We start from the raw sequence: 115343 nt of genomic DNA, 5'->3' as shown, positions 1-115343 counted from the left end.
TCCACCGCAACGGCACCGCCGCGCAGAAAGCCCGCTATCTGCCCAAGCTGGTGTCCGGTGAATACATTGGCGCGCTGGCCATGAGCGAGCCGGGCGCCGGTTCCGACGTGGTCAGCATGCGTCTGCGCGCCGAGAAAAAAGGCGACCGCTACGTGCTGAACGGCAACAAGATGTGGATCACCAACGGCCCCGACGCCGATGTCCTGGTGGTCTATGCCAAGACCGATCCGCAAGCGCATCAGCGCGGCATTACCGCCTTCCTGGTGGAAAAGGATTTCCCCGGTTTCTCCGTCGCGCAAAAGCTGGACAAGCTGGGCATGCGCGGCAGCCATACCGGCGAACTGGTCTTCCAGGACTGCGAAGTGCCGGCAGAAAACGTGCTGGGCGAAGTCAACGGCGGCGTCAAGGTGCTGATGAGCGGCCTGGACTACGAGCGCGCGGTCCTCGCTGGCGGCCCGCTGGGCATCATGCAGGCGGTGATGGACGTGGTGGTTCCCTATATCCACGAACGCAAGCAGTTCGGCCAGGCCATCGGCGAATTCCAGCTGATCCAGGGCAAGGTGGCCGATCTCTACACCACGCTGCAGGCCAGCCGCGCCTTCTGCTACGCCGTCGGCCGCAACCTGGACCGCCTGGGTAGCGGCCACGTGCGCCAGGTGCGCAAGGATTGCGCAGCCCTCATCCTGTATACCGCTGAAAAAGCCACCTGGATGGCCGGGGAGAGCGTACAAATCCTGGGCGGGAATGGTTACATCAACGAATTCCCCACCGGCCGCTTGTGGCGCGATGCGAAACTATACGAAATCGGCGCCGGCACCAGTGAAATCCGCCGCATGCTGATCGGCCGCGAACTGTTCAACGAAACCGCTTAGTCAGGAGTCCATCATGTCCGATCCCGTCGTCATCGTATCCGTCGCCCGCACGCCCATGGGCGGCATGCTGGGCAGCATCTCCAGCCTGGCCGCGCATGAACTGGGCGCCGCCACCATCAAGGCCGCCGTGGAACGCGCGGGCATCAAGCCCGAGCAGGTCGACGAAGTCATCATGGGTAATGTGCTGCAAGCCGGCCAGGGCCAGGCGCCAGCGCGCCAGGCCGCGCTGGGCGCCGGCCTGCCCAAGAACGTTGCCTGCTCCACCATCCACAAGGTCTGCGGCTCGGGCCTGAAGGCCGCCATGCTGGGCCATGACCTGCTGATGGCCGGTTCCGCCGACGTCATCGTGGCAGGCGGCCAGGAAAGCATGAGCAACGCCCCCTACCTGATGCTCAAGGGCCGCCAGGGCTACCGCTATGGCCATTCCACCGTCTACGACCACATGGCGCTGGACGGCCTGGAAGATGCCTATCAGAAGGGCACGGCCATGGGCGTGTTCGCCGAGCAATGCGCCGGCAAATATGAGTTCACGCGCGAACAGCAGGACGCCTTCTCCACCGAATCGCTGCGCCGCGCCCGCGCCGCCAGCGAAGACGGCAGCTTCAAGTGGGAAATCACCCCCGTCACCGTGGCCGGCCGCAAGGGCGACACCGTGATCGACACCGACGAAGCGCCCACAAAGGCCATGCCGGAAAAGATTCCCACGCTGAAGCCGGCCTTCAAGAAGGACGGCACGGTTACCGCCGCCACGTCGGCATCGATCTCCGACGGTGCCGCCGCCATGGTGCTGATGCGCGCCTCCACCGCTGACAAACTGGGCGTGAAGCCGCTGGCGCGCATCGTCGCCCACGCCCAGCATTCGCAGGAACCGGACTGGTTCACCACCGCCCCGGTGGGCGCGCTGCGCAACCTGTTCAAGAAGACCGGCTGGAAGGCCGCCGACGTCGACCTGTATGAAATCAACGAAGCCTTCGCCGTGGTCACCATGGCCGCGATGAAGGAATTCGACCTGCCGCACGACAAGGTCAACGTGCACGGCGGCGCCACCGCGCTGGGCCATCCCATCGGCGCGTCGGGCGCCCGCCTGGTCACCACGCTGATCGGCGCGCTGCGCAAGCAGGGCGGCAAGCGCGGCGTGGCCACGCTGTGCATCGGCGGTGGTGAAGCCGTGGCCATGGCCATCGAGATGGTCTGAGCCCGGGTTTCAGACCCTGGCCTGATGCCTGCCTGAAGGAGCGGCCGCCGCGAGAGGCGACCGCTCCTGGCGGTCGGTGCGGATGTTGCCGCTGACTTGCGGCCCGCGCCCGCCGACCGCCACACCGCATCCATCACGCTTTATTCGCCCTTCAATCCGTGCGCGCCCACGCAGCGTGCCGGTCCACGTTACGCCAGCGGGGCCCCAGCCACCATGCCCATCATTGAATCGCGCATCAATCCGCGCTCGCAGGAATACGCCGACAATGCCGCCGCCATGCGCGCGCAACTGGACACCGTGCGCGAGCACATGGCCCGCACGGCCCTGGGCGGCGGCGAACAGGCGCGCGCCAGGCACGTGGCGCGCGGCAAACTGCTGCCCCGTGACCGCGTGGAGCAGTTGCTCGACCCGGGCACGCCGTTTCTTGAACTGTCGCCGCTGGCGGCACATGGCATGTACGGCGACGAGGCACCCGGCGCCGGCCTGATCACCGGCATCGGCCGCATCGCCGGCGTCGAATGCGTCATCGTCTGCAACGACGCCACCGTCAAGGGCGGCACCTACTACCCGATCACGGTGAAGAAGCATCTGCGCGCGCAGGAAATCGCCGCGCAGAACCGGCTGCCCTGCGTGTATCTGGTCGACTCGGGCGGTGCCAACCTGCCGCGCCAGGACGACGTGTTCCCCGACCGCGACCACTTCGGCCGCATCTTCTACAACCAGGCGCAGATGTCGTCGCAAGGCATCGCGCAGATCGCGGTGGTGATGGGGTCCTGCACCGCCGGCGGCGCCTACGTGCCCGCCATGAGCGACGAATCCATCATCGTGCGCGACCAGGGCACCATCTTCCTGGGCGGCCCGCCACTGGTGAAGGCGGCGACGGGCGAAGAGGTCAGCGCCGAGGACCTGGGCGGCGGCGACGTCCATACCCGCCTGTCGGGCGTGGCCGATCACCTGGCCAACAACGACCACCATGCCCTGCGCCTGGCGCGGGACGCGGTGGCGCGCCTGAACCGGCGCAAGCAGCCGGACATGGCGCTGACGTCCGTACTGCCGCCGCGCTACGACCCGGCGGAACTGGACGGCATCATCCCGGCCGACACGCGCAAGCCCTACGATGTGCGCGAAGTCATCGCGCGCGTCGTCGACGATTCCGCCTTCGACGAATTCAAGGCGCGCTTCGGCGCCACGCTGGTGACGGGCTTCGCCCACATCCACGGCATGCCCGTGGGCATCGTCGCCAATAACGGCATCCTGTTTTCCGAGTCGGCGCAGAAGGGCGCGCACTTCATCGAGCTGTGCGCGCAGCGCAAGATCCCGCTGGTGTTCCTGCAGAACATCACCGGCTTCATGGTGGGCCGCAAGTACGAGAACGAAGGCATCGCGCGCCATGGGGCCAAGATGGTCACCGCCGTCGCCACCGCCGCCGTGCCCAAGTTCACGGTGCTGATCGGCGGCTCTTTCGGCGCCGGCAACTATGGCATGTGCGGCCGCGCGTTCGCGCCGCGCCTGCTGTTCATGTGGCCCAACGCGCGCATTTCCGTGATGGGTGGCGAACAGGCCGCCAGCGTGCTGGCCACCGTCAAGCGCGACGGCATCCAGGCGCGCGGCGGCAGCTGGGCCGCGGCCGAGGAAGAGGCTTTCAAGGCACCCATCCGCGCGCAGTACGAGCAGGAAGGACATCCCCTGCATGCCACGGCACGCCTGTGGGATGACGGCATCATCGCGCCCTCGGACACCCGTCGCGTGCTGGCGCTGGGGCTGTCCGCCGCGCTCAACGCACCCATCGAGGACACGCGCTTCGGCGTGTTCCGGATGTAGCGCCCGGATGCCTGCCTGAAGTGACGCCTGAAATGACGTCGGATCTCTCATCCAAACCAGCATGAATCCGCAAGCGCGGACAGGAGTACGTATGTTCTCGACCCTGCTGATCGCCAATCGCGGCGAAATCGCCTGCCGCATCGCCGCCACGGCGCGCCGGCTGGGCATACGCACGGTGGCCGTCTATTCCGATGCCGACGCGCATGCCCGCCATGTGGCCGCCTGCGATCTGGCGGTCCATATCGGCGGCCCGGAACCGCGCGCCAGCTACCTGCGTGGCGACGCCATCCTGCAGGCCGCGCTGGATTCCGGCGCGCAGGCCATCCATCCAGGTTATGGCTTTCTATCGGAGAACGCCGAGTTCGCGCGCAAGGCGGCCGCCGCCGGCCTGGTCTTCGTCGGACCGCCGCCGGACGCCATCGCCGCCATGGGCAGCAAGTCGGCAGCCAAGTCGTTGATGGAAAAAGCCGGCGTGCCCCTGGTGCCCGGCTATCACGGCGACAACCAGGATGCCGGCTTTCTCCACCAGCAGGCCGATGCCATCGGCTATCCGGTATTGATCAAGGCCAGCGCGGGCGGTGGCGGCAAGGGCATGCGCGTGGTGGAGCAGTCGGGCGCGTTCGCCGAGGCGCTGGCGTCCTGCCGGCGCGAGGCGGCTGCCAGCTTCGGCGACGATCGCGTGCTGATCGAACGCTATCTGCAGAAGCCGCGCCATATCGAGATCCAGGTCTTTGCAGACACGCAGGGGCAGTGCGTCTATCTGTTCGAGCGCGATTGCTCGGTGCAGCGGCGCCACCAGAAGGTGATCGAGGAAGCCCCCGCGCCCGGCATGACGCCGCAACGCCGCGCCGAGATGGGCGCCGCCGCGGTGGCCGCCGCGCGCGCGGTGGGGTATGTCGGCGCCGGCACGGTGGAGTTCATCGCCGAGCCCGACGGGCGTTTCTATTTCATGGAAATGAATACCCGCCTGCAGGTGGAGCATCCCGTGACGGAGGCCATCACCGGCCAGGACCTGGTCGAATGGCAGTTGCGCGTGGCGGCTGGGGCGCCGCTGCCGGCGCGCCAGGAAGACCTGGCGATACAGGGGCACGCGATCGAAGCGCGCCTGTACGCGGAGAATCCGGACAACGGTTTTTTGCCGTCCATCGGTACGCTGGCGCATCTGGCACTGCCTGCCCACACGGCCTTCACGCGCGGCGATGTGCGGGTGGATGGAGGGGTACGGGCGGGCGATGCCATCACGCCTTACTACGACCCGATGATCGCCAAGCTGATCGTGCACGGAGCCGATCGGGACGAAGCGCGTGCGCGCATGATCCAGGCGCTGGCACATACGCGCGTGGTCGGTGTGCATACCAATGCCGCGTTTCTGGGCCGGCTGATGCGGGATGAAGCGTTTGCCACGGCCGATCTGGATACCGGGCTGATCGAACGCCGGCGCGCCACGTTGCTGCCGGCGCCGGCCGCCACACCCGTGGCCGCGCTGGCATTGGCGACTGCCGCTCGCCTGACGCAGGAGACGATAGCCGCCGCGCACGCCGCGCCCGATCCCTGGGCTGCCACCGATGGGTGGCGGGTCGGTGGCGCTTACCACCGTGCGCTGGACTGGCTCGACGGGGATACCTCGCGCACGGTACGCGTGGCACGCACGGAAAGCGGCTGGACGTTCGAGGAAGTCGCAGCGGCCGGCGCGCAGGCCTTTTCCTGGCAAGGCAAGGGCGCGCGCGTGCGCATACAGTTGGGGGGCCGCGACTACACTGCCGACGTCCTGCTGGAGGGGGAATCGGCGTATGTCTTCCTGGATGGCGCCACCCATGTCCTGGTGCGCAATGACCCCTTGGCCCATGCCGGCGAAGAGGCAGGCGACCACGCCGGCGACATGAGCGCGCCGATGCCCGGCAAGATCATCGCGATCCACGTCGCCGCCGGCGACAAGGTGGAGAAGGGCCAGCCCTTGCTGGTGATGGAAGCGATGAAGATGGAACACACCATCACCGCCGGCACCGACGGCGAAGTCACCGAAATCTTCCACGCCATCGGCGACCAGGTCAGCGAGGGCGCCGTACTGATCGCACTGGCGTAAGAACACCAGCTACCCAGGCGGATATACGGCAGCAAACACCGACTCTGGCCTCGAGGGGCGATAGCCCAGAAAGGGGGCGATGGGGGGTCCCCCATTAAACTAATCGACCATATGTGCCGCCCCCTTCGAGGGGGGCGGCACGATGATTTTCAAATCACCCGAACATGCAAAACAAAAAGGGCGCCGTCATTTTGAACGGCGCCCTTTTCACTGCATTCGCCAAGGCGAATGACGAATTACTTGCGGATGGCGGTGATCAGGCCGTCCAGCGTCTTCAGCATGCTGTCGATTTCCTGCTCCGTGACGTTCAGCGCGGGCATGAAGCGCAGCAGGTTGCCACGCGGCGCGTTCAGCAGCAGGCCTTCAGGATTCAGCTTGCGGGCCGCATCGACGATGGCGGGACCATCATCGCGGTCCATGATCAGCGCGCGCAACAGGCCGGCGCCGCGTTCACCTTGCATGCCCCACTTGGCGGACAAGGCCAGCAGGCCTTCGGACAGCTGGCGCCCACGGGCCTGCACCGACTCCAGGAAGCCCGGCGCGGCCAGCGCGTCGAACACGGCCACACCCACCGCCGTCATCAGCGGATTGCCGTTGTACGTACCACCCTGTTCACCGTGCGAAAACACGCTGACGTCCTGGCGCGCCAGCAGCGCGGCCAGCGGCACGCCGCCGCCGATGCCCTTGCCCAGCGTCATGATGTCCGGGGTGATGCCCGCTTGCTGATAGGCGTACATGGTGCCCGTACGGCCCATGCCGGTCTGCACTTCGTCGACGATCAGCAGGATGCCGTGCTCGTCGGCCAGCTTGCGCAGCCCTTGCAAGAATTCCTTGGTCGCGGGAATCACACCGCCTTCGCCCTGGATCGGTTCCAGCATGATCGCCACGGTTTGCGCGTCGATCAGCTTGCGCACGGAATCCAGGTCGTTCAGGTCGGCCTTGGGGAACCCGTCGACCTGGGGCGCGAACATCGTGTCCCAGCCCGGCTTGCCGGATGCCGACATGGTGGCGATGGTGCGGCCATGGAAGCCGTGGTCCATGGTGATGATCTTGTAGGCGCCGTTGCGATTGACGCGGCCCCATTTGCGCGCCAGCTTGATGGCGCCTTCATTGGCCTCCGCGCCGCTGTTGGCGAAGAACACACGGTCGAACACGGACGACTGCGTCAGGCGCTGGGCCAGTTGCAACGACGGCTCATTGAAGAAGGCGGGCGACGGATTCAGCAGCTTGCCAGCCTGTTCATTGACGGCGCGGACCATTTCCGGGGCGCTGTGGCCCAGGCAGTTCACGGCCCAGCCCTGGATGAAATCCAGATATCGCTTACCAGTATTGTCCTCCAGCCAGGAACCTTGACCGCGCACGAACACCAGGTCCGGGCGGGAAGTGATTTCCATGAGGGTGTTGACGTTGTACTGGTTGAAGTCCATGACGGTTCCTGAAGGGGAAGGACACCCCGCCGGGCACGCCAGCGGGCAAAAAGGGTAAATTTAGCACCCTGGGATGACGGCTTTCGTCAAAAGCGGCTGCTTTCGTCAAAACCCGAGACAAATAATGCCCGGACCGGCGCCACCGTCGCCGCCACGAGACACTGGGCCCTTGCAGCGTCCCCTGAATTTCCTGAGTCCCCTCGATCATGCTCAAAAAAATCATTGCCGCCACCACCTTGGCCGCGGCCGCTTTCTCGGCGCATGCCGAATATCCCGACCACGCCATCCGCCTGATCGTCCCCTTCCCGCCCGGGCAGGCCACCGACATCTTCGCGCGCGCGCTGGCTGAAAAGCTGGGGCAGCAGCTGGGGCAGACCATCATCGTCGACAACCGCGCCGGTGCCGGCAGCAACATCGGCATGGCCCAGGCGGCCCGCTCGACGCCGGATGGCTACACGCTGGTGATTGCCGGCAGTGCCGCGGCCGTCAACCAGACCTTGTACAAGAAGCTGGACTACAGCCTGGCGGACGATTTCGCGCCCGTCTCCGGCGTCTTCTCCGTGCCCCTGATGTTCCTGGCGAACCCGCAGTCGGGCATCACCAGCATGCAGGACCTGGTCAAGAAGGCGCGCGCCCAGCCCGGTGCGCTGGCCTATGCCAGCGCCGGCATTGGCGGCACCCAGCATTTGTCGGCCGAAATGTTCAAGGCCGCCGCCAAGGTTGACATCCGTCACATCCCCTACAAGGGTAGCGGCCCAGCGCAGGCGGACTTCCTGGGCAACCAGGTGCCCTTGATGGTGGATTCGGTGACCGCGGGCCTGCCGCACGTCAAGAGCGGCAAAGCCACTGCCCTGGCGGTGACCACGGCCAAGCGCCTGCCGCAGTTGCCCGACGTCCCCACCGTGGCCGAAACCGGCTACCCCAATTTCGAAGCCATAGGCTGGGCCGCCATCCTGGCGCCCAAGGGCACGCCGGCGGCCATCGTCGACGACCTCAACAAGCGCATCCAGGGTGTCCTGAACAGCGACGCCATGGCGCAATTCCTGCGCGACCGCGGTGCCGAGCCCATGCCCATGAGCCCGACGGAAACGGGCGCGTTCATCGCCACCGAAGTCAAGAAATGGGGCGATGCCGTGCGCGTATCCGGCGCCGAGGTGGATTGATCCACGGCAACTGAAGTCCCTGCACCGTCCCGAAACCGAGAATCGTCAGTCACGGTCAGGGACGTACGCGAAACCTCGGGTACAGATTCCCAAAGCAATCCTAGGTGCAGGTAAAGTACCGCGCATGAATACTTCCCCTACGCTTGGCAATCGCATCATGGCCTGGTCCGCCGACCTGGCCACCCACACCGATCACCCCGGCACGCTGACATGCGCCTACATGACCCCCGCGCACCGCGCGGTGGCCGCGCAACTCGACACCTGGATGCGCGCATCCGGCTTCGATGAAGTCCGCCATGACGCCGTGGGCAATGTCATCGGCGTATACCGCGCCGACCCCGCGGCAGCACAACCCCGCATCGTCTCGACCGGCAGCCACTACGACACCGTGCGCGATGGCGGCAAGTACGACGGCCGCCTGGGCATCCTGTTGCCCATGGCCATCGTCGCCGACCTGCACGCCCAGGGCCGGCGCCTGCCCTACGACCTGGAAGTCGTTGCCTTCTCCGAAGAAGAAGGCCTGCGCTTCGGCAGCACCTTCCTGGGCTCCTCCGCCTACATCGGCCGCTTCGACGACACCGCCCTGGAAAAGACCGACGCCGACGGCATCAGCATGCGCGCGGCCATCGCCGCCGCCGGCCTGGACCCGGCGCAAAGCACCCACTGCGCCACCGACGTCGCCCGCATCAAACATTACTTCGAAGTGCATATCGAGCAAGGCCCCGTCCTGCTGGACCGCGGCCTGCCCCTGGGCATCGTCACCGCCATCAATGGCGGCGTCCGCCGCATCCTTACCCTCACCGGCCTGGCCAGCCACGCCGGCACCACGCCCATGGACATGCGCCACGACGCAGCCTGCGCCGCCGCCGAGATCATCCTCTACGTCGAGCAACGCTGCGCCAGCGTACCGGGCCTGGTTGGCACGGTCGGTACCTTGCAGGTATTGAATGCCTCCGTGAACGTCGTGCCGGGCGCCTGCCGCCTGTCGCTGGACCTGCGCGCGCCGCAAGACCCCATGCGCGACGCCGCCCTGGCGGACATCGAAGCCCGCATCGAAGCCATCTGCCAACGCCGTGGCGTGCGCTGCGAGACGGACGAAGTCATGCGCAAGACCGCGTCGGCCTGCGCGCCGGCCGAACAGGCACTGTGGGCCAAGGCCGTCGCGGCACACGGCGCCGAAGTCTATGAGTTGCCCTCGGGCGCGGGCCATGACGCCATGATGGTGGGCCAGGCCGCGTCGATGAGCATGCTGTTCGTCCGCTGCGGCAATGGCGGCATCAGTCACAACCCGCTGGAAATCATCACCGCCGAAGATGCGCAGTTGGCGGCGCAGGTTACCGCCAGCTTCCTGCAGGAACTGGCCGTCTCGATCTGACGGCGCCGGGATAGCCGGCGCAAGCCGGCATTGCAGCAGGTCCGCAGGGCAGGCACCAGGTCGAACCCAGGCCTGCCTGGCGGCGTGAATATCACGCGGACAGCAGATCCGCCAGGGTCAAGGCCACCACCTTGGTGGCCTTCAGCAGATCGTCCAGGCGCAGGTTCTCGTCCGTGTTATGCCCGCGCGCTTCCATCAGCGTACGCGGCCCGGCGCCGTACAGGACGGTGGGCACACCGTGATGGGTGTAGTGGCGCGCATCGGTATAGAGCGGCACGCCCTGCACGGGAATATCGCTGCCCATGATGGCTTGCGCATGCTTGCGTAGCGGTTCGATCAGCCGATCCGAGCCCGCCAGCGGTACCAGCGGTTCAGCCTGCATGATGCGCCGCACGGTCGCCGTCGCGCCGGGACGCTGTGCCATCGCCGCATCCACCAGCGCGCGCAGTTCGCCTTCCACGTCGTGTCCGGCTTCTTCGGGAATCATGCGGCGGTCGATGCGGAAGGTCACCAGGTCGGGCACCACATTGGTATTGATGCCGCCCGCGATCAAGCCCACGTTCAAGGTCGGCGCGCCGATGCCCGGCGTGGCCGACTTGCGTTGCGCCAGGTCCTCGCGGAAGGCATAAAGCCGGCCCAGCACGTGCGTGGCCGCTTCCAGCGCATCCACGCCGGTGGCGGGCATGGCCGCATGCGCCTGCTGGCCGCGCACCGCCACCTCGACGTGCAGGCAGCCGTTGTGGGCCGACGTGATGCCGTAGGCAAAGCCCGCGGAAATCGCGTAGTCGGGCTTGCTGTAGCCGCCTTCGAGCAGATAGCGCGGCCCGATTTCGCCACCGACTTCTTCGTCGAACGTCAGATGCAGCTCCACCGTGCCACGCAACGGCACGCCCTGGCGCTGCGCGTCCAGCAAGGCCAGCAGTGCCCACGTATACGTCGCGAAATCCGACTTCGACACGGCCACGCCGCGGCCATACATCACCGGACCATGTTGCGGGTCCTGCACGATGTCGCCGCCATAGGGATCATGGGTCCAGCCCTGTCCGGGCGGCACCACGTCGCCATGCGCGTTCAAGGCGACCACCGGGCCGCCCTCGCCGAAGCGCTTGCGCACAATCAGATTGATGGCCGACTGCATGCCGGTGGCCAGCACCTGCGTCTCCGGCACCGGCAACGCCTCGACCTCCAGGCCCAGGGCCGTCAGCAACGCCTGCGTGCGCCGGCCCAGCGGCGCGCAGTCGCCCGCGGGATTGTCCGACGGCACGCGAACCACTTCGCGCAGGAATTCGATCTGGGCCGCGTGCCCCTGCTCGATGAAGGACGACAGGGCGGCGTGGAGGGAGGCTGTATTCATGCGCCGACTTTAATGCATGTAATTTTTGTATTCAATACCGGTGTGGCAAATTTGTCGGTAGACTTGCCGAGTCAGGAAACAGGCTGTCATGAAAAAAGAAACTCCCCCCGCATCGGACATGAATGGCGAGGACATCGCCGCCGACATCGCCCGCGCCATCACCACCCATCGGCTGCCGCCCGGCACGCGTCTGCGGGAAGAAGCACTGGCGCGCGCCTATGGTGTCAGCCGCACGAAGATACGCGCGGCGCTGCTGATGCTGGCCAAGGACAAGCTGATTACCACCATCCCGGACAAAGGCGCTTTCGTCAGCAAGCCCAGCGCCGAGGAAGCGCGCGACCTCTTCGCCGTACGGCGCGTCCTGGAAGCCGCGATGGTGCGTGAGTTCGTGGCGCGTGCGACGCCCGCGGACTATCGCCGCATCGAGCAGCACCTGAAGGAAGAACGCAAGGCGGCCGCCGGCGAGGACGTACCGCTGCGCAATCACCTGCTGGCCGACTTCCACCTGCTGCTGGCCGAAGTCGCCGGCAATGCGGTACTCACCGAAATGCTGCGTGACCTGTCGGCGCGCAGTTCTGTCATCACGGCCTTCTACCAGTCGACCCTGGATGCCGTGTGCTCCTCGGACGAGCATCGTGAATTCCTGCGCGTGGCACGCAAGGGCGACGTCGACAGCGCGTGCGCCCTGATGGCCGCACACCTGGATCATGTCGAGCAGGCGCTGAATTTCGACGAAGCTCCCGCCTCGTCCGGCGGCCTGGTCGCCGCGCTGCTGACCTGACATCGCGTCCCTGCTCGTGGCGTCATCCGCGGCACCGACCGTGGCACAAACGGCGGCATCAGCGCTCGGCACCACCTGCGGCACCACAAAGGTGCGCCGCACACCACCGTGGTGCGCAGGCATGCGCCACCGTGGCGCGGGCGTCTCCCCCGCAGGTCCGCGCCGCAAGGAATAAACACCGCCGAGCCCGCGCCGAGGGGGCAGCGCGGCGGCGATGAACCCTCGCGACGACATGGCACAGATCTTGCATTGAGAGTTTTGTATACCGATATGGTGTGCAACCCTGTCCACCTTCTTACCCCGTAGGGAGTCTTGCATGAATCGTCGTCAACTGCTGCTCGCGCTGTGCGCCGCCACCACCCTGGCCGGCGCCCCGGCCGCTCACGCCGATGCCCTGGCCAACATCATGAAGAACGGCAGCCTGCGCGTTGCCGTGCCACAGGACTTCCCGCCTTTCGGGTCGGTGGGAGCCGACCTCAAGCCGGTCGGCTACGACATCGACACCGCCAAGCTGATCGCCAGCCGGCTGGGCGTGACGGTCGAACTGGTGCCGGTAACCAGCGCCAATCGCATCGCCTACCTGCAGACCAACAAGGTCGACCTGGTGATCTCCAGCATGGGCAAGAACGCGGAGCGCGAGAAAGTCATCGCCTTCACCGACGCCTACGCCCCCTTCTTCAACGGCGTCTTCGGCCCGGCCAGCATCAAGGCCGCCAAGGCCGCGGACCTGTCGGGCAAGACCATAGGCGTGACCCGCGGCGCGGTGGAAGACATCGAGCTGAGCAAGGTCGCGCCCGCCGACGCCACCATCAAGCGCTACGAAGACAACAATGGCACCATCAGCGCCTTCCTTTCCAACCAGGTGCAATTGATCGCCACCGGCAACGTCGTGGCCGCCGCCATCCTGGCCAGGAATCCGCCCAAGAAGCCCGAGACCAAATTCCTGATCAAGGACTCGCCCTGCTTCATCGGCCTGAACCAGGGCGAATCGGCGCTGCAGGCCAAGGTCAACGCCATCCTCGCCGACGCCAAGAAGGATGGATCGCTGAACACCATTTCCAGGAAGTGGCTCGGTAGCGACCTTCCCGCCGGCCTCTGAGGCCAGTCGCGCTCATGGCCTATCGATTCGACTTCTCGTCTATCGCCGACTACACGCCCGTGCTCGTCAAGGGCCTGGGTATCACGGTCGAACTGATCGCCTTCGGCGCGGTGGCGGGGGTAGCCATCGGCATCGCCGCGGCCTGGGCCCGTACGGAAGGACCGCGCGGGCTGCGGCCTTTCGTCACCGCCTATGTCGAACTGATCCGCAACACGCCTTTCCTGATCCAGTTGTTCTTCATCTTCTTCGGCCTGCCGGCGCTTGGCTTGCAACTGGGTGAGATGCAGGCCGCCTGCCTGGCGATGGCCGTGAACCTGGGCGCCTACAGCGCCGAGATCATCCGTGCCGGCATCGCGGCCACGCCACGTGGCCAATACGAGGCGGGCGCCAGCCTGGCCATGACCCGCCTGGAGGTGTTCCGCTACATCGTGCTCAAGCCGGCGCTGGCGCGCATCTGGCCGGCCCTGTCTTCGCAGATCGTGATCGTGATGCTGGGCTCGGCGGTGTGTTCGCAGATCGCCGCCGAGGACCTGTCCTTCGCGGCCAACTTCATTCAGTCGCGCAACTTCCGCGCATTCGAGGTGTACATCGTCACGACGGTGATCTACCTGCTGCTGGCCATCGTATTGCGCCAGTTGCTGCGCCTGGTCGGCCAACGCCTGTTCAGGAGGGCGTCGCGATGATGGAATTCACCCTGTGGGACATCGTGCGCAACCTGCTGCTGGCAGCGCGCTGGACCGTGCTGCTGGCCCTGGTCACCTTTGTCTCCGGCACCCTGATCGGCTTGCTGATGCTGCTGATGCGGGTATCCAGACGGCGCTGGCCGCGCCGCGTCGCGTGGGTCTTCATCGAGCTGTTCCAGGGCACGCCGCTGCTGATGCAGCTGTTCCTGATGTTCTTCGGCCTGTCCCTGGCGGGAATCGATGTACCGGCCTGGCTTGCGGCCGGCGCCGCGCTGGCGCTGTGGTCGGCCGCATTCCTGGCGGAGATCTGGCGCGGCTGCGTCGAATCGATCAATCGCGGGCAGTGGGAAGCCTCGGCCAGCCTGGCCATGGGCTACTTCCAGCAGATGCGTTACGTCGTGCTGCCCCAGGCGCTACGCGTCGCGGTGGCGCCAACGGTGGGCTTCGCCGTGCAGATCGTCAAGAGTACGGCGCTGACGTCCATCATCGGCTTCACCGAATTGTCCAAAGCCAGCACCATCATCACCAATGCGACATTCAATCCGTTCACGGTGTATGGCGTGGCTGCGCTGATCTATTTTGTCCTGTGCTGGCCGCTGTCACGCGCCAGCCTGCGCCTGGAAAGGAAGCTCAATGCCCCTCATCGCCATTGAAGACATCCGCAAGCGCTTTGGCGCGAATGAAGTGCTGAAGGGTGTCACCCTGCGGGTCGAGCCGGGCGAGGTCATCGCCATCATCGGCAAGAGCGGCTCCGGCAAGAGCACGCTGCTACGCTGCATCAACGGCCTGGAGACGCTGGATAGCGGCGCCATCATGGTGGCCGAGGCCAAGCTGGTGCCGGACGACCTGCACCTGCGCGCGCTGCGGCTGAAGGTCGGCATGATCTTCCAGCAGTTCAATCTGTTCCCGCACCTGACGGCCGGCCGCAACGTCATGCTGTCGCCCATGGTCACTCGCAAGCTGCCCGAGGCCGAAGCGGAAGTGCTGGCGCGCACCATGCTGGAACGGGTGGGCCTGGGCCACAAGTTCGATGCGTGGCCGGATCAGCTGTCGGGCGGCCAGCAGCAGCGCGTGGCCATTGCCCGCGCACTGGCCATGCAGCCCATCGCCCTGCTGTGCGACGAGATCACCTCCGCGCTGGACCCGGAACTGGTCAATGAAGTACTGGCGGTGGTGCGCGGCCTGGCTGCCGATGGCATGACGCTGCTGATGGTGACGCATGAGATGCGCTTTGCCCGCGAAGTCTGCGATCGCGTGGTGTTCATGCACGAGGGCAAGGTGCACGAGAGCGGGCCGCCGGACGAGGTGTTCGGCAACCCGCGCACGGCGGAACTGCAGCAATTCCTGGGAATGGCGCACTGAGCGCAATGGCTCAGCGGCTGAGCCCGCGCGCAGCGATGGGCCATACCCCTTCCACGACGCCGCCGCGCAGCACCACCAGGTCGCTGTGCAGATTGAACGTGGGATCCACGTGCGACGGCACCAGGCGCAGCTTCTCGCCCAGGGCGGGCGCGGCGGTGCCGGCGGCCACGCGCACGACGCCGTGCTCGTCGTTGGCGGCGACATACAGAAGATTGTCGCGCTCATACACCTTGGGCAGGCCGCATTCGACCGTGGTGGATTTCAGTCCCACATCCAATACCACGCGGTCCGCCGTCGGCACGCTCATCACCGTGCCGAGCAGGAACAGGCTGTTGCCGAATTTCAATTCACCGGCCCATTCGTTGGCACCGTAGTCGCCGTCCATGAAGGCATAGCTGCCGGCCTGCAATTCCGTATACACGTCGCCAGGCCCGTCGAATTCCGCGCTACCAGTGCCGCCGCCGGTAATGATGGGGCAGGCATAGCCGTGCTCATGCAGGACCTCGGCACACTGGCGCGCGCGCGCCGCCGATTCCAGGCAGGCCTGGGCCCGTTCGGCATGGCCGCGGCGATGTTGCAGGGAGCCGTGATAGGCCTGGATGCCGGCGAAGCGCAGGCCGGGCAGGCTTTCCACGCGGCGCGCCAGCTCCAGCGCCGCCGTCGGCGACGCTACGCCGCAGCGGCCCTGGCCCACGTCGATCTCCACCAGCACGTCGACACGGGCATCCAGCGCCGCCACCGCGCGCGACAGGGCCGCGACGTTGGCCGCGTTGTCGACGCAAACACTGACGCGGGCGCGGCGGGCCAGCTGGGCCAGCAGCGCCAGCTTGGACTCGCCGACGACCTCGTTGCTGATATGGATATCGGCGATGCCGGCGGCCACGAACGGCAGCGCTTCACTGACCTTCTGCACGCACACGCCGCGCGCGCCCAGGGCGATCTGGCGCAGCGAAACTTCCGGGCACTTGTGCGCCTTGGCATGCGGCCGCAGGGCGATGTCATGGTGCCGCGCCCAGTCCTGCATGATGCGCAGATTGCTTTCGAAGATATCCAGATCCAGCACCAGCGCGGGCGTATCCACTTCCGCCAGCGTCATGCCGGGCTTGGCGGGCGGCGGCAGGGTCAAGGCCGGCAGACCGGTGCCCTGGATATCGATGTCGGTGTTCTCCAACGTGCGCTCCTTTGTCAATGTGCAATGTGTTATTGCTAATACAATCAATTTTCTGACTTTTGTCTGAAAAAGTCGCAAAACGGCTGATAAGGTAAGTAATACCTGCTTATTCGTTTGTTGTCCCGTCGCACCTGCGGTTGCCCCACAACATGAATAAGCGTAAAGTGAATTTACGTTTGCTGGTTTGCCGATAAGCGGGCCGACTGGGCAAATAACGACTGAAGACGGCGCAATATGTTCGATATCCTGGTCTACCTTTTCGAAAATTACTACACGCCGCAAGCCTGTCCCGCGGCAGATGTCCTGGCCAAGCGCCTGGCAGCCGCAGGCTTCGAACACGAAGATATCGATGATGCCCTGGGTTGGCTCTACGGCCTGGCCGAGACCACCGAGCGTTGCGTCGATCTGGCCTCGCAGGCCAGTGGCGGTACGCGCGTCTACACCGACAGCGAATATCTTCAATTGGGCACCGAAGCCATCGGTTTCATCACGTTTCTCGAAACGGCCGGCGTCCTGCCCGCGCCCTTGCGTGAGATCGTGATCGACCGCGCGCTGGCCGCGCCTGAATCTCCCGTCCCCCTGGCGAAGGTCAAGATCACTGCCTTGATGGTGCTGTGGAGCCAGGAAGCCGACATCGACAACCTGGTACTCGAAGAGCTGCTGGACGACGACGGCGACGTGCGACGCCTGCACTGAAGCACTGCCCACCGAGGCTTGCGCCTCGATGATGAAAGCCGGCCCGATGGGCCGGTTTTGCTTTTTGGCAACAATATTCTTCCGCGATTTTTTATATCCCCGCTGAGCGCAACCAATAACCCCGCTTATTATTTTTTCAATAAACATCCCTGCGCTTGCGATCTAATGTGGGCCTACTCCCCATGACGTTTTGCCTCTTGCCATGACCCACGCCGGCCTTGCCACTGGCCCTGACGTTGCTCCCGAGGTTGTCCCCGAGGTTGCCCCCGAGGTTGCCCCATACGTCGGCCGCTTCGCGCCCAGCCCCAGCGGCCCGCTGCACGCCGGCTCGCTGGTGGCGGCCCTGGCCAGCTACCTGGACGCGCGCGCGGCGGGAGGGAAATGGCTGCTGCGTATCGAGGATGTCGACAAGCCGCGCAGCGTGCCCGGCGCCGACCGCATCATCATGGGACAGCTGGAAGCGCTGGGCCTGCATTGGGATGGCGAGATGATCTGGCAATCCACGCGCGATGCGGTCTACCAGCGCGCGTTCGACGACCTGGCGGCGCGCGGCCTGATCTACGGCTGTGGCTGCACGCGCCGCGAGATCGCCGATGCGGCGGCGGCACTGACCGGGCTGGCGCAGCAGGATGACGAGACGGGCGAACGCCCCTATGCCGGCACTTGCCGCCATGGCTTGCCGCCAGGACGCGCGGCACGTGCGTGGCGCTTGCGCGTGCCGGCGGGCATCGAAGTGTTCGAAGACCGCTGGCTGGGGCAACAGCGCCAGGATGTGGCACGGGCCGTGGGCGACTTCGTGCTGCGCCGTGCCGACGGCCTGTGGGCCTATCAGTTGGCGGTGGTGGTGGATGACGGCGCGCAGGGCGTCACCGACGTCGTGCGCGGTGCCGACCTGCTGACGTCGACGGCACGCCAACGCGTGCTGGCGCGCATGCTGGGGCTGACGCCGCCGCGCGTCATGCACGTGCCCTTGATCCTGGATCCGCGCAGCGGCCTGAAGCTGTCCAAGCAGAATCACGCCCCCGCGCTGGACCTGACGCAGCCCATCGTCACCTTGAACCAGGCCTGGCAGGCGCTGGGCTTCACGGCATTGCAGGCCACCGACCCGGCGGCCTTCCTGCGCGACGCCTGCGCCGCATGGGCAACACGCTGGCCGCTCAGAGCGGCTTGAAGTCCTCGCCGAGCAGGTTCACCAGCAGGCCGGTGCCGTTGTCGTCCACGCGCAGCTCGCCGTAACGGGCACCCACGTAATGGTCGCCCTGGCCTTCGGGGAAGAAATAGGCATTGGTGACGATGCGCACGCCACCGGCGCGCAAACGGTAGCGCAGCACCACTTCCTGGGCATCGTGCGGCTGCGGCGCGGCCTGCACGCGCACGGGCTGGGCCACGCCATGCTCGTCCGGCTTGAGCACCAGGTAGGCATCGATGATGGGCGCGTGCAGCGGACCGGCGGCGGCCGGCAGGCTGTCCTGCAGCGTGCCGACGGCTTGCGCGGCGACGAAACGCAGATCCATATAGTCACCCTGCAGCAGCGAGCGCGGATCGCGCGACGCCAGTTCCAGCCGCACCACCTGCCCATGGGCCAGCAGTTGCTCACGCTGCCAGATGGCCGTATTGGCGGCGCCCAGGCACAGCAACAGACCCGCGGCGATGAGGCCGGCGCGCCATGGCGCTGCCCGGGCCGGGCGCACGGCCCGTGGCTCCGCCGTGCCCCGCAAGCGCGGCACTGCCCAGACGGCCACGCGCAGCAACAGCAGCAGGACACCCGCGCCGGCCAACAAAGCGGCCTTGTACAACAGCGGCGTGTCCAGGCGGTAGTAGTAGAAAACCAGGCACAGCAGCACCGCGATCTGGCCCAGGTGGAACAAGCGGGCGCGGCGCAGGCCGAAGCCCAGCAGCAGCCAGGCCAGGGCATAGGCCACGCCCGGCCAGGACAGCCAGAAGCCCGCCAGCAGCGCCAGGCCCAGCGGCACGCCGTAGCGCACGCCACGGCCCAGCACCTGGCGCCGCGGGTGCAGGACGGCAATGGCGGCGGCCACCGGCAGCACCACCACCAGGATCAGGTACAGGACCGACGGCGCATGCGTCTGCCACAGCGCAGGCAGCTGCCAGACGGGCACACCCGCCGCCAGCACCACGCTGGCCTGCGCCGCCAGCGCGAACGCCCAGGCCAACGGCAGCAGCGCATCACGGCGCTGCGCCGGCAGGCGCGGATTGGCGACAAATGCCAGCGCCGCCACCCACGCCGTCAACAGCGAGGCCGGCAGCCACAAGGCAATGCCGCGCAAATCGTCGAAGGCGATCCAGCGCAACACGGCGTTGATCAGCGTGTCGTAGGCATCGCTGCGCTCGATGGCGAAGGCGGTGAGCAGGTAGACCGCCACCACCATCGTCAGGCCGCTGAGAAAACGCAGGATGGCATCCGGCCCGAAGAGGTAGATCACGATGGCCAGCGCCAGCACGAACACCGCCGCGCCGGCCGGCGAATTGGCGTCGGCCAGGCCGGCCATCACCAGGATCTGTCCGCTGAAGGCCAGGGCGGTCGCGCACTGGCGCCAGAACGGGCCCTCCGCGGCGCGCACCATGGCCACGCCGATGGCGCACAGCACCAGGCCGGTCACCAGGGCGCCTGACGCGCTGACGATCAGGCCCGAGACACCCAGGAACACCAGCAGCAGCAGGCTGGCCAGCCATGCGCTCAGGCCCAGCAGGCCCTGGATGAACCAGGGCGCGGCGCCGCGGTCGGCCGGTACCGCCGCCAGTTGCACGGTGGGGGCACCGGCAGGCAAGGCCGGCTCGACCTCCGCGCCGGCGGAAATGCCGGCGGGTTCGGCATCGGCCATCGCCCCGGTGGCGAGCGGCGGCGGTGAGGCCGAAAGCGGAGGCAACCGAGGCGTCGACTGCGGGGCCGACTGAGGAGTCGACTGCGGCGTTGACGGCGGCGTCGTCAGGGCCAGGCGGCGCAGCCAGCGCGCCGCCAGCACCGCTTCGCCCATCAGCAGGCCGGCCAGCGGCAGCACCACCCAGATGCCGGGCTCCAGGTCGATCAGCCACTCGCTCACCACGCGCAGCGACACGCAGATCACGCCCGCCGCCAGCATGGCCAGAATAACCAGGTCGCGCCGTGTCCACACGTAGAAGACCGTCAGTCCGATGGTCGCGACCACCCAGCCCAGCCCCGTCCAGGTGCCCAGATTGTCGACACTGACCCCGCCGAAGACCAGGGCCAGCACCAGGGCGCCCACCGCCAGCAGGACCAGCACGCGCGGTCCGAAGCCGGTACGCGCCTGCCAGCGCCGCGCGCTGAACTCCCACAGGCCCAGCAGCACCAGGTTCAAGGCAGCCACCAGCAGGCTGGGAAAGCCCGGACCGTCGAAAGCGCCCCACCAGGCCAGGACCCGCTCGCCCAGCAGCAGGACGACGGCCGCATTGACCAGCAGCGCCCACAGCAGCCACAAACCCTGGCTGCGCGCGGCCAGCGCCCAGGGCAGCATCAGCACGGCCCAGGCGGCGAACAATTCCCAGTTATCCGCGCCGGTCTGGTAGGTTTGGCCGATGAGGGCCAGCAAAGCCCCCAGCAGCACGGTCGCCAGGCCCAGCACCGCGGCACGGCCATGCGCCGCGTTCGATCCGCTGGCGCCACGGGCATAAAGTGCAATCGCCAACACGCCGACGACCACCATCAAACCCTGCACACTGGATAACCGTTGTATCTTGGAAAAAAGAGGCCAGTTCGCCGCAACCCAGCATAATGCGGCGCTTGCCAGTAGCAGCAGACCCAGGGCCAGGGTGGTTCTGGCAAGGAAACGGCGCCAGATATGCTGTTCTGATCCTGCTTGCGACGGGCCGGCGACTTGCATGTGGCGAATCTCCCCTCTTATCATCCGCGCTACTGCGGCGGACAGCCGCCATTGGATACTCATGAGCAAAACGTTGATTATTGCCGAGAAGCCCTCGGTTGCCCTGGATATATCACGCGCCCTGGGAGGCTTTACGCGTGAGGGGGAATACTTTGAAAGCGAAAGTTACGTCCTCGCTTCCAGCATCGGTCATTTGCTCGGACTGGTCGCGCCCAACGATCCGGTCAAGGGAAAGTGGAGCTTCACGCATCTGCCCGTGATCCCGCCGCAATTCGAATTGGGGCCGGCCGACAAGCGTTCGAGCGAACGCCTGAAGCTGCTGGTCCGCCTGGTCAAACGCAAGGACGTCGACGCCATCATCAACGCCTGTGACGCGGGCCGTGAAGGCGAACTGATCTTTCGTTACATCATCCAGTATGCGGGGGTGAACAAGCCCGTCAAGCGTCTGTGGCTGCAGTCGATGACGCAGCAGGCCATCCGTGATGCCTTCGCCAATCTGCGCGACGACGTGCAGATGAAGCCGCTGGAGGCCGCTGCCCGCTCGCGCGCCGAGGCCGATTGGCTGGTGGGCATCAACGGTACCCGCGCCATGACCGCCTTCAACAGCAAGGACGGTGGATTTTTCAAAACGCCGGTGGGCCGGGTGCAGACGCCGACGCTGGCCATCGTGAACGAGCGCGAGAACCGCATCCGCGCCTTCGTGCCGCGCGACTACTGGGAAGTCCGGGCCAGCTTCGTGGCCGCCGCCGGCCTGTACGACGGCCGCTGGATCGATCCCGATTTCAAGAAGGACGAGCGCGATCCCGAGAAACGTGAATCGCGCCTGTGGTCGCTGGCCGCCGCGCAAAGCGTGGTGGCGGCTTGCCGCGATCAGCCCGGCACGGTCACCGAGGAATCCAAGCCTTCCTCGCAACTGTCGCCGGCCCTGTACGACCTGACCTCGCTGCAACGTGAAGCCAACGGCCGCTTCGGCTTCTCCGCCAAGACCACCTTGTCGCTGGCGCAGACGCTGTACGAACGGCACAAGGCCTTGACGTATCCGCGTACGGATTCGCGCTACCTGCCCGAGGACTACCTGAACACGGTGCGCGACACCATGCGCACCCTGTCCGAAGCAGGCAGCGGTCCCGCGGGCGCGCTGTCGCGCCATGCCGCCAAGGTCATCGACCAGAACTGGGTCAAGCCCAATCGCCGCATCTTCGACAACAAGAAGGTGTCGGACCACTTTGCCATCATTCCGACGCTGCAGGTGCCGCGCGACTTGAGCGAGGCCGAAGCCAAGCTCTACGACCTGGTGCTCAAGCGCTTCCTGGCGGTTTTCTTCCCCGCCGCGGAATACCGCGTGACCACGCGCATGACCGAGGTGCAGGGCCATCGCTTCCGCACCGACGGCAAGGTGCTGGTGAATCCGGGCTGGCTGGCGGTGTACGGCAGGGATGCCCAGGACGAGGACGCCAACCTGGTGCCGGTGCAGGACGGCGAAGCCGTCCGCACCGAGGACGTCGAAGCCGTGGGCCTGAGCACCAAGCCGCCCGCGCGCTACAACGAAGGCACGCTGCTGTCGGCGATGGAAAGCGCGGGCAAGCTGGTCGAGGACGAGGAACTGCGCGAGGCCATGTCCGAGCGCGGCCTGGGCACGCCGGCGACGCGCGCGGCCATCATCGAAGGGCTGCTCAATGAAGTCTATTTGCGCCGTGAAGGCCGCGACCTGGTGCCCACGGCGAAGGCGCGCCAGCTGATGACGCTGCTGGCCGGCCTGGATGTCTCCGAACTGACCTCGCCGGAACTGACCGGCGAATGGGAACACAAGCTCAAGCAGATCGAACAGGGCGACCTGGCACGCGACGCCTTCATGCGCGAGATCGCGCAGATGACCCAGGTGATCGTCAAGCGCGCCAAGGAATACGAGCGCGATACGGTCCCGGGCGATTACGCCACCTTGAAGACGCCTTGCCCGAACTGCGGCAACGTGGTCAAGGAAAACTACCGGCGCTACGCCTGCACCAATTGCGACTTCTCGATCAGCAAGCATCCGGGCGGCCGCACGTTCGAACTGCCGGAAGTGGAAGAGCTGCTGGCCAAGCGCGAAATCGGTCCCCTGCAAGGCTTCATCAGCAAGATGGGCCGGCCCTTCGCCGCCATCCTGCGCATCACCGGCGAGAACAAGCTGGAGTTCGATTTCGGCCAGAGCAACGAGGACGACAACGAGCCGGTGGACTTCTCCGGCCAGACCCCCGTGGGCCCTTGCCCGAAGTGCCAGTCGCGCGTGTTCGAGCACGGCATGAGCTTCGTGTGCGAGAAATCCGTGGGGCCGGAAAAGAGCTGCGACTTCCGCTCGGGCAAGGTCATCCTGCAACAGGAGATCTCGCGCGAGCAGATGGAGAAGCTGCTCAACGAAGGGCGCACGGGCCTGCTCGATGGCTTTGTTTCCAGCCGCACCAACCGCAAGTTCAAGGCCTTCCTGGTGCGCCAGCCGGACGGCAAGATAGGCTTTGAATTCGAACCGCGCGGCGACAAGCCCGCACGCAAGACGGCGGGCGGCGCGGCGGCGGCACCGGCGGCGAAGAAGGCAGCGGCCAAGGCGCCGGCGAAGAAAGCGGCAGCGAAGAAGACGGCTACGAAGACGGCTTCCAAAACAGCTTCCAAGACGACCGCTACCAAGACCGCCGCCAAGAAGGCGACCAAGACAGCGGCGAAGAAAGCCGCGCCGAGCAAGACCACGGCCTGATCCTGGCCTCCGGCGCCTGACTCGAGCCCGCAACGGTTTGCTGCCGTTGCGGGCTCGTTGCTTTGGCGGGCTCATTTGGTCTGCCCGCCGCGGGCGGCGTAGACTGTGCCCACGGCCGGTTGCTGTCCACGCGTCCGCGCCGATAAAGATTCCTATATCCAGAGAGACAACCCGGCTGGCGCCCCATGCACGGCTCCAGCTACCGCACAGGAGATTCCGCGGCCATGCAGCAGCACTACATCGACAATCGCCCCGCCGCCCCATCCTCGGGCGATGCCATCCCCGTGCTGGATCCCTCCACGGGCCAGGAATTCGACAGCATCGCGCGCGGCAACGCCGCTGACATCGACCGTGCCGTACAAGCCGCGCGCCGTGCCTATGAAGGCGCCTGGGGCGCGCTGACCGCCGCCGAACGCGGCCGCCTGCTGCTCAAGCTGTCGAACAAGGTGCTGGAGCATTTCGACGAACTGGCCGCGCTGGAATCGCGCGATTGCGGCAAGCCCACCAAGCAGGCGCGCGCCGACGTCACCGCCATTGCCCGCTACTTCGAGTTCTACGGCGGCGCCGCCGACAAACTGCACGGCGAAACGCTGCCTTACCAGAACGGCTACACCGTGCTGACCCTGCGCGAGCCGCACGGCGTCACCGGCCACATCGTGCCGTGGAACTATCCCCTGCAGATTTTCGGCCGCAGCGTCGGTGGCGCCCTGGCGGCGGGCAATGCCTGCGTGGTGAAGCCGGCGGAAGACGCGTGCCTGTCCTTGCTGCGCATCGCGCAGCTAGCCGCCGACGTGGGCTTTCCGCCCGGCGCCATCAACATCGTCACCGGCTACGGCCATGAGGCGGGCGACGCGCTGGTGCGCCATCCCGGCATCGACCACATCTCGTTCACCGGCTCGCCCACCATCGGCATCCTGGTCACGCAGACCGCGGCCGCCAATCACACGCCGGTCACCACCGAGCTGGGCGGCAAGTCGCCGCAGATCGTCTTCGAGGACGCCGACATCGATGCGCTGTTGCCGGTCGCCATCAATGCCATCGTGCAGAACGCCGGACAGACCTGCTCGGCCGGCAGCCGCCTGCTGATCCAGCGCAGTGTCTATGAAAAAGTGCTGGATCGCCTGGGCAATGCCTTTGCCGCCCTGCGCGCCGGTCCCGCCGGCAGCGACCTCGACTGCGGTCCGTTGATACGCAAGTCGCAGCAGTCGCGCGTGGCGGAATTCCTGGCCGACGCGCGCAAGGACGGCATCTCGATGGTGGCACAGGGCAGCCTGGAACTGGGCGCGCCGGAACAGGGCTACTACCAGGTGCCGACCTTGCTGCGCGACGTGCCGCTGACGCATCGGCTGGCGCGCGATGAAGTGTTCGGACCGGTGCTGGCGGCCATCCCCTTCGAGGACGAAGCCGACGCCGTGCGCATTGCCAACAGCACCGACTACGGCCTGGTGGCCAGCGTGTGGACGCGTGACGGCGGGCGCCAGTTTCGTATCGCCCGCAAGGTGCGGGCGGGCCAGGTCTTCATCAATAACTACGGCGCGGGCGGCGGCATCGAGCTGCCCTTTGGCGGGGTCAAGGCCAGCGGGCATGGCCGCGAGAAAGGCTTCGAAGCGCTATACAGCTTCACCGTGCTGAAGACGATTTCGATCAAGCATGATTGAAGATTATCGAACGTGATGCGGGGCGCCCTGGCCCCCAGGGATCGACCGTTGATGATCAGGATTCGTCTTCGTACCAGACGCCTTCGGCCAGCATCATGCGATGGTGGCCCTGGCCGGCCGGCATCATGGGGAAGCAGTTTTCCTGCTCGGCCACGCAGACGTCCAGGAAGAAGGGACGCTTGCTGGCCAGGCAGCGTGCCAGTGCCCCGTCCAGCTCGGCCGGATCGGACACCCGTTCGGCTTCCCAGCCAAAGGCGCGCGCCAAGGCGACGAAGTCCGGCAGCGACTCGTTGTAGCTGTGGCTGTAGCGCCCGCCGTGGATCAATTCCTGCCACTGCCGCACCATGCCCATATAGCCGTTGTTGCACAGGACCACCTTGACGGGCGTGTCGTGCTGCACGGCGGTGGACATCTCCTGGATGTTCATCAGCACCGAGGCGTCGCCGCTGACACACACCACCGTGCGGTCCGGATGGGCGATCTGCGCGCCGATGGCGGCGGGCACGCCGTAGCCCATGGTGCCGGCACCGCCCGACGTCAGCCAACGCTGCGGCGAGTCGAATTTCAGGTACTGCGCGGCCCACATCTGGTGCTGACCGACATCGGTCGACACGATGGCGTCACGGCCCGTCAACGCCGTTTGCAGGCTTTGCATCAGATGCTGGGGCAGGATGGCGTCGGCGCGTGGCGTCACGCGCAGGCAGTCCTTGGCGCGCCAGCGGTCGATGCGTTGCCACCAGGCATGCAGCTGCTCCGGCGGCACGGCGGCCGCCAGTTCCTCGCGCAGGGCCGTCACCAGGGGCAGGCAATCGCCCACCATGGCCACGTCCACGCGCACGACCTTGTTGATTGAGGCCGGGTCGATGTCGATATGGATCTTGCGCGCATGGGGGCAGAAATCCGCCAGCCGGCCGGTGATGCGGTCGTCGAAGCGGGCGCCGATGCAGACGATGAGGTCCGCGTGGTGCATGGCCAGGTTGGCTTCCAGCGTGCCATGCATGCCCAGCATGCCGACGAATTGCGGATCCGATGCGGGGAAGGCGCCCAGGCCCATCAGCGTCAGCGTGCAGGGGGCGCCCGTGTGGCGCACCAGGTCGGTGAAAGCGGCGCAAGCTTCCGGGCCCGCGTTGATCAGGCCGCCGCCGCCGTAGAACACCGGCCGGCGGGCCTGCGCGATCATCGCGGCGGCGCGGCGCACCGCCGCCTGCGGCAGCTTCAGGGGCGCCTTGCTGGCCTGGCGGCGTGCGCGCAGGGCCGCCACGCCGTGGCGCTCGCTGGCGGGCAGCGCGTCGTCCTGGTCGGCCGGCAGGGCCAGTTGTACATCCTTGGGGAAGTCCACCAGGACAGGCCCCGGGCGGCCTTCGCGCGTCAGGGACAAGGCGCGGCCCACCGTATCGGCCACCTGGTCCAGGGCGCGGATCTGCGTGTTCCATTTGGTGATGGGGCGCGAGATGCCGATGGCATCGCATTCCTGGAAGGCATCGGTGCCGATGGCGGAAATGGCCACCTGGCCGCTGACGCACAGCACGGGGATGGAGTCGCACATGGCGTCCAGCAGCCCGGAAGTGGTGTTGGCCATGCCGGGACCGGACGTCACGAACACGACGCCCGTGCGGCCGGTGGTGCGCGCGTAGCCTTCCGCCGCGTGCACGGCGGCCTGTTCGTGGCGCACCAGCACGTGGCGCAGGCGCGGTTCGTTGTAGAGGGCATCGTACAGGGGCAGCACCGCGCCGCCGGGATAGCCGAAGACGGTATCCACGCCATTGGCGATGAGGGTTTCGAGCAGGATGCAGGCGCCGTTACGGAGGGCGTCCTGGGCCGGCGCGGGGGCGGACGCGGCCGGCTTGGCGCGGGCCTTGAGGATGGGGCGGGCCGATTGGGCGGACGCGTCGGACGCGGGCGTGTCGGCGGCGAGGGCGGCGGTGGGGAGCGGAGCATTCATGTGAAACATGGTACGTGGACTTTTACGGAATTTTTATCTTGTTTTTCTCGGTTCAGAGACTGGATGAAGTAAATTTTCCCTTTACTAAGCCTGAACCACGAAAAATCTCCCTTACAGGGCATCGCTGCCCCCCAGAACCCATGCATCTCGATAAATTCGATCTGGCCATACTCAGGGCTTTGCAGGACAACGCGCGGGCGAGCTTGAATGAGATCGGCGCGGCGGTGGGGCTGTCGTCCACCCCATGCTGGAATCGCATCAAGCGCATGGAATCCGCCGGCGTGATTCGCGGCTATACCGTCAATATCGATCCGGCGGCGCTGGGATTCATGGATACCGTCATCGTCCACGTCACCCTGGAAAGCCACAGCGAAGAAACGCTGTACGAATTCGGCCGCGCACTGGCCCAGATCCCGGAAGTGCTGGAAGCCTTCCTGGTCTCTGGCGACTACGACTACTTCATCCGCATCGCGGTACGCGATACCCGTGACTACGAAAGGCTCCTGCGCGAGCAGCTCTATCGCATCCCCGGCATCCGCCACAGCAAATCCAGCTTCGTATTGCGGCGGCTGAAGGAAACCATGCTGCCGCTTACACCGCCCACGCCGATATAATCCCCGCATCCCACGCGGCGGTAGGCACCCCATCGCGACAGCCGCCGGCCCAGCAGCCGACGTGCTCGCCGGGACTTATCACCCTGCGCCCTCCTCTACCTGGCTGTCCATGACCACCGATACTTCCAAACCCTGGCACGTAGTGCGACGCTCCAAGCTGCACGGCAATGGCGTTTTCGCGGCACGCAAGATCCCCGCCGGCACGCGCATCATCGAATACGGCGGTGAACGCATCAGCGCCAAGGAATCGGATCGGCGCCACCCGACCAATCCGAACGACCCCTTCCACACCTTCTTCTTCTCCACCACGTCGGGCAAGGTCATCGACGGCGGCGACAACGGCAACGATGCGCGCTGGATCAACCACAGCTGCGCGCCCAATTGTGAAGCGCAGGAAGGCAAGAGCGGCAAGCGCGTCTACATCGTCGCGCTGCGCGACCTGCCACGCGGCACGGAACTGCTGTACGACTACGGCCTGGTCCTCGACGGCAAGATCACCAAGGCGTTGAAGGAAGGCTACAAGTGCCTGTGCGGCGCACCCGAGTGCCGCGGCACCATGCTGGCGCTGCCCGAAAAGAAGAGCAAGAAAGCCAAGGCCAAGGCAGATACCGCCACGGCGGAAACGCCCGCCGCGCCGGCCGCCTGAATGCCCAGCGTCCGATTAATAAACGCAGCAGATAGGTCTTATACAAACATATATAAGCTTCCGCCCCTGCCAGGAGCGCGGGATTGGCGCCATAAGCCGATTCCCAGGCGTACAATGCCTCGCATGCCGTCCTTGTCTGGCGGCGTGCAGTACGTCTTCAGGGCGGGGTGCAAGTCCCCACCGGCGGTAGGTTGTGTAAGCAACGAGCCCGCGAGCGTCCGGCAGTCCGCAACGGCGGCCGGAGTCAGCAGATCTGGTCCAAGTCCAGAGCCGACGGTCATAGTCCGGATGAGAGAAGATGTGCCGGCATACGCACCCCCTAGCGCGGGCCTGACAGGGCCTGCGTGACGTTTGCGCATACGGTCTTTGCCCTGAAACGTTTTTCGCCCACTTATCTTGCGAGAGCGTTTCAATGTCCCAGCTTCAAAATTCCCTGCCCACCGCGTCGGCCGCTCCGGCCCTGGACGCCCAGCCGTTCTCCATGCGCCTGGCGCGCGCCCTGCAACACCTGCGCATCGGCCGACCCGTCATCGTGATGGACGATTTCGATCGTGAGAACGAAGCCGATCTCATCGTCGCCGCCGACAAATTGACCGTGCCCGTCATGGCCCAATTGATACGCGACGGCAGCGGCATCGTCTGCCTGTGCCTGACCGACGAGGCCCTGGATCATCTGCAATTGCCGCAGATGGTGCGCGACAACGGCAGCCGCCACGGCACCGCCTTCACCGTCTCGATCGAAGCACGCGAAGGCGTCAGCACCGGTGTTTCGGCGGCAGACCGCGTCACCACCATCCGTGCCGCCATCGCGCCGCACGCGCAACCCGGCGATATCGTCAGCCCGGGCCACGTGTTTCCGCTGCGCGCCCAGCCCGGCGGCGTGCTGACGCGGCGCGGCCATACCGAAGGGTCCGTGGACCTGGCCATGCTGGCCGGCCTGCGTCCCGCCGCGGTGCTGTGCGAGCTGATGAACGCCGACGGCACGATGATGCGCGGCGCCGCGCTGGAGCGTTATGCGGCCAATCATGGGCTGGTCAGCCTGACCATTGCCGAACTGGCCGACTACCGCCGCGGTTTGCTGCAGTCGTCCGCGTCGCACGAGACGAACATCGCGGACGCGCAACAAGCCATCCTGGAATCAGCCGCCGCGGCTTAGGCAGCTCGGCCTGCATCGGCGGCGATGCGTTGCAGGCATGCTGCCGCATCGCCCACCACCACCGTAGCGCTGCAGGCGAGCATCAGGTTCAGGTTCATGCCGAAGTCTTCCACCGTGTAGCCGTTGGCATCGATGTGCCGTGGGCCGGCGGCGTCGCTGGCCTGGCCGACGCCGGCCTGCTCGACGACCGTGCCCGCCTGCTGGGTGTACGCCCACACCGGCTTACCCAAGGCAATGGCATAACCGACCTCGAAAGCCGTACCGGAATCCGGCTCCATGCCGCGAAAAGGATTCAGGTTGGCCATGACCCCGTCGGCGGACTCGATCAGCTGCACGTTGGCGCGGTAGATCCAATGCGCCAGCTCCGGGCCCGCCAGGCCCGCCGGCGCTTGATTATCCAGGGGATACAAGCCCTCGATGCCGACCTCGGCGCACAGCGCCTGCAGCGCCCGGCCATGCGCGACGGCGTCGGGCCGGAAGACATCGAAACCCGCTAGATAAATACGAAAAGGCATGCTTTGCTCCCGACGTCGATCCCCTGGCACCCAGTGGTCTGCAGGCGCGTCGGGGCCGCGCTCAAAACATCGTGTTCTTGTTGGCGGGATTCTCGGGAATGTCCTGGCTGACGTTCCAATGCTCGACGATCTTGCTGTTTTCGACGCGGAAAATGTCGACCATGGCCTGTCCCGTGTCTTCAGGCGTTTCTTTCCACAAGGCATGCACGACGACGATGTCGCCCTCGGCTATTACCCGCTTGATCTCGGCGCTGGCTTGGGGATGCTGCTCGTAGTAGGGCACGAAGAAGTCGGTCATGGCAGCCGCGCCGTCGCCCAGATAGGGATCGTGCTGGATCAGGTTCTTGCTGACGTAGGTATCCATCGCCTGCTCGACATCCTTGTCCTGGAACATCATGCGGTAATAGGCCAGCACGATGTCCTTGCTGCCGCTGGTGGCGGCGTTCGCACCGCCGAGCAGTCCCACCGCGAGTACGGCGCCCGCGACGATCGATAGCAGTTTCATGATTCCCGGGCCACATCCCTAGACAAGTGATGGCCGGGGCAATGCTGCCCGGGCCAGGATAACGTGCCAGTTTACAAACAATTGGACGGACTTGTGACAACCCTTGCCGCTGGACGTGGGCGTTTCCGCCACAGTCCGGCGGACGGCGCCGTGGCCCCGCGCGCTCAGCCCGCGGCCCGCTGGGCCTGGTAGACCTGCAGGTGGCTGTAGGCGACGCGCAGATAGGGAGTGGCGATACCCAGGGCGGCGCCGCGCTTCACCATGTCGCCGACGATATGGTCGGCCTCCACGCGCAAGCCCTGATCGAGGTCGCGGAACATGGAGGCGGTTACCGGGCTGTCAGGATCGGACAAGACCTTGCGCGCCGACGCGTCGGCGTCCGGGCGCGGCTTGAACCCCGAGGCCGCGGCGATGGCCTGCGCCTCGGCCAGCATGGACAGCACGATGTCCGCGCCGTCGTCGCTGCGCACGATCAGGCCCACCGGCCCGCGCATCAGGCAGGTCGCGGCCGCCAGCGTGCACAGGAACACGAACTTTTCCCAATTGTCCTGATGGATGTCGGCACTCAGGCGGGACGTGAAATTGGCCTTGGCCAGCGCGCCTTCCAGCGCTACACAGCGGGCACTGCGTGGATCGCCGGCCCGCTCGCCGAACACCAGCGTGGCGTTCTTGCCCATCTGCACCACTTCGCCGTCCGGTCCCAGGGTGGCGATGATCTGGCACAGGCCGCCCAGCACGCGATGCGGCCCGAAGCGCTGCTCCAGCGCGTCGAAATGCGCCATGCCGTTCATGATGGGCAGCACCGCGGAATCCGGTCCCATGGCGGGAGCGATGGCGTCCATCGCGCTATCCAGGTCGTAGGCCTTGCAGCTGAGCACCACCACGTCATAGTGGCCGTCCAGGGTGGCGGCGGTGACCAGCTTGGGATGCACCACGCTGTCGCCGACCGGGCTCTTGATGCGCAGGCCCTGTTCACGCAAGCGCGCGGCGCGGGGTTCACGCACCAGGAATGTGACATCGACGCCGGCTTCAGCCGCACGGCCGCCGAAATAACCGCCGGTACCGCCGGCGCCCAGGAACAACATACGCATAACTGCCTCCGGATGACGGGACGCCCGACGCGCCCGTCCTGACAAAGCGGAATTATGCGCTGTCCGCTGGGGGATGCGTTGATGAAGGCAAATCTTTGAGTTTCCTCAGGTGGGGATCGGTTGCTGGCATAGAGGTTCTTTATTTGTTGGGGGGACCCCAACGCCCCTTTTTTGGGCTGGCGCCCCTATGGCTGGCGGATTGGAATTACCCAAACCCCACTCCCAAAAGAGATTGAAGACTTGGAAATCGAAGCCTTCGGCGCTTGCCCATGGTCGATAATGCCGAATCGAGGTGGAACACAAGGCAACGACCAGGGGGAAGCATGGCCGTGGATTTCCTGTTGAAGAACTGTAATCTGCCCGACGGGCGTAACGGTGTGGACATTGCCATCGAGGCAGGCCGCATTGCCGCCATTGCGCCGGCGCTGGACGTCCAGGCGGGACAGACCGTGGACGCGGGCGGGCAGCTGGTGGCGCCGCCCTTCGTCGACGCCCATTTCCATATGGACTCGACGCTGTCCTATGGGCAGCCCCGCGTGAACCGCTCCGGCACGCTGCTGGAAGGCATCGCCCTGTGGGGGGAACTCAAACCCACGCTGACCCAGGATGCGCTGGTCGAACGCGCACTGGCCTACTGCGATTGGGCCGTCGCCAAGGGCCTGCTGGCCATACGCAGCCACGTCGATGTCTGCGACCCGCGCCTGCTGGCGGTGGAAGCGCTGCTGCACGTGCGCGAACGGGTGCGGCCCTACCTGGACCTGCAATTGGTGGCATTCCCGCAGGACGGCGTGCTGCGCGCACCCGGCGCGCTGGCCAATCTGCGGCGGGCACTGGACATGGGCGTGGACGTGGTGGGCGGCATTCCGCACTTTGAACGCACCATGCAGGACGGCGCGGAATCCGTGCGCGTGCTGTGTGAACTGGCCGCCGAACGGGGCCTGCGCGTGGACATGCATTGCGATGAAAGCGACGACCCGCTCTCACGCCATATCGAAACCCTGGCGTATCAAACACAGCGCCTGGGCCTGCAAGGCCGCGTAACCGGTTCGCACCTGACGTCCATGCATTCCATGGACAACTACTACGTGTCCAAGCTGATCCCGCTGATCGCCGAGTCGGGCGTGGCGGCCATCGCCAATCCGCTGATCAACATCACGCTGCAAGGCCGCCACGACAGCTATCCCAAGCGGCGCGGCATGACGCGCGTGCCGGAACTGCTGGCCGCCGGCGTGCCCGTGGCCTTCGGCCATGATTGCGTGATGGACCCCTGGTATAGCCTGGGCAGCGGCGACATGCTGGAAGTGGCGCACATGGGGCTGCACGTGGCGCAGATGACGGGCCAGGATGCCATGCGCGCCTGCTTCCAGGCCGTCACGGACACGCCCGCCCGCATCCTGGGCCTGGACGACACGGGCTTGGCGGTCGGCAAGCGCGCCGACCTGGTGCTGCTGCAGGCGCGCGACCCCGTGGAAGCCTTGCGCCTGCGTGCCACCCGCCTGCTGGTGATGCGCGCCGGCAAGATCATCGCCAGCACGCCGCCGGCCACGGCCACGCTGCATCTGGACGGGCGGCCGGCGTCGGTGTCCTTCCTCAGCGCGGGCGGTTCCACACCTTGCTGACCGCGCGGATGGCGGCCCACGCCATCCACTTGCCATTGGTCAGGCGCGCGCGCGGCAGGCGGCGCATGACCTCCACCGCGATGCCGCCACGACGATGCCACTCGCGCTTGCGCACCTGGCTGTCGGTGCGGCGCCCCTCCAGCCAGGGGAACTGGCGCAGGCCGGGCTTGTAGGTGGGCGGCACGTTGAAGATCAGGATATAGGCCAGGCGCGGCGCTTCCGACGAATTGGGCGCGGTGTAGTGCAGCGTACGCATGTCGTGGATCGTGCACCCGCCGGCGGGCAGCGGCACGGGCACGGCCTGGTCGCGCGGAAAATCGGCGCAGCATTCGAGCGGGTGCAGGGCCTTGTCATAGCCCGGCGAGCGATGCTCCAGCACGTCCTGCTTGTGCGATCCTGGTATGAACTGCATGCAGCCGTTGACGGAGCCCACCGGCTGCAAGGCCAGCCAGATGCTCAGCTCGCGGTATTCGAAGTCGGGCGAGCGGAAGGCCTCGTCCTGGTGCCAGGGCGTTTCCGGTCCCAGGCGCGCCGGCTTGAGCAAGGCATGCTCGCCGTACAAGGCGGCATCCTCGCCCAGCAGCTGGCGCGCGATCGCCAGGGCCCGCTTGTGATATTGGGTCTTGAGCAACTCGGGCGCGTAGTGAGATGGATCGTGCAGGCTGGGGAAAGTCTGCGGCTTGTTCGGATCGTCGCGACCGACGAAGTCGTATTGCGCGCCCTCGTTATATCCGGTCCGGTTCTCGAACATCCGCATCAACGTCTGGCGGATCTCCTGGACTTCCTCTGGCGGGCACATCGTTTCGATAGAGATGTATCCGTTCTTCTCGTATTCGGATGTCACGTTTGCCGATAGGGGGAGGGGCTCTTTCACCTTGGGGCTCCGCTTCTAGGGGTAACCCGCCGGGATCGGAAGGTTCTGGCCGCTAAGTTATCCCTTGCCTCTTGTTGCAACTATCGCCCGTCACGCCTACAGCCATACGTAATGCGATGGCCGTAACGGAGACGGCCATTCGGCAAAAAACTCAGCCATCCAGGGTGCCGGATCGGACCATGGTCGCCGCCGCACTAGACCGCGTGGCCGATACCCCCGCCGTTGGATGGGTGATCAGAAACGTAAAGACTTGTGCCAGGACTTCATCGTCCCATGCGGCCGGCGTGCCCGCCGCGCCGGCCAGCGCATCCGGCCAGTCGCTGGCGCCGGCCACGATGGCTTGCGTCACGCGCACGCCGGCCTGGCGCACACGCCGGGCGTAGCTGGCCGCCTCGTCGCGCAGCGGATCGTCGCGCGCGGTCAGCAGCAGTATGGGGGCCAGGCCGCCCAGGCGGGTATTGACCAGGGGCGCGGCGTACGGATGGGCGGCATCGCAATAACAGGGCAGATATTGCTTCCAGCCATCGGCCCAGCGCGCGGCCTGTTCGCTGGCATGGGCGTCGCGCATCGAGGCCGTGCCCATACAGGCGTCCAGCATGGGCGACAGCAGGATCTGGCCGGCCAGTTCCGGGCCGCCGCGATCGCGTGCCATCAAGGCGACGGCGGCCGCGATGTTGCCGCCGGCTTCCTCGCCGGCCACGAACAGCGGACTGCCGCGGCCACCCAGCAGGCGGCGGTTGCGATACGCCCATTGCAGGACGGCATAGCCGGCTTCGGCGGCGGCGGGGAAGGGATGTGCCGGGGCCAGCGGATAATCGACCGACAGCACCACGGCGCCGGCCCCGGACAGCAAAGTACCGACCTTGCCGCCGCTGTCCAGCGAGCCCGAGGTGAAGGCGCCCCCATGGAAGTGGACGATCAAGGGGGTGGGACCGTCGGACCGGCGCCGGCCATAGAAGCGCACGGCGGGAGCAGGGTGGTCGGGAAGGTCAGCCGGGATGCGGCCGCAAGCGGCGGCGTCGAATGCCTTGCCGGCAGCGCGAGAGAGGGAGGACATGATGCATAAACCATTGCCCGAAAAGCAGAAATGGGCGAATTGATGATGGCCTAAGCATAGGTAATGCGGGGCGCCGGATAAACCCGGTGCCGGTGACTAGACTATTTCCGTCAGGCGACTAATCAACGTGGCCAGCAGGGGCATCCTGGGCCCTGGCGTGTCAGGATATGAAAGAATGAAGGGGTTTTCCGTTTCCCGTTCCGAATACAGCAATGGCCAGCGATCCCCATATCGAAACCGTCCACGTCCACATCCGCGGCAAAGTGCAAGGCGTGGGCTTCCGCATGTCCACCGTCAGGCGAGCCCATATGGTGGGGGCCACCGGGTGGGTGCAGAACCTGGAGGACGGTTCGGTCGAAGCGCTGGTGCAGGGCACGGCCGAGCAGGTCGACGCCATGCTGGAGTGGCTGGGACGTGGACCGCCGAATGCCATCGTGCGCGGCATCGAATCCGAGCGGCAGTTCATCGATAAACGGTTCGGCAGTTTCCAGCAGCTGTAGCCGGCAGGATGAATTCGCGATTCATTGTCCCGCCCCAATATTCATTGCCCTACCCTGGAAATTTATCGTCCCGCCCCCTGTCGGGGCGGGACAAAGAGTGGAAGGGTGTAAAGGTGCGAAGAGCGACAACGGTCAGGGATCCAATGTGCAGCCTCGTAGGGGGGGGTGGCCCACAGAACAAGGCGACTTGCCACTAGCCGGCGAGCCGAGCCAACGGTCGAATCGAATCTTCAGGGGTCGGCCCTCTACCGAGGCAGGTTGAAGCCGATCGCGGTGTTGCCGCCGTTGCTGAAGGCGAAGACGCGGCCGCCGTGCATGCTGGCGACGGCCTTGACGATGGCCAGTCCCAGGCCATGGCCATGCGCGGCACCATGGTCGTTGCGCGCGGCATCGACCCGGTAGAAACGGTCGAACAGCCGCGGCAGATGCGCCGCATCGATGGGATCGCCCGGATTGGAGATGGTGACGCTGACACCCCCCTCCTGGCGTTCCAGCCGCACGACGATGCGCGTGCCGCCGTGCGTATGCTGGATGGCGTTCTGCAGCAGATTGGTGACCGCGCGCCGGAACAACGCGCGATCCATCGGCGCCACCGCGTCGATATCCCCTTCGACCGCCACGGTCAGCCCCAGGTCATCCAGCACGAATTCGAAGAACTCGATGGTCTTGTCCACCTCGTCGGCCACCACCGTGTTGACCAGTCCCGTGGCCGCCTCCCCCCGATCGGCGCGCGCCAGGAACAGCATGTCGTTGACGATGGCACGCAGGCGATCCAGCTCCTCCAGGTTCGACTGCAGCGTCTCTTCCAGTTCCTGCACACCGCGCGGACGCGCCAGCGCCACCTGGGTCTGGCCGATCAGATTGGTCAGCGGCGTGCGCAGCTCGTGCGCGACATCCGCATTGAACGCTTCCAGCTGCGTGTAGGCGGACTGCAGGCGGTCCAGCGCGCCGTTGAAGGTATGCGCCAGATCGTCCAGTTCCACCGGCAGGCTGGCCGCCTGCAGACGCTGGGCCGGATGGGCCGGGCTGATCTCCTGCGCCTCGCTGGACAGGCGCTTGAGCGGCCGCAGGCCCACCGACGCCATCCACTGGCACAACAGCATGATCACCAGCACCGCCGCCAGCAACAGCCCGGCCAGCGCAATCACGAACGTGTGCAGCGTGTGCAGGTACGGTTCGGTGGCGATGCCGACGACGAACTTCACCGCGGGGCGCTGTTCCAGCGCGTCGACGGTGCGGGCAAAGGTGCGCATGGGCCGTTCACGGCCCGGCAACAGCACTTCGTCGTAGCCATCGTCCAGTTCGGCAATACTGGCCAGTTCGGCCGCGTCCTTGCCGTAGCTGAAATGCGGATCGGGGCTGACCACCCAGAAGCGCAGGCTGCCATCGGCCGGGGTCAGCGTATCCATCTTGGCCATGCCACGCGCCCAGCGTTCCGGCGTGCCCATGCGCGTCAGCGAAAACATCATCTCGCCCGACGTGGTGCTGAGCACGTCCATCTGCTGGCGCACCAGCTCACGATGCAGCACCGCATACAGCGCGGCACCGATCAAGGTGAACGCCACCACCGCGACCAGGGCGAACATGGCCGCCAGGCGGGTCGTCAGGGAGCGTTTCACGCTGCCTCGCCCTCGCGTTGTTCCAGCACGTAGCCCATGCCGCGGATGGTGTGCAGCAGGCGCGTGGCGAAGGGCCCGTCGATCTTGGCGCGCAGGCGCTTGATGGCCACCTCCACCACATTGACGTTGCTGTCGAAGTTCATGTCCCACACCAGCTCGGCGATGGCGGTCTTGGACAGGATCTCGCCCTTGCGCCGCGCCAGCACCGCCAGCAATGCAAATTCCTTGGCCGTCAGGTCGATGCGCACGCCGCCGCGCTGGGCCTTGCGGCTGGCCAGGTCGATCTGCAGGTCGCCGATGCGCAGCTGCATCGGTTCCTGCACGCGCCCGCGCCGCGTCAGCGCCTGCAGCCGCGCCAGCAGTTCGAGAAAGGAAAACGGCTTGACCAGGTAGTCGTCGGCGCCATCCTGCAGGCCCTTGATGCGGTCATCCAGGCCGTCGCGCGCCGTCAGCATGATGACCGGCGTCTGCCGCGTCTTGCGCAAGGCGCGCAGCACTTCGAAGCCATCCATGCCGGGCAGCATGGCGTCGAGCACGATGACGTCGTAGTCCAGCTCCGTGGCCAGGTGACGGCCGTCGATGCCGTTGTTGGCCACGTCCACCGCGCAGCCCTGTTCGGACAGGCCCTTGTGCAGATAGTCGGCGGTCTTGGCTTCGTCTTCGACGATCAGGATTTTCATGATGGGTCGCTCCGGGGACTCACTTTACCCGTTATTCCCTCGCCGCGGCCGGACTCGGCAAGGCCTGGTCCTCCGGCGCCTGTCCCGCCTGCCGCCGCGCCGCCCGCGCCTTCTTGCGATTCATGTACCAATAGTGGGCGCGGTCCAGATACAGGTAGACCACCGGCGTGGAGAACAGCGTCAGCAGCTGCGACACCAGCAACCCGCCCACCATGGCATAACCCAGCGGGCGGCGCAGTTCGGCGCCCTGGCCGTTGCTGAGCATCAGCGGCAGGCCGCCCAGCAAGGCGCACATGGTGGTCATGATGATGGGACGGAAGCGCAGCACGCAGGCCTCGTAGATGGCATCGAGGGGCGCCATGCCGCGCTCGCGCTCGGCGTGCAGGGCGAAGTCGATCATCATGATGCCGTTCTTCTTGACGATGCCGATCAGCAGGATGATGCCGATCAGCGCGATCACCGACAGGTCGTAGCCGCCCGCCCGCAAGATCAGCAGGGCGCCCAGGCCCGCCGAAGGCAGCGTCGACAGGATGGTGATGGGATGGATATAGCTTTCGTACAGCAGCCCCAGCACGATGTACACGGCGATCAGGGCCGTCGCGATCAGGTAAGGCTGCGAACGCAGCGAATCGCCGAAGGCACGCGCCGCGCCCTGGAAGGAACCGATCACGGTACCGGGCACGCCCATCTCCACCTTGGCCTGGTCGATGGCCTGCACCGCCTGGCCCAGCGACGCGCCGGGCGCCAGGTTGAACGACAGCGTGACCGCGGGAAACTGGCCCTGGTGGTTGATGGCCAGGTAGCCGGTCTTCTCGGTGTCCAGCCGCACGAAGGTCGACAGCGGCACCTGCTGGTTGGTCAAGGGCGATGTCAGATACAGCCGGCTGAAGATATCCGGATCCTTCTGCAGCGCCGGCGTCACTTCAAGCACCACGTGATAGCTGTTGAGCTGGGTGAAGTACTGCGCCACCTGGCGCTGCCCGATGGCATCGTAGATGGTGGCGTCGATCAGCGCCGGCGTGAAGCCGAAACTGCTGGCGCGCGCCCGGTCTATCGCCAGGGTGGCGGTGGGGGCGGCGTTCTGCTGGTCGGAGGCCACGTCCGCCAGCTGCGGCAGTTCGGCGAAACGCGTGGCCAGCTTGGGCGCCCACTCGTTGAGTTCGTCCAGGTTGGAATCGGTCAGGGTGTATTGGTATTGCGTGCGCGACAGGCGGCCACCGACGTTGATGTCCTGGCCGGCCTGCATGTACAGCGTGGCGCCCTCGACGTGCGCCAGCTTGGGACGCAGGCGGCGGATCACTTCATCCGCGCTGGCCTTGCGGCCATCCTCCTTGGAACGCAGGTTGATGTAGAAGTTGCCGGTGTTGTACTGCGACTGGTTGCCGTTCATGCCGAAGGCGACCACGTCCGGGTCCTGGCGCACCACGTCGGCCAGCGCGATCATGCGCGCATTCATCGCCGTGAAGGAAGAGTCCTGCGCCGACTGCGCGAAGCCGAAGATATAGCCCGTGTCCTGCTGCGGAAAGAAGCCCTTGGGGATGATGACGAACATCAGCGCGGTCACCGCCAGCGTGGCGAAGAAGGCCATCAGGGTGATGAACTGATGGCGCAGCACCACTTTCAGGCCGCGTTTGTAGCCATTGAGCATGGCATCGAAACCGGACTCGAACAAGCGCGCCAGGCGGCCTTGCTGCTGGCCATGGACGTGGTTCTTCAGATAGCGCGAACACAGCATGGGCGTCAGCGTCAGCGAGATCACCACCGACACGATGATGGTCAGCGTCACGGTGACGGCGAATTCGCGGAACAGGCGGCCGACGATGCCGCCCATCAGCAGCAAGGGAATGAACACCGCGATCAGCGACACCGAGATCGACATGATGGTGAAGCCGATTTCACCGGCGCCCTGGTAGGCTGCCTGCATGGGCGGCATGCCGTCCTCGATATGGCGGTAGATGTTCTCCAGCATCACGATGGCATCGTCCACCACGAAGCCCACGGCGATGGTCAGCGCCATCAGGGACAGGTTGTCCAGGCTGTAGCCCAGCACGTACATGACGCCCGCCGTGCCCAGGATGGCCAGCGGCACGGTGATGCAGGGAATCACGGTGGCTGCCACGTTGCGCAGGAACATGAAGATCACCACCACCACCAGGGCGATGGTCAGCAGCAACGTGAACTCGACGTCCTTCACCGAGGCGCGGATGTTCTGCGTGCGGTCGATCACCGTGTTCACCGAGACCGACGGCGGAATGGCGGCACGCAGGCGCGGCAGCGCGGCCTGGATCGCGTCCACGGTCTCCAGCACGTTGGCGCCCGGCTGCTTGCTGATCTGCAGCACGATGGAGCGGCCGTCGGTGATGCCTTCACCCGGCGGCGCGGCGGCGCCGGCATAAGCCCAGGCGGCCAGCTTGTTGTTCTCCGGACCATCCACCGCCACACCGACGTCGCGCACGCGTATGGGCGCGCCGTTGCGGTAGGCCAGCACCATGTCGTTCCACTGCGCGGCCTTGGTCAGCTGGTCGTTGGTGTAAGTGGTGAAGCTTTGCGACGGACCATCCACCGTGCCCTTGGGCTGGTTGACGGTGGTGTTGGCGATGACGCCGCGCAAGTCTTCCAGGCTCAGATTGAGCGACTTGAGTCGGTCGGGATCGACCTGGATGCGTATGGCCGGCTTCTGCTGGCCGGCGATGTTCACCAGGCCAACGCCGGATATCTGCGAAATCTGTTGCGCCAGGATGTTGTCGGCGTAGTCGTTGACTTCAGTCAGGGGCAGGGTACTGGACTGCACCGCCAGCAGCAGGATGGGCGCATCGGCCGGATTGACCTTGCGGAAGGTGGGTGCGTTGGGGAGGTTGGACGGCAGCTGTCCGGAAGACGCGTTGATGGCGGCCTGCACGTCCACGGCCGCCGACTCGATGCTGCGGTTCAGGTCGAACTGCAACGTGATCTGGGTCTGGCTCTGGGCGCTGGTCGAGGTCATCTGCGACAGGCCGGCGATAAGCGAGAACTGCCGCTCCAGCGGTTGCGCCACATTCGACGCCATGGTTTCCGGACTGCCCCCCGGCAGGTTGACCGTCACCTGGATCGTGGGGAAATCCACCTGCGGCAAGGGCGCCACGGGCAACAGGGGCCACGCGGCCACCCCCACCAGCAAGATGGCAAGCGCCAACAGCGACGTACCAATAGGGCGCTTGATGAATGCTGCGGAAATACTCATGCACCGGCTCCCTGGGTGGCCGGGCTTATCGCCACTTCCACGGTCTCATCCCTGGCCGCCGCCTGGGTCACGGCCCGGCCTGAATTCAAGGCCACTTCCGAGGCCTCGGTGCGGCGGGCGGCCGGTGCCGCGGCTGGTTTGCTTTCCACGGTGCGGGCACCGGGCTTGAGCTTGTACTGGCCGTCGACGACCACGCGCTGGCCGGCCGCCAGGCCCTTGTCGATGACGGCCATGCCGTCCTGGATCAAGGCCACGTGGACGGGTTGCATGCGCGCCACCGTATGCTCGTCGATGACATAGACATAGGTGCCGGTCTGGCCCCGCTGCACCGCCGGCGCGGGCACCGTCAGCGCACCGGTGTGCGTGCCCAGGCGTACGCGGGCGTTGACGTACTGGCCGGGCCACAACAGATGCTCCGGATTGGGGAAAGAGGCCTTCAACTGCACCGTGCCGCTGGTGGTGTCGATCTGGTTGTTGACCAGCACCAGCTTGCCCTTGCCCAGCACCTGCTCGCTGTCGCGGCGCAGGGCGGTGACAGGCAGGCCGTGCTGGTCATGCGCGGCGGCCTGGTTGAGGTCTGGCACATGCGCTTCGGGCACCGTGAACACCACGCTGATGGGATCGATCTGGTTGATCACCACCAGTCCGGTGGTGTCGGTCGCGTGCACAATATTGCCCTGGTCCACCAGACGGGCGCCGGTGCGGCCGCTGATCGGCGCGCTGATGGTGGTGAAGCTCAGCTGCACCTTGGCGTAGGCCACCTGCGCGGCATCGGTCTTCACCGCCGCGTCCAGCTGCGCCACCAGCGCGCGCTGCGTATCCAGCGTCTGTTGCGTGGTGGCGTCTTCCTTGCTCAAGCGCGTATAGCGTTGCAAGTCCAGGTTGGCGTTGGCCAGCTGCGCCTGGTCCTTGGCCTGCAGCGCCTGTGCTTGCGCCAGTTGCGCCTGCAAGGTGCGCGGATCGATCTGCGCCAGCAGCTGGCCGGCCGCCACGTCCTGGCCCTCGGTGAAGGCGACCTTGTCGAGCTGGCCGTCGACGCGTGCCTTGATGGTGACCGACTGGTTGGGCGTGACCGTGCCGACGCCAGTCAGGTAGATGGGCACATCGGCGCGCTTGACCGCGGTGGAGGTCACCATCACGGGCGGGGCGGCCGCGGCCGGCGTGTCGGCGGCGGCGTTGTGATCGATGCCCCAGAAAGCGGCGCTCAGGCCCGCCAGGGCCACGATGCCGGTCGTGATGCCCACGCGGCGCTGTATCGAAGATTTGGCCATGTCCATGCCTCTTCAGTCTGGTTGCGTTTGCCCGGCCGGCGTGGCCGTGGCGGAAACAACGGGGGTCGGGGGTGCAGCAGGGATTGCAGCGGAGGTCGCGGCAGGCGTTGCAGCCGCGCTCGGGGACGCGGCCGGCGTTGCTTCCGGACCCGTCTCCGGCTGCAACCGCGCGGCGCTCCAGCCGCCGCCCGTGGCCTTGATCAAGGTCACGCTGGCGACCAGTTGACGGCCCAGCAACTGGACCGCGCTGCGCTCATTACTCAGGGTCAGGTATTGCGCGGTCACCACGTTCAAATAGGTGACGGTGCCGGCGCGGTACTGCGTCAAGGCCAGTTGCTCGGCCAGGCGCGAGGCCTGAACCGCCTGGTCCTGCGCCACGCTTTCATCGGCCAGCACGCGCAGGGCGGACAGGTTGTCCTCGACCTCCTGGAAGCCGCCCAGCACGGTCTGCTTGTATTGCGCCACCGTGGCGTCGTAGGCGGCCACGGCTTCCCGGTCGCGGGCCTTGCGCAGGCCGCCGTCGAGCAGCGTCTCCGCCAGGGACGCGCCCAGCGACCAGATGCGGCCGGGCGTGTTGAACCAGGGCCCGAAGCCGCTGCCGCCGTAGCCGCCGCTGGCGCTCAGCACGAGAGACGGGAAATAGGCCGCGCGCGCGACGCCGATATTGGCGTTGGCGGCGGCTGCCTGGCGTTCGGCGCTGGCGATGTCCGGGCGCCGCTCCAGCAATTCGGAAGGCAGGCCCACCGGGACTTGCGGCAGCGCCGGATGCCAGGCGGGATCTTGCGCCAGCGTGAAGTCCGCCGGCGCGCGGCCGGTAAGGATGGCGATGGCATGCAGCAATTGGCGCCGCTGCTGTTCCAGGTCGATGGCGTCGGCGCGCGCGGTGTTCAGCTGCGCCTCGGCCAGGGCCACGTCCGAACGCAGCGCCACGCCTGCATCATGCTGGCTGCGGGTCAGCTTGAGCGCGCGCTCATAGGCTTCCAACGTGCGTGCATAAAGGGCGATTTCCCGGTCCGTCACGCGCAGCTGCATATAGTCCGCGGCGACGGTGGCCTGGATGCTCAGGCGTGCGGCGGCCAGTTGCGCGGCACTGGCCTGCGCGCTGGCGTCGCCGGCTTCCACCGAGCGCCGCACGGCGCCCCACAGGTCCGGTTCCCAACTGGCGTCCAGGCCGATGGAGTGCGAATTGCCCAGCTTGCTGACGCCGTTGGAGATGCTGCGGGCGCGGCCGGCGCCGGCGCTGATGCCCGCGGTGGGCCAGAAGGCGGACCGCGCGGCGTCGGCGGCGGCGCGCGCCTGCCGGTATTGCGCGGCGGCCAGGGCAATGTTCTGGTTGGCCTCGTTGGCCTGGGCGACCAGGCCGTCCAGGACGGGGTCGCCATAGACCAGCCACCAGCGCCCGTCCGGATCCACGTGGCCGGGCGTGGCGTCCTTCCAGGGGCCCGCTTCGGCGTACGCGGACGGCACCGCCATGGTCGGCCGCACGTAGTCCGGCCCGGCGGCACAGCCGGCGAGGGCAAGGACGGCGGCAACAGCGGCGGCCGCCGCGGCGGGCCGAAGAACGGCCAGGCTGGCTGGCTTACGGTGTACCTGGACGCGCCCGCGAGGGCGAGACGGCCGGCGAAACAATGTAGTCATGACGCAGCGCGTGATCCGGAGGGGAAATAGGGTCCACGCGCCATCTGGCGCCGGCCCTGCCATGACTGCAATGTAGGAAGCGGCGGTGGACGCCACGCTGTCGGAAAACTGACAGGATTGTCAGTTGCAATTGAGCCATTACGGCTCAGGCCGCCTGCAGCGCTCCCTGCCGTTGCCGCGCCGTCTGCCGCAGCGCATCGACGAACAGCCGCGCGGAGCGGGACAGGGGCGTATTGCTGGGCAGCACCATCTGCGCCCGCACTTCGGTGCGGGGGGCATAAGGCAGCGTGACCACGCCGTGGTCGCGTTGGCTCCACAGATGGAAAGGATCGATGATGGCCACGCCCGCTCCCGACCGGGCCAGGGAGCAGGCCACCGACGTCAGCGTGACCTCCAGCGCGATGCGCCGCGGCACGTTGGCGCGCTGGAAGCTTTCCTCCACCAGCGCCCCCAGCGGCAGGCTCTTGCCGAAAGAGATCAGGGGATAGGGCGCCAGGTCCTTGGGCGTGACCACGTCGTAGCGCGCCAGCGGACAGTCAGGGTGCATCACGCAGACCAGCTCCGTGGTGCACAGATCCACCAGGCGGCCATCCACGCCACGGCCGTCGCGATGATTCAGCGGCGACAAGGCCAGGCCGAAGTCCACCCGTTCCTGGATGACGTTCTCGAACACGCCGACATTGTCCAGGGTAAACACGCCCACCTGGATATTGGGCCAGTCTTTCTGGAAGCTGGCGATGGTGGGCGAAATCAGGTTGTCGGCCAGGGTCGGTACCGAGGCCACCTGTACCGTGCCCACCGTCATGTCGCGCATGTCATCCATCAAACGGTTGACGCGCTCGATGCCGTCGAAGATGCGATTCAGTTCGGCCAGGATGACCTGGGTCTCGCGCGTGGCCTGCAGGCGGCCATGCTTGCGGACGAAAAACGGAAAGCCGGCATGCGTGGCGCAATCGCGCAGCATCAGGCTGATGGCGGGCTGGGAGATCCCCAATGCGCCGGCTGCTTCGGTGACAGATCCGTGCAGGCTGACGGCACGGATGACCTCCAGCTGGCGTACGGTAAGCGCCATGTCTCGCTCCTTTGTCTACGCATTTTTATAGAGGCCAGCGTCAGCGCGCGGGTCCATGGAGCATATAAGAACACCTTATGTGGAAATTAGGTGTACTCAATTGATTTTATTTTCCGCGCTACCTATCCTCGTTCCAGTTCGCATACACAGGCAGGTCGACGGCAAGGCGCGGTACAGCGCCCCACGGACTGCCCGATCACAAGAACGCCAGGAGGAGACGTCATGGCGCAGCTTGAATGGTGCGGCGGATGAAGATCGTATCCGTCACTTCCGATGTCGTGTCCCTGCCCTTCGACATGGGTGGGCCTTACCAGCGCTTTGCCGGCGCCCTGTGGGACAAGCTGGATATCCTGCTGGTGCGGGTCGAGACCGAGGACGGCCTGGTGGGCTGGGGCGAGGCCTTCGGCCACGCGGCCATCCCCGCCACGCGCGCCGCGCTCGATACCATCGTGGCGCCGCTGGCCATCGGCCGCGATGCCGGCGACATCGCCGGCCTGACCCGCCAGGTGCTGCACGCCACCCACTTGCTGGGGCGCAACGGCTGCTATGTCTATGCCTGGTCCGGCATCGAGATCGCCCTGTGGGACCTGCTGGGCAAGCGCGCCGGCATGCCCGTGCATCGCCTGCTGGGCGCGGCGCCGTGCACCGAACTGCCGGCCTATGCCAGCCTGTTGAACTACACCGACTGCACGCTGGTGGCGCGCAATACCGCCGCCGCCGTCGAACGCGGCTATCGCCACATCAAGCTGCATGAAGTGACGCACGAAGCGGTGCGGGCGTCGCTGCAAGCCGCCGGCGCCGCCGCCGTCATGCTGGACACCAATTGCGCCTGGGACGTCCCCACGTCCCTGCGCATGGCGGACGCCATGCGCGACGACGGGCTGTACTGGCTGGAAGAGCCGGTGTGGCCGCCGGAAGATGCAGCCGGCCTGGCGCGGGTGCGCGCGCGTGGCATTCCCATCGCGGCCGGTGAGAACGTGGCCGGGCCGATGGGCTTCAAGGCCCTGCTCGAAGCCGGCGCCCTGGATATCGCGCAACCCAGCGTGACCAAGCTCGGCGGCATCGGCGAAGCCATGAAGGTGGCCACGCTATGCCAGGCGCATGGCGTGCAGACCGTGCCGCATTGTCCTTACTTCGGGCCCGGCTTCATCGCCACGCTGCATATCGCGGCCGCGTTGCCGCAGCGGCCGCTGATCGAAGTCTTGTGGCTGGACATGGAAGCCAACCCCTTCGATCCCTGGGTGCGCACGCAGGACGGCAAAGTATCGGTGCCGCAAGGCCCCGGCCTGGGCTGCGACCCCGATCCCGATGTGCTGGCGCGCTATCGCGTCGGCCTGCCCAACGTCACCCGCGGAGCCCGCCCATGAAAGTCACCGAGGTGCGTACCCGCGTGGTGCGCCTGCCGTTCGACAAGCCGATAGGCAGCGCGCTGGGCCGGCTGGACAGTTGCGGCTGCGTGCTGGTCTACGTCCACACCGACGCCGGCATCGTCGGCGAGAACCTGGTGTTCGCCTTGAACGATCGCCGCACCCGCGTGCTGCGCCAGATGGTGGACGAACTTGCCGACCTGCTGGTCGGCCAGGACGCCGGCCACATCGCCGGCTTCTGGGCACGCGCCTGGAAAGACATCAATTTCTTCGGGCACAAGGGCATCACCGTGATGGGCATCTCGGCCCTGGACGGCGCCTTGTGGGACATCGCGGGCAAGGCCGCCGGACTGCCCCTGTATCGCCTGCTGGGCGGCGCGCGTGATCGGGTACCGGCTTATCACAGCGGCGGCCTGTGGCTGGACCGCGATATCGACGCCCTGGCACGCGAGGCGCAGGACATGGTGGCGCAAGGCTTCGGCGCGGTGAAGATGCGCCTGGGCATGGCGGACGCACGCCAGGATGCACAACGCGTGGGCGCCGTGCGCGCCGCCATCGGTCCGGACATCAAGCTGATGGCCGACGCCAACCAGGGCTTGAACGAAGCGCAGGCGATACGGCTGGGCCGTCTGCTGGAAGAGCACGACCTGACGTGGTTCGAAGAACCGCTGCCGGCCTGGGACCTGGAAGGACTGGCGCGCGTGGCGGCGGCCCTGGACACGCCCATCGCCAGCGGCGAAACCGAATACACCCGCTACGGCTTCCGCAGCATGCTGGCCCTGCGCAGTGCCGACGTGCTGATGCCGGACTTGCAGCGTGTGGGCGGCGTCAGCGAATTCATGCGCGTCGGCCATATGGCCGAGAGCCACGACATCCCCGTGTCCAGCCACCTGTTTCCCGAAACCAGCCTGCAGGTGCTGGGCGCCTTGTCGAACGCGATATTCCTGGAATACATGCCCTGGTTCTCCACGCTGTACCGCGAGCCGCTTGAATTCGCCGGTGGCATGGCCGTGGTGCCGGAACGGCCCGGCTGGGGCCATACCTTCGACGAACAGCGCATCACTGCATTGGAACAGGCAACGCGCTGAGACGCGCGCGCTGGCCCACAAACAACGCCATCACCAAGGAATCCACCATGAGCCTGACGCGCCGCAATTTCGTCCTGGGAACCAGCGCCATCGCCGGCGCCGCCATCATAGGCGCACCGCGCTACGCGCATGCCGCCGCCGAATCGTTGCGCATCGGCTGGCTGGCCGCGCTGACCGGCCCCAGCTCCGCACCCGGCATCGGTTTCGATCGCGGCGTCAAGTTCGCCGCGGACACCTTGAATGCCGCCGGCGGCGTCAAGGGCCGCAAGATCGAAATCGTCACGCGCGATACGCAGGGCGATCCGACCAAGGCCGTCAACGCGACGCAGGAAATGATCAACTCGCAAAAGGTGCACGCGATCTGGGGGCCGACCAATTCCGGCGAGTCGCTGGCCGTCACGCCCATCATGGCGCGCGCCGGCATTCCCAACATCCATCCCTGCGTGATCGACACCTTGATCGACACGAAAAAATTCCCCAATGCCTTCCGCATCGCCCCGTCCAACGGCCAGTGGGACGACGCCGTGCGCAGCTATTGCCTGAAAGTGCTGAAGGTGAAAAAGATCGCCATCATCGGCGACACCACGGGCTACGGCGTCACCGCGGTGAAAGCCTGCGTGGCCAACTTCAAGCGCGACGGCGCGGACGTGGTCTACAGCAACAACATCGATGCCACCCAGACGGACATGACTCCCGACATGACACGGGCGCGCAGCGCGGGCGCCGAAGTCATCGTCATCTGGAGCGTGTCCACCGGCATGGAAGCGCGCCTGTTCAATACCCGCGCGGAAATGAACTGGGACGTCAACTTCGCCGGCCACCCATCGATGGCGTCCGGCGAGATCCGCGGCCTGCTGGCCAAGCCGCAGAACTGGGACAAGGTCTACGCGGTGGGCTACCGCAGTTGCAGCTACGGCGCCGACGGCAAGCTGCCGCCGAAATCGCAGGAATTCGTCGACAAGGTGCAGGGCAAGGTGAGCCTGGACGACACGCTGTTCTGGTGGGTGACGGCGGGCTATGACGCCATCAATATGGTGGCCAAGGCGGTGCAGGAGGGCGCGGGGTCGTCCAAGGACATCATTGCCTACTGGAACACCCTGCATCCCTATCCCGGCTACTTCGGCAACTACACCTATACCGCCGAAGAACACAACGGCTATCCCACCGCCGACGTGGTGATGTCGGCGGCCAACTCGGCCAAGCACGGCACCTTCCTGCTGGCGCCCGGCTACGTTTGACGCGGAGACTGCGATGCTCGGTTCCATAATCGCTTCGGGGCTGGCGATGGGCGCGGTGTACGCGCTCATCGGCATCACCTACAACACCATGTTCGCCACGTCGCGCGTGATGAGCTTCACCGCCGGCCAGCTGGGCATGCTGGGTGGCGTACTGGGCTCGCTGTTCATGCTCAAGGTGGGCCTGCCGCCCTGGCTGGCCTTCATCGCGACGCTGGCCGGCTGCGCGCTGGTGGGACTGGTGACCGAGTTCGTGGCCGTGCGTCCGGTGCTCAAGAGCCTGGACCAGCATCTGTACGTGTTGTCGACGCTGGCGCTGGCCTTGATGATCCAGCAGGTCACGGCAATCGAATGGGGCACCGAGCCGCAGCCTTTCCCGCGCCTGTTCAATGTGGGCAGCGGCCTGATGGACGAGAAGTTCTGGCTGCCGGTGGTGGCCTGCGCGCTGGTGGTGCTGGGCCTGGAGTATCTGTATCGCCGCACCCTGGTCGGCATGGCCTTCCTGGCGGTGGCGGAAGACAACTTCGCCGCGCGCGCGCTGGGACTGCCGGAACGGCGCCTGCGCGTGTGGAGCTATGTGCTGGCGGCGGCCATCGGCGGCATCGCCGGTTTCGCCAGTGGGCAACTGATGCTGGCTTTTTTCGCCAACGGCACGCTGCTCAATTTCTACGGCTTCGTGCCGGTCGCGCTGGGTGGCCTGGGCAATAACCGCGGCGCGCTGATCGGAGGCTTGGCGCTGGGCCTGTTCCAGCAGGCGGCCAACTTCACGGTGGGCGGGGTGTTCTCTTCCATCGCCGTGTTCGTGCTGTTCATCGTGGTGCTGCTGGCGGTGCCGCAGGGCCTGTTCGGCAGCGCCACCGCGCGGAGGGTCTGATGAGCGTCGATAGCGAACTGCACACGCGCCGGCCCATGGCGATGACCAGGCGTCCCGGCGCCGCTGCGACACCAGCGGCGTCCGCGATGTCCGCGATGTCTGCAAGCTCCGCCCCACCCGTCCGCCGCCGCGGCGAAGATTGGCGCAAGGCCTGGCCCTTCCTGGCCATCTTCGCGCTGGCCGCCCTGCTGCCGCTGGCGGGCAACAACTACTGGACCGTCATCGCCACGCGCGCGGCCATCTACTGGATCCTGGTGTCGGGCCTGAACCTGGTGGTCGGCTATGCCGGCCAGTTGGCCATCGGCTACGTGGCCTTGCTGACGCTGGGTGCCTACATCACCAGCGTGCTGGCCGCCGGCAATGTTCTGCCGGCCATGCCGCCTTTTCTCGCGCTGGCCTGTGCCGGCGCGGGAGGGGGTGTATTCGGCCTGGTGGTGGGCCTGCCCGCGCTGCGGCTGCGCACCTTCTATTTCGCCATGGCCACTTTGGGTTTCGCCACCATCGTGACGCAGATCGCGCTGGCCTGGGGCGACGTCACGGGCGGCGGCATCGGCCTGTCCGGGCCGGCCATGCCCGCGCCCTTCGACAGCGAAATGGGCCTGTTCTACCTGTGCCTGGGGCTGGCCGTGCTGTGCACCTTGCTGACCGCCAACATCGCGCGCAGCCGCTATGGCAGGGGTCTCATCGCCATCCGCGACGCCGAAGTGGCGGCCGAGGCCAGCGGGATTTCCAAGGTGCGCCTGCTGGCGCTGATCTTCGTCTTTGCCGGCGTGCTGGCCGCCATCGCGGGTGGCCTGTTCGCGTCGCTGCAGACCTACATCACACCGGATGCCTTCACCTTCGAACTGTCGGTGCTGTTCTTCATCGCCATCCTGATCGGTGGGCGCGGCTCGATACTGGGTCCGCTGCTGGGCACCATCATCCTGACGGTGCTGCCGGAACTGGCGGCGCCGTTGGCGGCCTGGTCCAACTTCCTGTACGCGTTGATGCTGCTGGTCATCGTGCTGGCGGCACCGGGCGGCATCGCCGCGCTGCTGGACTTCCGCAGCCGTCGGCCCCTGCCAGCCAATCGCCGCATCGTCCCGGACGCCGCGCCGCTGGACCGGCTGTTGAACCGCGGAAGGCAGGACGGGCGCGGCAATGAAACGGCCAACGGGCACGGGGGCGTCCGCAAGGATGCAGGCAAAGGTGCCGGCAACGGCGCCGAAGGCATCGCCCTGCGCAACGTGGTGCTCAGCTTCGGCGGCGTGCGCGCCATCGACGGCCTGACGCTGACGATCGCACCGGGCCAGGTGCATGGTTTGATCGGCCCCAATGGCAGCGGCAAGACCACCACGCTGAACGTGATCTCCGGTTACTACCGGCCGCAGGAAGGCACGCTGCGGCTGGCCGGCGCGCCGCTGCCCGCGGGCCAGCCCTTGCTGCGCGCGCCGCATGGCATCGCCCGCACTTACCAGACGCCGCGCATCATCGGCGAGGCCTCGGTGCTGGACAACGTCATGATAGGCGGCACGCTGCATGGCCACGCATCCTTCATCGAAACGCTGCTGCGCCTGCCGCGCCACCGGCGCGACGACACCGCCTTGCGCCAGGCCGCGCACGATGCCTTGCAGGCGGTAGGGCTGGCGGCGCTGGCCGATGCGCGCGCCGACCGGCTGCAGCACAGCGAACTGCGCTTCCTGGAGATCGCCCGCGCGCTGGTGCTGCGGCCGGCTTTCCTGCTGCTGGACGAGCCGGCGGCCGGCCTGGCCGCCGAGGAAATCCGCCAGCTCGGCGAACTGATCCGGCACATCAGCCGGCATGGCACCGGCGTGCTGCTGGTGGAGCATCATGCCGACCTGATCTTCGATATCTGCGACCACGTCACCGTGCTGAACCTGGGCCGCGTGCTGGCTGACGGCACGCCGGCGAAAGTGCGTGAACACAAGGAGGTGGTCAGTGCTTACCTTGGTGGATAAAAGCCCGGTTGCAGGCCTGGCTACACAGGCGGACACAGGCGCTGCCGATGACGCTGCCGCCGATCATGCCGCTGTGGATCATGCCGCTGTGGATCCAGCCCGCACGACGGCCGGCACCGCGCCTTTGCTCACCGTGCGTGGCCTGGACGCGGGCTACGGCAAGATCGGCATCCTGCACGGCATCGACATGGAAGTGGGCGCGGGCGAGATCGTCGCCATCCTCGGCCCCAATGGCGCCGGCAAGAGCACCTTGATGCGCGCGGTCTCGGGCCTGCTGCCGCTGACCGCGGGCAGCGTCACCTTCGCGGGCGCCGACCTCAGCCGCACCACGCCGCGTGCGGCGGCCCGTGCCGGCCTGGTGCACGTAATCGAAGGCCATCGCGTCTTCACCCAGCAAAGCGTGATCGACAACCTGATGCTGGCGGGCTACGATGCCCCGCGGGCGGAACGCCGTGCGCGTATCGAGGAAGCGCTGACCTTCTTTCCCGAAATCGCCGCCAAGCGCCATGAGCGCGCCGGCGCCCTGAGCGGGGGCCAGCAACAGATGCTGGTGGTCGCGCAAGGCCTGGTGAAACGGCCCCGCCTGCTGATACTCGACGAACCGTCCGCCGGTCTGTCGCCGGTGCTGGTCGACCGGGTGCTGGCTGTCGCCGGACAGTTGCGCGCGCAGGGCACGGCCATCGTGCTGGTGGAACAGCTGGTGGAAAAAGCGCTGGCCCTGGCCGATCGCGTCTACGCCCTGGCGCAAGGCCACATCGCCATGCAGGCCAGCACCCGTGAACCCGATTTGCCGGCGCGCCTGGAGCGGGCCTATTTTGGAGAACACGGCCGTGTGGCAAACCAGTGAGCGTTATCCCGATCCCCGCATCGAAGTCATCGATCCCCGTTTCGCGCGCTACGTGCATTTCAACGCCGCCGTGGAAAAACTGGGCGAAGGCATGCGCTGGGCCGAAGGTCCGGTGTGGTTCGGCGACGGCCGTTACCTGCTGGTCAGCGACATCCCCAACAACCGCATCATGCGCTGGGACGAGGCCACCGGCCAATTCAGTGTGTTCCGCCAGCCCTCGCGCAACGGCAACGGCAATACGCGCGACCTGCAAGGCCGCCTCATCACGTGCGAGCACGAGGGCCGGCGGGTCACCCGCACGGAGTACGACGGCAGCATCACCGTCCTGGCCGATCGCTACGACGGCAAGCCCTTGAATTCACCCAACGACGTCGTGGTGAAATCCGATGGCAGCATCTGGTTCACCGACCCGCCGTTCGGCCTGGGCGGCTGGTATGAAGGCAAGCGCGCGCAGCAGGAACTGCCCGCCTGCGTCTATCGGCTGGAACCCGACAGCGGCACGCTCACCGTGGTCGATGAAACCGCGCACGGTCCCAACGGGCTGTGTTTTTCACCGGACGAGAAACTGCTGTATCTGGTGCAGTCGCGGGCGCAGCCCAACCGCCTGATCACGGTGCACGAGGTCAGCGCCGACGGCCGCGGCCTGGGCCTGGGCCGCACCTTCATCGACTGCGGACCCGGCACGTCGGACGGCATCCGCTGCGACACCGACGGCAACCTGTGGTGCGGCTGGGGCATGGGCTCGGAAGAACTCGACGGCGTGGCCATCTTCGCGCCGGACGGCACACGCATCGGCCACATCCACCTGCCTGAGCGCTGCGCCAACTTGTGCTTCGGTGGGCTGGACCGCAATCGCCTGTTCATGGCGGCGGGGAAATCGCTGTACGCGCTGTACGTGAACACGCAAGGCGCGCTGCCGCCCCGGCGCTGAATCGCGCGCCACACGGCGGCCACGTTACTGCTCCGGCATCGACAGCAGCCTGGACCGCCGCTTCTGCTACTACTGCTACCGCTGCCGTGCCGTGCTCGGCGGATGGGGCGCACAGGCGGCGGCGCCACCCACCGTGTTGCGCACCCAGATGAGTTCGGCGGCGATCGCCACGGCAATCTCGGCCGGTGTGCGGCTGGCGATGCGCAGGCCCACCGGCCCGTGCAGGCGGGCAATCTCGTCATCGCTCAGGTCGAACAGGCGCAAGCGTTCGCGCCGCTTGGCCTGGTTGGGCCCCGATCCCAGCGCACCGATATAGAACGCCGGCGATTTCAACGCTTCCAGCAACACCATGTCGTCCAGCTTGGGATCATGGGTCAGGGCGACGATGGCGGTGCGTTCATCGGTGCTGATCTCGGCCACCGCGTCATCGGGCATGGTGGTCAGCAGCGTGACGCCAGGGATGTCCCAGCCGGCATGGAATTCTTCGCGCGGGTCGCACACCAGCACATGGAAATCCAGGCTGATGGCGATATTGGCCAAGGCGCGCGCCGTCTGGTTCGCGCCGATGATAAGCAGGCGCCAGCGCGGTCCGTAGACGGCGCGCAAGGTGCGGCCATCGAAGTCCGGCCCATCCAGCGGACCCGCGGGCGTGAGGCTGCTGACGCCCGTCTGCATATCGACGGTGCGCAAGGTCAGCGCATGCCGGGCGATATCGGCCAGGACCAGGTCCAGCCATGCGGTATCGTGCAACGGCTCGACCACCAGGCGCAAGGTGCCGCCGCAAGGCAGGCCGAAGCGTGCCGCGTCATCCGACGTGATGCCGTACGTGACACGTTCAGGCTGGTCCGGCAGGGCGGCCCGCTGCGCGCGCTCGATCAGGTCGTCCTCGACGCAGCCGCCCGACACCGAACCGACCAGCCGGCCATCTTCACGCAGGACGGCCAGCGCCCCGGCCTGGCGTGGCGCCGAGCCCCAGGTCTGCGCCACTGTCAGCAGGTGCACCCGGTGGCCGGCAGCGACCCAGTCGCGCGCCTGGCGCAAGACGTCCATGTCCAGCGAATCCATGATGATGCGTCCTTCCTCGCCTTGTTTCCCATGGCCCGGGTGGCAGCGCACTCCGCGCCGCCTCGGCCATGACAGTGTATCGGGGCATTTGCCATGCCCGTCGTGCGCTCACTTTACCGGAGCCGGCGCAGGGCGTCGATCAACGGTCGATGGGGAACCAATAAGGGGCCGAGCCGGCACCCTGGGGCGTTTCATCCCTTTGCAATGAATTACGGGGACGCGCGTCAAAGCGCAAAACGGCTATCCCGGCGCAAGCGCCATGACCCTGCCCGCATCTCTATGCTGGGTGCGGGGAGAGATCAATGGCGGCACGCCGCCGTAATCGCGGTAAGCCTGTGAAGCTGAGCCTGTGAGCCTGAGCCTATGACCCATTTCCTGATCGCCCTGGGGGTGTTTGCCCTGGTCCTCGCCTGCACCCTGTTCGGCATGTACTTGCGCAAGACCCAGCCGGCGCAACATATGCAGAAGCCTTCGATGAAGGCCATCCAGCTGGCGACCGGGCTGATCGCCACGCTGGCCGCGCTGGTAATGGGCCTGCTGGTGTCATCGTCGAAGCACACGCTGGACACGGTCAACAACGAACTGGTCCACAACGCCGTCAACTTCCTGCAGCTCGATCGCCTGCTGCAGGCCTACGGGCCCGAAGCGCAGCCGCTGCGCCACGAAATCATCCGCGACTATGTGGAGGCGGTGGATCTGCTGGCCACCAGCCGCCGCGACGAAACCGCGCTGCTGGCCGGCCAGGATCGCCTGCATCGGCTGGGCGATTACCAGGTGCGCCTGATGGCCCTGCCCGTCGGCAACGATACGCAGCGGCAGATACGCGACGAGGCCGTGAAATTGCAGGGCGCCATCGTCGCCACGCGCTGGCTGGTGTTGATGCAAAGGGAAGGAACCATCTCGACGCCGCTGATCGTGGTGCTGCTGCTATGGCTGGCCGTCATCTTCACGGCCTTCGGCCTGCAGTCGCCGCCGAATCCCGCGGTGATCTGCGCACTGGTGTTGTGCGGCGTCTCCGCGGCGGGCGCGCTGTTTCTCATCATTGAAATGGGGCAGCCGCTGGACGGTCTCATCCATATCTCGCTGGCGCCGCTACAGGATGCGGTGGCGCGGCTGCAGCCTTAGCAGGGCGTCAAAAAAGGGCCATTGAGAGTCCCTATCGATTGAATAGTTTTTCCACATATAAATATTCGATTAGTGGTTTTTATGGAAAAGTGATTTTGCTCAACCCGGGTTTATCCCTAGTCCTTGCGAGCGCAAAATTCAGTCATCGGGAACAGCAACAGACCTCTCCGGAATTACCCGACACGGTCTGCTCCCACTGACAAGGACTAGGAGAACTGCCATGAAGACCATCGCCACCTCGCTGATCGTTTCGTTTGCCCTGATCGGTGCCGCCCAAGCCGGTACCCCCCGCGGCGACATCGACAACGTGCCTTTCCAAGGTACCTACGGCCAAGCCGATAGCTCGACCAGCCGTGCCCAGATCCAAGCCGAACTGCAACAAGCGAAGAACGAAGGCCTGGTTGCCTTCGGTGACTCGAACAACGTGCCGTTCGCTGCCCAAGCCGATTCCAGCGTGTCGCGTGCCCAAGTCGCTGCCGACGTGGCGAAGACGCCTGGCGCCACCGCCTTCGGCGACACGAACAACGTGCCTTTCCAAGGCTGAACACAAAGAATCGAAGTCCGACTCGCCAGGCGTGCTGGCCTGACGGGTTACCCGGCGAGAGGCGGGAGCAGTTCTTGAAGTCCTCTCGAAGCAGTACGTAGTAGCGGTTCGATGTACCTGTAGTTGTTGTACCTCTGGTTGCTAGACCTGTAGTTTGAAGCAGTGCGAAGCGCAGTACCCGCAGTACGCAGTAACGAGCAGTACGTAGTACCCGTAGGTGCAGTACCCGCAGTACCCATGGCCCCGCTCGCCCCCCTCTGTGCGGGGCCATGGTCTTTCCAGCGTCCCTATCTCTCTCAGAACGACCAGCGCACGTTCACGAAGCCGGCGTTCTGCCGATTGCCGTCGCCGAACTGTCCGCTGTAGCTCACGCCCAGCGTCGCCGACTTCGACACGGCCATTTCCGCGCCCACTTCCGTCACCAGCGCATTGCGTGCGATCGGTGCGCCCTGCACCGTGAACGCCGGCCCCGTATCGAAGGCCATGGTGCGTTCCGGATCCACGCCACCCATCGCATGGCGCCAGCCCAGCGAAGCGCGCAAGCGCGCGGGCTGCCCGGCGATCTCCGTATCCATGCGGCCGCGCAAGCCCATGGTGCTGGTGGTGACGTGCGTACGATCGCTGTCGGCGTGCAAGGCCGCCGAGCCGCCATCTTCTGAGAAGCCGCGCATGCGCTGGTCGGCGTAGGCCAGGCCGGCAAAAGGCTCGACCGATACCGACTCATTCACAGGCACTGAATAACCGACTTCACCGAAGATCTGGGTGGTGTTGCCGGAGTAGTTCGCCTTCAGGTTCTGGTTCTCCGAACCGATCGCCACGTTGCGGCGTGTGCGCAGGTCCTGCCAGGAATAAGCGACCCCGCCCAACACATTCAACGCATTGCCGTTCGGCATGGCAAAGGCCTTGCCGCCGAACAGGGTCAGGCTGTAGCTGTCGACATCGGCCTTGGCATTGCGGCTGTCCATGGAGATGTTGCTGTCCTGGTAGCCGAAGGCAGCACCCATGCGCCAGCCGTCATGCACGTCGACATCGCCACCCACCATCACGCCGCCGGTATCCTGCTTGTAGCTGGGCGCGTTGCCGCCACCGTCCTGATGTTGCCAGTTGCCGATGACGTCCGCCCACACATTGCGGCGGCACGACAGCATGGCCGCGCTTTGCGGATTGCGGTCGTCGGCGCAAGGCTTGCCGTTCTGGTTGGCGTCGCTGTACAGGCTGTCGCGCAGGCGATTCATGGGCATGGTGCGCACGGTCTCGGCACTGCTGATCAGCGCGGACGGCAGGCTGGCATGGCTGTCGCCGGACAGTTGGCGGAAGGTACTCGCCGCATTTTCGCGCGACAGGCCCAACACGCTGGCATACAGCGGAGACGAAGGTGACAGGCCTTGCAGCGCTTCAGCCACCGCGCTTTCGTTAGGCGTCTGCGCCAGTTCGCCGAAGCCGGTCTGGTTGCGCTGGAAGTTGACGTAGACGTTGTTGGGATCGTAGCTGACCGATGAATCGAGGAAGGCCAGATCCGGCAGGGCAGCGGTGGCGAAGGTGCCTTGCACGCCCTGGGCCGCCGTGACCACCGCATAGCTGTTGGTACCGGTGTACTGGAAGCCATCGGCCACCTGCAGCGTGCCGTTCAGCGTGGCGGTGCCGGCCACGCTGAGCGAGCCGGCGGCGGGCGGTCCAAGGTTCACCTGTACGGTACCGGTCGGCGTGTTGGTGAAGTTGCCAGCGACCTGCAGGGTCTGTGCTGGCGCTGTCGCGACGGTACCCGCGTTGAGCAGGCTGTTGATGCGGCCCGCGCCCGCCAGTGCGGCGCCGGAGTTGACCTGTATCGCCGCCGGCAGGTCCGCCGGCGCCCCGGTGGTACCCAGCGCCAACGTACCCTGCGCCACCACGACGTTGCCGCTGAAGGGATTCGAGCCGTTCGCCGTCAAGGTGCCCGCGCCTTGCTTGGTCAAGGAACCGGTGCCCGACAACGTCCCGTTGAAGGTGCCGTCCGTGGCCTGGTTGAACACCAGGCTGGCGTTATCGACGATGTTGCCCTGCAAGCTGCTGGTGTCACCGATCAAGGTGCCGGTGTTGATCTGCGTCCCGCCCGTGTAGGAGTTCGGCTGGGTCAGCGTCAGCGCACCGGCGCCGTTCTTCACCAGTTGTCCGCCACCCGCCAGGCTGCCGTTGAAGCTGCCGTCGCCAGCCTGGTCGAAACGCAGCGTGGTGCCGGCGGCGCTGTTGATGCTGCCTTGCAGGCCGCTGCTGTCGCCGGCCAGCGTACCGCCGGTGATAGTGGTGCCGCCGCTGTAGTTGCTGCCGCTGGCGAGGACCAGGGTGCCGGCGCCGATCTTCGTCAACGCACCGCTGCCCGTCAAGGCCTGGCCCAAGGTGAAGTCCTGACCCGCTGCCGCCACCGAAATATTGCCGCCCGCCGCGCCCACCGTCACGGCGCGGTTGGTACTGGCATAAGCCGCATCGGCAATCGCCAAGGTGCCGCCGTTCAGGTTGACCCCACCGGCCGCGTCGCCCAATTGATTGTCGGCGCTGACCTGCAAGGTGCCGCTGGCCACCGTCGTGCCCCCGCTATACGTGTTGGGCGACGTCAGCACCAGGGTGCCGCCATTCTCCTTCGACAGTCCGCCCGTGCCGGTCAAGGGCACGCCTATGGTTGCCGTCGCGCCCGCGTCCACGCGGATCGGCGTCGCGGCCTGGCTCAGGGCGATCTCCGCGCCCGCGCCACCCGCCAGCGTGTAGCCGTCGGACAGGAACTGCATGCCCGTGACCGTCTTCGCGCCGTCCACGGTGACCGTGCCGCCGGTGCCGGCGAACGCCGCGTAGCGGTCGTTCCATGTCTGGCTGGTGGTACCCGCCGCATCGGTCCAGTTGGTGCCGGTGCCCCAGGTGCCGGAGCCGCCGGAGATCTGGCCATCCGCCAACGTCTTGCTGCCGTTCCAGAACTGGATCTCGCCCGGCGTGGTTTCCACCAGCAGATTGATCTGCTGCGGCACGCTGGTCTGCAATGTGAAGTTGTCGGCCGTGAAGCCCGTCGGCAGGCTGCCGTAGACGATGCCGTTGTCGGTCAGCGTGCCACCGGCTTGGAACAGGTGGTAGATGCCCGTGCCCAGGCTGCCGGCGTTCGCCACGTTGAGTACGCCATCGGCCACCAGGTTGCCCGCCACGGTCACTGCCGTGGTGGGCGTATTCGGCGAACCCAGCGTGAAGTCCAGCTGCGTGGCATTGGACAGGTTCAGGCCACCCGCGAAGGAGATCGGATTCGACGGCGTGCCGGCCACCAGATGCGCGTTGTCACCCAGTGTCACGTCGGACGTCACCACGCCCGAACCGCCCAGGGACGCACCCGCGTCCACCGTCACCAGTCCGCCGGATAGCGTACCGTTGACCAGCAGGCTGCCTTGCGCCACCGTCGTGCCGCCACCGACCTGGTTGCTGCCGTTCAGCGCCAGGGCCGCGCCGCCCTGTTTGACCAGCGTGCCGTTACCCTGGATGTTGCCGTTGTAGGCGCCATTGCCAGTCTGGTTGAACACCACCGTCCCGCTGTTGTCGATATTGCCCTGCAGGCTGGCGCTGTCGCCGACCAAGGTGCCCGCGGCCACCGTGGTGCCGCCGGTATAGCTGTTGGCGCCATTCAAGGTCACCGTGCCCGCGCCGTTCTTGACCAGCCCACCCGCGCCGTTGATGCTGCCGTTGAAGGTGCCACTGGTACCTTGGTCGAAGGCCACGGTCGTACCCGTGCCCGTCGCGATGTTGCCTTGCAGGCTGTCTGTCGTACCTTGCAGCGTACCGCCGGCGACCGTGGTGCCGCCGCTGTAGCTGTTGGTACCGCCCAGGATCAACGTGCCATCGCCGGCCTTGGTCAGCGCACCGCCGCCGGTGATAGTGCCGTTCAAGGTCGTCGTATCGCCCAGCGCGGGCGTGGCCGCGGTCAGGGTGCCGCCGTTCAAGGCAATCGCATTGCCCAGCGTCACGCCGGAAGCCGTCTGCAACGCGCTGTCGGCGTTCACCGTGACAGCGCCTGTCCCCAGCGCGCCGCCATTGCCCGCCACCACCGTGCCGCCGCCCAGCGTGGTGCCACCGCTGTAGGTGTTGGTGCCGTTCAGCGTCAGTGTGCCGGTGCCGGTCTTGTTCAGCGAACCGGCGCCATCGATGGTGCCGCCCAGTGTCAGCGGGTCGCTGCCGGGCAGGGCCAGCGCGCCAGTGGTCGTAATGGCATTGGCCAGCGTCACGTTGCCCTGGCTGCTCAAGGCCGTACCGCCGGCCGCGACCAGCGGCCCCGTGCCCAGCGCCGCGTCGTTGGCGACGATCAAGGCACCGGCATTCAAGGTGGTGCCGCCGGCGTAACCATTGGCGCCCCCGAGGGTCAGCGTGGCAGGTCCATTCTTGACCAGTCCGCCGGTGCCGTCGACGGTGCCCTCCAGGGTCATGTCCTGGCTGCCCAACACCGTGGTAGACCCGTTCAGTTGCACGGCATTGGCCAGCGTGACCGGCTGCGTGCTATCCAGTGACGTCCCATCGGCGGTGACCAGCGTGCCGGTGCCCAGCGCCGAATTGCTGCCGACCACCAGCTTGCCGCCGTTCAGTTGCGTCGCGCCGGCGTAGCCATTGGGGCCATTCAGGGTCAGCGTTGCCGGCCCGTCCTTGACGACGCCGGCGGTACCGCCGATCGAACCCGCAAGCACGAGATCGTTGGTGCCGCGCACCGTCAGATCGCCGTTCAAGGTCGCGTTGTTGGCCACCGTCGCGCCGCCCGCGGCGGCATCGATCTGGGTGCCGGCGGCGGCGATCAGCGCACCGGTGCCCAGGGCACTGTTGCCGCCGACGATGATGGCGCCGTCGTTCAAGTTGGTATTGCCCTGGTAGGTATTGGGACCAGTCAGCGTCAGATCGGCGGCGCCGGTCTTCGTGATGCCGCCAGTGCCGCCCACGGTCCCGCTCAAGGCCAGGGGGCTATCGGTGGCGACGGTCACGTTGCCTTGCAGGTCGACCGTGTTGGTAAGCGTCACCGGCGCGGTATTGGACAAGGTGGTGCCGCCGGCAGCGGTCAACGTTCCCGTACCCAGCGCGGCGCTGTTGCCGACTTGCAACTCGCCACCGGTCAGCTGCGTACCGCCCGTATAGGTGTTGGCGCCGGCCAGCACCAGCGTGCCCGCGCCCGTCTTACCCAGGGCGCCGGCGCCATCGATCGCGCCGCCGACCGTCACGCTGGCGGCGGGGTCGGCGATATCGAAGGTGCCGCCACCTGCCTCCAACGTGACCGGGCGATTGGCCGTGGTGCCGCCAAGCTGGGTCATGCCGGTGCCGGCGATGCGCAGGGTACCGCCGTCGAAGGCCACATTGGTGCCGTCGGCGCCCAGGTTTTCGTTGGCGTCGATCTGCAGCACGCCCCCTTCCACGCGGGTACCGCCGCTATAGGTGTTGGCGCCGCCCAGGATCAGCGTACCGGTGTCGCGCTTGGCGATCGTACCGGTGCCGGTGATGGGCGCATCGATGGTGGCCGTGAGGCCCGGTTCGACGCGTATGCCGACGTTATCGGCGGCGCCGTTGCCGATGATGCTGTTGTTGGCCACCAGCGAGCCGCCATTGACGGCATCCGGGCTCAGGGTATAGCCATCGGTGGAGAACTGCATGCCCGTGATGGTTTGCGAACCGGATACCGTGACAGCGTATGGACCCGCCGCCGGATTGCCCTGGAATACGGCGAACTGGCCGCCCCACGCCGAGTTGGTGTCTCCGTTGGCATTCGTCCAATTGGTGTTGCCGGCGGCGCCGCCCCACGTCCCGTTGCCGCCGCCGATCGTGCCGTTGCCGGTCACGTCGCCGCCATCCCAGAACTGGATTTCGTTGGGCGCGTTTTGATTGAGCAGGTTGACCTGCCCCGCGACCACGGTTTGCAGGGTCAGATTCCCTACATTGACGCCTGCCGGCAGCGTACCGTAAGCAAGCGTGCCGCCAGGGTTCAACAGGTCGCCGCCGTAATCGATGATGCGGTAGACACCCGTGCCGAAGCCACCCACGTCTGTCACATTGAGCGTACCGTTCAGCGTCAGATCGCCGGTGACATTGATCAAGCCGCTGGTGCTGGCCGAACCTAGCCCGGCGTCGATCTGCGAGTTCTGGTTCAACGTCAGGCCACCCACCGTCAGTCCGCCATTGAGCGCATTGACGTTGAGATGGCCAAAGTCCTCCACCGTGACCGCGCCGGTCGCCTGGCCGTTGCCGGACAGCGTGCCGCCGTTGTGCACGATGATGGCGTTGCTCTCCAGCGTGCCATTGAGCGCCAGCGTGCCCGCGTTGATGTTGGTCGCACCGGACAACGTACTGGCGCCGTTCAATGCCAGGGTGCCGGTGCCGATCTTGTTCAAGGCGCCGGTGCCCGTGAGCACGCCGTCGAAGCTGCTGTCCGTGGCGCTGCCCAAGGACAGGACGGCCGGGCTCTGCACGGCCACCTGGCCGCCGCCCGCCAGCGTGGCGATGGACTCGCTGCCGTCCAATTGCAGCGTCGCGCCCGTGTCCACGCGCACCAGACCCGCGCCGGTCAGGGCCTGGCCGCCTTGCGCCACCAGCGTGCCGCCCGCCACGCCAACGGTACCGCCCGCCAGGTTGTTGGCGGCGGTCAAGGTCAATGCGCCCGCGCCGGCCTTTTCCACATTGCCGGCGCCGCTCAGGACGCCTGCGTAGGTACCGTCCGCATCCTGCTGGAAGGTGAGTTGCGTGCCCGCACTGGTGGCCACGCCGCCGCTGCCCAGACTGGCCGCGTTGCCCACCAGCGTCCCGCCTTGCAACTGCGTGCCGCCCGTATAGGTGTTGGCGCCGGCCAGCGTCAGGGTGCCGCCATCCTGCTTGATCAGCGCACCATCGCCCGCGATGGCGCCGCCCACGGTCAGGTCGTTCGCGCCGTTTACCGTGAGGGTGCTGCCGGTACCCAGATTGACCGCGTTGGTCGTCGTCAGGGCACTGGTGGTATTGAGCGTGCCTGCGTTGCCGACCGTCAGCGCGCCGGTGCCCAAGGCCGTCGCGGAACCCAGCGTCAAGGCGCCGCCGTTGAGTGCGACGCCACCGCCGAAGTCGTTGTTGCCAGCGAGGATCAATCCGGCAGTGCCGTTCTTGACCAGCCCGCCCGCGCCGGTGATGTCGCCATCGAGTTCAAGATTGTTGGCGCCCACGACCGTCAGGGTAGTGCCCGCGGCACCGCCCAGCGTGACGTCGTTCTGCAAGGCCGTCGCGACGCCATTGTCCAAGGTGCTGGATGCCGCGACATTCAAGGCGCCGGTGCCCAATGCCTGGCCGTTGCCGACCGCCAGCGTGCCGCCGTTCAGGGTGGTGCCGCCGCCGTAGGTGTTGGCGCCGTTCAGCGTCAATACGCCGGCGCCCAGTTGCGTGATGCCGCCAGCGCCGCCTATGCTCCCGTTCAAGGTCACCGGCTGCGCGGCGGTATCGACATCGAGACCCGCATTCAACTGCACGGCATTGGCCAGGACCAAAGGCGCACTGCCGTTCAGCGTGGTGGCGCCCGCCACCGTAAGCGTGCCGGTCCCCAGCGCCTGGTCGTTGCCCAGCGTCAGCGTACCGCCCCCTATCTGCGTGCCGCCGGTGTAGGTGTTCAGGCCATTGAGCGTCAGGTCGGTGGCGCCGGCCGTCGACAGCGCGCCACCCCCCGACAGCACGCCGTTCAAGGCCAGGGGTGCGCCATTGCCATCGACCGCCAAGGCCGCGCCCAGTGCGATGTTGTTGCCTACCGCCAGCGCAGTGCCTGCAAGGCCGTTGCGTAGCGTGGCGTCGCCCGTCACGGCAAGGCCGCCCGTGCCCAGCGCATTGCCGTTGAGCAGTTGCAGTGTGCCACCTTGCAATACGGTGCCGCCGCTGTAGTCGTTGACGGCTCCGATGGTCAGGGTCGTGGCCGAGGCGTCCTTCACCAGGCCCCCGGCGCCGCTGATGGCGCCAGTGAGATCGACGTCCTGCGGCCCCGTCACCGTAAGGGTGCCGTCCAGCTGCACGACGTTGCCAATGGCCACCTCGGTGCCGCCGGCGGTGCCGCCTATCGCGGCCGGACCGCTGACGACCAATCTGCCGGCGGTGGTCGAACCGGGGGCATTGCTGCCCAGCGCATCGCTCGCCGCCAGCAGCAGCGTGCCGCCTGTCAACGTCGTATCGCCGCCATACGTGTTCGCGCCGGTCAGGGTCAGCGTGTGATTGCCGCCCAGCACCACGCCGCCGTCGCCGCTGATGACGCCGGACAGCGTGGCGTCGTTGTTCTGCGCCACGGTCAGGTTGGTGCCCGCATTGGTGACGGCGATGGCGTTGCCCAGGGCCAGCGCGCTGGCGCTGTCGAGCGCCGCGTTGCCGGTGACGGTCAACGGACCCGCGCCGATCGCGCTGTCATTGCCCAGCGCCAGTGTCCCGGCTTGCAGTTGCGTGCCGCCCGTGTAGGTGTTGACGCCATTGAGCGTCAGGCGATCCGTTCCCGCCTTGACCAAGGGACCGGCACCACTGATCGCGCCATTCAACGTCAGATCGTCGGAACCCCCCGCCGTCAACGCATTGGCGAGCACGATGTCATTGCCCAATACGCGCGTGCCGCTGGCCAGCAGCTGGCCCGTGCCGCTGACGGTCACCACGCCGGAACCGAGCGCGCCATCGTTGCCCAAGGCGATAGTGCCGCCCGCCAGCGTGGTACCGCCGCCATAGGTGTTGGCGCCGTTCAGCGTCAGCGTGCTCGCGCCCGCCTTGATCAGGCTGCCTGTATTGCCCGCGCCACCGCCGACAACGCCATTCAGCGTGAGATTCTGGGTGCCGGTGTTGGTCAGCGCAAAGCCGTCGGCGATCACTACGTTATTGGCCAGCGCCAAGGCGCTGCTGCTGTCCAGCGCCGCCGCGCCGTTCACGTTCAGGACGCCCGCGCCCAAGGCCGTGGCGCTGCCGACGCTCAGCGTGCCGGCATTCAAATCGACCCCGGCCAGTGCGCCGTTGTTGCCGTTGAGCGCCAGCGTGCCCGCGCCGGCCTTGGTCAGCCGGCCGGCGCCCGTCAGGTCCTGGCCCAGGGTGAAAGTATTGTTCGCCGCCGCGATATCCAGCGTGCCGCCGCTGCCTACGCTGATGGCGCGCGTGGTGCCGGTATAGGCATTGCCGTCGATGCGCAAGGTACCGCCATCCAGCGCCACCGCGCTTGCGGGCGCGCCCAGGTTGGTGTCCGCGTTCACTTGCAGGACACCTTCGCTGACGGTGGTGCCGCCCGTATAAGTGTTGTTGCCCGTCAGGATCACGGTGCCGAAGTCGCGCTTCTGCAACGCGCCGCTGCCGGTGATCGCCGAGTTGATGGTGCCGGTCACGCCCGCATCGGCGCGCACGACGTCGGTGCCCGCGGCAAGATTCAAGGCGCCGCCGTTCAAGGTGTAGCCATTGGCGGCGATCTGCAGGCCCGTGATGTTCTGCGTACCGACTACGTTGACCGCGCCACCGGTACCGCTGAAGATCGCGAACCTGGGCACGGTGTTATCCCAGGCCGCGGGAAACTGGCCTGTTGTATTCGTCCAGTTGCCGTTGCCCGCCTGCCAGGTACCCGCACCACCCACCACGGCTCCGGGCGTCGTGGTGGTGCCGTTCCAGAACAGGACGCTGTCGTTGCTGCCGCCCACCACCAGGTTGACCTGGTTGCTGATGCTGGTCTGCAAGGCCAGTTGATCCGGCGTGAAGCCAGCGGGGATGCTGCCGATGGTGAGGCCGTTGTCCACCAGCACGCCGGTGTAGCCGAAGACCCGATAGCTGCCCAGGCCGAACTGGCCCAGGCTCGAACCCGCGCCCGCATCCGTCACGTTCAACTGGCCGTCCAGCGTGAGATTGCCGTTGACCTGTACCAGCGGCTGCGGGGTCGATGTTGCCGCGCCCAAGGTCACGTTGACTTTTGAGCTATCGTTCAACGCCAAGCCGCCCATCGTCAAGGTCTGGCCCTGCGTGGCCGACAGAATGCCGTTGTTGGCCACCGTCACGGGGCCGACGATGCTGCCCGCGCCCGCCAGCGTCGCACCCGCACCCACATTCACCGCGCTGTTGTTGATCGATCCATCGACTTGCAGGCGGCCGTCTTCCACGCCCAGCACGCCCGTGTTGGTACTGGCGCCGGTAAGCACCAGCGATCCGGTACCGCCCTTGGTGATATTGCCGACGCCGCCCAGCACGCCGCCGAAGCTGCCGTTGGCGCCGCTGTCGCCCAGGCGCAGCGTCGCGCCCGTGCCGACATTGACGGCGCCGGTGCCAGCCAGCGTGCCCAAGGCTTCGCTGTCGGTGATGCGCAGTTCCGCGCCGCTGGCCACGTTGACGGCCAGCGCATCGGACAAGGCCTGGCCGCCGCGCGTTTCCACCGCGCCCGTCAGCACGTTCAAGCCGCCGGTGAAGGTGTTGACGCCGCTCAAGGACAGCAGCGCCGTGCCGTTGACGTCGACACTGCCGGTGCCGCTGATGTTGCCGGCATAGGTGCCGGCCGCGTTCTGTACCAGCGCCAGGTTGGCGTTGTTCTGCACGTTCGCGCCCAGCGTGGCCGAGGATGCCTGCACCGTGCCGGCGTTGATGACCAGGCCGCCGTAGGCGTTGCCCGTGCCGTTCAAGGCGAGCAGGCCCGTGCCGTTCTTCACCAGCGTGCCGGCGCCGGTGACGTTACCGGAGAGATTGAGATTGTTGGCGGTGTCGACCGTCAGCGCCGACGCCAGATTGACGTTGTTGGCCAATTGCCGCGTGCCCGCGGCGGCCGCCGTCGTATCCAGCGTGGCAGCGCCTGCCACCGTCAACGGACCGACGCCCAGCGCCGTATCGCTATCCAGCACCAGCCGGCCCGCATTCAGCGTGGTGCCGCCCTGATAGCTGTTGTTGCCGGATACGGTCAGCGTTCCCGCGTCGTTCAGCGCCAGCGCGCCACCGCCTGTGATGGTGCCGGTGGCGCTGCCCAATGCCGTTGCGCCACCGCCCGTCTGGATGCCCAGCGTGGTGCCGCTGCCCAGGCGCACGCCATTGGCCACCGCCAGGTTGGTTGCGGCAAGCGTGGCATTGCCGCCTACGGTCAACAAGCCGCTGCCCAAGGCGCCGGCGTTGCCCAGGGTCAGCGTGCCCGCATTCAGCACCACGCCGCCGCTATTGGTGTTGGCGCCATTGAGCGTCAGGTTGGCGGCGCCGTTCTTGGTCAATTGGCCAACGCCGGTCATGGCGCCGCCCAGGGTCAGGTTGTTGCTGCCGGCGACCGTCAAGGCACCGTTCAGTTGCACGGCGTTGGCCAAGGCCGCCGCGGCCGAGCTATCCAGTGTGGCTGCGCCACCGACGATCAGCGAACCGCTGCCCAAGGCGTTGTTGGCGCCCGCCACCAGCGTGCCGGCGTTCAAGGTCGTGTTGCCGGTGTAGGTGTTCGTGCTGCCCAGCGTCAGGCTGCCCGTGCCGTTCTTCACCAGGGATCCGTTGCCACTGATGCCGCCGCTCAGCGCGAGCGCATTGGTGCCGGTTACCGTCAGCGGCGCGCCCGTGAGGGCGACGGCGTTACCCACCGTCAAGCCACCCAGGCTGTTGAGCGTGGTCGCGCCCGTCACGCTGATCGCGCCGCTACCGAACGGCGTCGGGCTGCCCAGGTTGACGGTGCCGCCAGCCAGCGTGGTACCGCCGCTGTAGTTGTTGATGCCGCCCAGCGTCAGGACGCCCGTCCCGGTCTTGGCCAGCCGGCCTGCGCCGTTGACGGCGCCATTGAGCGCCAGATCGTTCGCGCCGGTGACGGTCAGCGCGGAGCCGTTGTTCAGGATGACGGTGTTTTGCAAGCCGGCGGCGACGCTCGATTGCAGTGTGTTCGCGCCATTGACGGTCACCGCGCCGGTGCCCAGCGCGCTGTTGCTGCCGACGGTCAGGCCACCGCCGCCCAGCGTCGTACCGCCCGCGTAGGTGTTGTTGCCGGACAAGGTCAGCGTGCCCGCACCGGTTTTGATCAAAGCGCCGGTGCCGGAGATGGTGTTGGTCAGGCCGAGGTCCGTGGCGTTCGTCACGGTCAGGTCGCCATTCAAGGCCACCAGGTTGCCGACCGTCATCGCGCTGTTGTTCTGCAGCGTGGTGGTGCCGGCGACGTTCAAGGCGCCCGTACCCAGTGCGGCCCCATTGCCCAAGGCCAGCGTGCCACCGGACAACGTGGTGCCGCCGGTATAGGCATTGGCGCTGCCCAGCGTCAGCGTACCCAGGCCACCCTTGGTCACGCCGCCGCTGCCGGCCACCACGCCGTTCAGGGCCAGGGCATTGCCGCCCTGGACGCTCAGCCCACCCGCGCCCAGGTTGAAGGCGTTGGACAGGGAGACACTGGGGACATTGGCGACGAGCGCGCCACCGCTGACCGCGACCTGGCCCGTGCCGAAAGTGCTGCCATCGTTCAACAGCAGCGCGCCACCGTTGATCGCCGTGCTCTGCGTCGCCAGCGTTCCCGTCACGTTCCAGGTGCCGCTGTTGATGACCAGGTTCTGAAAGTTCTGGTAGACCGCCCCGCTGGCGGTGCCGGTTCCCGTGGTGCCGCTGCCGGTGCCGCTGGCGGCGTTCTGCAGGACCAGCGTATTGTTGCCGCCGGCACCGCCGTCGACCACACCGGGATTGGCGAAGCTCACGCCCAGACTCAGCAGGTCGCCGATGGCCACGTTCAGGATGGTGCCAGTATTGACGACCTGGGATCCCGTCACCGCCGTGAAGGTGTTCCTGCTGTTGATACCCAGATTCACGCCGCCGTCGACCGTCCCCGCATTGACCATGCGGTTGCCCGCGGCGGAGGTGCCCAAAGCGACGCGGCCGACGATGGTGCCGGTGTTGGTCACCGTGATGGGCGCGCCGCCATAGGCGATGATGGCCGGGTTGGCCGACAGGTTGATGGTGGCGCTGACGGCACCGTTCGACGGGCCGCCAATAAACCCGCTGTTGTTGATGTTGATCGAGCCGGCGCTGTTGGCCTGTGCCACGACTCCCACGCCGCCGAGGATATTCACTGACACCAATCCGCCCAGCAGATCAACGCCACTGCCGCGTATCGTCCCGGTGTTGGTGAGGGCAACATTGCCGCCGACGGCATTGCCCAGCGTCACACCAGTCGCGCCCAACTGCAGAAGACTGCCGATGGAAGGATCGATCACGCCGTTGTTGATCACCGTGGCGTTGTTCCCGGTCAGGGAGACAGCGGGCCCAAGCAGCAGCTGTCCTACGGTGCCACCGGAGCCGACGTTGAGCGTCACTCCGTTCAATATGCTGCCGACCGCGGGCGCCAGGGGATTCGCCGCCGTGTTGCAAACGATGCTCACGCCACTGGTCGTGCATGCCGCCCATGTAGCGGTCGGTGTGGCCATCAGGACGCCCAGCAAACGCCAGACATAGTTCGGAACGATAGGGGAACGCGACCGGGCTTTCTGACGAACCAAGCTCATCTGCTACTCCAGGAGTCGTGAAGCGTCCCGCCGCGGCGTCTCCTCCGGTGAGCGGGGCATCCGCCGCGGCCCCCAGGGCGCTGCGGCGGCAAATCAGTCATCACGACGCCTACAGGTTTGGATTACTTCTGTGTGCCGTAATGATGCAATTTCTTTACCTGGACTGACATTCCCATACCGGGGAAACGATCTGGAATACAACTCTCAGCTGAATGCTTCTAATTAATTCTTACGCACGAGGAGACGGGGCTTTTGGGATGAATTTCGTTGCATTTTTACGCCGTAAAGACGAGCGATGAAGAGACAAATTGCTGCCCTACCGTATTTTTCCGAAAAAAAACGAAAGGCCATGTATTTGCTTCACGTTGCCAAGTGCAAGAAATCAGCAAATTGTGATTAATTCGACACGAATAACGCAATTTTTCGATCAAATCAGGCTTGAAAAATTACGCTCGCATGGCACCGACGGGCGCTGCGTAAGCCGACGCCGACGTCACAGACATACTTCGAAACAAGGCGCACGAATAAACCATAAATAAGATGAATAAAAACTTATTCCATCAGTTGATGGACAAGTGATTCCCGGACCTAGGGTTTATCCCCGGCCCGCATCGGCGCAGAATTCAAGTCATGGGGAACGACAGAGAACCCCGAACCATCCTGCGTAGTCCGGCCGCCTGGACCCGCTGAATCCAGGTGGTTGCTCCGGCGGGAGGCGGGGTGGCAGTTCAGGAAGTCCTCCCGATGCAGTACCTCGGCCCCGTCCCCCGGGGCCGAGCCTTATCCGGACCAGCTTTGTCCTCACAAGCATTGCCGGCGAGCTGCTCCATGGACCGGCCTTTCCTGGCCAAGCCTGTTCTTCTACAGCGCGCCAACGCTGCCCTGTTTGCGCCGCGCGGCGCCGTCGTCGAACGCCGCCAGTTCCTCCCGCATGACCTCGCGCGCCAGCTCCGCGAAGACATTCACAAGGCGCGTACGATTGTGATACGGCGGATACAGCAGGCCGATGATCACCGGCACCGCCGGTGAAAATGGCCGCACCTCGATTTCCCCCTCCAGTTTTTCCTCGCCCGCCGCCACGGGATTGATCAGGCTGACGCCCAGGCCGGCCGCCACCAGGGCGCAGATCGACGCGCCCAGGCCAGCCTCGGCGACGATGTGCCGCTCCACCTTGGCCGTCTGGAAGATACCGTCGATACGTTCGCGCAGCGCGCTGCCCATGGGAAAGGAGATGAACGGCTCGCCGACGAAATCGGCGGGCTTGAGCCGCTTCAGGCGCGCCAGGCGGTGGCCGCGCGGCAGCACCGCGACGCAACGGGTATTGATCACGGGCTCTACCTGTACCCCCGGCACGTCGCTGTAAAGCATCGCCAGGCCGGCCTCGCAAAAGCCCGAGGTGATCCAGTCATGCACCGTGCCGGCATTGCCCGACTGGATCGACACCATGACGTCCGGGTACTGCGCCTTGAAGCGCACGACGATGCGCGCCAGCAGCCCGCCGGCCAGGCGCGGCATGGCGGCCACATTCAGGCGGCCCGCCGAAAACGAGCGGATGCTGGCCGCCGCCGACTCCAGTCCGGCCAGGCCGATGAACGTCTTCTCCACCTCGGTGAAGAAGCGCGATCCGTCCAGTGTCGGCGTCAGCCGGCTGCCATTGCGTTCGAACAGGGGGAACTGCGTGATCGCTTCGAGCTGCGCGATCAGCCGGCTCACCTGCGGCTGCGAGGTGTGCATGCGGCGCGCTGCCGCGGTCATCGACCCGGACACCATGATGGCCCGGAAGGCCTCGATCTGGCGCAGGCCCAAGCGTGGATTCGTCATACCAGAACTGTATAGAACGATACAAAAGTGGAATTGGGAAAAACATTACAGGTAAGACATACTTTTCGCCATCCGGACCACTACGAGTCCGGTATCACAGTCCAGCACCGCCAAGGTGCCAGGGAAGACCGGGGAATGACTTGAAAACCACCACTACGTTTGCCGCGGCGCTGCTCGTTGCCGCCACCAGCGCCGCCACGGCGCATGCCGAGGGCGCCAGCCGCCTGGACAAGATTCGCGAGACGGGCGCCATCGTCATCGGCCATCCGGAATCCTCGGTCCCGTTCTCCTACCTGGACGCGACACAGAAGCCGATCGGCTACACGGTGGAAATCTGCCAGGAAATCGCCAAGGCGGTGCAGGCGAACCTGAAACTGCCCAAGCTGGACGTGCGCTACAACCCCACCACCTCGGCCACGCGCATCCCGCTGTTGAACAACGGCACCATCGATCTCGAATGTGGTAACACCACCAACCTGCCGGACCGCCACAAGCTGGTGTCCTTCGCCCCGACGACATTCGTCGCGCAGGTGGTGCTGATGGCGCGCAGGGATGCGGGCGTGGATCCCAACGATCCCGCGACCTTCCGTGGCAAGGCCATCGCGGCCCAGGCCGGCGGCCAGACCTTCCGCCTGATCTCCGAGATCAATGCCAAGAACAACTACGGCATCCAGGTCATCGGCGCCAAGGACACCGGCGAGACATTCCTGATGGTGCAGTCCGGGCGCGCCGCCGGTTCGGCCAATGACGACGGCCTGGCCTACGGTTCGGTGGCTTCGTCCAAGAGCCCCGACGACTTCGTCATCGGCACCAAGGGCCTGCAGCTGGCGCCGTACGGCATCATGGAACCCAAGGACGATCCCGCTTTCAAGAAAGTGGTCGATGACGCCGTCATCGAATTGATGAAGAACGGCAAGATCGCGGCGATCTACGAGAAGTACTTCAACTCGCCCATCCCGCCGCGCAACATCAACCTGAAGTATCCGATGAGCGACGCGCTCAAGCGCGCGCTGGCGCATCCCACCGACTCGGGCGACCCGGCGGCCTACGAATAAGGGCCACGCCGGACCCTGCGTATCGGCACCCTTGCCGCGTGTTAACGCGCGGCAAGGGCGCCGACGCGCCACTACCGGCCCCATCCATTCCTGGATACACGCATGAATTACGACTGGAGCTGGCAGGTCTTTCTGGAGATGTCGCCCGACGGCGTACATAACTTCCTGCAGACCTTGGCCATGGGTGCGGGCTGGACGCTGGCGCTGTCACTATCGACCTGGGTGCTGGCGCTGGCGCTGGGTTCCCTGCTGGCGGTCTTCCGCACGTGCACGTCCCGCGCGCTGCGCGGGTTCGGCACCGTCTATGTGGAACTGTTCCGCAACTGCCCGCTGCTGGTGCAAATGTTCCTCTGGTACTTCGTCGTGCCGGAGATCGTGCCCAAGTCGCTGGGCCTGGCCATCAAGCAGATGCCGCAACCCTGGGGGCAGTTCGTGCCGGCGTTGCTGTGCCTGACGCTGTATGGCGCATCGCGCGTGTGTGAACAGATACGCGCCGGTATCCAGTCGCTGCCGCGCGGCCAGTTCCAGGCTGGCACCGCGCTGGGCCTGAGCCAGCCACAGGTGTACCGCCACATCATCCTGCCCGAGGCCTATCGCATCGTCATCGCGCCGCTGACTTCGGAGTTCATGGGCACCATCAAGTATTCCTCCGTGGCGCTGACCATAGGCCTGCTGGAACTGACCGGCCAGGCGCGCGCCATGCAGGAATTCAGCTTCCACATCTTCGAGGCTTTCAGCGCCGCCACGCTGGTCTACCTGATCATCAACGGCGCTGTGGTACTGAGCCTGCGCGGCCTGGAAAAACGTTTTGCAGTGCCCGGCCTCATCGCCGGCAAGCACTGAGGGGCGCCGTCATGGGTAATTTCGACTTCGGCGCCATTCGCGACGCGCTGCCCTATCTGTTCGGCACGGGCATGACCTTCACGCTGACCCTGACCGCCCTGGCAGGGCTGGCGGGACTGGTGATAGGCACGCTGCTGGCATTGATGCGGCTGTCGCCGCTGAAGATCCTGTCGGTGCCGGCCACGGTCTATGTCAACACCATGCGCTCGATTCCCCTGCTGCTGGTGATCTTCTGGTTCTACTTCCTGGTGCCCTACCTGGGCGCGTGGCTGCTGCGTTCGCCCCGGCCCATCCAGGTGGGCGCGTTCAATTCGGCGGTGATCACGTTTTCGATGTTCGAAGCCGCGTACTTCTGCGAGATCATGCGCGCCGGCATCCAGTCCATCGCGCGCGGCCAGTTCAATGCCGGCATGGCGCTGGGCCTGACGCAACGCCAGACCATGCTCAGCATCGTGCTGCCGCAAGCCATCCGCAATATGGTGCCGGCGCTGCTGACGCGCGTCATCATCCTGTTCCAGGACACGTCACTGGTCTACGTGCTGGCGCTGACGGACTTCCTTGGCGCGGCGTCCAAGATCGGCCAGCGCGACGGCCGCCTGGTCGAACTCTATGTGTTCGTCGCCGTCGTGTACATCGCCATCAGCTTCATCGCTTCGCAGTCGGTCAGGTTGCTGGAGAAGCGCATCATCCCCGCGCGCTGACGCGCAGCTACCCAGAAGAATCCCCATGGCAGCCTCCACTTCCACTTCCGTTTCCGCTTCCGTTCAAACCGAACTTCCCGGCCACTTCGTCGACCTGCGCAGCGATACGGTCACGCGCCCCACCGAGGCCATGCTGGAAGCCATGCGCGCCGCGCCCATCGGCGATGACGGGCTGGACGGCGATCCTTCCGTGCGCCAGCTGGAAAGCACCGTGGCCGCGCTTCTGGGAAAGGACGCGGGCCTGTTCGTGCCCAGCTGCACGATGGCCAACCTGCTGGCCGTGCTGGCACAGACGGCCAGCCACGAGCAACTGGTGCTGGAATCGAATGCGCACATGTACACGTCGGAGCGTGGCGCGGCTACCTTCACCAATCTCTTTTACCTGGCCGTGCCTGGCGTGGACGGCGCCATGGACCTGCAACGCCTGGCCGAAAGCGTGCCAGGGGGCGGCCACAAGCTGAAGACCTCGCTGGTGGCGATGGAGACCTCGCACAACAACGCGGCGGGTGCCGTGCCGTCCCTGGACTACATGCGTGCGGTTCGTGAGATCGCGGCCGCGCATGGCAGCGCGGTGCATCTGGACGGTGCGCGCCTGTTCAACGCCGCGGTGGCATTGGGAGTGGCGCCGGCTGTCATCGCCCAGCACACGGACACCGTATCCCTTTGTCTGTCGAAAGGCCTGAGCGCGCCGGTGGGTGCCGTGCTCAGCGGCCCGCAAGCCGTGATGGAACGTGCCCGTTCACTGCGCCGCATGATAGGCGGCACGCAGCGCCAGGCCGGCCTGATGGCGGCAGCGGGACTGTATGCGGTGGAACATATGGGTGCGCGGTTGGCGCAAGATCACGTGCGTGCGCGCTTGTTGAGCGATGGCGTCAATGCCCTGCAGGGTGTCATCAGCGCCACGGTGCCGCAGACCAATATCATCCAGATCGACGTGTCCCGCAGCGGACGCGACAGCGCCACGTGGGTGCGGGATCTGCAAGCGGCCGGCCTGGCCGTGCGTCCCTGGGGCGCCACGCGCCTGCGCTGCGTCACGCATCGGCATATCGATGACAGCCATATCGAGCGCGCGCTGGCGTCGATACGCGCGGTGCTGGCCGAGGGTGTTTGACAGAGGGCCGTGTAAATCACACGCCCCGCAGCGGCCGTGGGCTTTGGGGGCACCGCCTCCAAAAATAGATAAAACCGTTCTTCCCTGAATCTCAGGCCGCGAAGGTCCAGGCCAGCAGTCCCAGGGGCAGGGCGGCGCACACGGCCTGGCGTGCCCATGCAGGGCGATAGGTCAACAGCAGCGCCAACGGCAGCGCGGCCATGGTCAGCGCGCCCAGCCACAGCACCGGGCCTACCGAAGCCCCCCACGCATGGATGGCCGGCCACAAGGCCAAGGCCAGGACCGCATAGCCGACGCTGCGCAACAGACGTCGCGTGCGCACCGGCGGCTCGCGCCGCAGCAGATCTTCGTAGTGACGGTCCATCGACGCGGCAATCGCGCCGAAGCCCGCGAATGCCAGTAGCAGGCAAGCCCACGCCATTATTGCTGTACTCCCATCTCGCGCGACTCCAGGTCACGGGATTGCATGGCCGTGACCGCCGCCGCCGCGCCCGTGGCCGTAACGTGCCCCGCATGCCTGGCCGCGGCTTTACCGGCGCCCCTGCCGGCACCTGAGCCAACTCCCGCGCGCAACTTGCGCACCGCGAAGGCCAGCAGCACCGCCACCGCCATGGCGCTCAATTCAAAGCCGGCGATGCTCCACTGGCCCTGCGCCAGGCTGCGCCACAAGGGCAGCCCGCCGGTCGCCGCATTCAGCACCGGCAGCAGGAACAGCAATACCGCCGCCAGGCAGAGTTGCTCGATCCATGCGCGGCGATGCGTACGCAACAGCGGATGCAGCGCGCACAGCAGCCACACGCAGAAGAAGCCGCGTATTTCCCATAACGAGCGATCCTTCAACGCCGCGGGCAGCAGATGATTGAGCCAGAAGTAGCTGCCGATGGCGACGGTCAGGCCGCCGATCGCGCCTGTGTTGAGGACTTCCACCAGCCGATGGCTGAAAGGCGTGGCGCCTGCCTTGCGCCGTTCAGGCAGGCGTTTGACGACCCACAGGACCAGGCCCGTGGCCACCATCAGCGTGCCCGCAATCCCGGACAGGAAAAAGACCCACCGCAGCGCGGGCCCGGCGAAACGTCCGATGTGCACATTGATCATGGCGCGATAGACGTCCGTACTCCAGGCGGTAGCGGTCTCGGGCGGCGCCTGCAGCGGCAAGCCGTCGGCCGTGTAGAACAACCGGCGTGCCGGATAGTCCGTAAGGCGGTCGCCCGCGGCCGGCCGCACTTCCACGGTGCTGTCCGCCAGCCCGGGATGCTTGACCACGAAAGAGTCGATGCCGCGTCCGTCGAACTTCTGGTCCGCATCGTGCAGGATCCGGTCCAGCGCCAGCACGCCCGCCACCGGCGCGGCCGCATCCGCGGGGCGTTCCAGGCTGGGATCGAACTGGGCACGCCGCTCCTGGTAGAACTGGTTGCGCTGCCCGTCGTAGGCCGCGTCCAGCCCCCAGGGCAGCAGTATGAACATCAGCAGCAACAGGCCCGTGAAGGTAAGGACGAAGTGGAACGGCAGGCCCAGCACGGCCATGGCGTTGTGTGCGTCCAGCCACGAGCGCTGGCCCTTGCGCGGACGGAACGTGAAGAACTCGGTGAAGATCTTCTTGTGCGTGATCACGCCGCTGATGATGGCCACCAGCATGAAGAACGCAGCGATGCCGGCGATGATGCGTCCGGTGTAGACCGACATGCCGTAGAACTCGAAGTGGAAGCGGTAGAAGAAGTCCGCCCCGCGCGTCTCCGGCACTTGCAAGACTTCACCCGTGCCCGCGTCCAGCATGACGGCCTCACGTCCCCGTCGGCCTTGCGCCGCGCCCTTGGCCCGCCAGCTGGCCTCCACGGCAGGTTGGCGCGCGGTGGGCAGGTCGATGGTCCATTGTTCGGCGTCGGGGGCCAGCTTGCGCAACGCCGCCACCGCGCGATCGGCGGTCTGCGCGTCGGCGAAGGAATGCTGCACCGGCGGCTTCATCCAGGCGGTGATCTCGTCGCGCACGTAGCTCAGCGTGCCGGTCAGGAACATGGCGAACAGGACCCAGCCCAGCAGCAGACCGGTGTAGGTATGCAGCCAGGACATGGACTGGCGCAAGCCTTCGACCTTGCCGTCGGGCCTCATGCCAGCGCTCCCATCAGCAACCGATCCAGGGCGTAGCACAGCAGCGTGCCGCCCAGCACCCAGCTCCATGCGCGCCTGGCGCTGGCACTGGCGAAGACCACCAATACCGCGATGGCGTAGACCAGGAACCCGACCATCGTTGCCGCCAGCGCGGCGTCGGCGCGCGTGACCGCGGGCAGCAGCAGATGCCCGGTGAGCGTGGTCGCGGTATAGGCAAACAGATAGCCGGCCGGACCGGCGGCCAGGACGCGCGACAGCACGGCGCAGCGATAGGCAAGAGGCAGATGGGAAGCTTTTGCGGACATCGGGAATCGGTGGCTCACGCGTCATGCGGAGCGCGCGCGGCCTATTTTTTCGGCAAACCCCGGATTCTAATACAAATGAGAGCTATTTCTATTCATTGAAACATCTGTCGCTCATCGATGCGTCCACCCCCACGCGGCGTCGTTCGTCGCCATCGTTGCTGCGGCGACCTCATCAATGAGCAGCGAGCGCCGGGCGCTGCGACGGCATGGTGCTTGCGGCCGAGGTGTTTCATCCCTAGACAGGAGAAACGCATGTTCAACCAGCCCAACACGAATCGCAACGCGCCGCGCCCTTCACCGCGTGACGACTTGAAGCAGGACGTACCCGACATGGATCATCCGCCGCGGGCAGGCCGGCACGATCAGCCTGGCTTCGATCAAGCCAATCGCGCCGCCGACAACGAGGCGCGCAGCGGTGAGCCTACGCATCGTCCGAATGCGCCGGACGCGACCAAATAGGACGGCGCGAGTACGACAGCAGGGCCGCGATGGCGGCCAGCTGCACGGCCGCGGCAGCGGGGAACAGCCATGTGGGGCCGCCGCTGTCGCGTAGCAGGCCGAACAGTGCCGGCGCGAACGCATACGTGCCTTGCGACACCGCCACGATCAAGGGGATGACCCGTTGCGCATCGGCGCGGGTGAACTCGGTCTGCGCAATCAGTGGCGGCAGGGAAGTGGCATTGCCGATGCCGGAACCGAACAGCAGCAGCCCCGTCCAGCGCAGCGCGACCACCCAGGTGCTACCTGTCATCGATGGGATCGCAGCGTCAGATGACGCAAGCCATACACTCAATAGCAGGGCGATGACGCCGGCCGCCTGCAGGCCATAGGCAATCGCGGCGACCCGGCGACGGTCGGTGCCCGGAGGCATCACCTTGCCCACCACTGTACGGCCTGCTATCGCGCAGGCGGTGCAAAAGCCCATCGCCACGCCGGCGGCTTTTTCACCCATCACCGGCACCAGCAGCGAATACAGATGGGCGATCAGGCCGATCTGCGCAAACAGCCCCAAGGCCATGCCGGCGCACAAGGTGAGAAAACGCCGGTCGCGCCACACGTTAGCCACGGGGGCAGGCAAGGATGCGTTGTCTGCCTGAACGGCCGCGCCGACCGCCGCGCATCCAGCGGATCGGGTGGCTGTCGCTGCTACTGTCGCCGACATGACAGCGGCAGCCGTGGCCGCACTACAGACATCTCCGCCCTTCATGCCCGGTCGGCTGACAGTACTACTTGCGCCATCCGCTGCCTGCCCCTTGGACGCAGGCGTATGGCGGAACACGCTCACGGCCAGCCCTGCCATGACGGCCACCATCACGACACCTACGGCCGCCGCGGCAGCAGCGAATCCCAGGCCGCCGATCAGCAGCACCCACAAGGGCGAGAACACCACGCCACCCAGGCTGGCGCCGTTATAGGCCATGCCTAGCGCCGCCGGCCGCCGCGCGGCGTACCAGGGCGCGATCAATGCGTTGACCGCCGCGGCCCCCATCGTCACCCATCCCGCGCCGCTCAAGCTCGCCGCCAGGAACAGTTGCGCCGGTGTCGCGGCGATGCCCCAGCCATACACGCCCAATGCCAGCACCACGGCCCCCGCCACCGTGACCCGCGCCACCCCCACGCGCCGGTAAAGCCTGGGCAGGTTGGCCACCACGAAGGCGCCCAACACGAAATGCCAGGTGACGGCGGCCGACGCCCACGCCACATCGGCCGCGCCGCGCTGCACCACGGATTGCAGATAAACGGGCGGCCCGTAGAACCCCACGCCCCACCCGAAGACCGCCAGCACGAAGGTGGCCGCGATCACTTTAGGGCCGAAGAACGCCCCCTCCCGCGCGGCAATGCTCATCGACATGTTTTTCTTGTAGTCATGGACAGGCCACCAGTATGCTGCAGCAACGTATCCATACTTCGACCTGGATCGAATCATGTCCGACACTGCCCATCCCGCCGCCGACGCTGACGCTGACGCCGTCGACAGCCAGCTTGCCGCGGTGGCCGCCGCCATCGGCGACCCTGCCCGCGCCCGCATGCTGTGCAGTCTGCTCGATGGTTGCGCGCGCACGGCCACTGAACTGGCCGCCGTCGCCGACATCGGCACCTCCACCGCCAGCAGCCACTTCACCCGCCTGCGCGAACAGGGCCTGGTGGCGCAGACCACGCAAGGCAAGCACCGCTACTATCGCCTGGCCAATGCGGACGTGGGTGCGGCGTTGGAAGCCTTGCTGGTCGTCGCCGGTGTGCGGGCCACGCCCTTCAAGCCACGCACGCCACCGGACCTGTGCGAAGCGCGCACCTGCTACAAGCACATGGCGGGTGCCGTGGCGGTGCGGGTGCACGATGCCTTTCTCGCGCAAGGCTACCTGCGATCCCGCGCCGGGCAGTATGTCCTGACCACCGCCGGGAAAGACTATCTGCGCGGCATCGGCCTGGACGCTGACAGCATCCACAAGACTCGGCGCAGCTTCGCGCACCCCTGCCTGGACTGGAGCGCGCGGCGGCCTCATATCGGCGGTGCCTTGGGTGACGCACTACTGGCGCATTTCATCGCGCGCAAATGGGTGGAGCGGCAAGGGGACTCGCGCGCGCTGCGCCTGACCCGCAGCGGAGAGAAAGCACTGGCCTTCGATTGAAGGTCGTTCGATCGCGACCCTAATGCAAGCCGCCATCTTGTAAGCCGACAGCTTGCAGGCCGACATCAAGCCAGCCAGACCTCTCTTACCATCGACTCCAACGCCACCACCAGCGGCTCCGCCGCGCGGTCCGGCGACACGATGAACCCCAGCGTAGCGTCGGCGTGCACATTGCTCCACACCGTGCAATCGCCCGCCGCCGCACCCTGCAAGGCGGTTTCCTCGCGCAGCAAGGCGCAACCGGCATCGGCGCGCACCAAAGCCATCAGGTTCGCCTGATCATCGTTGCGCATCACCACCCGCGGACTCAAACCGTGCCGCTCGAACAAGTCGCGCAACAGCAGGTGCGTGTGGCTGCCGGCTGGCCCGTCCAGCCACGGCAGCTGCGCCAGCTCGCGCCACCCACCCTTGCGCAGGGTATCGGCCAGGGACCGCGGCAATGCCACGCGATAGCGCACGCTGCGCAAGGCCATCCATTGCAGCCCACGCGGCGGCGCGGCGGCCAGCGTCAAGGCTGCCGCCAGACGCCCATTCGCGACCTGGTCGGCCAGGATCTCGGCTGGCATCACATGCGTCTTCAATTCCACCAGCGGTAACTGGCGCATGACCGTCGCCGCCAATTCTCCCAGCCGCAGGAAGTCCGGCTGTTCGCTGGGCACGCCCAGTTCCAGCACACCGTGCAACTCGCCTTGCAAGGCCTGCGCCGCCGACTTCAGCTGATTGCCCAGGGCCACCAGCTGTTCCGCCGTCTCCAGCAGTGCCTCGCCGGCCTTGGCCAGCGCCAGGCGGCCGCCGCTGCGGTCGAACAGCGCCACCCCCAGGCTCTGCTCAAGCGCCTTGATTTGCGCAGTCACCGCCGGCTGCGTCAAGGACAGGGCTTCCGCCGCGCGCGTCACGTTGCCCAGGCGTGCCACCTTGATGAAGGCGCGGATCTGATAGATCTCCATGCCGCCGTCAGGCCGCCAGCAGGCGCACCTGGCTGGGCTCCAGGCCCAACGCCACCGGCGCGCCTATGGGAAAGATCGACAGCCCCGCCAGATGCGACTGGTCGGCGGTGATGCACTGCTCGCCTATCATCACCTGGTAGCGCGTGAACTCGCCCTGGAACTCGCTGGCATGCACGACACCCGGCAGCCACACGTAGCGGGCATCGGGCGCGCCCCCGGCCAGGTCGATACGCACCGTGTGCGGCCGGAAGCTGGCCGCCAGGCGCGGGGCATCGGGCAGGTCGCCGTTGACCGGCAAGTGCAGGTCGCCCACGCCATCCACCGACAGCACCACGCCCTGGCTGGCGCGTTCCTTGACGGCGCCTTCGAGCACATTCATCGTGCCGACGAAGTTGGCCACGAAGCGGTTCACGGGGAAGTCGAACAGATTGTTCGGCGAACCGATCTGCTGCACCACGCCGTGATCCAGCACCGCCATGCGATCGGCCGTGGTCATGGCCTCTTCCTGATCGTGCGTCACGAAGATGGTGGTGATGCCCAGGCGCCGCTGCAGCGCCAGCAACTCGCGCCGCATCTGCACGCGCAGTTTCTTGTCCAGGTTGGACAAGGGTTCGTCCAGCAGCAGCACCTGCGGCTCGATGACGATGGTGCGTGCCAGCGCCACGCGTTGTTGCTGGCCGCCGGACAACTCGTTGGGCCGGCGCTTGGCATATTGCGACAACCCCACCAATGCCAGCGCGGCTTCGGTACGTTCGCGCTGTTCGGCGCGCGGGACCTTGCGCTCGACCAGACCGAATGCCACGTTGTCGTACACCGTCATGTGCGGCCAGAGCGCATAGCTCTGGAACACCATGCCGATATTGCGCTTCCACGGGGGAATGCCCGTGACGTCCTTGCCGTCGACCAGTAACTGGCCGCTTTCATGCTGGTTGAAGCCGGCGATCAGGCGCAGCAGGGTGGATTTGCCCGATCCGGACGGTCCCAGCAGGGCAAAGAACTCGCCGGGCTCGATGGTGATGTTCAGGTTCTTGAGCACCTGCGTTTTGCCATAGGACAGCGATATGTCCCGGCATTCGACACCGACCTTTTTCATAGTGCCTCCAACTCTTCGTTATTGTTCGTCCGCGCCGGCCGTTGCCGCGCGGTGGAGCGCTGCACCAGCACGTGGCTCGCGTAGGTGCCGATGGCGACCGCCACCACGGCCAGCACCCCCAGCGCCGCGCCAGGGCCGCGTCCCGAAGCGCTCTGCATGTACAGATAGATGCCATAGCTCATGGGCGCCTGGCTTTCACGCGTCACCAGCATGATCGTGGCCGACAACTCGACCGCCGCCGTGATGAAGCTGGTGACGAATCCCGCCAGCATGCCGCCAGCCATCAAGGGCACGACCACTCGCCGGATAGTACGCCAACGGTTGGCGCCCATGGACTGCGCGGCCTCTTCCAGCGAGACGTTGATCTGCTGCAGCGAGGCGACGCAGGAGCGCAAGGCGTAAGGCAGGCGCCGCACCGAGTACGCGATCATGATCAGCACCCAGGATCCGGTGAGCATGGTGCCCGTGAAGGGAATCTCGACGCCGCGGAAAGTGCGGAGCAGTCCGATTGCCAGCACGATGCCAGGTATGGCCAGCGCCGCGGAAGCCAGCCAGTCCAGCCACTGGCGGGCGGGCAGCCGTGTGCGCAGCAGCAGATAGGCGATGGCGGTGCCGAGAACCACGTCCAGGCCCGCGGCCAGGCCGCAGTAGAGCAGGGTGTTGGCGATCATGCCGCTGGAATCCTGGAACACCGAGGCATAGTGGGCCAGCGTATAGCCATCGGGCAGCGGCGCGTAGCTCCACACGCTGGCGAAGGACAGCAGCAGCACGCCGATGTGCGGCGACAGCACCAGCAGCAGCACCAGGAAGATCCAGCCGTAGGCCAGCGCGCTTTCCATCGGCCGCAGGCGGCGCTTCTGGATCGAGCCGCCGCCTTTCTGCAGCGTCGAATAATCCTTGCCAGTGAGCAGGCGCGTGGACAGCCACAGCGAGCCGATCGAGAACGCGATGATGATGACGCCGATCACATAGCCCAGGGGATCTTCCAGGCCGACCTGGGTGATACGCAGGTAGGCCTGCGGCGCCAGCATATTGGTCGCACCCAGCACCAGGGGCGTGCCAAGGTCATCGAAGACCTTGATGAACACCAGCGAGGCGCCAGCCACGAAACCCGGCAGGGCCAGCGGGAAGATGATGCGGCGGAACAGGCGGAAGCCGCGCGAGCCCAGGTTGAAGGCCGCTTCTTCCATCGACCCGTCGATATTGCGCAGCGCCACCACCAGGTTCATCAGGATGAAGGGGAAGTAATGTAGTGCCTCGACGAAGATGACGCTGTTCAGGCCCTCCATCAGCGGCAGATTGATATCGAACCAGTCGCCCAGCAGCAGGTTGACGCTGCCCGAGCGGCCGAATATCAGCTGCATCGCCACCGCGCCGACGAAGGGCGGCATGATCAGGGGCAGCACGCCCAGCGTCTGGATGATCAAGGCGCCGCGGAACTCGAAGCGCACGGTGAAGTACGCCAGCGGCACGGCGATGAGCGATGCCAGCAGCGTCGACCAGCCGGCGACATAGAGGCTGTTGAAGAAGGCCTCCTGCATCAAGGGCTGGTTGAAGAAGGAGCGGAAGTGCCCCAGGGTGAAACTGCCGTCGGCGTTGACGAAGGCCGTGTGGAACACCATGGCGACCGGCACCACCAGGAACAGCAACAGAAAGGCCAGCACCAGCAGCGCGACCGCCGCCGGCCCCTTGCTCAAGCCGAGGGGAGAAGAATTTCGCATGCGACATCCGGAATGCGGGGAACGGACGCTGGCCGTCACCGCGGGAAGCGCGGCCCGCCGGTTTGCGCGGGCGGGCCGGGGAGGGGAATGAAAGGGGGAGAGAACCGCGCGCCGCGCCTACAGCGCTGCTGCCTGGCCCGCCAGCTTCACCGCTTCGTCGTAGTTGGCGCGGGCCTTGCCGTTCCACTCGCCTTCCAGCTGCGTGATCTTCTGGCTGACCGACGCATCGCGCTTGTCGCCCGAGAACAGCTTCTGGAACACCGGATCGGCCGCCTGCTTTTCATCGACCAGGGGATCCCAGGCCAGCTTGCGGGCTTGCGCCAGCAGCTCCGCGGCCTTGCCTGACCTGGCCTTGTCGCCGAGCTTGCGTTCAGCGTCATAGATGGCCTTGGTGGCCTGCTGCAACTCCTTCAGGCGGAAGGTGATGGTCTGGTCGTAGAGCGACTGCACCACGTAGTAGCGCGACTGCGACAGATCGACGTCGAAGTGCACCTTGCTGCGCTTGGCGATTTCCGCCGGATCGGGATAGCCGTCCGGGATCTTGCCCTTGAGTTCGCCATAGGGCAGCACGGGCAGGCGCGAAATCTTCGGATCCAGCAGCAGTTCCTGGCCCGGCAGGCCCAGCGAGTAGCGGATGAACTGTTTGGCTTCCTCGGTGTTCTTGGCGCCGGCGATCAGCGCGATATTGGCCGGCACGATGGAGGTTTCGGAGGGATAGACGAACTCCACCGGGAACTTGGAGAATTTGCTCGACAGTCCGAAAAAGTCGATCACCGGTCCGGCGCCGAACTGGCCGTTGTTGACGCCGTCCGGTACGCCGAAGGAACGCTCGGTCACCGCGCTGCTGTTGCCGGACATGCGCAGCAGCGTGCGCCAGCCTTCGTTCCAGCCTTCGCCTTGCAGGATGGTCTCCGCGGTCAGGTGCATGGTGCCCGAGCGGGACGGCGACGTGATGCCCACGTGGCCGAACCAGGCTGGTGCCAGCAGGTCCTTCCATTCGACCGGCGCGGCCAGCTTGTGCGCTTTCAGGTAGCGCGTGTTGTACATGATGCCGTAGCCGGCCAGGGCCTGGCCGAAGTACAGGCCGTTGGTGTCGTTGATGGGGAAGCTGCCGATCTTGTCCGGCACCTTGGGGTTGGCCAGGTCGCTGGCCTTGGCCAGCAGCTTGGCCTGCCCCAGCAGTTCGAAGGCATCGGGGGCGCTGGCCCAGAACACATCGGGCCGCTGGCCGGCGGGGGTTTCACGTACGTAGGCAATACCGGCGACGGTGTTCTTGTTGAGGAATTCCAGGGTGATGCCGGGATGGCTTTTCTCGAAGGCAACCTTGTAAGCCTGGGTCAAATCCTTGGGAAAGGAAGTAATCACCGTCACCGTCCCGGCCTGCGCGGCCACGCCGGTCAGGGCAAGGCTGAGCGCAAGGGTGGGTGCGAGGCGTCGCAAGCTGGACATGGTTGTCTCCTTATAGTCATTTATCGTGCGCCAACCATAAGGCCCGTGCCGTCCAGCGTCCAATCAGAAATTTTGATGCGGGGTATCAGAGCCGGCAGGTGTAGGGACACCGACGCTGTAAATGAAGAAAGCCACCGAATTTCGGTGGCTTTCCAGTCGATGCGAGAAATCTGGTAACTCGCTATCTTGCCGCTTACTTCGCGGCGGCTGCCTCGGTTTCACGCTTCAAGCGACGCGTGATGGTCCATTGCTGCAGGATCGACAAGGTGTTGTTGACGCACCAGTACAAGACCAGGCCGGCCGGGAACATGAACATCATGCCGCCGAACACCAAAGGCATGATCATCATGACCTTGGCCTGCACGGGATCCGGCGGCGTCGGGTTCAGTTTGATCTGCAGGAACATCGTGGCCATCATGATGGCAGGCAGGATGAAATACGGGTCATGCACCGACAGGTCATGCACCCAACCCAGCCACGGCGCACCACGCATTTCCACGCTGGCCAGCAACACCCAGTACAGCGAGATGAACACGGGGATCTGCACCACCATGGGCAGGCAGCCGCCCAGCGGATTGATCTTCTCCGTGCGATACATCTCCATCATGGCGGCGTTCAGCTTCTGCTTGTCGTCGCCATACTTTTCTTTCAGGGCCTGCAAGCGCGGAGCCACCTGTTTCATGCGCGCCATCGAGCGATAGCTGGTGGCGGCCAGGGGATAGAACAGAGCCTTGACCAGCACGGTCAGCGCAACGATCGTCCAGCCCCAGTTGCCCAGGATGGAATGCAGCCAGGTCATCAGCGCGAACAGCGGCTTGGCGATGATGGTCAGCACGCCATAGTCGACCACCAGTTCCAGGCCGGGCGCCAGGGCAGACATCGCCTTCTGGTCCTGGGGTCCGATCCACAGATGCGAATCCACCGTGGCCGAGGCGCCGGGCGCCACGTCACCCACCGATTCCACCGTGCGGGCGGCGAACAGGTTCGGCGCCACTTCCAGCAGTTCGTTGCTGCGAGTCTTGCCTTGAGGCGGGATCCAGGCCGTGGCGAAGTAATGCTGCACCACGCCGATCCAGCCGTTGTCGGCCTGCTTGATGTAGCTGGCTTTCTTCTTCTCGATGTCGGAGAACGTGGCTTTCTGGAACTTGTCCTGGTCCGAATAGACCGCCATGCCCGTGAACGTGTGATAGAAGCTGGACGTATCGGGCGGGTTGTTGCCGTCACGCTGCAGTTGCAGGTACAGGGCCGGGCGCAGCGGATCGGTGCCCGTGTTGGTCAGGTCGTGACGCACGTCGATGTCGTAGCGGCCACGATGCAGCGTGTAGGTCTTGGTGACCTTCAGGCCGCCCGATTCCGCTTCGAACACCACGGCCAGCGAGTCGCCGGTCAGCGAACGCTCCGAGGAAACCATGCGGAACGGCGTCTGGTGGGTGGGAAAGCCCTGGGTGCCGGCCGAACCGACCACGCCGGACTGCACCTGGTATTGCAGGTCCTTGGAGTCGTCCAGCAACACCGTCGGCTGGTCGTCGTGATTGGCGTCCGGGAACTTCAACAGTTCGGCACGGACCACTTGGGCGCCGGTGGTGTCGAAGGTCAGGCGCAGGACGTCGGTGGTGATGACCACGCGCTGCGATTGGGCAGCCTGGGCCGCCGCGGCGGTAGGCACGCCACCGGCCGCCGCCGCGCCAGGCGCGCTGGATCCAGCCGGAGCGGAAGGAATGGCGGTGGTGGGGGAGGCCGGCGTCCCGTTCTGCGGGCTGGCGGGGGCCTGGGCCGTGGCCGCGGGCGGCGTGCCACCGAACAGCGAGGGCTTGCCGTTATGGACTTGCCAGTTGTTCCAAAGGAGCAACAGCGAGAACGAAAATATCATCCAAAGGATGGTGCGTCGGATATCCATGGCGCCTACAAGGTGAAAGCGAGACCAGCAAAGCCCGCCAGTTTAGCGTTAATCATGACCGGCACGGTGGCAATGGGAGCCGCCACAGGGGCCGGAAGTTCCCGGAGCGGGCGGAACGGGGTCCAATCCGCCAGGGCTCCAGGGGTGGCAGCGCCCGATACGCCGCGCCGCCAGCCACACGCCGCGCAGCGCGCCGTGGGTTTCGATGGCTTCGATGGCGTAGGCCGAACAGGTTGGGGTGAATCGGCATTGCCGCCCGATCCAGGGACTGAGAAAAAAACGGTAGAACCGGATCGGCGCGATCAGCAGCGCGATCCACAGGGAACGTGCCGATATCGAACGCACTGAAAGCGCGCGCATCATGGCTTGGCGACCTCAGGCGGCGCTGCCTCGGCAGCCGGCTGCGGCGATGCCACCACGGGAGCAGCCCCAGGCGGCCTGCCCGGCTTGCCGCCCGCGGCGTCCCCGCGCGGCGCCGGCACTCGGCCTATGCGTTCGAAGTGGGTATCCACTTCGGCGCGCGCCAGCCGTTTCAGCGCCGTCAGCGACATGCTGGGCACGCGAGCATGCAGCCGGACGACATAATCGGCCGGCCGCAAGCCGTGTCGGCAGTGGCGGAAGGATTCACGGATGACCCGCTTGAGCGCATTACGCGTCACGGCCAGCGCGGCATTGCGCTTGGCAATGACCAGGCCCAGGCGAGCACAGGCCTGCCCAGGCGCTTGCGTGCTGGCGGCGGAAGTCACCATGAAAAACGCCCCTCGTGCCAGCCGGCGGCCCTTGAGGGCGGCGGCAAACTCGGAGGGGCGGTGCATCCTCGCCCCCGGGGGAAGCGTGGTGCGCGGCATGTCAGGCGCTGGCGCCGGCACGAGGGCCGGTGCCTCGGATCGCGGCGTGGCGATCAGACGGCCAGACGCTTGCGGCCCTTGGCGCGGCGAGCGTTCAGGACGGCGCGGCCGCCGCGGGTTTTCATGCGCACACGGAAACCATGGGTGCGCTTGCGGCGGGTAACGGAAGGTTGGAAGGTGCGTTTCATGGAAGGTCCACAAAAAGAACAAAATTTACGGGGGGCGCGTCCTGGTACCAGCCACACTTTCTTTCAGTGCGGCCGCCGCGACGCTGCCAGTCGACACGGCCTGCTTGTCCATCCACGTCCTGGTGGACGTAGGCGAAGGCAAAGCCAGTTTCTGGGTCCGGAGTTCCGGAACCGAATTTCTTATTACGAAGATTTTTGCCTTGGGTCCACGGGCGCGCTGCGCCTGTAGGGTGCCCCTGGGGCATGCAAAATTCGGTAAAGCCCATCATTTCAGCAAGTTTTCCCTATCTTGTCAAACAGTTAGGGGCCACTTCCGGGCAGCCGGCTACTCAGGCCTGTGGATAAGTACAGCCCGGGCAAGGTAGAATCGAGGTTTAGACAAGAGCGACATGAAAGAATTCTGGCAGACCTGCGTCAGTCGTCTTGAGCAGGAAATCCCCCCCCAGCAAATCAGCGCGTGGATACGTCCGCTGGTGCCGGTTGCGTTCGACGAAGCGCAGGCCGTTTTGCGCATTTCCGCACCCAACCGCTTCAAGCTGGATTGGGTACGCAAGAATTACGCTCAACAGATTGAGTCGCTGGCCGCTGAATGGTTCCAACGTCCCGTCCAGGTGCAGTTCGAGCTGCCGGCCGGTGCAGGCGGCCGCCTGCCGCTGGCGCCGCGTCCGCGCGCGGCCAATCTCGCCGGCACGGGTGTCAGCGGCGCGGCGGCAATGGCTGCCGCCAATGCGGCCTCCGCCGCCGCCGCGGCGAACGCAGCGGGACAGGACGTGGCCACAGGCTTGAATGGAACGGCCCATGGCGGCTCCCAAGGCGCGGCCAACGGTGGCGGCACCGGCATGAGCGGCAGCCTGGCCGATGGCCTGGGCCATGCCCCGTCCGTCGCGCCGGCGCCGCCTCCCTCGCTGCCGCCGGCCAACAGCGAGGCGGCCAACATCGTCTACGAACGTTCGCGCCTGAACACGGACCTGACGTTCGAGAACTTCGTCACCGGTAAAGCCAACCAGCTGGCCCGCGCGGCCGCGCTGCAAGTGGCGGAAAATCCCGGCATCTCCTACAACCCGCTGTTCCTGTATGGCGGTGTGGGACTGGGCAAGACCCACTTGATCCACGCCATCGGCAACGCCATGGTGGCGGCGGGCACCGGCGTGCGCGTGCGCTACGTGCATGCGGACCAGTACGTGTCCGACGTGGTGAAGGCTTACCAGCGCAAGGCGTTCGACGATTTCAAGCGCTACTACCATTCGCTCGACCTGTTGCTGATCGACGATATCCAATTCTTCTCCGGCAAGAACCGGACTCAGGAAGAATTCTTCTACGCCTTCGAGGCGATGGTCGCGCAGCGCAAACAGATCATCATCACCAGCGATACCTATCCGAAGGAACTGGCCGGCATCGACAGCCGCCTGATCTCCCGCTTCGACTCGGGCCTGACCGTGGCCATCGAACCGCCGGAACTGGAGATGCGCGTCGCCATTCTGCTGCGCAAGGCCGAATCCGAAGGCGTGCCCATGCCCGAGGAGGTGGCGTTCTTCATCGCCAAGCATCTGCGCAGCAACGTGCGCGAGCTGGAAGGCGCCCTGCGCAAGGTGCTGGCGTACGCCCGCTTCCATGGCCGCGACGTCGTCACGGTGGATGTTTGCAAGGACGCGTTGAAAGACCTGCTGTCGGTGTCCAACGGCCAGATCACGGTGGAGAATATCCAGAAGACCGTGGCGGATTTCTACAAAATCAAGGTCGCCGACATGTACTCGAAACGGCGCCCTGCGAATATCGCGCTGCCGCGCCAAGTGGCCATGTACCTGGCCAAGGAGCTGACGCAGAAAAGCTTGCCGGAGATTGGGGATCTCTTCGGGGGCCGGGACCATACGACGGTGCTGCATGCCGTGCGCAAAATCTCGGATGCCCGGGCCAAGCTTGCTGAACTTAACCATACCCTGCACGTGTTGGAACAAACTCTAAAAGGATGAACATGCAACTCGTACAAACCACACGCGATGCATTGCTGAAACCGCTGTCGACCGTGGCGGGCATCGTCGAAAGACGGCATACGCTACCCATCCTGGCGAACATCCTGATGCGCAAAGAGGGGAGCCGGGTGTCGTTTATCGCCACCGACCTCGAAGTGCAGATCACCACGCACGCCGATTTCGGCGTGGGCGGCGACAACGAGTCCATCACGGTGGCCGCGCGCAAGCTGGTGGATATTCTGAAGGCCCTGCCCGACACCGGCGACATCAAGCTGGCCTTGAACAGCAACAAGCTGGCAGTGCAGACCGGCAAGAGCCGCTTCGCGCTGCAGACGCTGGCCGCCAGCGAATTTCCCACCGTGGCCCAGCCCGAGCAGTGGGATGTGTCCTTGAGCGTGTCGCAGAAATCGCTGCGCCATCTGCTGAACATGGTGCACTTCGCGATGGCCCAGCAGGACATCCGCTACTACCTGAACGGCATGCTGCTGGTGTTCGAACCGGGCCGTGTGCGCGCCGTGGCCACCGACGGCCACCGCCTGGCGCACAGCTCCACGGAAGCCGACGGCATTGCCGAGCGCCATGAAGTCATCGTGCCGCGCAAGACCGTCCTGGAAATGCAGCGCCTGCTGGACGACAGCGACGCCGTGGTCGATATCGACGTGGCGCCGGGCCAGATCCGTTTCCGCTTCGGCGATGTGGAGCTGGTGTCCAAGCTGGTCGAAGGCAAGTTCCCGGATTTCACGCGCGTCATTCCGACGTCCTACACGCGCCATTTCCTGGTCAATCGCGAAGCCCTGCAAGGCAGCCTGCAGCGCGCCGCCATCCTGACCACCGACAAGTTCAAGGGCGTGCGCCTGCAGTTGGCGCAGAACGTGATGAAGATCTCCTCGACCAACGCCGAGCAGGAAGAGGCGCAGGAAGAGATCGACATCGACTACGGCCACGAGGCGCTCGATGTGGGCTTCAACGTCAGCTACCTGCTGGACGTGTTGAACAACATCAAGGTCGAGGAAATCAAGTGGTCCGTGATGCCCGACCAGAACGCATCCGCGCTCATCACGCTGCCTGACGACGAGCAGTTCAAGTACGTCGTCATGCCGATGCGCATCTAAGCGAAGAACGTGCCCTGGGCCGGGCCCGCATGGAGCCGGTCCAGGGCACGTCCTTCGCGATTACCGCGATCATTGCGAACCCGCGGCGTGCGTCCGTCCTCCTTCGCCCGACCGGCATCCTCCGGCCCGGTGTGCCAGCCCTCCAGGCTGGTGGCTCTTTGAATCAGTAAACGAAAAGACATATGTCCGACACTCCGAATACCAATCCCGAGAACGCCGACTACGGCGCAGATTCGATCAAGATGCTCAAGGGGCTGGAGGCCGTGCGCAAGCGCCCCGGCATGTACATCGGCGATACGTCCGATGGCACCGGCTTGCATCACATGGTTTTCGAAGTCGTGGACAACGCCATCGACGAGGCGCTGGCCGGCTATTGCGACGACATCGTCGTCACCATTCATACCGACAATTCGATCTCGGTCACGGATAACGGCCGCGGCATTCCGACCGACATCCACAAGGACGATGAATTCCACCGCAGCGCGGCGGAAATCGTCATGACCGAACTGCATGCGGGCGGCAAGTTCGACCAGAACTCGTACAAGGTGTCCGGCGGCCTGCACGGCGTGGGCGTGTCTTGCGTCAACGCGCTGTCGGAATGGCTGCGCCTGACCATCCGGCGCAACGGCGAAGTGCATGAGATGGAGTTCCGCCAAGGCGTGCGGGTGGAGCCGTTGGCAGTGACCGGCAAGACGGAAAAGCGCGGCACCGAAGTGCGTTTCCTGGCCGATCCCATCATCTTCAACCACATCGAATATCACTACGAGATTCTGTCGAAGCGGCTGCGCGAGCTGTCCTTCCTGAATAACGGGGTGAAGATCCGCCTGGTCGACCAACGCCAGGGCAAGGAAGAAAACTTCGCCTTTTCCGGTGGTGTGAAGGGTTTCGTCGAATACATCAATCGCAGCAAGACGGTCCTGCATCCCAATGTGTTCTCGGTCAGTGCCGAGTCGAACGCGGGCGGCGTGCCGGTCACGGTGGACGTCGCCATGCAGTGGAACGACACCTACTCCGAAAGCGTGCTGTGCTTCACCAACAACATTCCGCAGCGCGATGGCGGCAGCCACATGACGGGCTTGCGCGCGGCCATGACGCGGATATTGAACAAGTACATCGCCGACAACGAACTGGCCAAGAAGGCCAAGGTGGAAACGTCCGGCGATGACATGCGCGAAGGCCTGGCCTGCGTGCTGTCGGTCAAGGTGCCGGAGCCGAAGTTCAGCAGCCAGACCAAGGACAAGCTGGTCTCCAGCGAAGTGCGTCCGGCCGTGGAAGACGCCGTCGCGCGCACGCTGGATACGTGGCTGCAGGAACATCCGAACGACGCCAAGGCCTTGTGCGGCAAGATCGTCGAGGCCGCGCGTGCACGCGAAGCCGCGCGCAAGGCACGCGAGATGACGCGTCGCAAGAGCGTGCTGGAAGGTGCCGGCCTGCCCGGCAAGCTGGCCGATTGCCAGGAAAAGGATCCGGCGCTGTGCGAGCTGTACATCGTCGAGGGTGACTCGGCAGGAGGTTCGGCCAAGCAAGGCCGCGACCGCAAGTTCCAGGCCATCCTGCCGCTGCGCGGCAAGGTGCTGAACGTCGAGAAGGCGCGTTTCGACCGCCTCATCGCCAGCGAGCAGATCGCCACGTTGATCACCGCGCTGGGCACCAGCATCGGTCCGGACTTCAACGTCGAGAAGCTGCGCTATCACCGCCTGATCATCATGACCGACGCCGACGTCGACGGCGCGCACATCCGTACGCTGCTGCTGACGCTGCTGTATCGCCAGATGCCGGAGCTGGTGGAGCGCGGCTATATCTACATCGCCCAGCCGCCGCTGTACAAGGTCAAGGTCGGTCGCGACGAACGGTATCTGAAGGATGACCAGGAAGAAGCGGTGTTCATGCTGCAACTGGCGTTGAAGGAAGCTTCGCTGGTGCCGACCGAAGGTGCTGCGCCGATCAGCGGTGACGCCCTGGCCGAGTTGGCGCGTCAGTACGAGCTGGCCGATGCGGTGATTGGACGCGCGTCGCGCATGATCGACGAAGCTGCGCTGTCGGCCATGGCCGAAGGCGTGGAGATCGCCCTGGACACGCCGGAAAGCGCGGCCGCGTCGGCCGAAGCCCTGCAGAAAGCGATGTTCGATCCGTTGGCACCCAATGCCGTGACGGTGACGCCCGAAGTCGACGCCAGCACGGAGAAGCAGCGCTTGATCGTGCGCCGCATGCGCCATGGCAACGCGCGTATCAGCGTGATCGACGCAACGTTCGTGGCGGGTGCCGACTATAGCGTCCTGTCGCATTCGGCCAAGACCTTCCTGGGCCTGATCGGCAAGGGCGCGCTGGTCGCGCGCGGCGAAGGTGAGAAGCGCAAGGAAGCCGGTGTCAACGACTTCCGCGAAGTCATGCGCTGGCTGCGTAGCGAAGCCGAGCGCAGTGTCAGCAAGCAGCGCTACAAGGGCCTGGGCGAAATGAACCCCGCGCAGTTGTGGGAAACCACCATGGATCCCAAGGTGCGCCGCCTGCTGCGCGTGCAGATCGAAGACGCCATCGCCGCCGACGAAGTCTTCCAGACCCTGATGGGCGACGACGTCGAACCGCGCCGCAACTTCATCGAAACCCACGCGCTGTCGGCGGGGAATATCGATATTTGATATAGGGCCACAACGCGGTCCAGGGGGCACACCCCTTCGCACACCCCGGATGCCTTGCGGTATCCGGGGTGTTTTTACTTGCGGGGTTTACGTCCGCCCGCCTTGGCGCCACGGTCACCAGGATCACGCGTGCAATGTAGGCCGTGTGCCCTGTCAGGTCCGGGTACTGGACCGGCTGGCAATGGTCGCCGAGACAGGGACAATGACACCATCAGGAATGAGTCCATCTCTTGGCAGGGTGTCGTTGATCAACATCCCGGAAAGATTTGCCCTACCGATGCATCCCCCACCGCCGCACCGTGACACGTTCCAGGTTGTCGAAACCCAGAACTTCGACCAGCAGCCCGATCAGGACGACAGCCGCCAGGCCGGCGAAGACACGGTCGGTGTAGAGTTCGTTGCGGTTCTGGAAGATGTACCAGCCCAGACCGCCCTTGCCGCTGGATGCGCCGAACACCAGTTCGGCGGCGATCAAGGTGCGCCACGCAAAGGCCCAACCGATGCGCAGGCCCGCAAGAATGGCGGGCAAGGCGGCCGGTATCAGGATCTGCAAGACATAAGGAATGCCACGCAGGCCGTAATTGCGCCCGGTCATGCGCAGAGTGTCAGGCACTGCCAGAAAGCCCGCATACGTGTTGACCGCCAGCGCCCACAGCACGGAATGAATCAGCACGAACACCAGGCTGCCCTCGCCCAGGCCGAACCACAGCAGGGCCAGCGGCAGCAAGGCAATCGCCGGCAAGGGATTGAACATGGCCGTCAACGTCGACAACAGATCGCGTCCCACGCGTGTCGAGACCGCCAGTGTCGTCAGCACGAATGCCAGCGCGACGCCGGCGACATAGCCTTTGATCAGCACCCGTAGCGACGTTGCGGCGCGCGCCAGCAACTCACCATCCAGCAGCCCCTCGGCGAAGGCCTTGGCCGTGGCGACGAAGCCAGGCAGCAGCAGGTCGTTGTCGGTCAGGCGCGCGGCCAGCTCCCACAACGCGGCCAGGATGATCAGGATCAGGGCCTTGCGCACCGCCGCGCGACCCCAGATGCGTTCCAGCCATGGCAACGGTGTTTCCACCGCAAGATCGGGCAAAGGCGCGAGCTCACGTTCGTACTCTTCGCGCACGGGAGGCAAGGAGGGACGAGGGCTGGATTGAAGTTCTGTCTGCATTACGCCTCCATCAAGCCGCCGCGCGCCGTGCTTCATCGTCCGATTTCGGCACGTCGAACAGCAGATCATGAATCCGTTGTGTCGTCGCCTGGAACGCCGGCGACCCGGCACTGTGCATGCCGTACTGGTGCGCGTTGAGCTCCGCGCGCACGCGCCCCGGATGCGGCGACAGCAGCAGGATGCGATTACCCACCAGCAACGCTTCCTCGATGGAATGCGTGACGAACAGCAGCGTGAAGCGCACCTCCTCCCACAAGGCCAGCAGTTCTTCCTGCATTTTGCGACGGGTCAGTGCATCGAGCGCCGCGAAGGGCTCGTCCATCAACAGGATGCGCGGCTGCATGGCCAGCGCGCGCGCGATCGCCACGCGCTGCTTCATGCCACCGGACAAGGTGTGCGGATACGCATCGGCGAACGCCGACAAGCCAACCTTGTCCAGATAATGAAGGGCCCGCTCATTCGCCTCGCGGCGCCCGGCCTTGCGCGACGCCAGCAAGGGAAAGGCAACGTTTTCCCGCACGGTCTTCCAGGGCGGCAGCTGGTCGAACTCCTGGAACACCACGATGCGATCCGGACCCGGCTCGCGCACGGCCTGCCCATCCAGGCGGATGGCGCCTTCCGTGGGCGCGATGAAGCCGGCGACTGACTTCAGCAAGGTGGATTTGCCGCAGCCAGACGGCCCCAGCAGAACGTAGCGATCTGACTCATGGACCTGGAAGTCGACACGATGCGTGGCCCGCACACGCCGCCCTGGCGTCTTGTATTCCAGCGTGACCCCGTCGACCTGCAGCAACGGCCCCGCAACGGCGGCATGGCTGATCATGTCAGCTCCCGTTGGCGAGCGCCGCGTCGTCGAAGAAATAATCGCGCCAGCTGGCAGGTTCGTGCTTGATGGCGCCTACGCGGTGCATGAATTTTGCCAGCGTGAACGTGTTCTGCGGCTCGGTCTTGAACTGCACCTGCGGGTTGGTGATGATGCCCAGAAGCAGCTTGCGGTCCTGCTTCGCATCGGCCACGCGCAGATAGGTATCGGCGGCTTGCTCCGGGTGCTCGGTAACGAAGCGCGCGGCCTCGGCCAGGGCATCCTGGAATGCCTTATAGGTCTTGGGGTTTTCCTTGCGATACTTCTCGGTAGCGAACAGCACCGTGGAAGACGACGGACCGCCCTGCACCTTGTACGAGTCCAGCACGATGTGCGCACGCGGATTGCCCGTCAGTTCCTGTTCCTGGAAAGGCGGATTGCCGAAGTGGCCGGTGATCTCCGTGCCGCCTGAAATGATGGCGGCGGTGGCGTCCGGATGCGGCAACGCCACGGAGATGCTGTCCAGCTTGTTGTACTGCGCATCGCCCCACAGCGCGGCGGACGCCATCTGCAGCACACGCGACTGCACCGACACACCCACCGCCGGCACGGCGATGCGGTCCTTGTCAGTGAAGTCGGCAATGGTCTTCACTTCGGGCCGGTTGCTCACCAGGTAATAGGGGAAGTTGCCTAATGAAGCGACACCCTTGACGTTCTGCTTGCCATACGTGCGGTCCCATATCGTCAGCAGCGGGCCGACGCCGGCACCGGCGATATCCACGGCCCCTGAAAGCAGGGCGTCATTCACGGCCGAGCCGCCCGACAGCTTGAGCCACTCGACCTTGATGTCCACGCCTTCGGCCTTGCCGTGCTTCTCGATCAACTGCTGGTCGCGAGCCACGTTCAGCAGCAGGTAGACGATGCCGAATTGCTCGGCGATACGGATACGGCCTTCAGCGCGTGCGGGAGTGGGAACGGCCAGGGCCACGGCGGCCAGGGTCAGGGACAAGGCGGCGGCGGTGAGGGCACGCGCCAAGGGGCGAGTCAGGCGTTGTCCAAAAGCATACGCGGGCAGCATGGTGATCCGTTCTTCCAGGTGAGTAGAAAGAAAGACGCGGAACCACCGTGCGATGGATCCGCGTTCAGGGCGCGTCCGGCAGGGCGCGCGAGGGGAATTGCAGGTGAAGGGGGCGGCAGCCCGTCGGTAAAAACTCAGTGCGTGGCACAGACGGCCATGACGTCCGTCGCGGCAGAAGCTGGAGTAGGCGATGCCAGGGCCATGATGGCCAGCGCCAGGGCCACCGCGATACCGGACGCGGCCTTGGCAAGGCGGGAATGTGCGGCGGCGGTGGGCTGGGGCATGTCGGATCCTCTGTATCCACGTACGGGCGTGTACGGCTTGATGAGGATTATCAGCAAGCCGCTACAGAGATCCAACGAATGAATATGCCTTTATTCAGATCTGGAACTTATATAGCCGGCGACGCGGGCTGCGTCAGCCCGCCTTGGCCGGCGCTCCATCGGCCGGCAGGAAAGCCTGGACCAGCTTGACCCAGTAGGTGGCCCCCACCGGCAGCAGGGCATCGTTGAAGTCGTAGTTGGGGTTGTGCAGCATGCACGGTCCCATGCCTTCGTATTGCTCCTGGCGATGCCCACCGTCGCCATTGCCCAGGAACAGATAGGCCCCCGGCACGGCTTCCAGGAAGAAGGAAAAGTCCTCGGCGCCCATGAAAGCGGGAATGGTGGTGTCGACGTTCTCCTTGCCGAAGGTGGCCTCGGCCACCTGCGCTGCGAACGCGGTTTCCTTCTCCCAGTTCACCAGCGGCGGATACGCACGGATGAAGTCCAGCTCGCCCGTGCCGCCATAGACCTGCGGCAACGTGGTGGCGATACGGCGAATGGCGTCTTCGATGGTGTCCAGGGCATCGGTGGTATAGGTACGCACCGTGCCGCGGATGACCGCCTCGCTGGGGATGACGTTGAATGCATCACCAGCATGGATCTGCGTCACCGACAGCACCGCGGCGTCCAGCGGATCCTTGGTACGCGACACCACCGTCTGCAGCACGCCCACCATTTCCGACGCGATGACGATGGTGTCCACCGACTTGTGCGGCTGCGCGGCATGGCCGCCCACGCCCTTGATGGTGATGGTGAAGCGGTTGCTCGATGCCATTGACGGGCCGGTACGGAAGCCGAACTGGTTCACCGGCATGCCCGGCATGTTGTGGATGCCGAAGACCGCGTCACAGGGGAATTTGTCGAACAGGCCATCCTGCATCATGGCGCGCGCGCCGGCGTTGCCGTTCTCTTCGGCCGGTTGGAAGATGAAGTGGATGGTGCCGTCGAAGTCGCGATGCTCGGCCAGGTATTGCGCCGCGCCCAGCAGCATGGTGGTATGGCCGTCGTGGCCGCAGCCGTGCATCTTGCCCGCTACCGTGGAGGCATGGCCGAAGCGGTTGTGCTCAGGCATGGGCAGCGCATCCATGTCGGCACGCAGGCCGATGGTCTTCTTGCCGCTGCCGGCGCGCAGCACGCCCACCAGGCCGGTCTTGCCGAAGCCGGTGTGCACTTCGATGCCCCAGCTGCGCAGCTTCTCGGCCACAAGCGCCGACGTGCGGGTTTCCTCGAAAGCGGTCTCGGGATGTGCGTGGATGTCCCGGCGGATCGCCGTCAGCTCGCCTGTGGCGCGCTCGATTTCTGCGATGGTTTTCATAATTGCCTTTGGATGTAGAGGGCGACGGCTTGCGTCGCTTTGGTCAGCGCGGCCTGCAAGGCCGGAAAGCGCTCATTCTGCTCGAAAGTCTGTTCGTTCATGTACTGCTTGCGGTGGATCTCGATCTGCAGGCTATGGCGCCGCTGCGCGGGCTTGCCCAGGCGCGCGATCAGCGCCACGCCCTTGAAGGGATCGTTGCGCGCCACCGTATAACCGCTGGCTTCCAGCGACTCCTGCACGATGTCGACCAGCTGCGGATCACAGGTGGTCCCGTCGCGATCGCCCAGCACGAAGTCCGCCAGCGGCCGATCGCTCTTGATCTGCAGCGCCTCGTAGGAATTGGACGGCATGGAATGCAGATTCAGATGCCACACCGCGCCGAAGCGGCGATACGCAGCCTCGATGTCCTGGTTCAAGGCCGCGTGATACGGCTGGTGATAGGCCTGGATGCGATGCTGGATTTCCGCGACGGTCAGCTTGCGCGCATAGATCGGCTGGCCCGCGGCCTTGCTCCAGATCAGGCCGTGGCCGATGCGGCTTTTCTCCGACGGATTGATGCTGCCGGGCCAGGCGCTTTCCAGCAAGGCCGGCTCGATGTCGTCCGGCTCGCGGTTGGGGTCGATATACGTGCGCGGGAATTGCGCGCAGATCAAGGTGGCGCCGTAATCGGGCAAGTTGCGCCACAGCTCGTCCACGTGGGTGTCTTCACCCGTGCGCAGCAGGCGCGTGTCCAGCGCGTAGCCGAAATCGCCGGGATAGGTCAGCCCGCTGTGGGGCGAATCACAGACCAGGGGCAGGGGGTCGCCGCGCGGCGCGTGACGGATGAACGGGGCAAAGGGCTGGTCGCTGGTCTGCATGATGGTGGGCGGACGCTGGTCTGGGGTTCAGTGGTCGTGTCGTTCAGGCTTGGTTTCGGTCAGACGTGGTTTCGGTCAGGCGTTCCGTTCGGACGCCGTCGTTCAGGCGTCGCGTCGTTCAGATGGCAGGCGCTGACATGCCCCGGCCCTATCTCGCGCAACAGCGGCCGCTCCTGCCGGCACCGCTCCATGGCATGCGGACAGCGTGGATGAAAGGTGCAGCCCGGCGGTGGCGCCAGCGGCGAGGGCAATTCGCCCTTGATGGGCTGGAAACTGCGCCGCTGCGCGTTCAGCGTGGGCAATTCCTTCAACAGCGCCTGCGTATAGGGATGGTTGGCCCCCTTGAACACCTGCTCCGTACTGGCGATCTCGACGATGCGGCCCAGATACATGATGGCCACGCGGTCCGAAATATGCCCCACCACGCCCAGGTTATGGCTGATGAAAAGATACGTCAGATCCAGCTCGCGGCGCAAATGGCCGAAAAGGTTGAGCACCTGGGCCTGGATGGAGACGTCCAGCGCGGCCACGGCCTCGTCACAAACGATGACCTGGGGCCTGAGCGCCAGCGCGCGCGCAATGCCGATGCGCTGGCGCTGGCCGCCGGAAAACTGGTGCGGGTAGCGTTGCGCGTAGGCGGGATCCAGGCCCACCTGCTTCATCAGCTGCGCGACGTAAGCCTTTTTCTCGCGCGCCGGGACGATGCGGTGCGCCACCGGCGCCTCGCTGATGATCTCCTCCACCCGCATGCGCGGATTGAGCGACGCGTAGGGATCCTGGAAGATCATCTGCACGCCCAGTTCATATGCACGCCGTTCGCTGTCGGGCATGGCGGCCACCGCCTTGCCGCGATAGCTCACCTTGCCGCCGGTGGGACGCAGGATGCCCGCGATGATGCGGCCCAGCGTCGACTTGCCGCAACCCGATTCACCGACGATGCCGATGACCTCGCCCGGCATCACATCCAGGTCGACGCCGGCCACTGCGTGTACTTCGGTCTTGCGCATGCCCGCGCCGAACAGATTGGCGATGCGGCCGGCCAGGTCGATGTTCTGGCTGAAGCGCATCTCCACGTCACGCAGGGAGAGTATCGGCGCGGCAGATGTGCCCGCCGGTGCAGGAGCAGGCGCAGCGGCTGCCGCGCCATCCGTCGCCGGCGCACCGGTCTGCGCTTTCAAAACGTCGGCGCTCATGCTGTCGCCTCCTCGCCGGCATGCCAGCAGCGCACCCAATGCGCCGGCCGCCATTCGACGGCTTCGGGTGCCTTGGTACAGGTCTCGGTGGCGCGCGGACAGCGCGTGCGGAAGGCACAGCCTTCCGGCAACTTCAGCAGCGAAGGCGTCATGCCGGGAATCGAAGCCAGGTCGTGGCCGCGCGTAGCGGGCGTCGGTATGGACGCCATCAGCCCGCGCGTGTACGGATGCAGCGGATGTTCGATGATCTCTACCGTGCTGCCGGTTTCCACCACCCGGCCCGCGTACATCACGGCGATGCGGTCGGCCAGGCCGGACACCACCGCCAGGTCGTGCGTGATCCAGATCAGCGCGGTGCCGGTCTCGCGGCACAGCTTCTGCACTTCATAAAGGATCTGCGCCTGGATGGTCACGTCCAAGGCCGTGGTCGGTTCATCGGCGATGATCAGGCGCGGAGAATTCAGCAATGCAATGGCGATGGCCACGCGCTGGCGCATGCCGCCCGACAGCTGATGTGGATAGGCACGCAGCCGTTCGTCCGGCGCGGGAATACCGACCATGGTCAGCACTTCGCGCGCGCGCTTGCGGGCTTCGTCCTTGCTGACGTTGCGATGCGCGCGGATGGCTTCGATCATCTGCGTATCGACGCGCAGCACAGGGTTCAGCGTCATCATCGGATCCTGGAAGATCATCGCGATGTCGCGTCCGCGCAGGCCGCGCAATTGCTCGGGTCTGGCCTGGCGCAAGTCCTGGCCGTCGAAGCGGATGCTGCCGCCGACCACGCGGCCGGGTTCGTCGATCAGGCCTATCAATGAGAAACCCGTGATGCTCTTGCCCGAACCGGACTCACCCACCAGGCCCAGGATCTCGCCCGGGGCCAGATGCAGGTCGACCCCGTCGACGGCCTTCACCACGCCGGCGCGCGTGAAGAAATGCGTCTGCAGTCCGGTGACATCGAGGATACGCGGAGCGGTCTGGGGCGCGGCGGCGGTTTGCGTCGTCATGCTCATAGCGCGTTCCGTGGATTGAGCACGTCACGCAGATGGTCGCCCACCAGGTTGATGCCGATGATGGTGATGGCCAGCGCGATGCCGGGGAAGAAGGATATCCAGTAGCGGCCGGACAGCAGGTACTCGAAGCCGTTGGAGATGAGCATGCCCAGCGAGGGCTGCGTCACCGGCACGCCGACGCCCAGGAACGACAGCGTCGCTTCCAGCGCGATGGCGTGCGCCAGGTCGATGGTGGCAATGACGATCAGCGGCGGCATGCAGTTGGGCAACAGGTGGCGCCACAGGATGCGGCCCCAGCCCAGCGACATGCAGCGTGCCGCTTCGACATACTCCTTGCCACGCTCCACCAGCGCCGCGCCACGCGCCGCGCGGGCGAAATAGGCCCACTGCACCACGATCAGCGAAATGATCACCTTGTCGACGCCCGAACCCAGGATGGACAGCAGGATCAACGCCACCAGGATGGAGGGGAAGGACAGCTGGATGTCGGCGATGCGCATCAGCAAGGCATCCAGGCGGCCACCGAAATAGGCCGCCGCCAGACCTACCGTCGCGCCGATCACGAAGGCGAAGAAGACCGAGACGAAGCCCACCATCAGGCTGGTGCGCATGCCATAGAGGATGGCGGACAGGACGTCGCGGGCCTGGCCGTCGGTGCCCAGCCAGTACGTCATGGTGTCGTCCATATTGCTGCTGCCGGGCGGCAGCTTGGCGTCGGTGATGTCCAGCGTGCCGATGTCGTAGGGATTCTGCGGCGCGATCCACGGCGCCAGCAGGGCGGACCCGATCATGATGATTAGCAGCACCAAGCCGATGATGGCCAGCTTGCTGGCGAAGAAATCGCTCAGGAAGCGGCGCCAGGGGCCGGCTTCCTTCGTGGCGACGGCGGCCACGGCAGGCGGATTGGAAGTAGGGTTCATCGGCGGCCATCCAGCCGGACGCGCGGGTCCAGCACCGTATAGACGATGTCGACCACCAGGTTCAACATCACCAGGAAAAACACGATCAACAACAGATAGGCCACCACCACGGGGCGGTCCAGGTTGATGATCGAATCGATCAGCAGCTTGCCCATGCCGGGCCAGGAGAACACCGACTCCGTCACCACCGCGAACGCCACGACCTGGCCGAACTCCAGGCCGCCCACCGTGACGATGGGGATGAGGATGTTCTTCAGCAGATGCACGCTGAGCACGCGCCGTTCCGACAGGCCCTTGGCGCGCGCGAACTTGATGTAGTCCATGGGCAGCGCTTCGCGCGTGGCCGCGCGCGTGACACGGATGATGGTGGCGCACTTGGCCAGCGCGATGGTCGCCGCCGGCAGGACGATGCTGGCCCAGCCGCCCAGCGTCAGCACGCTGAGGCGTATCGGACCCACGGCCACCGTCGGGCCGCGGCCGCTGGCGGGAAACCAGCCCAGCGTCACCGCGAAGATCATGATCAGCATCAGGCCGACCCAGAAGTTGGGCAGGGAAAAGCCCAGCACCGATCCGGTCATGATGGCGCGCGAGCTTACGGCCTTGGGCTTGAGGCCCGCGCGTATGCCCAGCGGAATGCCCACCAGCAGCGAGATGCCCATCGCCACCACGGCCAGCTCCAGTGTCGCCGGGGCGCGGTCGAGGATCAGCCGCATGGCCGGCTCGCCGGTCAGGAAGCTGTTGCCGAAGTCGCCATGGATGGCCTTGCCGATGAAGATCAGGTACTGATGCCACACGGGCAGGTTCAGGCCCAGGGCTACGCGGATGGCCTCGCGCTGCGCTTCGGTGGCATCGGGACTGGCCATCATGGCAATAGGATCGCCGACCAGATAGATGCCGCCGAAAACCAGCGCCGACATGACGAACATGACGACGACGGTCTGCAGGAGGCGACGGATGATTGTTGCTAGCACGTCGGCAGGCTCACTTCGTCACGGTTCAAGGCAATGCGGGTCACGGCGCGCCTGCGCCATGACCCGAAGCCGGCTTCTATCAGGGCTTGATGGTGGCGTTCTGCGCCTGCGTCATCTGGTCGGCACGGCCTTGATAGCGGATGTCGCTCTTCATGGCCCACACCGACAGTTCGAAATGCACCGGCAGCAGCGCATAGTCGTCGATGGCGGTATCGGCGGACTTGCCGAGCAGTTCGGCGCGCTTGGCGTCGTCCATGGTCGACACACCCTCCTTGAACAACGCGTCCACCGTGGCGTTGGAGTAGCGGCCGCGGTTGGTGGTACCCAGGCCTGCCTTGGCATCCGGCGTGACCAGCAGGGAACCCAGGGCGTTGGACATTTCGCCGCTGGTCACCGACCAGCCCGCCAGGTACGCGCTGTACTCATACGAGTCGCGCTTCTTGAAGAAGACCGGCGGCGCCGACGCGTCGACATTGGTCTTCACGCCGATGCGCGTCCACATCGAAGCGATGGCTTGCGCCACCTTGGCGTCGTTGACGTAGCGGCCCGAGGGCGCGCCCAGCGTGATGCCGAAGCCATCCGGATAGCCAGCTTCCTTGAGCAAGGCCTTGGCCTTGTCCAGGTCGGCCTTGGCCGCCTTGGAATGGTCCTTGGACGCGCCGAACATCGGGTAGGGCAACAGGTTGCCGGCGGGCAGCGCGATGCCGCCCATGACGCGATCCACCAGGGCTTCGCGATTGATGGCCAGCGACAGCGCCTGGCGCACGCGCTTGTCCTTCAGCGGGTTCTTGGTGGTACCGGTGATGCCGGGGCTGGGCTCAGCGAACTGGTCCATGGCCACGTACATCACGCGCACCGAGGGGGTTTCTTCGATGTGCAGCTTCTTGTCGGCCTTCAGCTTGGGCAGGTCATCGGTCGGGGGATCCTCGATCAGGTCGACGTCGCCCGCCAGCAGCGCGGCCACGCGGCTGGCGGCGTTGCTCATGGGGCGATAGATCACCTTGTCCCACAGCGGCTTCTTGCCCCAGTAATTGTCGTTGCGCGCCAGCACGATCTCGGCGCCGCGCTTCCACGACACGAACTTGTAGGGGCCGGTGCCGATCAGGCCGTCGCCGGCATTCAGTTCGGTGGTCGTCTTGCCTTCCGGCGCGGCACCGGAGGCTGCCTTCTTCGACATGATGGGCAGCTGCGACAGGTTCGGCAGCAGCGCCGGCGCGGCGGCCTTGGTGGTGATGCGCACCGTGTGGGCATCCACCGCTTCGGTCTTGGCCACGTCCTTCAGGTACAGCGTGAAGGGCGACGGGCTGTTGGGCACCTTGGGCACGCGGTCGTAGGTGAAGACCACGTCATCGGCGGTCAGTGGCGTACCGTCGGAAAACTTCACATCGGGGCGCAGCTTGAAGGTCCAGACATTGCCGTCGACGGTCCAGGATTCGGCCAGCGAGGGGATGGGCTTGAGCTGGCTGTCGGTACGGACCAGCGGATCGAAGATGGTGACCGCGATCTGGGTATTGGGCGTGAGCGAGTGATATTGCGGGTCCATCGAGCTGGGCTCGCTTTTCAGACCGATGATCAGATCGCGTGCCAGGGCGTTGCCACACGCACTGAAGGCCAGGACCAGCGCGGCAGCGCCGCCGGCGAGGGCACGGGTGAGGCGAATCGACATATGTAAGACGCTCCCTATTGAGAAGAGACCCGGACAAGGAACCCGACTGCGGGATCCGGTGTGAGACTTAGCTGGTGAACCTGAAGCTCGCGGCGCTGAAGCGATAAGGCTTTTGGCCCGGCTTCGGCTGTCTACGCCGCAACATACGGAGGAAATGGGGGCGGCGCAACCCGTCACATTCCCTTATTGCTTCTTGCAGCCGTTTTTAATTCCCATACGTCCCCATTAGCTTATGCCTCCTTCATCACGGAAGACTGAACTTCCGTGGAATGCGGCAGCCAACGTTTAATCAGTGCAAACCCTTGGTCAAGGGGGCTGCTCTTGCGCGGAACATCGCGCCAGGACGAGGGTACCAAGAAAAACCGCACGTGCAGGCATGTGTGTCCATGGCTCGCAAGCGGGCCGCGACATCCATTTCCCTGGGCGGGGCGGCCCCACAATGCTCTATATGGATCGAATCGAATGAAAACGGAAGCCAGCAGCCCCGCCCAGGGCATCCCCATGCCCCCGCGAATCGCAGCGGCCCTTCAGTCCGCGGACACGCTCATGCGGGGGGTGGACGCAATGCGGGAGCGTGTCGATGCGCTCCTGGAGGCAGAGCGGGAGGCACCGCGAATCAGTGGACTCGCGGTCGGCCAGATATGCCCGGGATCGCCGCGCGCGACCACGGATTACCCGCGGTCATTTCTGGAAAGGCTCCAGAGCGCTGTCATGAGCCCGTTTCGAGCCGGCACCGGAACGCCTACGCCAGCCAGGCTGCGCCCTGACGGTGCGGGCGAACCGCAATAATCTTGCGCAGCCGTTATATTCCCCTATTGCGCACCGCGGTCCCATCCTGAACGTCACATGTCCCCATCAGCTCATGCCCCTATCGCCGCCATCGCCACTGCTCCCGGGCGGGGAGGCGTGGGCATCGTTCGCGTCTCCGGACGGGAGCTGGGCGGCTTTGTGCGCGCCCTGTTCCAGCGCGACCTGACGCCACGCCATGCGCACCTGCTGGCGTTCAGGGATGTAACGGGCGAAATGCTGAACGAAGTCCTGGACGAAGGGCTGGCCTTGTTCTTCCCCGCGCCGCATTCCTATACGGGCGAGGACGTGCTGGAATTGCAGGGGCATGGCGGACCGGCGGTATTGCGGCGCGTGCTGGATCTTTGCCTGCGCGTGGGTGCCGACCTGGGCATGCGCCTGGCCGAGCCCGGCGAGTTCACGCAGCGGGCGTTCTTGAACGATCGCATGGACCTGGCCCAGGCCGAGGCCGTGGCCGACCTGATCGAGGCCACCTCCGAAGCCGCGGCGCGCGGTGCGATGGCATCGCTATCCGGTGTGTTCTCGGAGCGCGTGACGGCGCTGGCGGACCGCATCGTGCACTTGCGCATGCTGGTGGAAGCGACGCTGGATTTCCCTGAAGAGGAAATCGACTTCCTGGAGAAGTACCAGGCGCGGCCGCTGCTGCAAGGCTTGCGCGACGACCTCGACGCCATCATCGCGCAGACGCGCCAGGGCGTGATCCTGCGCGAAGGCTTGCATGTCGTGCTGGCGGGCCGGCCCAACGTCGGCAAGTCCAGCTTGCTCAATGCCCTGGCAGGCGACGACGTCGCCATCGTCACGCCCATCGCCGGCACCACGCGGGACAAGGTGGTGCAGGAGATCCATATCGACGGCGTGCCGCTGCATGTGGTGGACACCGCGGGCTTGCGCGAGACGGACGATCCCGTGGAAAAGATAGGCATCAGCCGCACGTGGCAGGAAATCGGCAAGGCGGATGTGATCCTGCACCTGGTGGACGCCGGTGCGCCCGACGAAACGCTGGATGCCGGCATCGCGGAGAAACTGCCGCGCGGCGTGCCGGTGGTCAAGGTGATCAACAAGATCGATCTTGAAATGGCGGGCGACCCGACCACGGGCGTGGTACCTGGCGAAACTGCCTTGCGCATCTCCGCCAAGACCGGCGTCGGGCTGGACATCCTGCGCAAGGCGTTGCTGGACATCGCGGGTTGGACGCCTGGCGGCGAATCCCCGTGGCTAGCGCGCGAGCGTCACTTGCGCGCCCTGCGGGACGCCTCCGACCATCTGCAACTGGCCGCCCAGCACGCCGAACTGGACGACCGCGTCCTCGACCTCTTCGCCGAAGAACTGCGCCTGGCGCACGACAGCCTGGGCAGCATCACCGGCCGCTTCACCAGCGACGACCTGCTGGGCGAAATCTTCTCCAGTTTCTGCATCGGAAAGTGATCGGATTCGTAGGCTTTCGGTAGTGATCCGAAAAGGTTCCGCGCGGGCCATGGAACCAATAACACACCCGTTTCCACACAAACGATCACTCCGAAACTCCTTACGCTAGTGGCTGCGCCCGCTTCGGGATTACGACCACATAGGACAATCCGCAAGCCGTTCTGGTACGGCATCCAGATGCGCACCAGACTTGGGGGAAAGAAATAGGTGCAGGCTGATGCTCGCCGCCTAGGGTGATGTCGAAATCGAACCCGAAAAGATGCCGATAACACGTAAACCCACGCTCAGGCGGCAGGCCGATGCCCTGTTGATTGAACTGCGCAGCCTGATCGAATCTGCCCGCCAGCATGTCGCGCTGACCGCCAATGCTACGCAGACTATGCTGTACTGGCATATCGGGCGACGCGTCCAGCGCGAAGTGCTGAAGAACAATCGTGCGGAATACGGAGAGCAGATTGTGTCGACGCTGTCGACACAATTGGTGGCCGAGTATGGAAAGGCATTCGGCGCGCGTAGCGTGCGCCGAATGGTGCAATTCGCTGAAGTGTTCCCGGACGAAAAAATCGTCACTGAGCTCTCGCGAGAAGTAAGTTGGAGCCACTTCATTGAAATTCTGCCGCTCAAACAGCCGTTGGAACGTGAGTTCTACGCCGAATTGTGCCGCGTCGAGCGCTGGAGCGTGCGAACCCTGCGCGAGCGCATAAGCAGCCAACTATATGTGCGTACAGCAATTGCAAAAAAGCCCGAAACCACGGTGAATGCCGAGATCAGCCACTTACGTGCTGGTGGACAAATGACGGCTGACCTGGTGTTCCGCGATCCTTACATGCTCGACTTCCTGGGCTTGCCACATGATTACAGCGAGCGTGATCTGGAAGACGCCATCTTGCGTGAGATGGAAAGGTTCCTGCTGGAATTGGGCGTAGGCTTCACCTTCGTGGCGAGACAGAAGCGCATAAGCGTCGGCGCGGATGACTTCTATCTTGACTTGCTGTTCTACCATCGCCACTTGAAGCGGTTGGTGGCGATAGAGTTGAAGCTGGAAAAGTTTCAGCCTGCCCACAAGGGTCAGATGGAGCTCTACCTGCGTTGGCTGGACAAGCACGAGCGCGCGGCTGGCGAGGATCCGCCCATCGGCCTGATCCTTTGCGCCGCTCGTGATTCCGAGCAGGTCGAACTCCTGGACTTGGGGGCCGTCAATATTCGCGTGGCCGAATATCTGGCCCACATCCCTGATGTAAAGATTCTGCAGAAGCAGTTGCACCGCGCTGTGGAAATCGCACGACGGCGCGCGGCGTCGGCCGCTTCGTCGCCTTCTTCCGTGGTTTCCAGTACCGAGCGCCTCAGGATCCGAACCAGATCAGGGCAGAAAAAAACCCGAAGCTGCCGGCAATACTCTCAGCGACTTCCTTCAAGTCCGGTATAGACCGCGTCGCGCAAGTCGACGACGAACTGGCCTTGCATGCCTTCGTAGAGGGTATTTGTCAGCGCGACGACGGTCAGGCGTTGCGCTGGATCGACGAACCAGGAATGGCCGTAGGCGCCGCCCCAGCGCCAGGTGCCGACGGACTCGGGGGTGGGCCAAAGTCGGCGGTCGCGCAGGATGGAATAGCCTAGGCCAAAGCCCCAGCCGGGGCCATCGGGGATTTCGTAACCGGCAATGTGGTCGCGCGACATCTCCTTCAGCAAGGCGGGAGGAAGCAGGCCACCACCCTCCTGGCGCAAGGTTTCCAGCAGGCGCAGGACATCGCCGGCAGTGCTGGCCATGCCGGCTCCGCCCGAAGGGTAGGCTTGCTGATCGAAGATGCGGGATGGACTGAAGATGATGCCAGCCGTGTTCTCGACACTGGCGACCACTTCGCCTTCATCCAGGCGATGCGGCTGCATGCGTACATCGTCCACGGGAAGGCCGTTGTGCGAAGACGAGGCCGCCGCCGGGGAAGAACCGTTCACATACGGGGTGGCTACCCGGTTACGGTCGTGGGCAACGAAGCCGGTGCCCGTCATGCCCAAGGATCCGGACACCAGATCACGGACGGCGACGTCCAAGGTCGTCCCGTGCACACGTTCGATCAGTGCGCCGAGAACATCCGTGGCGAGGGAATAGGCCCAACCTTTGCCCGGTTCGTATTGCAAGGGCACGCTGGCGATACGGCGCAGATTTTCTTCAAGGCTGATGCCGGCTGCGTCCATACCGTCCGATACGGCGGCACGCGCGTAAGCGCCCTGGGCTGCCCAGTCCGCTGGTCCGTCCACCGAATCGTCTACAGGCTCGCGAAAGCGGTAGCCCAACCCCGCAGTATGGCTAAGTAGTTGCCGCGCCGTGATGCGGGCTACGCCGCCGTCAGGCAAATGCGGCCGAAAGTAGGGCAGCCAACGCGCAATGTCCTCGTCGAGATCCAGCCGCCCCTGGGCCACCAGCACCAGTGCCGCGGTAGACACGATGGGCTTGCTCACGGATGCCAGCCGGAAGATCGCGTCCTCGGTCATTGCGCGGCCGCTCTCCCTATCCGCCAGGCCAGCCGCCTGACGGTGCACCTCCACGCCATCACGCGCGACAAGGACGACGGCACCAACCAATCGGTGATCATCGATCGCTCGTTGCACGGCGGACGCGACGGGCTCCAAGAGGGCGGACGAACCGGGCATGGCTATTCCTCGAAATCAGATAGTGAGTCTGCGCACAATAGACCGCCTGCCAATAAAGAAAAAGGCAAGCTCGCTTCCTCGCTACTACCTTGTCCGCAATATGCAGGACCATCGTGCTCTCCTGGCCCCCGCTTGGTGCAAACCCTGCACCACCACGGCGCGCGTTGAGGCCTGCAACGCCCCAGCGCGCAGCAAACACCCTTCGACAAGCAAGTCTGTCCCCCTGATCGATCGATCACAGCGACGTGCCCCCTCGCTGTCCCCACAACTTGGCATGATCATTGCTTTCAGTCTTCTTGCGTGCAGGAAAGAAGGCTTGAACGCCTCGCCAACGGTGCAACCCCATAATCACTCAGGCAAAAATGACTGCACGGCATCTATGCCGATCTGGAGAGAGGCTGCGCGTCACACACTTGCGACGACGCAGTCCACCGAAGGGGAAAGCACGCAGCGACAAGCCGCGCGCGAAACTCTCAGGTAAACAGGACAGCGGGGCGGCTTTGGTAACGACGCGGCGGCAGCCGTGGTTGACGCCGTCGCCGCGCCGCGCATGCCGCAGCGTGCCGGAGGAGTCTTCGCCACGAACGCCAACGCACCCTAATTACATCTACGGGGAACGTGGCATGAAATTTCTGATGACGATGGGCAGCCTGGCAGTCGCACTGGCAGTGGGCGGTACAGCGCACGCGGAAGAACTGACCGGTACGCTGAAGAAGATCAAGGACACTGGCGTCATCACGCTGGGCGCGCGCGACTCGTCGCCGCCTTTCAGCTACAGCGTGGAAAACGGCAAGTACACCGGCTACTCCTACGAGATCATGCTGAAGGTGGCCGACAAGATCAAAGCCCAACTGAAGATGCCGAACCTGCAGGAACGCATCGTGCCGTTCACGGCGCAAAACCGCATTCCGATGATCGTCAACGGCTCCATCGACCTGGAATGCACGTCGACCACCAACAACCTGGAACGCCAGCAGCAGGTGTCCTTCTCGACGTCCATTTTCGTCATCGGCACGCGTCTGCTCACCGGTAATGGATCCGGCATCAAGGACTTCGCCGACCTGAAGGGCAAGAACGTCGCCACCACGGCCGGCACGACGTCCGAACGTCTGCTGACCAAGATGAACGATGAACAGAAAATGGGCTTCAACGTATTGGCCGCGCGCGAAAACAGCCAGGCCTTCCTGTCCGTCGAAGGCGGCCGTGCCGTCGCCTACATGATGGACGATGCCATTCTCTACGGTGAACGCGCCAAGGCGAAGGACCCCTCCAAGTGGACCGTGGTCGGCACCCCGGCATCCCACGAATCCTATGGCTGCATGATGAAGAAAGACGACTCCCAACTGAAGCAGCTGGTCGACAGCACCATCATCGAAATGATGAAGTCCGGCGAAATGCAGAAGCTGTATGAGAAGTGGTTCGTGCAACCCATCCCGCCCCGCAACGTCGCGCTCAACTTCCCGCTGTCCGATGACATGAAGGCGTTGTACGCGAATCCGAACGACAAGGCCCTGCAGTAACAGGGGGCCGCCGCGTTGCGGCCGGCCCCCGCCAGGGCCGGCCGCAGCGCCTCACTTGTCGCTTTGGAGTACGCATGGGATATCACTGGAATTGGTCTGTCTTCCTGCAACCCGCGGGAGGCGGGCAGACCTACTTCGACTGGCTGCTGGCCGGGCTCGGCACTACCGTGCTGATGGGAACGCTCGCCTGGATCATCGCCTTCCTGCTGGGTTCGGTGCTGGGCGTGATGCGCACCTTGCCGCAACGCGGCCTGCAAAGACTTGCCGCGATCTACGTCAACGTAATGCGCAACGTGCCGCTGATCGTGCAGCTGTTCCTTTGGTATTACCTCGCGCCCAAGCTGCTGCCCGAGTCCGTGCGCACCTGGCTTTTTTCACTACCGCCAGCCGGCACGGCGTTCGTCACCGCCACCATCGGACTGGGCTTCTTCACCGCGGCGCGGGTATGCGAACAGGTGCGGGCCGGCATCGAATCGTTGCCGCCCGGCTTGCGCAATGCATCGCTGGCCGTGGGCTTCACCCTGCCGCAGGCCTATCGCCACGTGCTGCTGCCGGTGTCCTATCGCCTGATCATCCCGCCCATGACCTCGGAGATCCTGAGCATCTTCAAGAACTCGTCGATCGCCTCGACGGTGGGCGTCATCGAACTGTATGCGCGCTCGCGCCAGCTCAACGACTACACGGCGCAGGCCTACGAATCCTTCCTGGCGGTGGTGGCCTGCTATCTGTTGATCAACGCCGCGGTGATGCTGCTCATGGGCCTGCTGGAACGCCGCACCCGCCTGTTCGGCTACATGGGCGCGCGCTGAAGTGCGCTGAAGCGCCTTCAACCGTAACGAAGCAAGGGAGACTTCAACGATGCTGGGTCTGGACTTCACCTTCATCACCCCGGAGACCTGGGGAATGCTGTGGCACGGCATGCTGGTGACCCTCAAGGTCACCGCCACGGCGCTGCTGGTCGGCATGGTGTGGGGCACGCTGTTGGCGTTGATGCGGCTGTCCAGCTGGCGTCCCGTGGCGCTGTTCGCGCGCGGCTACGTCAACCTGTTCCGCTCGATACCGCTGCCCATGGTCTTGCTGGGCTTCTACCTGATCGTCCCGCAGATGCTGCAGGCGCTGTTCTGGCAGGCGGCCACCTGGGACACGCGCATGATGTCGGCCCTGGTCGGCTTCTCGCTGTTCGAATCCGCCTACTACGCGGAGATCATGCGGGCCGGCATCCAGAGCGTGCCGCGCGGCCAGCATGCGGCGGCCAGCGCGCTGGGCATGCAACCCATGCAGGCCATGCGGCTGGTGGTCTTGCCGCAGGCCTTGCGCAACATGCTGCCGCTGCTGCTGACCCAGCTCATCGTGCTGTTCCAGGACACATCCCTGGTCTACGTCATTTCGCTGGCCGACTTCTTCACCAGCGCGGAAAACATCGGCGAGCGCGACGGCCGCATCGAAGAAATGATGATCGTCGCGGGCGTGTCGTACTTCGTGATCTGTTACGCCGCCTCGCTGGGCGTGCGTTACCTGTCGCGCAAACGCGCCGCTTGACGGCGCCAGGAGACCGCACATGGATGAACTGCTTGTACGCACACCGACTGGCCTGGCGGGCGCCGCCGCGCTTGCCCCGAACGATACACAAGGACTGCCCGGGCAGTCCGCATTACCTGAATCAGAGAGCAGCAAGATGATCGATATTTATCGCGTTTCCAAATGGTATGGCGACTTCCAGGTGCTGACGGATTGCAGCACCTCCGTCAAGAAGGGCGAAGTGGTGGTGGTGTGCGGTCCGTCCGGATCGGGCAAGTCCACGCTGATCAAGACCGTCAACGCGCTGGAGCCTTTCCAGGCCGGCAAGATCCGCGTCGATGGCACATCGGTAGGCGCCCACGGCACGGATCTGCCCAAGCTGCGTTCGCGCGTAGGCATGGTCTTCCAGAACTTCGAACTGTTCCCGCACCTGACCATACGCAAGAACCTGACGCTGGCCCAGGTCAAGGTGCTCAAGCGCAAGCCCGCCGAGGCCGAGCAGCGCGGCATGGCCTATCTGGACCGTGTAGGACTGACCGCTCACGCGGACAAGTACCCGGGCCAGTTGTCCGGTGGCCAACAGCAGCGTGTGGCGATTGCGCGCGCGTTGTCCATGGATCCGATCTGCATGCTGTTCGATGAACCGACTTCGGCGCTGGATCCGGAAATGGTCAACGAAGTGCTGGACGTCATGGTGGGCCTGGCCAAGGAAGGCATGACCATGATGTGCGTCACGCACGAAATGGGCTTCGCGCGCAAAGTGGCCGATCGCGTCATCTTCATGGACAAGGGCAACATCGTCGAGGATTGTCCCAAGGAAGAATTTTTCGGCAAGCCGCAGGAGCGGTCCGAACGCACCCAGCAGTTCCTCTCCAAGATCCTGCAGCACTGAACTTACGCATCATGCATCTTTCCGCTCTGGACGCCGCGCCTTATTTCGATCGCCCTTCGGCGCCGGCCGAACCCGGCATGCCGGTAACTGCCATCGATACACCGGCCCTGCTGCTCGACCTGGCGGCAATGGAACACAATATCGCGCTGGTACACGCCGGCGTACACGACTCGGGCCTGGCGCTGCGTCCGCATGCCAAGGCGCATAAATGCGTGGAACTGGCGTTGCGACAGATGCAGGCCGGCGCGGCCGGCATCTGTTGCCAGAAGGTGAGCGAGGCGGAAATCTTCGTGCGTGGGGGTGTGCCGGACGTCCTGATCACCAACCAGATCGTCGGCGCGGAAAAATGCCACCGTGTGGCCCAGCTGGCCATGGAGGCACGCATCGCCGTATGCGTCGATCATCCCGACCACGTGCGTGACATCGCCGAGGCAGCGCGTGCGCAACGTGTGAATGTCGATGTGCTGATCGAAGTCGACATCGGCCAGGGCCGCTGCGGCATCGCCAACGCCGGCCAGGCGCTGAGCCTGGCACGCGCCATCGGCGCGCAAGGCGACTGCCTGAGCCTGCGCGGACTGCATGCGTTCAGCGGCCGCGCGCAGCACTTGCGCCAGCCGCGAGAACGCGAACAGGACGTGGCGCAGGCCAGCGTGCTGCTGAATGAAATCCTCGGCGCGCTGCGTGCGGCGGGCCACGCCTGCGCGACCGTCACGGGCGGCGGTACCGGCACGTATGCACTGGAAGGACGGTCCGGCATCTATACCGAAGTGCAGCCGGGATCCTATGTGCTGATGGACGCGGACTATGCGGCCAACGTACCGGCCCCGCAACAGCAGCCGCTGCGGCAGGCCCTGCTGGGCCTGTGCACGGTGATCAGCGCGCGCAATGGCCGCGCGGTACTGGATGGCGGCTTGAAGACCTTCGCCGTGGATCGCGGCCTGCCGCGCGTGCTGCGTGACGGCTGGCAAGTCACCGCCATCTCGGACGAACACATTGTGCT

87 protein-coding genes, 1 pseudogene and 2 riboswitches (2 of these 90 cut by a window edge) are annotated in these 115343 nt (G+C 65.7%); of the genes and pseudogenes, 45 read left to right on the top strand and 43 right to left on the bottom strand.

Features of this window, described 5'->3' with window-relative positions; translation table 11 throughout:
• From CEY05_RS17280 to CEY05_RS17265, 4 genes are all read left to right on the top strand, one after another.
• Positions 1-872, top strand: partial view of an isovaleryl-CoA dehydrogenase gene (locus CEY05_RS17280; RefSeq protein ID WP_088596748.1) — the 3' portion only. The gene continues 307 nt to the left of window position 1, outside the view; 872 of the gene's 1179 nt are visible here — the last part of the coding sequence; the start codon falls outside the window, past its left edge; it ends in the stop codon at positions 870-872.
• A 13-nt stretch (positions 873-885) separates the two neighbouring features.
• On the top strand, positions 886-2067 hold the full coding sequence (locus CEY05_RS17275; RefSeq protein ID WP_088596747.1) for an acetyl-CoA C-acetyltransferase: 1182 nt from the start codon (positions 886-888) through the stop codon (positions 2065-2067).
• Between the two features lie 213 nt (positions 2068-2280).
• Positions 2281-3888, top strand: a complete 1608-nt coding sequence (locus tag CEY05_RS17270; protein WP_088597625.1) for a carboxyl transferase domain-containing protein — start codon at positions 2281-2283, stop codon at positions 3886-3888.
• 91 nt (positions 3889-3979) lie between these two features.
• Positions 3980-5971, top strand: a complete 1992-nt coding sequence (locus tag CEY05_RS17265) for an acetyl/propionyl/methylcrotonyl-CoA carboxylase subunit alpha (RefSeq protein ID WP_088596746.1) — start codon at positions 3980-3982, stop codon at positions 5969-5971.
• A gap of 236 nt (positions 5972-6207) precedes the next feature.
• Here CEY05_RS17265 and CEY05_RS17260 read toward each other — a convergent pair whose 3' ends face one another.
• Positions 6208-7398 carry an acetylornithine transaminase gene (locus CEY05_RS17260; RefSeq protein ID WP_088596745.1) on the bottom strand — a complete coding sequence of 397 codons (1191 nt, stop codon included), beginning with the start codon at positions 7396-7398 and terminating at the stop codon, positions 6208-6210.
• A gap of 206 nt (positions 7399-7604) precedes the next feature.
• Between CEY05_RS17260 and CEY05_RS17255 the strand changes: the two genes are divergently transcribed.
• Positions 7605-8561: a tripartite tricarboxylate transporter substrate binding protein gene (locus CEY05_RS17255; RefSeq protein ID WP_088596744.1), complete on the top strand. Its 957-nt coding sequence runs from the start codon at positions 7605-7607 to the stop codon at positions 8559-8561.
• A gap of 124 nt (positions 8562-8685) precedes the next feature.
• A complete protein-coding gene (locus CEY05_RS17250; RefSeq protein WP_088596743.1) occupies positions 8686-9936 on the top strand; it encodes a hydantoinase/carbamoylase family amidase in 1251 nt (416 codons plus the stop codon).
• 91 nt (positions 9937-10027) lie between these two features.
• On the opposite strand, the gene CEY05_RS17245 is transcribed toward CEY05_RS17250, so the two are convergent.
• Complete coding sequence (locus CEY05_RS17245) at positions 10028-11290, bottom strand: M20/M25/M40 family metallo-hydrolase (RefSeq protein WP_088596742.1); 1263 nt, start codon at positions 11288-11290, stop codon at positions 10028-10030.
• An 88-nt stretch (positions 11291-11378) separates the two neighbouring features.
• Here CEY05_RS17245 and CEY05_RS17240 point away from each other — a divergent pair, with 88 nt between their 5' ends.
• The 5 genes from CEY05_RS17240 to CEY05_RS17220 all read left to right on the top strand — a co-directional run bounded on the left by CEY05_RS17240 (position 11379) and on the right by CEY05_RS17220 (position 15215).
• Positions 11379-12071 (top strand): GntR family transcriptional regulator, encoded by a 693-nt coding sequence (locus CEY05_RS17240; protein WP_088596741.1) that lies wholly within the window; start codon positions 11379-11381, stop codon positions 12069-12071.
• A 316-nt stretch (positions 12072-12387) separates the two neighbouring features.
• Positions 12388-13170: a transporter substrate-binding domain-containing protein gene (locus CEY05_RS17235; RefSeq protein ID WP_088596740.1), complete on the top strand. Its 783-nt coding sequence runs from the start codon at positions 12388-12390 to the stop codon at positions 13168-13170.
• Between the two features lie 14 nt (positions 13171-13184).
• Positions 13185-13853, top strand: a complete 669-nt coding sequence (locus CEY05_RS17230) for an amino acid ABC transporter permease (protein WP_088596739.1) — start codon at positions 13185-13187, stop codon at positions 13851-13853.
• Positions 13850-14506: an amino acid ABC transporter permease gene (locus CEY05_RS17225; protein ID WP_088596738.1), complete on the top strand. Its 657-nt coding sequence runs from the start codon at positions 13850-13852 to the stop codon at positions 14504-14506. Before CEY05_RS17230 ends, CEY05_RS17225 begins: the two co-directional genes overlap by 4 nt.
• Positions 14487-15215 (top strand): amino acid ABC transporter ATP-binding protein, encoded by a 729-nt coding sequence (locus tag CEY05_RS17220; protein WP_088596737.1) that lies wholly within the window; start codon positions 14487-14489, stop codon positions 15213-15215. The genes CEY05_RS17225 and CEY05_RS17220 overlap by 20 nt, the downstream gene beginning before the upstream one ends.
• Before the next feature lie 10 nt (positions 15216-15225).
• Here CEY05_RS17220 and CEY05_RS17215 read toward each other — a convergent pair whose 3' ends face one another.
• A complete protein-coding gene (locus tag CEY05_RS17215) occupies positions 15226-16311 on the bottom strand; it encodes a DSD1 family PLP-dependent enzyme (RefSeq protein WP_088597624.1) in 1086 nt (361 codons plus the stop codon).
• 309 nt (positions 16312-16620) lie between these two features.
• Between CEY05_RS17215 and CEY05_RS17210 the strand changes: the two genes are divergently transcribed.
• Together CEY05_RS17210 and gluQRS are read left to right on the top strand one after the other, a co-directional pair.
• Positions 16621-17082 (top strand): DUF494 family protein, encoded by a 462-nt coding sequence (locus CEY05_RS17210; RefSeq protein WP_088596736.1) that lies wholly within the window; start codon positions 16621-16623, stop codon positions 17080-17082.
• A gap of 202 nt (positions 17083-17284) precedes the next feature.
• Positions 17285-18253, top strand: a complete 969-nt coding sequence (gene gluQRS, locus CEY05_RS17205; RefSeq protein WP_088596735.1) for a tRNA glutamyl-Q(34) synthetase GluQRS — start codon at positions 17285-17287, stop codon at positions 18251-18253.
• Here gluQRS and CEY05_RS17200 read toward each other — a convergent pair.
• The gene (locus CEY05_RS17200; protein ID WP_088596734.1) at positions 18240-20942 is read right to left on the bottom strand and encodes a GDYXXLXY domain-containing protein; all 2703 of its coding nucleotides are present in this window, start codon (positions 20940-20942) and stop codon (positions 18240-18242) included. The two genes, gluQRS and CEY05_RS17200, sit on opposite strands and share 14 nt — an antisense overlap.
• A 61-nt stretch (positions 20943-21003) precedes the next feature.
• Between CEY05_RS17200 and CEY05_RS17195 the strand changes: the two genes are divergently transcribed.
• Both CEY05_RS17195 and CEY05_RS17190 read left to right on the top strand, forming a co-directional pair.
• Positions 21004-23670 carry a DNA topoisomerase III gene (locus CEY05_RS17195; RefSeq protein ID WP_088596733.1) on the top strand — a complete coding sequence of 889 codons (2667 nt, stop codon included), beginning with the start codon at positions 21004-21006 and terminating at the stop codon, positions 23668-23670.
• Between the two features lie 224 nt (positions 23671-23894).
• Positions 23895-25328, top strand: coding sequence for an aldehyde dehydrogenase family protein (locus CEY05_RS17190; protein ID WP_088596732.1), 1434 nt, complete (start codon positions 23895-23897; stop codon positions 25326-25328).
• A 55-nt stretch (positions 25329-25383) separates the two neighbouring features.
• On the opposite strand, the gene ilvB is transcribed toward CEY05_RS17190, so the two are convergent.
• Positions 25384-27270: a biosynthetic-type acetolactate synthase large subunit gene (gene ilvB / locus CEY05_RS17185; protein ID WP_198952815.1), complete on the bottom strand. Its 1887-nt coding sequence runs from the start codon at positions 27268-27270 to the stop codon at positions 25384-25386.
• A 140-nt stretch (positions 27271-27410) separates the two neighbouring features.
• Between ilvB and CEY05_RS17180 the strand changes: the two genes are divergently transcribed.
• The 3 genes from CEY05_RS17180 to ribB all read left to right on the top strand — a co-directional run bounded on the left by CEY05_RS17180 (position 27411) and on the right by ribB (position 29686).
• Positions 27411-27884: an Lrp/AsnC family transcriptional regulator gene (locus CEY05_RS17180; protein WP_088596731.1), complete on the top strand. Its 474-nt coding sequence runs from the start codon at positions 27411-27413 to the stop codon at positions 27882-27884.
• Between the two features lie 109 nt (positions 27885-27993).
• Positions 27994-28530: an SET domain-containing protein gene (locus CEY05_RS17175; protein WP_088596730.1), complete on the top strand. Its 537-nt coding sequence runs from the start codon at positions 27994-27996 to the stop codon at positions 28528-28530.
• Between the two features lie 149 nt (positions 28531-28679).
• Positions 28680-28834, top strand: a riboswitch (FMN riboswitch).
• 108 nt (positions 28835-28942) lie between these two features.
• Entirely contained in the window at positions 28943-29686 is a 744-nt protein-coding gene (gene ribB, locus CEY05_RS17170; RefSeq protein WP_088596729.1) for a 3,4-dihydroxy-2-butanone-4-phosphate synthase, read from the top strand.
• Here ribB and CEY05_RS17165 read toward each other — a convergent pair.
• From CEY05_RS17165 to panE, 3 genes are all read right to left on the bottom strand, one after another.
• Positions 29683-30201 (bottom strand): nucleoside 2-deoxyribosyltransferase, encoded by a 519-nt coding sequence (locus tag CEY05_RS17165; protein WP_088596728.1) that lies wholly within the window; start codon positions 30199-30201, stop codon positions 29683-29685. The two genes, ribB and CEY05_RS17165, sit on opposite strands and share 4 nt — an antisense overlap.
• 61 nt (positions 30202-30262) lie before the next feature.
• Positions 30263-30706 carry a nuclear transport factor 2 family protein gene (locus tag CEY05_RS17160; RefSeq protein WP_088596727.1) on the bottom strand — a complete coding sequence of 148 codons (444 nt, stop codon included), beginning with the start codon at positions 30704-30706 and terminating at the stop codon, positions 30263-30265.
• Between the two features lie 164 nt (positions 30707-30870).
• A complete protein-coding gene (panE, locus tag CEY05_RS17155) occupies positions 30871-31797 on the bottom strand; it encodes a 2-dehydropantoate 2-reductase (protein WP_088596726.1) in 927 nt (308 codons plus the stop codon).
• Between the two features lie 323 nt (positions 31798-32120).
• Between panE and CEY05_RS17150 the strand changes: the two genes are divergently transcribed.
• Positions 32121-33416 carry an amidohydrolase family protein gene (locus tag CEY05_RS17150; RefSeq protein WP_088596725.1) on the top strand — a complete coding sequence of 432 codons (1296 nt, stop codon included), beginning with the start codon at positions 32121-32123 and terminating at the stop codon, positions 33414-33416.
• On the opposite strand, the gene CEY05_RS17145 is transcribed toward CEY05_RS17150, so the two are convergent.
• Positions 33388-34290 carry a phytanoyl-CoA dioxygenase family protein gene (locus CEY05_RS17145; protein ID WP_233161575.1) on the bottom strand — a complete coding sequence of 301 codons (903 nt, stop codon included), beginning with the start codon at positions 34288-34290 and terminating at the stop codon, positions 33388-33390. The two genes, CEY05_RS17150 and CEY05_RS17145, sit on opposite strands and share 29 nt — an antisense overlap.
• A gap of 151 nt (positions 34291-34441) precedes the next feature.
• Complete coding sequence (locus CEY05_RS17140) at positions 34442-35347, bottom strand: alpha/beta hydrolase (protein WP_088596723.1); 906 nt, start codon at positions 35345-35347, stop codon at positions 34442-34444.
• 212 nt (positions 35348-35559) lie between these two features.
• Here CEY05_RS17140 and CEY05_RS17135 point away from each other — a divergent pair, with 212 nt between their 5' ends.
• Positions 35560-35847, top strand: a complete 288-nt coding sequence (locus CEY05_RS17135) for an acylphosphatase (RefSeq protein WP_088596722.1) — start codon at positions 35560-35562, stop codon at positions 35845-35847.
• A gap of 245 nt (positions 35848-36092) precedes the next feature.
• Here CEY05_RS17135 and CEY05_RS17130 read toward each other — a convergent pair whose 3' ends face one another.
• From CEY05_RS17130 to CEY05_RS17105, 6 genes are all read right to left on the bottom strand, one after another.
• A complete protein-coding gene (locus CEY05_RS17130) occupies positions 36093-37466 on the bottom strand; it encodes a heavy metal sensor histidine kinase (protein ID WP_088596721.1) in 1374 nt (457 codons plus the stop codon).
• Positions 37463-38146: a heavy metal response regulator transcription factor gene (locus CEY05_RS17125; protein WP_088596720.1), complete on the bottom strand. Its 684-nt coding sequence runs from the start codon at positions 38144-38146 to the stop codon at positions 37463-37465. The genes CEY05_RS17130 and CEY05_RS17125 overlap by 4 nt, the downstream gene beginning before the upstream one ends.
• A gap of 31 nt (positions 38147-38177) precedes the next feature.
• Positions 38178-41366, bottom strand: a complete 3189-nt coding sequence (locus tag CEY05_RS17120; RefSeq protein ID WP_088596719.1) for an efflux RND transporter permease subunit — start codon at positions 41364-41366, stop codon at positions 38178-38180.
• Positions 41363-42643 (bottom strand): efflux RND transporter periplasmic adaptor subunit, encoded by a 1281-nt coding sequence (locus CEY05_RS17115; RefSeq protein WP_369825958.1) that lies wholly within the window; start codon positions 42641-42643, stop codon positions 41363-41365. Before CEY05_RS17115 ends, CEY05_RS17120 begins: the two co-directional genes overlap by 4 nt.
• 6 nt (positions 42644-42649) lie before the next feature.
• A complete protein-coding gene (locus tag CEY05_RS17110) occupies positions 42650-44275 on the bottom strand; it encodes an efflux transporter outer membrane subunit (RefSeq protein WP_088596718.1) in 1626 nt (541 codons plus the stop codon).
• Positions 44276-44420: 145 nt separating this feature from the next.
• Positions 44421-45347 carry a LysR family transcriptional regulator gene (locus CEY05_RS17105; protein WP_088596717.1) on the bottom strand — a complete coding sequence of 309 codons (927 nt, stop codon included), beginning with the start codon at positions 45345-45347 and terminating at the stop codon, positions 44421-44423.
• Between the two features lie 248 nt (positions 45348-45595).
• Here CEY05_RS17105 and CEY05_RS17100 point away from each other — a divergent pair, with 248 nt between their 5' ends.
• From CEY05_RS17100 to CEY05_RS17070, 7 genes are read left to right on the top strand one after another with little or no spacing between them, the layout of a single operon-like run.
• Positions 45596-46714 carry a mandelate racemase/muconate lactonizing enzyme family protein gene (locus CEY05_RS17100; protein ID WP_088596716.1) on the top strand — a complete coding sequence of 373 codons (1119 nt, stop codon included), beginning with the start codon at positions 45596-45598 and terminating at the stop codon, positions 46712-46714.
• Complete coding sequence (locus tag CEY05_RS17095) at positions 46711-47802, top strand: mandelate racemase/muconate lactonizing enzyme family protein (RefSeq protein ID WP_088596715.1); 1092 nt, start codon at positions 46711-46713, stop codon at positions 47800-47802. The genes CEY05_RS17100 and CEY05_RS17095 overlap by 4 nt, the downstream gene beginning before the upstream one ends.
• Positions 47803-47849: 47 nt before the next feature.
• Positions 47850-49040 carry an ABC transporter substrate-binding protein gene (locus CEY05_RS17090; protein WP_088596714.1) on the top strand — a complete coding sequence of 397 codons (1191 nt, stop codon included), beginning with the start codon at positions 47850-47852 and terminating at the stop codon, positions 49038-49040.
• Between the two features lie 13 nt (positions 49041-49053).
• A complete protein-coding gene (locus CEY05_RS17085) occupies positions 49054-49911 on the top strand; it encodes a branched-chain amino acid ABC transporter permease (protein ID WP_088596713.1) in 858 nt (285 codons plus the stop codon).
• The gene (locus tag CEY05_RS17080; RefSeq protein ID WP_198952814.1) at positions 49911-51869 is read left to right on the top strand and encodes an ATP-binding cassette domain-containing protein; all 1959 of its coding nucleotides are present in this window, start codon (positions 49911-49913) and stop codon (positions 51867-51869) included. Before CEY05_RS17085 ends, CEY05_RS17080 begins: the two co-directional genes overlap by 1 nt.
• Complete coding sequence (locus CEY05_RS17075) at positions 51850-52716, top strand: ABC transporter ATP-binding protein (RefSeq protein ID WP_143220484.1); 867 nt, start codon at positions 51850-51852, stop codon at positions 52714-52716. The genes CEY05_RS17080 and CEY05_RS17075 overlap by 20 nt, the downstream gene beginning before the upstream one ends.
• Positions 52700-53647, top strand: a complete 948-nt coding sequence (locus CEY05_RS17070; protein WP_088596711.1) for an SMP-30/gluconolactonase/LRE family protein — start codon at positions 52700-52702, stop codon at positions 53645-53647. Before CEY05_RS17075 ends, CEY05_RS17070 begins: the two co-directional genes overlap by 17 nt.
• Before the next feature lie 75 nt (positions 53648-53722).
• On the opposite strand, the gene CEY05_RS17065 is transcribed toward CEY05_RS17070, so the two are convergent.
• Entirely contained in the window at positions 53723-54712 is a 990-nt protein-coding gene (locus CEY05_RS17065) for an XdhC family protein (protein WP_088596710.1), read from the bottom strand.
• A gap of 363 nt (positions 54713-55075) precedes the next feature.
• Here CEY05_RS17065 and CEY05_RS17060 point away from each other — a divergent pair, with 363 nt between their 5' ends.
• Positions 55076-55837, top strand: coding sequence for a DUF4239 domain-containing protein (locus CEY05_RS17060; RefSeq protein ID WP_088596709.1), 762 nt, complete (start codon positions 55076-55078; stop codon positions 55835-55837).
• A 220-nt stretch (positions 55838-56057) separates the two neighbouring features.
• Positions 56058-56381 carry a DUF4148 domain-containing protein gene (locus tag CEY05_RS17055; RefSeq protein WP_088596708.1) on the top strand — a complete coding sequence of 108 codons (324 nt, stop codon included), beginning with the start codon at positions 56058-56060 and terminating at the stop codon, positions 56379-56381.
• Positions 56382-56677: 296 nt separating this feature from the next.
• Here CEY05_RS17055 and CEY05_RS17050 read toward each other — a convergent pair whose 3' ends face one another.
• Together CEY05_RS17050 and CEY05_RS17045 are read right to left on the bottom strand one after the other, a co-directional pair.
• Positions 56678-69799, bottom strand: coding sequence for an autotransporter-associated beta strand repeat-containing protein (locus CEY05_RS17050; protein WP_088596707.1), 13122 nt, complete (start codon positions 69797-69799; stop codon positions 56678-56680).
• Positions 69800-70660: 861 nt separating this feature from the next.
• Positions 70661-71620 (bottom strand): LysR substrate-binding domain-containing protein, encoded by a 960-nt coding sequence (locus tag CEY05_RS17045; RefSeq protein WP_088596706.1) that lies wholly within the window; start codon positions 71618-71620, stop codon positions 70661-70663.
• Between the two features lie 140 nt (positions 71621-71760).
• Between CEY05_RS17045 and CEY05_RS17040 the strand changes: the two genes are divergently transcribed.
• The 4 genes from CEY05_RS17040 to CEY05_RS17025 all read left to right on the top strand — a co-directional run bounded on the left by CEY05_RS17040 (position 71761) and on the right by CEY05_RS17025 (position 75330).
• Entirely contained in the window at positions 71761-72675 is a 915-nt protein-coding gene (locus CEY05_RS17040) for an amino acid ABC transporter substrate-binding protein (RefSeq protein WP_088596705.1), read from the top strand.
• Positions 72676-72777: 102 nt separating this feature from the next.
• On the top strand, positions 72778-73518 hold the full coding sequence (locus tag CEY05_RS17035; RefSeq protein ID WP_088596704.1) for an amino acid ABC transporter permease: 741 nt from the start codon (positions 72778-72780) through the stop codon (positions 73516-73518).
• Positions 73519-73529: 11 nt separating this feature from the next.
• Positions 73530-74219, top strand: a complete 690-nt coding sequence (locus CEY05_RS17030; RefSeq protein WP_088596703.1) for an amino acid ABC transporter permease — start codon at positions 73530-73532, stop codon at positions 74217-74219.
• A 25-nt stretch (positions 74220-74244) separates the two neighbouring features.
• Positions 74245-75330, top strand: coding sequence for a low specificity L-threonine aldolase (locus CEY05_RS17025; RefSeq protein WP_088596702.1), 1086 nt, complete (start codon positions 74245-74247; stop codon positions 75328-75330).
• A 91-nt stretch (positions 75331-75421) separates the two neighbouring features.
• Here the strand turns inward: CEY05_RS17025 and CEY05_RS17020 are convergent, their stop codons facing one another.
• From CEY05_RS17020 to CEY05_RS17010, 3 genes are read right to left on the bottom strand one after another with little or no spacing between them, the layout of a single operon-like run.
• On the bottom strand, positions 75422-75751 hold the full coding sequence (locus CEY05_RS17020) for a DUF3325 domain-containing protein (RefSeq protein ID WP_198952813.1): 330 nt from the start codon (positions 75749-75751) through the stop codon (positions 75422-75424).
• A complete protein-coding gene (locus CEY05_RS17015) occupies positions 75751-77436 on the bottom strand; it encodes a PepSY domain-containing protein (RefSeq protein WP_158219350.1) in 1686 nt (561 codons plus the stop codon). The genes CEY05_RS17020 and CEY05_RS17015 overlap by 1 nt, the downstream gene beginning before the upstream one ends.
• The gene (locus tag CEY05_RS17010) at positions 77433-77741 is read right to left on the bottom strand and encodes an iron transporter (RefSeq protein ID WP_088597620.1); all 309 of its coding nucleotides are present in this window, start codon (positions 77739-77741) and stop codon (positions 77433-77435) included. The genes CEY05_RS17015 and CEY05_RS17010 overlap by 4 nt, the downstream gene beginning before the upstream one ends.
• A 252-nt stretch (positions 77742-77993) precedes the next feature.
• Between CEY05_RS17010 and CEY05_RS17005 the strand changes: the two genes are divergently transcribed.
• Positions 77994-78200 (top strand): hypothetical protein, encoded by a 207-nt coding sequence (locus CEY05_RS17005; protein WP_088596699.1) that lies wholly within the window; start codon positions 77994-77996, stop codon positions 78198-78200.
• Here CEY05_RS17005 and CEY05_RS17000 read toward each other — a convergent pair.
• Positions 78163-79593: an MFS transporter gene (locus tag CEY05_RS17000; protein ID WP_233161574.1), complete on the bottom strand. Its 1431-nt coding sequence runs from the start codon at positions 79591-79593 to the stop codon at positions 78163-78165. The genes CEY05_RS17005 and CEY05_RS17000 overlap by 38 nt on opposite strands.
• Before the next feature lie 73 nt (positions 79594-79666).
• Between CEY05_RS17000 and CEY05_RS16995 the strand changes: the two genes are divergently transcribed.
• Complete coding sequence (locus CEY05_RS16995; RefSeq protein ID WP_088596697.1) at positions 79667-80371, top strand: helix-turn-helix transcriptional regulator; 705 nt, start codon at positions 79667-79669, stop codon at positions 80369-80371.
• Between the two features lie 65 nt (positions 80372-80436).
• Here the strand turns inward: CEY05_RS16995 and CEY05_RS16990 are convergent, their stop codons facing one another.
• From CEY05_RS16990 to rpmH, 8 genes and pseudogenes are all read right to left on the bottom strand, one after another.
• Positions 80437-81318: a LysR family transcriptional regulator gene (locus CEY05_RS16990; RefSeq protein WP_088596696.1), complete on the bottom strand. Its 882-nt coding sequence runs from the start codon at positions 81316-81318 to the stop codon at positions 80437-80439.
• A 7-nt stretch (positions 81319-81325) separates the two neighbouring features.
• On the bottom strand, positions 81326-82411 hold the full coding sequence (locus tag CEY05_RS16985; protein ID WP_088596695.1) for an ABC transporter ATP-binding protein: 1086 nt from the start codon (positions 82409-82411) through the stop codon (positions 81326-81328).
• Entirely contained in the window at positions 82408-84132 is a 1725-nt protein-coding gene (locus CEY05_RS16980; RefSeq protein WP_088596694.1) for an iron ABC transporter permease, read from the bottom strand. The genes CEY05_RS16985 and CEY05_RS16980 overlap by 4 nt, the downstream gene beginning before the upstream one ends.
• A 117-nt stretch (positions 84133-84249) precedes the next feature.
• Positions 84250-85581: an ABC transporter substrate-binding protein gene (locus tag CEY05_RS16975; RefSeq protein ID WP_088596693.1), complete on the bottom strand. Its 1332-nt coding sequence runs from the start codon at positions 85579-85581 to the stop codon at positions 84250-84252.
• Positions 85582-85774: 193 nt separating this feature from the next.
• A complete protein-coding gene (yidC, locus tag CEY05_RS16970) occupies positions 85775-87478 on the bottom strand; it encodes a membrane protein insertase YidC (RefSeq protein ID WP_088596692.1) in 1704 nt (567 codons plus the stop codon).
• 48 nt (positions 87479-87526) lie between these two features.
• Positions 87527-87838 carry a membrane protein insertion efficiency factor YidD gene (gene yidD / locus CEY05_RS16965; RefSeq protein WP_369825968.1) on the bottom strand — a complete coding sequence of 104 codons (312 nt, stop codon included), beginning with the start codon at positions 87836-87838 and terminating at the stop codon, positions 87527-87529.
• 122 nt (positions 87839-87960) lie between these two features.
• Positions 87961-88326, bottom strand: a pseudogene (locus CEY05_RS16960) (ribonuclease P protein component); the annotation flags it as partial.
• 53 nt (positions 88327-88379) lie between these two features.
• The gene (gene rpmH, locus CEY05_RS16955; protein ID WP_057654304.1) at positions 88380-88514 is read right to left on the bottom strand and encodes a 50S ribosomal protein L34; all 135 of its coding nucleotides are present in this window, start codon (positions 88512-88514) and stop codon (positions 88380-88382) included.
• A gap of 389 nt (positions 88515-88903) precedes the next feature.
• On the opposite strand from rpmH, the gene dnaA reads away from it, so the two are divergent.
• The 3 genes from dnaA (at position 88904) to gyrB (ending at position 94232) form a co-directional block, all read left to right on the top strand.
• Complete coding sequence (dnaA, locus tag CEY05_RS16945; protein WP_143220481.1) at positions 88904-90484, top strand: chromosomal replication initiator protein DnaA; 1581 nt, start codon at positions 88904-88906, stop codon at positions 90482-90484.
• Between the two features lie 2 nt (positions 90485-90486).
• A complete protein-coding gene (dnaN, locus tag CEY05_RS16940; protein WP_198952812.1) occupies positions 90487-91596 on the top strand; it encodes a DNA polymerase III subunit beta in 1110 nt (369 codons plus the stop codon).
• A gap of 182 nt (positions 91597-91778) precedes the next feature.
• Positions 91779-94232, top strand: a complete 2454-nt coding sequence (gyrB, locus tag CEY05_RS16935) for a DNA topoisomerase (ATP-hydrolyzing) subunit B (protein WP_088596689.1) — start codon at positions 91779-91781, stop codon at positions 94230-94232.
• A 271-nt stretch (positions 94233-94503) separates the two neighbouring features.
• Here gyrB and CEY05_RS16930 read toward each other — a convergent pair whose 3' ends face one another.
• The 11 genes from CEY05_RS16930 to CEY05_RS16885 form a co-directional block, all read right to left on the bottom strand.
• The gene (locus CEY05_RS16930) at positions 94504-95397 is read right to left on the bottom strand and encodes an ABC transporter permease (RefSeq protein WP_088596688.1); all 894 of its coding nucleotides are present in this window, start codon (positions 95395-95397) and stop codon (positions 94504-94506) included.
• A 10-nt stretch (positions 95398-95407) separates the two neighbouring features.
• Complete coding sequence (locus tag CEY05_RS16925) at positions 95408-96220, bottom strand: ABC transporter ATP-binding protein (protein WP_088596687.1); 813 nt, start codon at positions 96218-96220, stop codon at positions 95408-95410.
• A 1-nt stretch (position 96221) separates the two neighbouring features.
• Entirely contained in the window at positions 96222-97277 is a 1056-nt protein-coding gene (locus CEY05_RS16920; RefSeq protein WP_088596686.1) for an ABC transporter substrate-binding protein, read from the bottom strand.
• Positions 97278-97411: 134 nt separating this feature from the next.
• On the bottom strand, positions 97412-97561 hold the full coding sequence (locus tag CEY05_RS31270; RefSeq protein WP_158219349.1) for a hypothetical protein: 150 nt from the start codon (positions 97559-97561) through the stop codon (positions 97412-97414).
• Positions 97562-97694: 133 nt separating this feature from the next.
• Complete coding sequence (locus CEY05_RS16915; protein ID WP_088596685.1) at positions 97695-98915, bottom strand: M20 aminoacylase family protein; 1221 nt, start codon at positions 98913-98915, stop codon at positions 97695-97697.
• On the bottom strand, positions 98912-99772 hold the full coding sequence (locus tag CEY05_RS16910) for an N-formylglutamate amidohydrolase (RefSeq protein WP_088596684.1): 861 nt from the start codon (positions 99770-99772) through the stop codon (positions 98912-98914). Before CEY05_RS16910 ends, CEY05_RS16915 begins: the two co-directional genes overlap by 4 nt.
• Positions 99773-99831: 59 nt before the next feature.
• Complete coding sequence (locus CEY05_RS16905) at positions 99832-100839, bottom strand: ABC transporter ATP-binding protein (RefSeq protein WP_233161606.1); 1008 nt, start codon at positions 100837-100839, stop codon at positions 99832-99834.
• Between the two features lie 122 nt (positions 100840-100961).
• Positions 100962-101969 (bottom strand): ABC transporter ATP-binding protein, encoded by a 1008-nt coding sequence (locus tag CEY05_RS16900; RefSeq protein ID WP_088597618.1) that lies wholly within the window; start codon positions 101967-101969, stop codon positions 100962-100964.
• 2 nt (positions 101970-101971) lie between these two features.
• Positions 101972-102895 carry an ABC transporter permease gene (locus CEY05_RS16895; protein WP_088596682.1) on the bottom strand — a complete coding sequence of 308 codons (924 nt, stop codon included), beginning with the start codon at positions 102893-102895 and terminating at the stop codon, positions 101972-101974.
• Entirely contained in the window at positions 102892-103866 is a 975-nt protein-coding gene (locus CEY05_RS16890) for an ABC transporter permease (protein ID WP_088596681.1), read from the bottom strand. Before CEY05_RS16890 ends, CEY05_RS16895 begins: the two co-directional genes overlap by 4 nt.
• 79 nt (positions 103867-103945) lie before the next feature.
• Entirely contained in the window at positions 103946-105532 is a 1587-nt protein-coding gene (locus CEY05_RS16885; RefSeq protein WP_088596680.1) for an ABC transporter substrate-binding protein, read from the bottom strand.
• Positions 105533-106378: 846 nt separating this feature from the next.
• Between CEY05_RS16885 and mnmE the strand changes: the two genes are divergently transcribed.
• Together mnmE and CEY05_RS16870 are read left to right on the top strand one after the other, a co-directional pair.
• A complete protein-coding gene (gene mnmE / locus CEY05_RS16875) occupies positions 106379-107764 on the top strand; it encodes a tRNA uridine-5-carboxymethylaminomethyl(34) synthesis GTPase MnmE (protein WP_088596678.1) in 1386 nt (461 codons plus the stop codon).
• Positions 107765-108023: 259 nt separating this feature from the next.
• On the top strand, positions 108024-109190 hold the full coding sequence (locus CEY05_RS16870; RefSeq protein ID WP_088596677.1) for a YhcG family protein: 1167 nt from the start codon (positions 108024-108026) through the stop codon (positions 109188-109190).
• Here the strand turns inward: CEY05_RS16870 and CEY05_RS16865 are convergent.
• Complete coding sequence (locus CEY05_RS16865) at positions 109163-110413, bottom strand: serine hydrolase (protein ID WP_088596676.1); 1251 nt, start codon at positions 110411-110413, stop codon at positions 109163-109165. The two genes, CEY05_RS16870 and CEY05_RS16865, sit on opposite strands and share 28 nt — an antisense overlap.
• 377 nt (positions 110414-110790) lie before the next feature.
• Positions 110791-110913: riboswitch (glycine riboswitch) on the top strand.
• Between the two features lie 135 nt (positions 110914-111048).
• Here CEY05_RS16865 and CEY05_RS16860 point away from each other — a divergent pair.
• The 5 genes from CEY05_RS16860 to CEY05_RS16840 form a co-directional block, all read left to right on the top strand.
• Positions 111049-111933, top strand: a complete 885-nt coding sequence (locus CEY05_RS16860; RefSeq protein WP_369825967.1) for a glutamate/aspartate ABC transporter substrate-binding protein — start codon at positions 111049-111051, stop codon at positions 111931-111933.
• A gap of 74 nt (positions 111934-112007) precedes the next feature.
• Positions 112008-112742 (top strand): amino acid ABC transporter permease, encoded by a 735-nt coding sequence (locus tag CEY05_RS16855; protein WP_088596674.1) that lies wholly within the window; start codon positions 112008-112010, stop codon positions 112740-112742.
• Positions 112743-112791: 49 nt separating this feature from the next.
• Positions 112792-113472: an ABC transporter permease subunit gene (locus CEY05_RS16850; RefSeq protein ID WP_088596673.1), complete on the top strand. Its 681-nt coding sequence runs from the start codon at positions 112792-112794 to the stop codon at positions 113470-113472.
• 136 nt (positions 113473-113608) lie between these two features.
• The gene (locus CEY05_RS16845) at positions 113609-114343 is read left to right on the top strand and encodes an amino acid ABC transporter ATP-binding protein (protein WP_088597617.1); all 735 of its coding nucleotides are present in this window, start codon (positions 113609-113611) and stop codon (positions 114341-114343) included.
• An 11-nt stretch (positions 114344-114354) separates the two neighbouring features.
• On the top strand, positions 114355-115343 hold the 5' portion of the coding sequence (locus CEY05_RS16840) for a DSD1 family PLP-dependent enzyme (RefSeq protein WP_088596672.1). Its footprint extends 175 nt past the window's final position; only the first 989 of its 1164 coding nucleotides appear in the window; its start codon is at positions 114355-114357; its stop codon lies off the right edge, out of view.

Origin of the sequence: Achromobacter sp. HZ34 (assembly GCF_002209485.1) — a bacterium.
Lineage (GTDB): Bacteria > Pseudomonadota > Gammaproteobacteria > Burkholderiales > Burkholderiaceae_B > Bordetella_C.
This window is presented reverse-complemented; position numbering and strand designations above follow the sequence as displayed.

What these genes read in the sequence shown, in the direction of transcription:
- CEY05_RS17215 (WP_088597624.1), bottom strand. Translation starts at nt 16,311, where the DNA reads ATGACGCTGGCGGAAGTGGATACGCCCGCGCTGGTGCTGGATCTGGAT.
- CEY05_RS17010 (WP_088597620.1), bottom strand. Translation starts at nt 77,741, where the DNA reads ATGTCCGCAAAAGCTTCCCATCTGCCTCTTGCCTATCGCTGCGCCGTG.
- CEY05_RS17095 (WP_088596715.1), top strand. Translation starts at nt 46,711, where the DNA reads ATGAAAGTCACCGAGGTGCGTACCCGCGTGGTGCGCCTGCCGTTCGAC.
- CEY05_RS17165 (WP_088596728.1), bottom strand. Translation starts at nt 30,201, where the DNA reads ATGCCTTTTCGTATTTATCTAGCGGGTTTCGATGTCTTCCGGCCCGAC.
- CEY05_RS17005 (WP_088596699.1), top strand. Translation starts at nt 77,994, where the DNA reads ATGTTCAACCAGCCCAACACGAATCGCAACGCGCCGCGCCCTTCACCG.
- CEY05_RS17085 (WP_088596713.1), top strand. Translation starts at nt 49,054, where the DNA reads ATGCTCGGTTCCATAATCGCTTCGGGGCTGGCGATGGGCGCGGTGTAC.
- CEY05_RS17220 (WP_088596737.1), top strand. Translation starts at nt 14,487, where the DNA reads ATGCCCCTCATCGCCATTGAAGACATCCGCAAGCGCTTTGGCGCGAAT.
- CEY05_RS17190 (WP_088596732.1), top strand. Translation starts at nt 23,895, where the DNA reads ATGCAGCAGCACTACATCGACAATCGCCCCGCCGCCCCATCCTCGGGC.
- CEY05_RS17135 (WP_088596722.1), top strand. Translation starts at nt 35,560, where the DNA reads ATGGCCAGCGATCCCCATATCGAAACCGTCCACGTCCACATCCGCGGC.
- panE (WP_088596726.1), bottom strand. Translation starts at nt 31,797, where the DNA reads ATGCGTATGTTGTTCCTGGGCGCCGGCGGTACCGGCGGTTATTTCGGC.
- CEY05_RS16905 (WP_233161606.1), bottom strand. Translation starts at nt 100,839, where the DNA reads ATGCGCTTCAGCCAGAACATCGACCTGGCCGGCCGCATCGCCAATCTG.
- CEY05_RS16995 (WP_088596697.1), top strand. Translation starts at nt 79,667, where the DNA reads ATGTCCGACACTGCCCATCCCGCCGCCGACGCTGACGCTGACGCCGTC.
- CEY05_RS17080 (WP_198952814.1), top strand. Translation starts at nt 49,911, where the DNA reads ATGAGCGTCGATAGCGAACTGCACACGCGCCGGCCCATGGCGATGACC.
- dnaN (WP_198952812.1), top strand. Translation starts at nt 90,487, where the DNA reads ATGCAACTCGTACAAACCACACGCGATGCATTGCTGAAACCGCTGTCG.
- CEY05_RS17210 (WP_088596736.1), top strand. Translation starts at nt 16,621, where the DNA reads ATGTTCGATATCCTGGTCTACCTTTTCGAAAATTACTACACGCCGCAA.
- CEY05_RS17265 (WP_088596746.1), top strand. Translation starts at nt 3,980, where the DNA reads ATGTTCTCGACCCTGCTGATCGCCAATCGCGGCGAAATCGCCTGCCGC.
- CEY05_RS17195 (WP_088596733.1), top strand. Translation starts at nt 21,004, where the DNA reads ATGAGCAAAACGTTGATTATTGCCGAGAAGCCCTCGGTTGCCCTGGAT.
- CEY05_RS17125 (WP_088596720.1), bottom strand. Translation starts at nt 38,146, where the DNA reads ATGAAAATCCTGATCGTCGAAGACGAAGCCAAGACCGCCGACTATCTG.
- CEY05_RS17160 (WP_088596727.1), bottom strand. Translation starts at nt 30,706, where the DNA reads ATGAAACTGCTATCGATCGTCGCGGGCGCCGTACTCGCGGTGGGACTG.
- CEY05_RS17000 (WP_233161574.1), bottom strand. Translation starts at nt 79,593, where the DNA reads ATGTCGATGAGCATTGCCGCGCGGGAGGGGGCGTTCTTCGGCCCTAAA.
- CEY05_RS16920 (WP_088596686.1), bottom strand. Translation starts at nt 97,277, where the DNA reads ATGCTGCCCGCGTATGCTTTTGGACAACGCCTGACTCGCCCCTTGGCG.
- CEY05_RS17105 (WP_088596717.1), bottom strand. Translation starts at nt 45,347, where the DNA reads ATGGCGCTTACCGTACGCCAGCTGGAGGTCATCCGTGCCGTCAGCCTG.
- ilvB (WP_198952815.1), bottom strand. Translation starts at nt 27,270, where the DNA reads ATGAATGCTCCGCTCCCCACCGCCGCCCTCGCCGCCGACACGCCCGCG.
- CEY05_RS17250 (WP_088596743.1), top strand. Translation starts at nt 8,686, where the DNA reads ATGAATACTTCCCCTACGCTTGGCAATCGCATCATGGCCTGGTCCGCC.
- CEY05_RS17030 (WP_088596703.1), top strand. Translation starts at nt 73,530, where the DNA reads ATGGGTAATTTCGACTTCGGCGCCATTCGCGACGCGCTGCCCTATCTG.
- yidC (WP_088596692.1), bottom strand. Translation starts at nt 87,478, where the DNA reads ATGGATATCCGACGCACCATCCTTTGGATGATATTTTCGTTCTCGCTG.
- CEY05_RS16990 (WP_088596696.1), bottom strand. Translation starts at nt 81,318, where the DNA reads ATGGAGATCTATCAGATCCGCGCCTTCATCAAGGTGGCACGCCTGGGC.
- CEY05_RS16915 (WP_088596685.1), bottom strand. Translation starts at nt 98,915, where the DNA reads ATGAAAACCATCGCAGAAATCGAGCGCGCCACAGGCGAGCTGACGGCG.
- rpmH (WP_057654304.1), bottom strand. Translation starts at nt 88,514, where the DNA reads ATGAAACGCACCTTCCAACCTTCCGTTACCCGCCGCAAGCGCACCCAT.
- CEY05_RS17045 (WP_088596706.1), bottom strand. Translation starts at nt 71,620, where the DNA reads ATGACGAATCCACGCTTGGGCCTGCGCCAGATCGAGGCCTTCCGGGCC.
- CEY05_RS17245 (WP_088596742.1), bottom strand. Translation starts at nt 11,290, where the DNA reads ATGAATACAGCCTCCCTCCACGCCGCCCTGTCGTCCTTCATCGAGCAG.
- CEY05_RS16975 (WP_088596693.1), bottom strand. Translation starts at nt 85,581, where the DNA reads ATGTCCAGCTTGCGACGCCTCGCACCCACCCTTGCGCTCAGCCTTGCC.
- gluQRS (WP_088596735.1), top strand. Translation starts at nt 17,285, where the DNA reads ATGACCCACGCCGGCCTTGCCACTGGCCCTGACGTTGCTCCCGAGGTT.
- CEY05_RS17180 (WP_088596731.1), top strand. Translation starts at nt 27,411, where the DNA reads ATGCATCTCGATAAATTCGATCTGGCCATACTCAGGGCTTTGCAGGAC.
- CEY05_RS16850 (WP_088596673.1), top strand. Translation starts at nt 112,792, where the DNA reads ATGCTGGGTCTGGACTTCACCTTCATCACCCCGGAGACCTGGGGAATG.
- CEY05_RS17275 (WP_088596747.1), top strand. Translation starts at nt 886, where the DNA reads ATGTCCGATCCCGTCGTCATCGTATCCGTCGCCCGCACGCCCATGGGC.
- CEY05_RS16930 (WP_088596688.1), bottom strand. Translation starts at nt 95,397, where the DNA reads ATGCAGACAGAACTTCAATCCAGCCCTCGTCCCTCCTTGCCTCCCGTG.
- CEY05_RS16845 (WP_088597617.1), top strand. Translation starts at nt 113,609, where the DNA reads ATGATCGATATTTATCGCGTTTCCAAATGGTATGGCGACTTCCAGGTG.
- ribB (WP_088596729.1), top strand. Translation starts at nt 28,943, where the DNA reads ATGTCCCAGCTTCAAAATTCCCTGCCCACCGCGTCGGCCGCTCCGGCC.
- CEY05_RS17235 (WP_088596740.1), top strand. Translation starts at nt 12,388, where the DNA reads ATGAATCGTCGTCAACTGCTGCTCGCGCTGTGCGCCGCCACCACCCTG.
- CEY05_RS17060 (WP_088596709.1), top strand. Translation starts at nt 55,076, where the DNA reads ATGACCCATTTCCTGATCGCCCTGGGGGTGTTTGCCCTGGTCCTCGCC.
- CEY05_RS17090 (WP_088596714.1), top strand. Translation starts at nt 47,850, where the DNA reads ATGAGCCTGACGCGCCGCAATTTCGTCCTGGGAACCAGCGCCATCGCC.
- gyrB (WP_088596689.1), top strand. Translation starts at nt 91,779, where the DNA reads ATGTCCGACACTCCGAATACCAATCCCGAGAACGCCGACTACGGCGCA.
- CEY05_RS17115 (WP_369825958.1), bottom strand. Translation starts at nt 42,643, where the DNA reads ATGGACATGGCCAAATCTTCGATACAGCGCCGCGTGGGCATCACGACC.
- CEY05_RS16865 (WP_088596676.1), bottom strand. Translation starts at nt 110,413, where the DNA reads ATGCCCGGTTCGTCCGCCCTCTTGGAGCCCGTCGCGTCCGCCGTGCAA.
- CEY05_RS17240 (WP_088596741.1), top strand. Translation starts at nt 11,379, where the DNA reads ATGAAAAAAGAAACTCCCCCCGCATCGGACATGAATGGCGAGGACATC.
- CEY05_RS16900 (WP_088597618.1), bottom strand. Translation starts at nt 101,969, where the DNA reads ATGACGACGCAAACCGCCGCCGCGCCCCAGACCGCTCCGCGTATCCTC.
- CEY05_RS17100 (WP_088596716.1), top strand. Translation starts at nt 45,596, where the DNA reads ATGAAGATCGTATCCGTCACTTCCGATGTCGTGTCCCTGCCCTTCGAC.
- mnmE (WP_088596678.1), top strand. Translation starts at nt 106,379, where the DNA reads ATGTCCCCATCAGCTCATGCCCCTATCGCCGCCATCGCCACTGCTCCC.
- CEY05_RS16925 (WP_088596687.1), bottom strand. Translation starts at nt 96,220, where the DNA reads ATGATCAGCCATGCCGCCGTTGCGGGGCCGTTGCTGCAGGTCGACGGG.
- CEY05_RS17270 (WP_088597625.1), top strand. Translation starts at nt 2,281, where the DNA reads ATGCCCATCATTGAATCGCGCATCAATCCGCGCTCGCAGGAATACGCC.
- CEY05_RS17255 (WP_088596744.1), top strand. Translation starts at nt 7,605, where the DNA reads ATGCTCAAAAAAATCATTGCCGCCACCACCTTGGCCGCGGCCGCTTTC.
- CEY05_RS16870 (WP_088596677.1), top strand. Translation starts at nt 108,024, where the DNA reads ATGCCGATAACACGTAAACCCACGCTCAGGCGGCAGGCCGATGCCCTG.
- CEY05_RS17225 (WP_088596738.1), top strand. Translation starts at nt 13,850, where the DNA reads ATGATGGAATTCACCCTGTGGGACATCGTGCGCAACCTGCTGCTGGCA.
- CEY05_RS17140 (WP_088596723.1), bottom strand. Translation starts at nt 35,347, where the DNA reads ATGTCCTCCCTCTCTCGCGCTGCCGGCAAGGCATTCGACGCCGCCGCT.
- CEY05_RS17020 (WP_198952813.1), bottom strand. Translation starts at nt 75,751, where the DNA reads ATGGCGTGGGCTTGCCTGCTACTGGCATTCGCGGGCTTCGGCGCGATT.
- CEY05_RS16860 (WP_369825967.1), top strand. Translation starts at nt 111,049, where the DNA reads ATGACGATGGGCAGCCTGGCAGTCGCACTGGCAGTGGGCGGTACAGCG.
- CEY05_RS17120 (WP_088596719.1), bottom strand. Translation starts at nt 41,366, where the DNA reads ATGAGTATTTCCGCAGCATTCATCAAGCGCCCTATTGGTACGTCGCTG.
- CEY05_RS31270 (WP_158219349.1), bottom strand. Translation starts at nt 97,561, where the DNA reads ATGCCCCAGCCCACCGCCGCCGCACATTCCCGCCTTGCCAAGGCCGCG.
- CEY05_RS16895 (WP_088596682.1), bottom strand. Translation starts at nt 102,895, where the DNA reads ATGAACCCTACTTCCAATCCGCCTGCCGTGGCCGCCGTCGCCACGAAG.
- yidD (WP_369825968.1), bottom strand. Translation starts at nt 87,838, where the DNA reads ATGCGCGCGCTTTCAGTGCGTTCGATATCGGCACGTTCCCTGTGGATC.
- CEY05_RS17050 (WP_088596707.1), bottom strand. Translation starts at nt 69,799, where the DNA reads ATGAGCTTGGTTCGTCAGAAAGCCCGGTCGCGTTCCCCTATCGTTCCG.
- CEY05_RS16985 (WP_088596695.1), bottom strand. Translation starts at nt 82,411, where the DNA reads ATGAAAAAGGTCGGTGTCGAATGCCGGGACATATCGCTGTCCTATGGC.
- CEY05_RS16980 (WP_088596694.1), bottom strand. Translation starts at nt 84,132, where the DNA reads ATGCGAAATTCTTCTCCCCTCGGCTTGAGCAAGGGGCCGGCGGCGGTC.
- CEY05_RS17175 (WP_088596730.1), top strand. Translation starts at nt 27,994, where the DNA reads ATGACCACCGATACTTCCAAACCCTGGCACGTAGTGCGACGCTCCAAG.
- CEY05_RS17035 (WP_088596704.1), top strand. Translation starts at nt 72,778, where the DNA reads ATGAATTACGACTGGAGCTGGCAGGTCTTTCTGGAGATGTCGCCCGAC.
- CEY05_RS17260 (WP_088596745.1), bottom strand. Translation starts at nt 7,398, where the DNA reads ATGGACTTCAACCAGTACAACGTCAACACCCTCATGGAAATCACTTCC.
- CEY05_RS16855 (WP_088596674.1), top strand. Translation starts at nt 112,008, where the DNA reads ATGGGATATCACTGGAATTGGTCTGTCTTCCTGCAACCCGCGGGAGGC.
- CEY05_RS17065 (WP_088596710.1), bottom strand. Translation starts at nt 54,712, where the DNA reads ATGGATTCGCTGGACATGGACGTCTTGCGCCAGGCGCGCGACTGGGTC.
- CEY05_RS17200 (WP_088596734.1), bottom strand. Translation starts at nt 20,942, where the DNA reads ATGCAAGTCGCCGGCCCGTCGCAAGCAGGATCAGAACAGCATATCTGG.
- CEY05_RS16910 (WP_088596684.1), bottom strand. Translation starts at nt 99,772, where the DNA reads ATGCAGACCAGCGACCAGCCCTTTGCCCCGTTCATCCGTCACGCGCCG.
- dnaA (WP_143220481.1), top strand. Translation starts at nt 88,904, where the DNA reads ATGAAAGAATTCTGGCAGACCTGCGTCAGTCGTCTTGAGCAGGAAATC.
- CEY05_RS17110 (WP_088596718.1), bottom strand. Translation starts at nt 44,275, where the DNA reads ATGACTACATTGTTTCGCCGGCCGTCTCGCCCTCGCGGGCGCGTCCAG.
- CEY05_RS17015 (WP_158219350.1), bottom strand. Translation starts at nt 77,436, where the DNA reads ATGAGGCCCGACGGCAAGGTCGAAGGCTTGCGCCAGTCCATGTCCTGG.
- CEY05_RS17055 (WP_088596708.1), top strand. Translation starts at nt 56,058, where the DNA reads ATGAAGACCATCGCCACCTCGCTGATCGTTTCGTTTGCCCTGATCGGT.
- CEY05_RS17230 (WP_088596739.1), top strand. Translation starts at nt 13,185, where the DNA reads ATGGCCTATCGATTCGACTTCTCGTCTATCGCCGACTACACGCCCGTG.
- CEY05_RS17150 (WP_088596725.1), top strand. Translation starts at nt 32,121, where the DNA reads ATGGCCGTGGATTTCCTGTTGAAGAACTGTAATCTGCCCGACGGGCGT.
- CEY05_RS16885 (WP_088596680.1), bottom strand. Translation starts at nt 105,532, where the DNA reads ATGTCGATTCGCCTCACCCGTGCCCTCGCCGGCGGCGCTGCCGCGCTG.
- CEY05_RS17025 (WP_088596702.1), top strand. Translation starts at nt 74,245, where the DNA reads ATGGCAGCCTCCACTTCCACTTCCGTTTCCGCTTCCGTTCAAACCGAA.